This window comes from Lentzea rhizosphaerae (assembly GCF_042649515.1).
GTDB classification, from domain to species: domain Bacteria; phylum Actinomycetota; class Actinomycetes; order Mycobacteriales; family Pseudonocardiaceae; genus Lentzea; species Lentzea aerocolonigenes.
On record NZ_JBHRZI010000005.1, the window covers coordinates 166168 to 260099 of the forward strand.

Genomic DNA, 93932 nt, shown 5'->3' on the forward strand with positions numbered 1-93932 from the left:
GGCCCGAACGTGCTTTTCGCGCCAAACAGCCGAGGGTGCGGACGGGACTTCTAAGTCGACACCGGCGCGGTGAGCATGCCGACGACGAGGTCGACCAGTTCCGAGGCCGTGTGCGCGTCGTCCTGAGACAGGTCGTCCGCGCACACGGCCCGTTCGCGATCGGCGAGCAAAGCGAACAACACGGTGGGAAGCACGCGCAGCCGGCGGCGTCTGACCGCGGGCGGAACGTCCTCCAGCGCGCGGTCGAGCCGCATGATGATCAACCGGACCGCGGCCCGGCCCGCCCGGTCGAGGTTGGCGTCCGCGGCCAGGGCCGGGTGGGTGCGGACCTGTTCGAGGAACCGCGCGTAGTGGGTGGCGCCGTGCTCGTACGGCACGGTCAGCATCGGCACGACCAGTGCCGCGACCAGGGCGCGGACGTCGTGCGCCTCACCGGTCGCCTCGGCCTCGGTGAGCAGTTCCAGGCGGTGCTGCTCCAGGTCGGCGATGCGGTGCTCCGCGACGGCGTCGATCAACCCGTCCCTGCCGCCGAAGTGATACTGCACCGCGGAGTTGTTGCGCTGGCCCGCGGCCGTCGCGATGTCGCGCAACGGCACTTCCACGCCGTGCTCGGCGATCAACCGCTCGGCGGCGACGATGATCCGCTCCCTGGCGTCCGCACTGGCCACGACCCAACGTTAACACGCGCCTCTTGACTTTTAAGCACCTGGGCTTAACGTTGGCCGGGTGGTGACGGACATGTTCGGGTTGCCCGGTGCGGTCGCGGTCGTGACCGGCGCGGGCCGCGGAATCGGGGCCGCCTCGGCGGTCGCGCTCGCCGAGGCGGGTGCGGACGTCGTGATCAGCGCGCGCACCGCGGAGCAGCTGGCCGAGGTCGCGGGGAAGATCGAGGCGTTGGGGCGGCGGGCTGTCGCCGTGGCGGCGGACCTGTCCGATGTGGACGCCGTGAAATCGTTGGCACACACGGCGGCCGAACGGTTCGGGCGGTTGGACGTGGTGGTGAACAACGTCGGCGGCACCCTGCCGAACACGTTCCTGACGACCACGCCGGACTTCCTCGAGGACGCCTTCCACTTCAACGTCACCACCGCGCACGCGCTCACCAGCGCCGCGGTTCCGCTCATGCTCGAGAGCGGCGGCGGGTCGGTGGTCAACATCGCCTCGGTGATGGGCAGGCTCGCCGGTCGCGGTTTTCTGGCCTACGGCACGGCGAAAGCCGCACTGACCCACTACACGCGCCTGGCCGCCACGGACCTCGCGCCGCGCATCAGGGTCAACGCGATCGACGTGGGCTCGGTGCACACCTCGGCGCTCGACGTGGTCGCGCGCGACGAGAAGATCAGGACGTCGATGGAGCAGGCGACACCGTTGCGCCGCCTCGGACATCCCGACGAGGTGGCCGCCGCCGTGCTGTTCCTGGCGTCACGGGCCTCCGGCTACACCACGGGTTCGGTGCTGCGGGTCGACGGCGGCATCGGCGCGCCCAACCTCGACTTCAACCTCCCTGACCTCTGAGGAGACGCACGTGGCCCATCGCGTGGTGCAGTGGAGCACCGGACACGTCGGCAAGTGGGCGTTGCGGGGGATCATCGACCACCCGGAGCTGGAGCTCGCCGGCGTGTGGGTGTCCAGCTCTGTGAAAGAGGGCCGCGACGCGGGCGAACTCGCCGGCCTCGACCGCTCCCTCGGAATCGCCGCGACCACCGACGCCGACCAGCTGATCGCCACCGCGCCCGACTGCGTGGTCTACACGGCGATGGCCGACCACCGCCTGAACGAGGCGATCGACGACCTGTGCCGGCTCCTGCGGGCGGGCATCAACGTGGTGGCGAGCGGCCCGGTGTTCCTGTCGTACCCGGACGGCACCGTGCCCCCGGAGGTGGTCGAGCCCGTCCGCCAGGCCGCGGCCGAGGGCGGAAGTTCGTTGTGGGTCAACGGAATCGACCCCGGCTGGGCCAACGACTGGCTGCCGCTGCTGCTGTCCGGCACGTGCCAGCGCATCGACCAGATCCGCTGCTCGGAGATCACGGACTACTCGACCTACGACAACCCGTTGGTGCTGTTCGACATCATGGGCTTCGGCTCGGCACCCGGCCACACTCCCCTGCTGCTGCAACCGGGAGTGCTCACCCTCGCGTGGGGCAGCGTGGTCCGCCAACTCGCCGCCGCCCTGGACGTCGAACTCGACGCGGTCGTCGAACATCACGAACGTTTCCCCGCGCCGCAGTCGTTCACGGCAGCGGGCCGCACGATCGACGAGGGCACGATGGCGGCCCTGCGGTTCACCGTCAGCGGCATGGTCGGCGACCGTCCGGTGCTGGTGCTCGAACACGTCACCAGGCTGTCCGCGGACCACGCACCGGACTGGCCGCAGCCCGCCGGGACCGGTTGCTACCGCGTGGAGGTCACCGGTGAGCCCAACTACGTGCTGGACCTGCGGCTGACAGGTGGGGACGGCGACCACAACACCGCGGGTGTGGCGTCCACCGCGATGCGGCTGGTCAACGCGGTTCCCGCGGTCGTGGCGGCACCGGCTGGGCTGCTGACGGCGCTCGACCTGCCGCTGACCACTGGGCGAGGGCTGGTGTCGGGTCGGCCGCTGGTGTCGTGACGCTGGTGTGGTGGCGCGGGCTGGTGCGGTGACGCTGGTGTAGTGGCGCGGGCCGGGGTCGTGACACGAGCCAGCGCCCCTGCTACCCCATCAGGTCGAGACCACCCCGCCATGGAGCCGCCACGCTCCCCACCCAGATGTGTGAGCGCTAACAGCCGCACCGCAAATCAGTCGAATATTTCGACTATCCCCGCCATCGATGTGAACGTTAGCGCTCACATCACCGTTGACCCGGCAACAGAATCGTCGCTAGATTCCGGTGCAGTTCTCCGGATCCGCACGTTTCGCCGAGCAACTGGAGCATCGCCATGTCCTCATCGTTGAGTCGACGCAGGCTCTTCCAGGCCGCGGGCGTGGCCGCCGTCGCGACCGCGGCGCCGTCCCTCGTGGCAGGTTCGGCCCACGCGGCGTCGGTGCCTCCCGTCCGGGGCGACGCGGGCGTGTCGGCCTTCGCGTTCGACCTGTCCGAGGTCCGGCTGACAGCAGGCCGGTGGATGGACAACCAGAACAGGACGTTGGCGTACCTGCGGTTCGTCGACGTCGACCGGTTGCTCTACAACTTCCGCGCCAACCACCGGCTGTCGACCAACGGTGCTGCGGCGCTGGGTGGGTGGGAAGCGCCGAACTTCCCGTTCCGCACGCACAGTCAGGGGCACTTCCTCACGGCGTGGGCGCAGGCGTGGGCCGTGCTGGGCGACACGACGTGCCGGGACAAGGCGAACTACATGGTCGCCGAGCTCGCCAAGTGCCAGGCGAACAACGCGGCTGCCGGGTTCAACACCGGGTACCTGTCGGGTTTTCCGGAGTCGGACTTCGACGCGATGGAGGCCGGTTCGCCGAAGTCCGTGTCGTACTACTCGCTGCACAAGACGCTCGCCGGGTTGCTGGACGCGTGGCGCTACCTCAACAACACCCAGGCGCGGGACGTGTTGCTGCGCTTCGCCGGGTGGGTGGACTGGCGCACGGCACGGCTGTCCTACAGCACGATGCAGCGGGTCCTCGGCACCGAGTTCGGCGGCATGAACGCGGTGCTCGCCGACCTGTACCAGCAGACGGGTGACTCCCGCTGGCTCACGGCGGCCCAGCGGTTCGACCACGCCTCGGTCTTCGACCCGCTGGCCGCCAACCAGGACCGGCTGAACGGCCTGCACGCCAACACGCAGGTGCCGAAGTGGATCGGTGCGGCCCGCGAGTACAAGGCGACGGGGACGACCCGTTACCGCGACATCGCCCTCAACGCCTGGAACATCACGGTTGGCGCGCACACGTACGTCATCGGCGGCAACAGTCAGGCCGAGCACTTCCGCGCGCCCAACGCCGTCGCGTCCTACCTCAACACCGACACGTGCGAGCAGTGCAACACCTACAACATGCTCAAGCTGGCCCGTGAGCTGTGGCTGCTCGAACCGGACAAAGCGTCCTACTTCGACTTCTACGAGCGCGCCCTGCTCAACCACCTGATCGGCGCGCAGAACCCGGCGGACCCGCACGGCCACATCTGCTACTTCACCGGCCTCAACCCCGGCCACCGGCGCGGCAACACCGGGCCCGCGTGGGGTGGCGGCAACTGGAGCACGGACTACGGCACGTTCTGGTGCTGCCAGGGCACCGGCCTGGAGACCAACACCAAGCTCGCCGACTCCATCTACTTCCACAACGGCACAACGCTCACGGTGAACCTCTACACGCCGTCGGTGCTGACGTGGTCGTCCCGCGGCATCACCGTCACCCAGGCCACCACCTACCCGGCGAGCGAGACCACCACGCTCACCGTCACCGGCAACGCGGCCGGGTCCTGGACGATGCGGCTGCGCATCCCCGCGTGGACCACGGGCGCGACCATCAGCGTGAACGGTGCCGCGCAGAACGTCACCGCCACGCCCGGCACCTACGCGGCCCTGACGCGGACGTGGGCGTCCGGCGACGTGGTGACGCTGCGCCTGCCGATGCGCGTGATGGCCCAGCCCGCCAACGACAACACCGGTGTCGTCGCGCTGACCTACGGCCCGGCCGTGCTGGCGGGCAACTACGGCAACACCAGCCTGTCCGCGCTGCCCTCGCTGGACGTCAGCTCCGTCACCCGCACCAGCACGTCGTCGCTGGCGTTCACCGCGAAGGCGAACGGCGCGCAGGTGAACCTCGGCCCGTTCCACGACGCGCACGGCTTCAACTACACGGTCTACTGGAACGCCTCCGGCCCGAGCTACCGGCTGGTCAACGCCGGCACCGGCATGGTGCTGGGCATCCAGAACATGTCCACAGCGGACGGTGGCCTCGCCGTGCAGTGGCACGACAACGGCACGGCGGACCACAACTGGCAGCTGATCACCGACGGGTCCGACGTGCGGCTGCGCAACCTCAACAGCGGCAAGGTCCTCGGCGTCGAGAACATGTCCACGGCGGACAACGCCCGCGTCCTGCAGTGGTCTGACAACGGCACCGCCGACCACAGGTGGACGCTGATCCCGAACGGCGACGGCACCCACAAGATCCGCAACGCCAACAGCGGCAAGCTGCTCGGTGTCCTCAACGGCTCCGCCAGCGCGGGCGCGCAGGTCGTGCAGGACCCGGACAACGGTTCGGCGGACAACCGCTGGCGGCTCGTCGCGAACTGAGACACGCACTGTGTGAGCGCTCACTTCAGCCGTCTCGAATGGACGGTTACTTGACACTGAATGTCGATTTCTTCACTGTTGTCGCTAACAGTTTCGAGTGACGCTGAAGGAGTCGTCCGTGCGATTGGCCCTCCGTGCGGCCAGCCTCGGGGCAGCGGCCGCCCTGCGCCTGCCGGACCCGGTGATCCGCGCGATCGTCGGCAGGCCTGTCCACGTCGAGGGGGCGCAGCTGAGTCCGACTGCTCAGCTGCTGATCGCACTCGAACGGTTCGTGCCGCGCTCCGAACCCCTGGCGAACCCGGACATGGCGGCGGCCCGCAGGGACTACGACATCGTCTCCTCCGTGCTGCTCGCCGGTGCCGCCCGGGACGTCCGGGTGCACGACACCGTTGTGGACGGCCCACGCGGCCCGCTCGCGGCGCGGGTGTACAGCCCGCCCGGCGCGACGGGCCCGCTTCCCGTGCTGGTGTTCTTCCACGGCGGCGGCTTCGTGCTCGGCAGCATCACGAGCCACGACGGCGTCTGCCGCTTCCTCAGCCGGCACGGCGGCGTGCGGGTCGTGTCCGTCGAGTACTCCCTCGCCCCGGAGCACCCGTATCCGGCCGGAGTGGACGACGCTCACGCGGCGTTCCGGTACATCGCCTCGCACGTGGAACGCTTCGGTGGGGTCGAGGGCGCCGTGGGCGTCGCCGGAGACAGCGCGGGCGCGGCGCTCGCGGCCGTCGTGGCGCAGCGGTGCGTGGACGAAGCGACGACGAAGCCCGCGTTCAACCTGATGCTCTACCCGGCCGTCGACGGGATGAGCCAGCACCGCTCGCGCCAGACCTTCGCGAGCGGCTTCTTCATCGACAGCGACCTGCTCGCCTGGTACCGGACCTGCTACTCACCGGACGCCGAGCGGCTGTTCGAGCCGTACGCCTCGCCGTTGCGCGCTCCCGACCTCAGCGGATTGCCGCCGACCTGCGTGGTCACCGCCGGGTTCGACCCGCTGCGGGACGAAGGCGTCGAGTACGCGGACAGACTGAAGGCCGCCGCGGTACCCGTGACCCACCTGCACCGCGAAGGGATGGTGCACGGGTTCGCCTCGTTCCTGGCGTGCGACAAACACGCTCGGCGCGCGATGCGGGACGCCGCGGCGGAACTGCGTCGCATGGCCGCCGCGGCCTGGTCGTCGAACCCGCTCAACCACCGATCCTGAGCTGCGCCGCCACGCTGGGTGTCCCGGCGATGTCGAGCGCGAACAACAGGTAGTTCCCCGGCGGCACGATCCCCGGATCAGCCGGGATCGCGACGCGGTGCGACGTCGGCGAGACCACCGAGGACGTCAGCGGCACCCGCCGCTGGTCGTTGTCGACCGAGTGCGTCACCGAGCTCGTCCGCACCAGCGAGAACCCCTTCACCGCACGGTCGGTGCCGACGGTGATCGTCGATCCACCGCTTGCCGCGGCCGGCGCGGAGGTGATCGCCGGGCGGGGCTTGCGGGAGCCGTCGGCGTTGAGCAGGTACGGCGGCGTGAAGATCTGGCCGTCCGGGTGGTTGGTGGCGCACTTGCCGCACAGCCCGCCACCGCCCGAGAAGACGTTTCCGTCGGGCAGCAGGTTCGCCACGCTGTGGTAGTTGCGCGGGGTGGCCATCGCGGCGAGCGCGGTGAACCGGCCCGTCGCCGGGTTCCACAGCTCCGGCACCAGCACGGAGGTCTGGTCGGAGAACGGCACGGGGTAGCTCTGCCCGCCGATCACCACCACCGTGCCGTCCGGCAGCACGACGCTGTTCGAATAAGCCCGCGCCGCGGCCATGTCCGACGTCCGGCGCACGGACGGTGTGCGTCCCGTGATGTCCACCGCGTGCGCGGCCTTGGTGGCGTCAGCCTTTTCGTAGGCGGGGGCTCCGCCGACGGTGAGGATCTTGCCGATGTCGTACATGACCGCGTTGCCGTTCATCGCGTCCCGGCTGTCGCCACGGGTGCCCGCGTCGACGACCTTGCCCCGGCCCGCCGTCTCGATCCAGTTCATCCTCGCGCTCGGCCCCGCGTGGAAGACCTTTCCGCCGCCGGTCGCGAAGAGCCAGGCGTGGTTGTCGGCGCGGTACACGCCCGCGGGGTCGGCGGTCAGGAACGGCGTCGACGGCACGTCCGGCAGCGGTCGCCACGTGTTGGTGGCCGGCGAGTACAGCTCGCCCGCCTTGCCCTTGCGGCCACCGGACCACGAGCCGCCGACGGTGAACACCTCGCCCGTGGACAAGGTCGTCTGGCCCTGGTAGCCGCGGCCGACGGTCATGTCCGGCGCGCTGGACCACGTGTCGGTGCGCGGGTCATAAATGCTCGTCTTCGTGGCGTTGCTGCCGCCGGTGACGAGGATGCGGCCGTCGGCGAGCATCGACGTGCCGGGGCAGAACATGTCGTGGCCGGTGTTGTCGACCCGGCGCCCGCTGACCTGGCCCGTGGTGAGATCCATGACTGCGGTCTGGGTGTACCCGTTGGCACCGCCGAACTCGTTGGCCGCGTAGGCGGACCACATGAGGAGCTTGTTGCCGGGCAGCAACGCCGATGCCGCCGGCACGATCGGCAGCCCGATCGTCGGGCCCCAGGCGCCGGTCACGCTCGGGTTGCCGGTCACCGGCGGTGGCAGACCGGGATCGCCCAGCAGGTCGATCTCCGCCGCGCTCGCCCACGGACCGCGCTCGCCCGCCTCGGACAACGCCACCAGCCGCACGTACCGCGCGCTGCTCACCGCGAAGCCGATCGTCTTGACCGCCTCGTCGTCGGCCATCGTGCCCGTCACGACCGGCGCGTCCCAGGTGGTGCCGTCCTGGCTCAGGCGGATCTCGTACCGGCCGATCCTGCCGTTGGCGCGGCCGGATCTCGGTGTGTAGACGAGTCCGGACACGCGCTGCACCTTGCCGGTGTCGATCGTCAGCCACTGCGGCAACGACGACGCCGTCCTCCACCGGCTGTGCCAGATCGTCGCCCGGTCCCCGTCCAGCACCCGCGTGGGCTCGTTGCCCGTCTCGTCACTGCTCGCGGTGGCGACCCAGCCGTCCCTCGGCAGCTCGGCCGCGGCGGGAACCATTGCGGCGGCGGAGATTTCCACGTGGTGGTCGTGCTCCGGCTCGAGCAGGCGGGGCACGGCGGCCACGCCGATCACCATCAACCCGACGCAGACGGGCGTTGCCAACGATCTTCGCTTCACCCCTGCAGACCGTATCTTGATCTTTCCTTTGCTCAAATCGCCCGTTCGGACTCCGATCTTGCCGACGAACAGAACCTCCGCGCGAGTCCGGTGAGGACGGTCGCGGCCGTGCTGGTGCCCGAGAGGCTGACCCACTCGACGTCGGCATGCGCTCCTTCACCTTCCGGTCCGTAGAGGACGGTCGGGATGCCCGCGTCGGACAGGAAAGCCGAGTCGGCCCAATAGGACATGGGTGCCGCGGTCGTGCCGGAACCCGCCGCGTCCAGCAGCATCCGCACGATCGGCTCGGAGTGCGGTGTCTGCATCGCGTTGCGGTGCAGGACAGTCCGCGCGGTGACCTCGAGACGCGGGTCGGCTGGCCGGCACCGTTCGAGCAGATCGGCCACGTCGGCCTCGAGGCGGTCGAGCGTCTCGCCGGGCAACGTGCGGCGTTCCACCGTGAACACGCAACGGTCGGGAATGGTGGACTCCTCGGTGCCGCCGGAGATCAGCGACGCGTGCAGGTTTCCCGGCCCCAGGAACGGATGCGGCCTGTCGCGCAGGTGCCGGTCCAGCTCGTCGAACGCGACGAGGTGGTGGCCCGCGGCGAGGATGGCGTCGGCGCCGAGGTGGGGTCGTGAGCCGTGGGCGGCGACACCCGTGACGGTGACCTCGGTCCAGACGAACCCGCGGTGGGCGGTGCCGACCTGCCGTTCGGTGGGCTCGGTGACCACGGCGGCGTCGATGCCGGCCGGGTCGAGGTGCGCGAGGACGTCCTGGATCCCGAGGCTCGCCACCTCCTCGTCGGCGACGGCCGCGACGACGACCTCCCCGTCGATCCCGGAGCGGGACGCGTCGCGGCAGGCGATGAGAGCGGCGGCGAGGCCGGCCTTCATGTCGTAGGCGCCGCGGGCGTACAGCCGGTCGCCCTCGACGCGAGGTGCGAGCGCGCCCGCGAGCCCGACGGTGTCGAGGTGACCGCACAACAACAACCTGCGGCCGCCGGTGTCTCGTCCGCCGCGCAGCACGACGCTGGGCCTGCCGGGAGTGCTCTCGACGATCTCGGTGCTCAGCCCCTCGGCTCGTCCCCAGTCGGCGACGAAACGGGCGATCTCCGTTTCACCGGCACCGGACGGGTCCAGGCCGGGGTTGACCGAGTCGATGCGGACCAGCTGCTCCAGCAGCTCGAGGACGTTCACCGGAGGCGTCCTTCCGTGCTGAGCAGGACCACGACGGCGTCGGAAGCCAGGGCGAGTGCGGCCCGCCGCCCCGGATCGGTCAGGGCGGCACGCAGTCCCGCCAGGGTGGCCGCGCCGCTCGGCCCCGAGGACACACCCAGCCGATCGAGGTCCTCGACGGCTCGGAGGGCTTCGTCGTCGGTGACCGCCACGGCCGCGTCACATCCCGCGTGCAGCACGGGCCACGCCGAACCGGAGACGGTGCCGCAGTTGAGGCCGGCCATCACCGTTGCCTCGGTCGGCACCGTCACGGGCCGTCCCGCCGACAGGCTCGCCACCAGGCACGCGGCGGTGCCGGGTTCCACCGCGAGAACGCCGGGGTGGCTCACGCCCGGACGGCGGTGGTGCCGGACGACGGCCTCGGCCAGCGACCCGACCCCCACCGGCACCACCACGAGGTCCGGTGGCTCGCCCAGCTCGGCGTCGATCTCCTCCAGCAACGTCCGGTAGCCCTCCACGATCCAGGCGGGCACCTCCTCGTAGCCGTCCCACGCGGTGTCCTGCACCAGTGCCCGGCCGGACCGCTCCGAGAACTCCGCGGCACGCCGGACCGCCGCGTCGTAGTCGCCGTCCACCCGCACGACCTCCGCGCCCTCCCCCGCGATGAGGGCGATGGTGCCCGCGAGCGTCACCTCCGGCACGAACACCGTTGCCCCGACACCGAAGTGCGCCGCCGTGCGCGCCACCGCACGGCCGTGGTTGCCGTCGGTCGCGGTGACCAGAGAGACGCCGGGTTGCCGCGTGAGCACCTGGTGACACGCCCAGGACGCGCCGAGCACCTTGAACGCCGGCAGCCCGAGCCTCGCCGACTCGTCCTTCACCAGGACCCGGCCGACCCCGAGCTCGGCGGCGATCTCGGGGACGGCCACCAGCGGTGTGGGCGCGTAGCCCGGCAGCGACCGGTGGAAGTCCTGGGCGGCGGTGCCCGGTGCGAGCGGGCCGGTCCAGTCCCGGGCGGCCGGCGAGCAGTACCAGTTCATGCCGTCCATCGTCAGCGTGGCGACTCGACAGGTCCAGCGCGGAATCGAGCACGATAACGTGAAGCAGAACTGATGCTTCGAGGAGTCGCGATGCTCGACCTCCGCCGCCTGCGCCTGCTGCGCGAGCTCGCCCGCCGAGGCACCATCGCCGCCGTGGCCGAGGCGTTGTCGTACAGCCCTTCCGCCGTCTCCCAGCAGCTCGCCGCGCTGGAGAAGGAGACGGGCGTGGCGCTGCTGGAGCCGGCCGGGCGCCGGGTCCGGCTCACCGCAGCGGCAGAACTCCTCGTCACGCACACCGAGGTCCTGTTCGAGGAGGTGGAACGAGCAGAAGCCGCGCTCGCCCAGTCCCTCGGCGAGAACGTCGGCACGCTGCGCGTGGCCGCCTTCCAGACCGCCGTCCTCACCCTCGTGCCGAACGCCCTCACCCGGCTGGAACAGGACCACCCCGGGCTGCGCGTCGAGGTGACCGAGCTGGAACCCGAGGTCGCCCTCCCCTCGTTGCTGGCCGGGCAGTTCGACGTCGTCCTCGGCGAGGAGTACCCGGGACACCCGCTGCCCCGCCCGCGCGAGACCGAGCGGCACGACCTGCTCACCGACGAGCTCCGCCTGGTCACCCCGTCGAGCTGGAGCCGACGGCCGCTGGCAGGGCTCGCGTCTCGCCCGTTCGTGATGGAACCCGTCGGCACCACCGCCAGGGAGTGGGCGACCACGGTGTGCCGGCAGGCGGGGTTCGAGCCGGATGTCCGTTACACCTCAACGGATCTCCAGGTCCACCTGCGATTCGTGGAACGCGGGCTCGCGGCGGCGCTGCTGCCCGACCTGGCGGGCGCCGGGGACCGGCACGGCGTGGTGGCGCGCCGGCTCCCCGGACGTCCGCGACGACAGATCTTCGCCACGGTGCGCCGTGGCGCGGCCGGTCAGCCCAAGATCCGGGCTTTCACGTCCGCCCTGCAGGCGTGACTCACACGGCGAAGAACGTCCGTGACGCGTCCGGAACCTGCCTGCACAGACATCCGACCAATCATCGCCAACATCGACCGAACAAGGTCGAACAAAGTCTTGTCGAAGAAATCATTCGATGCGAATGTCTCGCGCCAGGGCCCAACTGGACATGCCGGCCACATGCCGAGGCGGCCCAGCACAACCTTCGTTGATCGGAGGTCTCGCATGCCCGAAGGCGCCAGTCGCAGAAGCCTCATCGCCGGGACAGGAGCACTCGCCATCACCGCCACTCCCCTGCCGCTGACACCACTGCGCATTCCCGAAGTCGACCTGGGCGTCGAGCAGCAGTCCGACGCGAAGGTCCGGTGGCTGCAGGAGGCCAAGCTCGGCATGTTCCTCCACTGGGGCCCGTACGCGGGCCCGGCCAGGGGCGAGTGGTACATGCACAACGCGCCCGTGACGCCGGAGAACTACCGCAAGTTCGTCACCGACGCCACCAGCCAGCAGTTCACCGCGAGCGCCTACGACCCGGCCGACTGGGCGCAGCTGGCCAAGGACATGGGCGCGCGGTACACCGTGCTGACCACGCGCCACCACGACGGGTTCGCGTTGTTCCCGAGCGCGCACCCCAACTCGTGGACCTCGGCGCAGGCCCCGCTGAACCGGGACCTGGTCAAGGACTACGTGGCCGCGGTGCGGGCCGCCGGGCTCAAGGTCGGCCTCTACTACTCGCCGATCAACTGGCGTTATCCCGGGTACTACGACGTCACCGGCACCGACTGCGCGCCGAACCCGTGGAACTACACGACCGATGCCGCGCACGAGGAGAACGCGCGGATCATGAAGAACGAGGTGTACCAGCACGTCCGCGAGCTGGTCACCCAGTACGGCGTGATCGACGACCTCTGGTGGGACGGCGGCTGGATCGCCGAGCAGGGCACCGACGCGGACGGCGCGTTCTTCTGGGAGCCGGGCCAGTCCCGCGACGCCGCCAACCAGTGGCCAGTCGACGTCGCCTACAGCGAGACCGACGCCGCCGGCAAGCCGCTCGGCCTGACCGGGCTGGTGCGCAAGCACCAACCCGACATCGTCACCACCTCGCGTTCCGGCTGGATCGGCGACTACACCAGCGAAGAGGGCGGTTCGGTGCCCAGCGGGGCGATCCGGACGGGCGAGGTCGCCGAGAAGTGCTTCTCCGTGGGCGGGGCCTGGGGCTACACCGGTGACAGCGCGATGTCGTACGGCGACACCATGAACGTCCTCGTCAACGCGTGGGTCCGCAACATCACGTGCCTGGTCAACGTCGGCCCCGACCGGACCGGCGTGATTCCGCCGAGCCAGGCCGCGCTCCTGTGTCAGGTCGGCACGTACATGTCGATCTACGGCAGCTCGGTCTACGGCACCCGCGGCGGCCCGTGGGAGCCGGTCGACGGGCAGTACGGCTTCACCAGCAAGGACAACACCTTCTACGTGCACCTGCTGCCGGGCTACAGCGGCACGACGTTCACCACTCCGTCGATCGGTGACGCGCAGGTGAGCTCCGTGGTCGACGTCGCGACGGGCGCCGCCCTGCCGTTCACGGTGAGCTCCGGGCAGATCACGATCACCGGCATCAACCGCACCCGCCATCCGCAGGACAGCGTCGTCGGGGTCGTGCTCGACCGGTCCGTGCAGCCGGCCGACATCGCGGCGGGCAGGACCGCCACGGCCAGCAGCGAGGAGACGAGCAAGGGCAACACCGCGGCGAAGGCCGTCGACTCGTCCACCTCGACCCGCTGGTGCGCGAACAACGGGAACACCGGCCACTGGCTCGAGGTCGACCTCGGCTCGTCCAAACCGATCACCGGCGCGCGGATCGCGTGGGAGCTCGACGCCGCCAACTACCGGTACCGGATCGAGGGTTCGACCGACAACGCGACCTGGACGACGCTGTCCGACCAGACCAGCACGACAAGCACCAGCCAGGTCCAGACGGCCGTCTTCATCGCCCGGGCGCGGTACGTGCGGGTGACGGTCACCGGGCTGCCGTCCGGGGTCTGGGCCTCGATCCGCGCGTTCGAGATCTACGACCGGCCGTTCGCCGCGAGCGTGAAGCTCGTCAACCGCAACAGCGGCAAGGCCCTGGACATCTCCGACGCCTCCACGGCCGACGGCGCGGTGGCCATCCAGTGGACGGATTCCGGCGGCGCCAACCAGGACTGGCGAGTCGTCGGCCCGTAGTACCCGCGCACACATCCGGAGGGACCAATGATGTTCCGCAGATTCGCCGTGGCCGCCGCCATGGTCCTCCTGTCCCCGCTGGCGATCACCCCGGCCTCCGCCGCGCCGGTGGTCATCACGAACGCGACCCAGTTCACCGACACCACCGGAGCCGTGGTGCACGCCCACGGTGGAGGTGTGCTCAAGGTCGGCGCCTACTACTACTGGCTCGGCGAGAACCGCAATCCCGACAACACGTTCAAGGCCGTTTCGGTCTACCGCTCAACCGACCTGAAGACCTGGGAGTTCCGCACCAACGCGCTCACCCAGTCGAGCGCCGCCGAACTGCAGACGGCCAACATCGAACGGCCCAAGGTCATCTACAACCCCACCACGCGCAAGTTCGTCATGTGGATGCACAAGGAGAACGGCAAGGACTACAACGAGGCCCGCGCCGCCGTGGCCGTCTCCGACACGATCGACGGCAATTACACGTGGCTGGGCAGCTTCCGCCCGCCGAGCGGCACGACGTCGCGTGACCAGACGCTGTTCGTCGACGACGACGGCACCGCGTACCAGATCACCGCGACGGCCGACAACGCCGACCTGAGCATCTTCCGGCTCAACGCCGACTTCACCGGTTACGCCGCCCTGCTCGCGAACCCGTGGCCCGGCCAGTTCCGCGAGGCACCGGCGTTGTTCAAGCGCAACGGCGTCTACTTCATGCTGACCTCGGGCACCAGCGGCTGGAACCCGAACCAGCAGCGCTACGCCACCGCCACCAGTCTCTCCGGTCCGTGGACGGCGATGGCGGACATCGGCAACGCCACCACCTACGGCTCGCAGACGGCGTTCGTCCTGCCGGTCCAGGGCACGTCGGGCACCTCGTACCTGTACCTGGGCGACCGGTGGGGCAACTCGATCGGCGGCACCGTCAACGACTCGCAGTACGTCTGGCTGCCACTGGCCTTCCCCAGCAACAGCACCATGATCATGCCCTGGTACCCGCAGCTGTCGATCGACACCGCGGCGGGCACGCTCACCGGCGTCGGCGGAGGCCCGTACTACAACCTGGTGGCCCGGCACAGCGGCAAGTGCGTCGACGTCACGAGCAACTCGGCCGCGGACGGTGCCACCGTCCTGCAGTACACCTGCGGCGCCGGGCTCAACCAGCAGTGGCGCCTGACCGACGCGGGCGGCGGGTACTTCCAGGTCATCGCGCAGCACAGCGGCAAGTGCCTCGACGTGTCCGACGCTTCCACCACCAACGGCGCCGGCGTGCTGCAGTACCGGTGCGGCAGCGGGACCAACCAGCAGTGGGCGTTCCAGGACCAGGGCAACGGGAACTACCGTTTGGTCGCCCGGCACAGCGGCAAGTGCCTGGACGTGTCGGACGCTTCCACCGCCAACGGCGCGAGGCTCATCCAGTGGACCTGCGGCAGCGGCACCAACCAGCAGTTCGCACGCCGCACCGGCTGAGCCGCTCCCTCACTCCGCGGACGTGACCAGCGAGACGGGCGGGATCCTCGTGACGACAGTCGCGGTGGCCCCGCTCGTCACCGCGACGACGGCGACCGAGCCGATCGCGACGACGATGAGCAGCGTCCACGGGACGTGCACCACTGTCACTCCGATTGCCTCGTGCACGGCGCCGCCGATGCCCGCCAGAGCCGCCGCGGCCACCGCGCACCCGAGCACCACGCCGATGACCGCCACCCCGGCGGCCTCGATCACGGCCGCACCGATCACCTGGCGACGGGTCAGCCCGGTCACCTTGGCGACGGCGAACTCGCGCCGTCGTTCGGCTCCGGCGACGACCACCGAGTTCACCACGGCCATCAACGCGTAGAGGCCCGCGAGTCCCATCAGGACGGTCAGGATCTTGACGTTGCCGTCCTGGGCTGCCTCCGCGCGGGCCACGGCCCAGTCCGGCACCGTCTGGACCCGGCTGAAGCCCGCGTTCCCGATCCGTTCCGCGACGTCGTCCGGGTGCTGTCCCGGCGCGACCTGGACGACGGTCTCGGTCGGCGCCTCCGCCCACACCCGTTCGGGCAGAATCCGGCGCGGGACCAGGAAGCTGTCGCCCGTCTCCAGGGTCTCCGGCATACCGCCGGCGACGGTCAGCTCCAGGGACTGCCCGTCCGCCTCGGCCTGGAGCACCTGGCCGGTCTCGATCCGCTCGGCGTGCAGGGCAGGGCCGGTGAACACCGCGGTGCCGGTCAGCGCGGCCAGATCTCCCGACGCCGGAGGGAGAGTGTGCGTGCGCGCGTAGTCGGCCGCGTCCACGGCGATGATCCCGCTGTAGAAGCTTCGCGTGATCACCCGGCCGTTCCGGGTCTTCCGCGTGGTGATCGTGATGTCCACGGCGTTCTGCCGGGACGCGACAGCCACGCCTTCGATGCCGGGAAGCCGTTCCGCCTCCGCACCTGTGGAGGTCACGACGAGATGCGCGTTCACGGACCGCTTCGCCTCTTCGCCACCTGCGGCGGAGAGCGAGCCGAAGGTGCCGGCGAGCCCCAGCAGCAACGCGACCAGCACGATCAACGGGGACGCGGTGGCGGCACTGCGGCGCACCCCGTCCCGCAGGTTGGCCCGCGCCAGGCCGGCCAGGGTGCCGCCCGGCACGAGAATTCCCACCGCCTGGGCCAGAACCGGGACCGCCAGCGGGCTCAGCAGGCTCATCGCGACCGCACCGAACATCGAGATGCCGAGGGCGGCCATCATCGCGCCGATCAGGTTGGCGTCCTGGGCCCACAGCACCATCGCGAGGGTGCAGGCCGCGAAGGACAGACCGGAGAACCACCGCGAGAAGGTCATCACCCTGGCGGCCTTTCCCGTCTCCCGCAACGCTTCCAGCGGCAGGATCCGCGCCGCCCTCAGCGAGGCGGTGAACACCCCGGCCACAGCGACACCGACACCCGCGACCCCGGCGACGACGACGGCCCACAGCCGCCAGGGCGCGGTGAAGCCGTCCGGCAACAGGCCGATCTCGATCAGCAACCAGGTCTGCGCGTACTTCGCGGCCACGCCGAACGGCACGCCGAGCGCGGACCCGATCACGCCCAGCAGCACCGACTCCGACAGCAGCAACGCCCGCAACTGGGTGCGGCTGCCGCCGGTGAGGCGCAGCAGGGCGAGGTCGCGACGGCGCTGGGCGACGGTGAAGCCGAAGGTGGAGCTGACGATGAACACCGCGAGGAACAGGGCGAGGAACGCGGTCATGCCCATGACGGTCGCGGCGGCCACGAACCCCTCACGGATCTTGTCCTCGGCCTGGCGGGACATCCCTTGCGGGACCTGGGGTTCCCCGGTGGCCGCCAGCACCAGCACCGAGGCCTGTACGAGAGCAACACCGACGGCCACGCTCAGAACCGCTCCGGCGAACAGCTCCCACCGTTCGCGGAACGTGCCCAACGACAGCTGGAACAAGGCTCAGCCCTCCAGCTTCGCGAGCCGCTCGGCGACCTCGTGGACGGTCGGGGAGCCGACGCGGTCCACGATCCGGCCGTCGGCGAGGAAGACCACCGTGTCGGCGCTGGCCGCGACCGCGGGGTCGTGGGTCACCATGACGATGGTCTGACCCGCGGTCCGCACCATGGTGCGCAGCAGTTCGAGCACCACCTTCGCGGAGTGGGAGTCGAGCGCGCCGGTGGGTTCGTCCGCGAACAGCACCGCGGGCCGGGAGATCATCGCGCGGGCGATGGCGACCCGCTGCTGCTGGCCGCCGGAGAGTTCACGCGGCTTGTGCCTGGCGCGGTCGGCGAGCCCGACGCCCGCCAGGGACTGACGCACGTCGCTTCTGGACACCCGCACCCCGGCGAGCTTCGACGGGAACGCGACGTTCTGCTCGGCGGTCAGCGAAGCGATCAGGTTGAAGCTCTGGAACACGAACCCGACCGTGCGGCGGCGCAGTGCGGTGAGCACGCTGTCCGGCGCGGCGGTGATGTCCCTGCCCGCGAGCAGGACGCGTCCGCTCGTGACCCGGTCCAGACCGGCGGCGCAGTGCAGGAGGGTGGACTTGCCGGAACCCGACGGGCCCATGACCGCGGTCCAGGTCCCCGGTGGGCAGCTCAGGCTCACGCCGGCGAGCGCGGCCACGCCGGTGTCCCTGGCTCCGTGGTACCGCGTCACCTCGTGCAGCTCCACGGCCGGCACCCCCTGCCACGACATGAGACCCCCATTGCTTCGGCTTCCGGCAGGGACAAGCCAATCGCGTGCCGCGGGTGGTGTCACTGATCTCAGCTGCCCAGCGGAAGGTCGAGAAACCTCTACCTCCGATCGCCGATGTTGATGTTGACTACGGTGGGAGCCGTGCCGGTCCACAACGCAGCCACGATCTGGGAGTCGATGGCGCTTCGCCGCTTCCTCCTGACCAGCTGGCCGTGGCGCGGCCTGTCGTACGTGCTGAGCACACCGCTCGTGTCGGCGCCGGCCGGTGCCGCGGTCGTCGCGTTGTGCCTGCCGTGGGCCTACCTCGTCCTCCGGTTCGCCGGACCGGAGCCGGTCGCACCGGCCGAGGTGGTGGCGTCGGGTCTGGGCGGCCTGCTGCTGATCCTGGTCAGCGCCCCGCTCGTGGCGCTGCCCGTGGCGCGGGTGGAACGGTTGCGGCTGCGGCTGATCCACGCGGAGCCGGTGCCACGTCCCGCCACCAGCAGCGGCTGGATCCGGCGCAGGTACACCGAAGCGGCGGCCTGGAGAGAGGTCGCCCACCTGGTCGTGGTGTCCCTGGCAGCGCTGCCGTGCCTGGTGCTGGTCCTGGCACTGACGGTGGTCGTCGCGCTGATCACCAGCCCGCTGCTGGTGGGGTCGTACGCTCCCCTCGCGCTCGGCTTCAGCGAGGCCGGCACGGTGTCCGAGGCGCTGCCGTACGCGCTTTTCGGGCTGGCCCTGTTCCCGGTGGCGCTGTACCTGGTCTCCGGCGTGGCGGGCCTGCACGGGATGGCGGCCAGAGGGCTGCTCTCGGGCGGTTCCGACGAACGGCTGCGGGTCGAGCTGGTGGAGATCTCGCAGTCGCGCGAACGCCTGGTCAACGCCTTCGAGGCAGAACGGCGCCGGATCGAGCGCGACCTGCACGACGGCGCACAGCAACGGCTGGTGAGCCTGATTCTCCAGCTGGGTCTCGCGAAGGTGGAGATGCCGCCGGACTCCCCCGGCACCGAATCCGTGGCCAACGCCCATGAACAGGCCAAGCTGCTGCTGACCGAACTTCGGGAGTTCATCCACGGCATTCATCCGCAGGTGTTGTCGGACCTCGGTCTGCCGGCCGCGCTGATGGATCTGGCCGACCGCTCGGCGACACCGGTGACCGTCGACTGCGTCATCCCCGAACGCCCGCCCGGCGCGGTGGAGAGCGCCGGCTACTTCGTCGTCTCCGAGGCGCTGAGCAACGCGAGCAAACACAGCGGTGCCACCGAAATCAGCGTCTCCGCGAAGGTGCGGCGCGACGTCCTCACCGTGGAGGTCACCGACAACGGCCGTGGCGGCGCCGACGCCGGGCGCGGCACCGGCCTCACCGGCCTGGCCGACCGCGTCGCGGCCATCGGCGGCACCCTGTCCCTGTTCAGCCCGGCAGGCGGGCCGACCATCGTGCGAGCGGAGTTGCCGTGCAAGCGAACCAGGTGATCCGCACCGTTCTGGCGGAGGACGGCGCGCTGCTGCGGGAAGGGCTTTCCGCGCTGCTCGAACGGTTCGGATTCGAGGTCGTGGCGGCGGTGGGCGACGCGGAGGCGCTCGTCGCGGCCGTGACCGAACACGACCCAGACCTGGTCGTCACCGACATCCGCATGCCACCGGGCTTCTCCGACGAGGGCCTGCGAGCGACGGTGCGCCTGCGGCAGGACCGCCCGGACCTGCGGGTGGTGTTGCTGAGCCAGTTCGTGGAGACCAGCTACGCCTCGGACCTGCTGGACTCCGGTGGCGGCACCGGCGTCGGCTACCTGCTCAAGGACAGGGTCGGGGACGTGCGGGAGTTCATCTCCGTCCTGCACCGGGTGGCGGCGGGCGACACGGTCGTGGACCCGCAGGTGGTCCGCACCTTGCTGAAACGCAGCCGCACCCCGCTGGCCACCCTGACGGGCCGCGAGCTCGAGGTGCTCGGTCTGGTGGCGGAGGGCTGCACCAACGCCGCCATCGCCGGGAAGCTCGTCGTCTCCGAGGCCGCGGTGAACAAACACGTCGGGAACATCTTCACCAAGCTCGGCTTCACACCGGACGACGACCGCAACCGGCGGGTGCTCGCGACGCTGACCTACCTTCGCGACAGGGCCGCGCTGAACCGTCCGTGACGACAACCGTTCGTACCAGCCAGGTCACCCCCGGCGGCCGTCGCAGAACCGCCGGAAGCACGCCACGATGGGCCTTGTTGGGAGGCGAGGCCGTGAAGAAGTTCGTCCTGGCCCTCGTGTTCGGTGTGACCGCCGCCGGGGTGGGCGCACCCGCGGACGCCGAGCCGCGATCGGGCGGCGTGCGGGTGTGGAACGAGCTCGCGCTGAACGCGGTGCGGGCCACCCGCGCCACCGACGCCGACGCGGCACGCACCTACGCAATGCTCAACGTGGCCGTCTACGACGCGGTCAACGGACTGGCGAGGCCCGCACGCACCTCCGCGCTGGTGCCCGGTCCAGGCCCGCACGGCGCCGATGCCCGCGCCGCGGCCGTCGCTGCCGCGCACGCCGTTCTCGTCCGGCTGGATCCCGGCCGGGCTGACGCTTATGACGTGCAACTGCGCACCGACCTGGACCGCCTGCCGGCCGGTGGTCACCGCGACGCCGGGGAGCAGTGGGGACGTGAGGTCGGCCGACGGGTGGTCGTCTCCCGCGCCGACGACGGTTCGACTCCGGTGCAGAGCCAGCCCGCCGGCACGGGGCCCGGCGTGTTCCGGGCCGAGTGGTCCGGCGTGCAGTACCGCGACGTCCGGCCGTTCGCCGTCAGCAACCCCTCCGCGCACGTTCCCGGTCCACCGCCTGCGCTGGGCAGCCTGGACTACGCCGCGGCGTTCGCGGAGGTCGCGCTCCTCGGTGACGCCGCGCTCCCCGCCCCCGACAAGCTCGCGACCTTCCAGTTCTGGTCGGTTCCGACCGGAACGAACCAGCCCGCCGGTGAGTGGGTCAAGATCGCGCTGACCGTGTCCCGCGACCGTTCGCTGGCGGACTCGGCGCGGCTGCTGGCGTTGCTGACGATGGCGCTGGCCGACAGCACGGTTCCGACCGTCGCGACCAAGTTCACCTACCGCCACTGGCGTCCTGCCACGGCGATCCGCGAGGCCGACACCGACGGAAACCCGTCTACGCAGCCGAACCCGAGCTGGACGCCGCGAGCGGGCGGCATCGGCGGAACACCGGAGTACCCGTCGGGACACAGCTCCTACAGCGGTGCGGCGGCGGCCGTGCTGGCGCGGTTCTTCTGCGCGGACAACATCCGCTTCGCGCACACCACGGACACCGCTCCTGACGGTCAAGCGCGCACCTACCCGGGTTTCTCCGCCGCCGCCGTCGAGGCCGGCCGGTCGCGGGTGTTCGGCGGGCAGCACTTCGAGTTCAGCGACCAGGCTGGGCTTGCCATCGGTCGTGGCATCGCTTCCGAAGTGCTCGCCACGCGGCTGCTCAAACGAACCGGGCCCACCCACCACGGTGAATGTCCACTGTAGACGTTTTCGCTGTAGAGGGCGGGCAGGACGCGGTCGGTTCCGTTGCGTTCGCGCAGCGACAGCAGGACCATCGCGGCCACGGTCTTGCCGGTGTTGCGGATGACAGCCGTGTAGCCGTTCTTGTTGGCACTCAACGTGGTTGCCAGCTGCATGTACGCGACTCCAGGCACAACGTCCTTCGTGGACCGTGCGCCGACGCCGGCGCCGCGAAAACCGGGACGAAGCACGGCACGACAGGCGGTTCAGACTGATGAACCGCCCGTCGTGTTCACCAGGGTTCTTCCTTGAGCCAGCTGTCCGGCGGTCCCTCTTCGGCGTGGTCACCCGCCCGCTTCAACGGCGCGTTGCCCCGCACGGGCAGTGCCAGCGCCACCGAGCCGACTTCGGGCGCGGGCAGCAGGAACGGCGGCAGCGCCCGGATCACGCCCTCGTTCTGCAGCTTCACGTACACCTCGCGCACCTGGTTCCGCGCGTCGGCGGTCGCCTGGCGCACGACGGCGGTGATCGCGTGCGCCAGGTCGTCCTGCTTGGCCTGCTTGGTGAGCGGCGACAGTTCGAGCCGCAGCAGCAGTCCTGAGTGGTCGACGGTGGCGCGCACGTCACCGTGTTCGGACTGCGCGGTGCCCTGAACCGCGGCGACCTGCTTCTCGGCCCACTCCCGCGCGTTCTGGCGTCGGTCGACCGCCGCCGCACCCTCCTCGGACTGGGCGCGCAGCCGAGCCGCGCGCGCCTCGGCGTCCTCCGTCACAGGCCTGGCCGACCGGGACCGCTGTCCGCTTCCTTCGGCTCCTTCACCAGGTCGTCGTGGCTGATCTTGCCCGACGGCTTGCGGCCGTCCTGGTGGAAGTCGTCCGGGTTGAACCTGTCGTCGGTGATGATGCGGGGCCGTGGCGGGTTGACCTCCGGCATGCTCGACCCCGTCATGCTCTCAGCGACCGCGCGGAACGCCAGACGGATCTTCTCCATCTGCCTGCGGCCGGTCTCGAGGATGTGCTCGCCCTTGCCGGGGAGTTCCCCTACGACCTCCTCGACGCTGCTCGCCTCCAGCACGGTCGCGTTGACCCCGGCCGAACCGGACTGCAGCGCGTCACCCACCGCGAGCGTGGCGATGAACGCCGCACCGGTGCCCGCGCTCGCGGCAGCGACACCGATCGACACCGCCGCGGACGCGAGCGAGATCATGATCTTGGCTTCCCTGACCTCGCCGGCCTGGACGCCCTTCTGCCCCGTCTCGACGAGGGACAGCACGTCGTTGCGGAAGCTCGTGATCGCCTTCTCATAGGCCTGCATCGCGTACTTGGCGGCACGGACGACGTCCCGCTTGCGGGCGAGCGCACCCTCGATGCTCGGCTGGCCACGCAGGTACGAGCGGAAGCCGTCGGCGGCATCGCCCTCCCAGTTCTCCAGGTAGAGGTCGATGTCGTTGAGCACGCCCTCGCAGAAGTCCTGGTCGATGTCGTCCGCGGCCCGGGACAGCAGCGAGATCTCCTGCCGCACGCCCTCGAGCGCGACCTCGACGTCGATGAACCGGCCGAACTTGGTGAACAGGAGCTGGATGTCCTCCTTCGCCGTCGGGTAGCTCGCGTTCTTCTCCAGGTGGTCGGGGAAGAACCAGTCCTCCTGCTCGTCGAACTTCTTGCAGAAGTAGTCGGCGTGCTTCTGCATGTCACTGGCCCAGCTCACGGCAGCAGCCCTCCGAGCGTCCGCTGGTTGTCCTCGTCCGCGGCGATGTAGCGGTCCGCGACCTCGATGAGGGCCTCCTGCGCCAGTTCGAGGTTCTCCTTGTTCCTCGCGAAGACGTCGAGGAGCATCGACCGTGCGCCGGCCCACTCGCCGTGCGCCTCGTAGACCTCGACGTCACCGGCGAACGCCTGGCCGTCGAGCTGCTCGGTCTGAGCGAGCTTGCTCCTGGCGGTGTGCGTGTGGTCGATGAGCTTGCCGATGTCGGTTTTCGCGGTGTGCTTCAAACCTTCCGGTTCGGCGTGGAACCCCGTTCCCACCATTCCCCCTTGCTGTCTCAACTGGGTCGACAGCGTCAGGCTATGTCACCCGTTCGGGTGAAGATCACGTAGTGTCGGACTGCTCACAAAGATCGCAAACCGGTGATGAACGGCGCTTTTGTCCACCTCAAGTGGACAAAAGCGCCGTTCATCATTCAGGACCGCCGGGTCACCTTGTTCGCCACCACGAGCGGGGCGAACTGGACCCAGTCGACGTTCGGTCCCCACGCACCGGGATTGCCGAACGTGACCGCGCCGGACTGCGTGACCAGGTCGAGCGGCGAGGTCTCCAGCCAGAAACCGTCCCACGTGTAGTTGTGGCGGTACCGCGCGGCCGTCGCCTTGCCGCCCGCCTCGGTGGCGACGAGCGACCGGTTGATGATGTCGGTGTTGTACGGGTGGCCGGTGTTCTTGTCGGCCTGGGCGTAGGAGACGGTCAGGTTGTACTGACCGGCACCGACGCCGGTGCGCGGAACCGTCAGCGTGCCGTTGTTGCCGAGGTAGCCGACGTAGGAACCGCCGGACGCCCAGGGGCTCGACGCGATCGTCGCGCCGCCCGCGAGCTGACCGGCCTCGGCCTCGACGCGGACCGCGTTGCGGTCGGCCGCGGCGTCACGGGTGACCGTGAGCGTGCCGGTGGCGAGCGGGGTGCGGCCCTCGTTGGACAGCTTGACCTCCGTGATGCCCGCCTTCAGGTGCACCGTCGTGCTGCCGCTCCACGCACCGGCGCAGGTGGTGGTCAGGTCGGCGCCGGTGACCCTGCGGCCGGAGAGCGTGAGACCGAGCGTGCTCCTGCCGGTCGCGGTCAGCGTCGTGTCGAGGCGGTAGTACCCGTCCTCGGCCGCGGACACGTAGGTGGTGACGGACTCGCCCGCCCGCAGCATCGCGCTGGAGCCACGCGCTTCGGAGAGCGGGTAGACCGTCCTTTCCGGACCGGTGACCTCGGTGAGATCGACGCGGTCGAGCGTGATGTCCGACGAGCCACCGAGGTAGCCGCCGGGACCGCTGGTGCGCAACGAGATCCGGTGCGTGCCCGCGGTGAGCTGGACCGGCGTGTCGTACCGGCCGCGGTAGGTCCAGCCCAGCGTCGCGGGCAGGGTCAGGTTCCGCACGTGGGCGTCGTCCACGTAGAGGGCCTGCTGGCCGACGACCGCGTTGGTGCCGTAGAAGACCCCGAGCTTGTACGTGCCGGTGCGCGGCACGGTGACGTTGACCGTCACGCGCGAGTCCGGCCGGTTCATGGAGCCGACGTCCTTGCGGCCGGACGTGGTGTAGCGCATGGCCATGTCCCACGAGCCCGAACCGTCGTCCTGGACGTAGACCCGGGCGTTCTCGACCGTGCCGTTCTCGGCCTCGTAGCTCGCCTGCCACGGCGCGTTCGCCACCGGGGCCGCACCCGAGGCCGGCGTGATGATCACCTGGTACGCGGCGAGCTGGTCACCACCGGGCACCTTGACCGTCGCCGCGCCGTTCGCGACGCGGATCCGTGACGCCGCGACCACCGGCGGCTGGCCCGCGTCACCCTCGTAGCCGCTCCAGCTGGTCTTGGAGATCCGCACGTCGACCTGGTCGCCGAACACCTTGCGGTCGATTCCGGTGAGCGCGACGTTCACGTCGTTCGCCGTGCCGCCGAGCAGCACCGTCGCCTTGGCAGCGCTGCGGTTCAGGGTCGCCATGCCCTGCAACGTGTCCCTGACGTTCGGCTGCGGAGGCGTCACCTTGACCGTGTTGCCGGACAAGTCGCCGTACCACTTCGTGAGCCACCAGCCGCCGTTGGCACGGTTCGCGCGCACGGCGTGGTCGCTGAGGTTGCCGGCCATGGACCAGAACGCCATGTGACCGTCGACCTTGGTGTCTTCCAGCATGGTGATCCACTGGACCATCTGGCTCGGCACCGAGGTGTCGCGCTTGTTGGTGTACTCGTTGATGACGATCTCTCTCGGCGAGATGCCGAGCTGCTTCTCCATCTCGCGGTACTCCGCGTAGTTCTTGCGGTAGTTCGCCAGCGAGTCCGGGCCGAGCTCGTGCCAGCTGGTCAACTCCGGCAGCACGTTGTTCGCCTTGGCGTAGGTGAGGAACTCGCGCAGGTGGTCCGCGCGGTACCGGGTCTCACCGATGCCGGCGATGCGCGCGTTGGGCAGCACGGACTTCACCAGCCGGTAGATCCTGGTCCAGTCGGCGAAGAACTTCTGCTTCTTGTTCGCCCAGTCCGAGTACCAGATGCCGTCCGGCTCGTTGAAGATCGTCCACACGAACTTGTCGCGGTCGGGGCGCTGGGCGACCTTCTCCAGCTGTGGCCGCAACTTCGCGGCGTAGTCGTCGATGCCCAGGTCCTCGTACGGCCACTTGCTGTACACGTCCTGCGCGTAGATGTGCATCTCGGTGCCGCCCGCGGCGAAGTAGCCGTCGGCGAGCTTCAGCGCGTCGCCGTTGGGGTGCTGGTCCCCGTCCGGCGCCTTCTGGGAGATGCTGCGCGGCCGCATTCCCGCGATCAGGTCCTGGGACGGCACGCCTTCGTCGCCGAGACCGTAGAGCATGCCCGTGGCGCCGCCGCGGAACGCGCCCGTCGAGGAGGCGAGATCCACACGCAGGGTCTCGGTCGCGGCGACGGCGGCCGGTGAGGACAGGGTGGAGAGCGCTAGCACGGCAACGACCGCGCAGGCAGGGACACGCATCGGAGCTCCGTTTCGGATCACTTGACGGCACCGCCGGTGATGCCGGAGATGATCTTTCGTTGGGCGACGGCGAGCACGACGACGAGCGGCAGGCTCATCAGCACCACGTAGGCGAAGATCAGGTGCCAGTTGTTCAGGTACAGACCGGCACTCGCCACGCGGAACAGGTTCAGCGGCAGGGTGTCGAGCCGGCCGCCGACGACGAAGAACGCGTAGAACACGTCGTTCCACACGTACAGGCAGATCAGGATCGTCGCGGTGGCGAGCACCGGCCGCAGCAACGGCAGAACGATCCGCCAGAACACCATCAGCGGGCCCGCGCCGTCGATCTGCGCGGCCTCCTCCAGCGCCGGCGGGATCGTCCGGACGAAGCCGGTGACGAAGAAGATCACCGTGGACAGGTAGATCCCCGTGTAGACACCGATCATGCCGATGGCGGAGCCCGCGAGCCCGAGCTGACGCAGCAACAACACGACCGTGACGACGGCGGGTGGCAGCACGATCCCGCTGATGCCCAACGCGTACAGCACCGCGTTCAGCCGGGTCGCGCGGCGGGCCAGGACCCACGCCGCCATCGACCCGAACGTCAGCAGCAGGGCGACCGTCGGCACGACGACCAGCAGGCTGCCGAAGAACGCGGCGGGCACCTCACCTTCGGTCCACACCTGGCGCAGGTTCTCCAGCAGCTGCCAGTGTTGCGGCAGGGAGAGATCCGGGTTGAGCGCCTCGCCCTGGGACTTCCCCGCGGTGACCACGACGAGCCACAGCGGGATGCCGATGACCACGAGCACGAGCGCGGTCACGGCGAAGGGTTGAGCCTTCCTCACAGCACCGCCTCCCGCCTGCGCAACGTCCGGATCACCGGGAACGCCAGCAGCGCGACGAGCAGGAACAGCACCAGGCTCATCGCGGTGGCCTGGGCGAACAGGCCCTGCCCGAACGTGCGGTAGATGAAGATGTTGAGGATCTCGGTGGTGCGTGCCGGTCCACCGCCGGTCGTGGCCTGGACGATGTCGAAGCCGTTCATCGACCCGAGCAGCGCGGTGGCCACGTTGAACGTCACCGCGGGCGCCAGCAACGGAAACCTGATGCTCCAGAACGCCCTGGTGCGGGAGGCGCCGTCGATGCGCGCCGCCTCCATGAGGTCCTCGGGAATCGTCTTCAGGCCCGCCAGGTAGATGAGCATCGACAGCCCCATCCACTTCCACGCGTGGATCACCGCGACCACGACGATCGTCCAGGTGGTGTCACCGAGCCACGCGTAGTCGATGCCGAGCAGGTGGTTCAGACTCCCTTGCGGTTTCAGCAACGCCTGGAAGATGTAGCCGACCGCGAGTGCGGACATCAGCACGGGCACCAGGAAGAAGATCCGCGCCACGCGGTTGAGCGTCGTGTCGCGTTCGAGCAGCACTGCCAGCCCGAAGCCGAAGAGGTTCTGGAACAACGCCACCAGCACGGCGTAGACGAGCGTGATCCGCACTGCGCGCAGCAACGTGCCGTCGGCCGCGAGCTGGGCGAAGTTGTCGAAGCCCACCGGGTTGATCGCGCTCTTGAAGCCGGACCAGTCGGTGAACGCGTAGACGAAGTTGAACAGCGTCGGCAGGAAGAAGAAGACGAGCAGGATGGCGAAAGCCGGGGCCAGGAACCACATCGGGTGCGTCTGCCGCCTGATGTGGTTGCGGCGCGGCGGTTCCGGCACGGGGAGCGGCCGCGCCGGCGACCGCTCCCGCACTGCTGAGGAGGTGACGGACATCAGAACCCCGGCGCCCCTGCCGCCTTGGCCAGCTGGGCGAACTGGTCCTGCGTCGCCTTCGCGACCTGTTCCGGTGTCATCGTCCCGGCGATCATGTCCGCGAGGTTGATGTACAGGTCGGGGTTCGCGACGGCCAGCGCCTGCATGGAGCCGACCGCGGTGCCCAGCGACGCGTGCACGTCGAGCAGCGCCTTGGGCACACCGGCCGGGTTGGCGACCGCGGGCTGCAACGAGACGGTCTTGCGGGCGTTGACGAACTCCTGGTAGCCGGGACCCATCCAGTACGACAGCAGCTGCCTCGCGGCGGCCTCGCGCTTGGCGTCACCGGTGCGGAACGCGACGAGGGCGTTGGACTGGTCCGGGATGAACGTGCCGACGTTGCCGGAGGGCGAGATCGGGAAGAACCCGATCTTCTTGTCGAGCGTCGCGGTGTCGGACTTCGCCTGCAGCTGCCCGAAGAACGAGTTCACCTGCACCGCCATCGCGGCCTTGCCGTCGAGCAGCGCGGCGCCCTGGTCCTCGAACTTCGCGGTCTTGATGTCGGCGTTGAACAGGCCCTCGTCGATCAGCGACTTGTACTTCTTGATCGCGTCTTCGACCACTGGGCTGGTGAACGTCTCCTTGCCCGTGTTGATCTTTTCCCAGAGCCCGTTCTTGGCGGCGTCGGCGAGCTGGACCTGAACCCACCACTGCGTTGCCCAGCGGTCGCCCGCCATCTCGAAGAACGGCGTGACGCCCTTGGCCTTGAGCGCCCTGGCCTTGGTGATCATGTCGTCGAAGTTCTTCGGCAGCTCGGTGATCCCGTTGGCCGCGAAGACTTCCTTGTTGTAGTAGACGCCTTCGACGGCCGGGCTGGTGACCAGCGCGGCGTACCGGGTGCCGTCGAGGATGCCGGTGATGTCCTTCAGCTCCGGCGCGAGCTTGCCGAGCCAGGGCGCGTCGGTGAGGGGCTGGAGGTTGGTCTTGGCGTTGATGGCCGTGAGCATGGACGCGGTGGGCTGCCAGAAGGCGAGGTCCGGCTTGTCACCGGTGGCCACCTTGGTCTGCACGCCCTGCTCGTACGGGTCCGGGATGGTCACGACGTCGACCTCGGCACCGGTCGCCTTCTCGAACGCCGCCACCACCTGCTCCGGCACGGTGTTGCTGTTCTGCGCCGCCCAGACGGTCAGCTCGACACCGCTCAGTGACGCGGTGGGGTCTGCCCAGGAGACCGGGCCGCCGGCGGCGCTGTCCGCACCGGGGTCGCTGCACGCGGTGAGCCCCAGCAGGAGGGCTGCCGCAACGCTGATCCAGCTCTTCATCGGGTGGATCCTTCGGGTGAGGGAATCGTTGTGATCCGGTACAGGCGTGCCGAGGCCGGCAGTCGCCGGGCCGTCAGGGTCAGATTCTGTCCATCCCAAGTGGACGTCCACTCGGGAAGGTCGCGAGGGTGGAGCACTTCCAGGTCGATGTCGCTCTTGCCCAGGTGCGGCAGCGGCAACGTGACGCTCTCCTGGTCGCTGTCGCGCTGCCACACCGCCAGGTAGGTGACGTCACCGGAGGTCAGCGCGAGGCTCAGCCAGCTGTCGTCCCACGCGGGCAAACCCAGTGGCCACAACGGAACCGAGGTCGCGAGATCCGCCCGGATCTTCTGGTGGACGCGCACCGCGGCCCGCACGGACTCCAGCTGCGCGGCCGTCATGAGATCGAGACGCCCCGACAGGTACAGCCGGCCGAGCATCCCGGTGCAGAGCGTGAAGGCGATGTCCTCGTCGGACATGTCCGGCTGCGGATAGGCCCAGCTCGCCGACTGCTCCGGCAACAGCGACATCGGTGCCGCCACGGCGATCGGCGGGTAGCGCAGGGGGTCCTGCTGGTCGCTGGTCGACTGCAGCTGCATCCGGGCCATCATCGCGTAGTCCATCCGCATGGCCCCGGACGCGCAGTTCTCCAGGATCAGACCGGGATGCCGGTCGAGAACACCGTCGAGCCACGCGAGGTGCGCCCGGTTGGCGGCGAGCAGGCCGGCGCCGGGGCTGTCCGACGCCAAGTCCGTACCGGCACCGGCGTCGATGTTGTAGTCCAGCTTGAAGTACCCGATGTTGAGCTCTTCGACGAGCCGGTCAACTACGTCGTCGAGGTGCTTGGCGGCACGGGGATGGCGCAGGTCCAGGTGGTAGCGCCCGTGCTCGACGAGCCGGACACCACCGCGTTGCAGGAACGCCGCCTCGGGCAGGCGCTCCGCCATCGGACTGCGCACGCCGATCACCTCGGGCTCGAGCCACAGTCCCGGCACCATGCCGAGATCGCGGATGTGCGCGATCACCTCTTCGATCCCGCCGGGAAACCTGGTGTCCGACGGCTGCCACTCACCGACGCCGTCCCACCAGCTCGACCCGTTGTCGTACCAGCCGGCGTCGATGCAGAACACCTCCGCACCGGCCGCCGCGGCCGCGTCGACCAGTGGCAGCAGCTTCTGGGTCGTGGGATCACCCATGATCGTGTTCATGTAGTCGTTGAACACCACCGGAAGCGCGGCCCGATCCCGGTGCGGCCGCACGATCTCGCGGCGATGTTTCGTGAGCGCCGCAATCGCACCGTCCACACCGGACTGTGACACCGCGACCGACACCGGCACAGAGGTGAAGGACTCGCCGGGCAGCAGCCGGTGCTGCCACTGGTGGTCGATGTCGGTCGGCCCGAGCAACGCGAGGTAGGCGCCGTCCATTCGTTCGGCCACCTCCCACCGCCAGGGCCCGTTGTGCTCGATCTGCCACAGCCAGGCCTGATTCGTCCGGCGGTCGACAAGACCACCCGTGGGCAGAACCGTGCCCGTGGACCACGTGCCGGTGCTGACCACCTTGAGGCTGCCGCGCCCGTCCTGGCCGTGGAGTTCCAGGTTGAGGTCGGGCAAGGCGTTCTCGCGCAACGGCCGGCGGGTCCAACGGCCTTCCCCGAGCCACTCGCTGTCGGCCCGCAGCACGTCGAGGTCCTCGATCTTCGCCTTGAAACCGGCCGCGAAGGAAGTGAGACCCAGCAGGGTCAACGACTCCGGACCCCGGTTGGTCACCGTGGTGGTGATCTGACAGGCCGCAACCCCGTCGACCGACCGGAACGTGGTGCGCGCGGCCAGCCCGGTCTGCTCGTCGCGCAGGTCGACGTGGAGCTCGCTCCACTTGCCGTCGGTGCGGCGGGCCGAACCGGCGTAGACCAGGCGCCGGCCGACGGCGGTTTCGGAGAAGCGGTGGGAGACCCTGGCTCGGCCGTGGCCTGCTACGAGGACCTCGACGAGGGGTTGGGCGATGAGGGGGTGATCGGTGGGGGCGTTGGCGGAGGAGCGACCTGTGGAGTCGGCCGCGTCACCACCGGCGGAGAGCGAGCGCACCGCGACCGATCCGTCCGGGGCCACGTCCACCACGAGTTCCAGCGCAGAATGCCCCCAGGCCACGCCGGTGCTGGACTCGATTGAGATCACTGTCGCCCCATTCATGCTGGTCAATTCGGTGTGACCGGTCACATCGTCGGCACAGTGTGAGCGTTAACACAACGTTCGCGAAAGGGTGCGTTACGCAGTTGTTACGGCAGAGGGGCTGCGGACTCGCGGACCACGAACCGCGGTGGAGTGGTCACCCACCACGACTCGCTTCCCCAGACCACCCACGACTCAGCACGCAGCCGGCGGCGCCGTCGACTCACGCACCACCAGCGACGGCGGCGCCAGCGAGATCACCTGCCGCGGCTCCCCTGCCAGCTCCGCGGCGATGGCCGCCAGACACGCCCGGCCGAGTCCCACGAAGTCCATCCGCACCGTCGTGAGCGCCGGCGTCCAGTAGGCGGCGCCGGGCACGTCGTCGAAGCCGATGATGCTCACGTCTCCCGGCACGTCCCGCCCGGCCTCGTAGAGCGCGCGCCGCACTGCCAGCGCCGTGTCGTCGTTGCCGCACAACACCGCCGTCACGTCCGGGTCGGCCGCCAGCCGGGCCCCCGCCAGGTACGCGGACCGCACGTCCCAGCCCGCCGTCAGCACCTCGGGCACCGGCACGTTCGCCGCTTCGAGCGCGGCGCGCCACCCCGACTGGCGGGCACTCGTGCCGCTCTCCGACGGGATCGCCACGTGGTGCACCGTGCGGTGGCCCAGTTCCAGCAGGTGCGTGGTCGCGTCGACGGCGGCCTGGCGTTCGTCCAGGAAGATCATCGAGCGCGGTGTTCCCGCCAGGCCGCCGGCCTCCGTGGCGGCCACCGCGGGAACCTGCGGCGGCAAAGCGCGCAGCACCTCGGCGCCTGCGGTGTCGAACGCGATCACCACAACGCCGCCCGCGTCGGGGTCGCTGACGTGCTCGACCGCGTGCTGGACGTCGACCGGGTCGTCCGACTCGACCACGCGGACACCCACGGCGAAACCCGCGGACCGCGCCGCCTCCTCGATGCCCTGCAACGTCGCGGCGTAGCCGTACAGCGTGGTGTTGGCCACCACCACCGTCACCGTGTTCGACACGCCCGACCCCAGCGCGCGGGCGGCGCGGTTCGGGCGGTAGCCGAGCCGCTCGATGACCTCGAGCACGCGCCTGCGGGTGTCGGCGTTGACCCGCGGCGAGTCGTTCAGCACCCGTGACACGGTCTGGTGCGAGACGCCGGCCGCGGCCGCGACGTCCCGGATGCTCGGTGTGGCGGAAGATCGTCGTGTCACGCCGCCAATCGTGATCGCTGCCGGTCGCGGCGTCAAAGTCGCGGCCGACGGTCACGGACCGTCCTTCCTGGACGGTGGCCGTTCGCAACACTGCCGTGTCGGCGACATTTCCCACTGACCGCGTTGAGCACGTTGGGGCGTGCGTCGTGTCGTCTTGCGTTGGCGGTTTCGTTGGGTCGTATGACGAGCTTTGGTTGCGTCATCGCCGCTTCGCGACGATTGCGATTGGGGCTTGACTTCGGGGCCCTTGCGAGGCGCTCATCGGCCTTGAAAAGCCGGGCAATAAGAGCCCGGCCGATCCAACCAGCATAGCACCTCGCGCCCAAAGTCAAGCCCCAATCGCAATCGTGCGTGGTTGCGTTGGGTTGTTCGGCTTCCGTCATTACCGCTTGCCCGATGACGCATAGCCCTGTCCGGCTCGGCTTCGCCATCGCGGTTGTTGGGTGCTTGGCTTCGGCTCCGCGAGATTGACTGTACTGGACGTGACCACGCGGGACGCTCATGCGGGATTACCTCTGCGGGACTAGCTCCGCAGGATTGATCTCGCGGATTGCCCTCGCCGGATTAGCCTCGCGGGAATCGCCTCCCGGAATTGTCTCTACGCGGCTGTAGTACCACGAGGCAGGGGGTAACGGCCGCCCCATGCCGCCGTTGGTTCTCGGCGTTGGCGAGGGTGCCTGGCGGTGGCCCGGCAGCGGTAGCGAGAGTGCCTGGCCGTGGCCGGGGCGGGCTTCAGCGGCACCGCTTGGCCGTGGTCAGGCGGTGTTGATCAGGTTGCGTCTGGGTCTTTGTTGCGGATCGAGCCAGGCCGGCGGGTAGAAGGTCGGGATGCCGTTGATCATCCGGACTTCCCACTTGCTCTGGTGGATCAGCGTGTGGTGCGCACGGCACAGCAACACCGCGTTGTCGACCGAGGTGTCCCCACCGTCGGCCCAATGCCGGACGTGGTGGCCGTCGCAGTGCCGGGGCGGTCTGTCACAGCCCGGGAAGGCACAGCCACGATCCCTGAGAACCAGGGCCCGGCGGATGCGGGCCGGGAAGCTACGGGTCTTGCGGCCGATGTCCAGCGGCTGACCCTCGCCACCCAGTACGGCGGGGATGATGCCCGCGTCGCAAGCCACCCGGCGGACCTGATCGGCGGGGAGGTGCTCGCCGGTGTCCAGCATCGCCTCGCCCACCTGCTTGACCAGATCCTCGTAGCGCAAGGTCACCGTCATCGTGACCGGCTCACCACCGTGCTCGGGCAGCTGGTCGGCGCGCAGCATCAACTCGATCAGCTCGGCCAGGGCGTCGCCTTCGCGTCGGGAGCGGGTGCGCGGGTCCGGGCCCTCCCCGGTGTCCGGGCGCGGCTTGGCCAAGGGATCGAGCAGCGCCTCGTACTTCGCGCCGGTGACCTTGTCCAGCTTCGCCCGGATCTCCAGCCGCCCGTTCTTCCACTGCATCGAATGCTCATTCGCAGGCGGCGGCGTCGGGTCGGGCTCGCGAGGCTCGGGGTCGTCCTGATAGAGGGAGTAGGCGAGTTTCCCGCCCAGGGTACGGACCGTGCGGGGCTCGAAGGTGCGGGCGTAGCCCACCACGGTCGCCTCGTGCTCTGCGGGCACGGTCTTCATGACCGCGGCGACGGCCGCGATGTGCTCGACCGACAACGCGCCCTCGGCCACCGCCTGCGCCGTCAGCGGAAGCACCGGAGCCAGTTCGCTGCCAGTCGGGGTGATCTCGCTGGTCAGCAGTGCGGCGGTGTCGATCCACCGCGTGGCGACATGCAGATCCCAGCGGACAACATGCCGCAACACCTGCGGCAGATTCCTGTACCCGAGCTCGCTCGCGGCTCCACGCCGATCCAACTCGGCAATCATCTGCAACGCTGCATTTTCACGGACCCGGATTTCCGTCACCTCGTCGACGAGACTGCGCAGCAGCTCGTCGGTGGAGAGGAGGCGGGTTTCGATCACGTGTTCTACTCTACCGCAAGATCACAGCAAGATAACGGGAAAGTGCGAACACAATCGAGTGAATCACCCAGCCGACCCCACCCCGAACGCGATGCCGAAGGCGAGCCGGACAGGGCTCTGCGAACGCAGGCAAGCGGTAATGACGTGAGCCGAACAACCCAACGCGACCACGCACGAATGCGATTGGGGCTTGACTTTGGGAGCGAGGTGCTAGCCTTTTCGGATCGGGCGGGTGCGGAGCATCCGACCTTTTCCGCCCGACACAGCGCCTCGCAAGGGCCCCGAAGTCAAGCCCCAATCGCAATCGTCGCGAAGCGGCGATGACGCAACCAAAGCTCGTCATACGATCTGCGCAACCACCAACGCAAGGCGAGACGTCGCATGGCAGGTGACCACCCCGCTGAAACCCGCGCCGAACCACCCCAAGCCGACCCGCGCCACCAACCTCGTCGCCGAACTCGAACACTCTGCGATGCCGCGGTTTCGTCGCGACGCGCTAGTGAGCTCCGACCACCTTGCGACCGAACTCGCACGCTTCCTCTATCACCAGGTCCTGCGAGATGGACTTGTCGTGGTGGACGACGTAGTCGAGCACGCCGTGGATCGCGCCGTACAACAAAACCGCGTTGATCTTCGGCTGGTCGATGGAGAAAACACCGGCGTCGGCGCCATCGCTCAGCAGTGTCGACAACATCAGCAGATGGCGGTTCGCCGCCGACACACCTGTCTGCACGTCCGCATCCCCTGGCGCATGGGCGAACAACGCGTCGTGCAGATGCGCGTTGTGCATGTAACCGTTGATCATCTCCACGATCCACGCCTCCAGCCTGCCGAGCCAGTCGTCCTCCGGCAGCCGGGACAACAGCAGCTGCTGCTGCGCGATCAACCGCTCGACCACTCGTTCCTGCAGTGCGGCCACGACGTGGGCCTTGGACTGGAAATAGAGGTAGAACGTTCCCTTCGCGACACCCGCCGCTCCCGTCACGTCGTCGACCGTCAGGCTTGACAGTCCTTTCGTGACGATGATCTGTTCCGCCGCGTCCAACAGTTGGCTGCGTTTGTCCGTTGTGTTCCGCGCTGCCGTCATCCTCATCCTCACGCCCACCTGTGCTGGCGCCCCAGTATGCGCTGCAGGCCGGCACGTCGATTCGAGGTACGGCGGAAACTCGAAGTCGATCGCGCACCCGCGAGCGGCACGTTGTCCGGTGACCTCTGCGGGACGACCACCACCGGAAGGTCTTTCAACCGACCGTTCACGACGGCCGCCGTCAGGACGGACACGGCGGCACCGAGCAGGATCGGAAGATACCCCACTCGATCGGCGACCGCGACGGCCAACGTGCCTCCCGACGACCAAACGAAGAAGCCGACGCTGGTCAGCACCAGGTCCCTGTCCCCCACAAGACAACGCGAGCACACGCTTGCGGCCGAGGCGTTTCACCAGAAATCCCGCGTCGACGAGCATCGGCGGCACCGGCGCGTTGCCCCCCGGTCACACCGATTCAGCTCAGCGGCAACAGGAACACCGCCCAGCGCACCGAGATCGGTCCGCGGCAGCCAGGAGCGGTGGTGCGACTGCGCCCGTGGAAGAAGCCGATCGGCAGGTACTGACCGGCGTGCGGGAACCCGAGCAACCGGAACGTGTCCCGCTTCGAGGTCCCGTTCACCCGAAGCTCAACTCCCGCAATTCGGCCCACTGCCACCGGACCCGTTGCACCGCGACGTGGAGCGGGTCCTCGTTCTCCCGCGCCACGTCGTCGATCGGCAGCGCGACACCCGTGAGCGCGGCCATCGCGCGCACCCACGCCGGTACGACCGCCGCGCGGTACTCCGCGTACGCGTGGCAGCACCGGCGCGCCCAGGCCAGCGCCTGCACGTCCGAGCCGTGCGAGTGCTGTTCCGCGAGCTGCGCCGCGGCCCAGCACGCGGTGCGCAGGTCCGCGGCACGCCGCTCGGTGAACATCTGCCGCACGGTCGCGGCGAAGCTGTTGTCGCGCGCGGCGCGCATGTGCGTCAGGTACACGTCCTCCAGGTCGTGACCGCCGCAGGGCCCGTCGTGGTCGATCCTCATGGCCGCGGCCCCGACGTGATGCGGCGGCCCGCCGCGCGGGACGCCTCGTCGAGCAGCACGATCGGCGTGTCCTTCACCAGGGCACGGGCGATCGTGACACGTCGGCGGCGGTGACAGCCTCCCGGACCTGCTCGTCCGTGCCGTCGAGGAGACAGGTCACGACTTGCGTACAACATACGCACGAAGCCATGCTAACCGAAACTCGTTTCCACCAAGCAAGCGGTCAGCGCGCGAGGAACCCGTCCACCATGGCCTTGAGGCCTTCCCGGAAGACGTCCTGGCTCTTCTGCTCCAGCATGGCGGGCATCACGTGCGCCAGCTCCTCGTACCGCGCCCGGCCGGTGGGCTCCTCACGGTCGTAGGCCCGCGCCGAGGTCGCCGACAGGTGGCCGAAGAACACGTGTCCCCACGTGTAGTGCCAGATGGCGGTGTGCGCGGCGGCCGCGGTCCGCTCGTCCAACCCGGCCACGCGCATCGCGGCGAACATGTGCTCCGACAGGCGCAGAGCGCTCGGCGGCAACTCCTCGACCGCGAGCACGGCCTGCACCACCCAGCGGTTGGCCTCGAGCACTCGGTGAACCTCGACGACGGTCTCGACCAACCGGCTGCCGGGATCAGACGATGCAGGCAGAGGCCGGTCGGTGATCTGCCGGGAGACGGCATCGAGCAGCTCCAGCAACACCTCGCGCTTGTCCGCGACGTGCCGGTAGAGCGACATCGGCGCCGTCCCGATCTCATCGGCCAGCCGCCGCATCGTCAGCACCTCGACGCCGTCGCGTTCGACCACCCGCATCGCTGCCCTGATGATGCGGGCCCGGTTCAGCGGCCCCGCCCGGCCGACCCGCCCTCGTACTCCGTCCTTCACGAACACAGTGTGCACGCAAGGCTTTCGGCCGCTACCGATACCAAAGGTTCCCAATCGAGTCCGGGCGGGCTACAGTGATGACTGACGGTCAGTCATTCCTGTCTGACACGTGTTCGGTCAATGGGGAGTCACTCGATTTCTGTGCCCATAAGGGGGAATGGCGTGTGGTTGCAGGTGTGGATCGGGTGAGACCGATGCCGCTCACACCAATCGCGAGTGGTTTCGGGATGAGCAAGACGTTGGCTGCGGCCGTGGCCGAGGAGTTCCTCATCCCCGGCAAGAGGCACTGTCCACTCGGCGATGCGGTCGACGTCCGCCTGCACAGCGGCCGCACCGGCCAGGTCCGTCGGCCTCTCCGGCGCACCCGGCAACTCCCTGACCTGCGAACGCCTTCCCCGCGGGCACGACGTCACGCTGCCGCGCAAGGTGGATGAGGCCATCAAACCCGGCGGCGCGGTCGTGATCTGCGAGCAGTTCGTCCCGGACGACCGGGACGGGCCTCTGGAAGCCGCACTGCCGAGCCTCGACATGCCGGCGCGCAAGCCACACTGACGATCATCCGGGGGAATTGCATGTACCGCATCGATGCGGAGGTGATGATTCCCGGCAGGGGATCACCCTTGTCCGACGCGACCGTCATCGTCGACGGCCACCGAATCTCCTATGCGGGCCCGCGTGACGGCGCCCCGCCCGAGTCGCACCCGACTGTCTCCGTGCCCGTCGTCATGCCGGGCCTGTGGGACTGTCACGTGCACTTCGCCGGGGTGCGCGAGGGAGCGAGCACCCAGGAAATGATGCTCACCCCGGCACCGCTCGCGACGGCGCGTGCGGTGAAGGACGCGGAAACGTTGCTGCAGGCCGGTTTCACCAGCGTCCGCGACCTCGGCGGCTACGGCGTGCACCTCGCGACCGCGGTCGCGGAAGGCACGGTCCGCGGGCCGTCGATCTACAGCGCGAACAAGGTCATCAGCCAGACCGGCGGACACTCCGACGCGCACCGGCTGCCCTACGAGTCGGTCAGCGATCCGTGCCGTGCCAACGGAATGCAGATTCTCGCCGACGGCGTCGACGAGTGCCTGAAGGCGACCAGGCTGCAGCTGCGCGAGGGCGCACGCGTGATCAAGGTGTGCACCTCGGGCGGCGTCGTGTCCGAAATGGACGATCCGTACCACCGGCAGTTCAGCGACGCCGAGCTCCGCGCGATCGTGGAGGAAGCCGGACGCGCGGACCGTGCGGTCGCCGCGCACTGCCACGGCAAGAAGGGCGTGCTGGCCGCCGTCGCCGCGGGCTGTACGACCATCGAACACGGCAGCCAGATCGACGAGGAGACCGCGGCCGCCATCAAGGAAAGCGGCGCCGTCCTCGTACCCACACGCACGATCTTCGCGGCACTGCACGCGAACCTCGCCGTGCTGCCACCGCACTGGCGGTCCAAGGTGGCACGGCTGGCCGAGGAACATCTGACCAGCATGCAGATCGCACTGTCAGCGGGTGTGCCGATGGCAGCGGGCACCGATCTCGGACTCAGCCTGCCCGGCACTCCCCTGTCCTTCGGCCGCAACGGCGCGGAGTTCGAACACCTCGTCGCCGCGGGCATGACCCCGCTGGAGGCGATCGAGGCGGGAACCGCGGCGGCACCCGCGACCCTGGGCGCGCAGGCGCCCAGGTCCGGTCTGCTCGCGGAGGGCTACGACGCGGACGTCATCGCGCTCGCCGCCGACCCGGTCGCCGACATTTCCGTGCTCACACGACCGGAACTCGTCACGCACGTGTGGCGACGGGGAGAACCGGTCAAGGGCGCGCACACCGATACGACAACGGGGACGATTGATGAGTTTCGACGTCGAATCGACACCACTCGGAGTTAGGCTTCCCCATCCTCGGTCCACAGTGCACTTGTGTGAGCCACCCGTCCCTCCCGACCTGATCGGGCTGGAACAGCGTCTCGACGTCGTCGCGCGGGGGCACGACGCCGTGCTGTTCGTCGAAGGCGGTGCCGGCACGGGCAAAACCACGCTGCTGAGGGCCGCAGCGAGTGCCGCGGAACGGCGCGGTTTCGTCGTGCTCTCGACCGGTGCCAGCCGGTACGAGTCCCACCTCGAGTTCAACCTGGTCCGCCGGCTGTGCGGGTGGGCGGACGAGGCCCCCGACCGCGACAGTCCCGGCGGCCAGGAGGACCTGCAGGCCGCCTGCCGCGACGTGCACAGGACGGTGCTGGCCGCGGCGAGGCAGGCGCCGGTGCTGATCGTGGTCGACGACCTGCACTGGTGCGACCTGTCCTCGTTGCACTGTCTCGCGTTTCTCAGCCGGCGCACGAGCGGGTGGCCGGTCGCCATCCTCTGCTCGAAGCTCAGCGGTGCCAACGGTCCCGATCCGGTGCTGCTGGGCGAGATGCTGCGGTCGCACAGCTCGACGTCGAGGATCCGGCTGGGTCCGCTCCCCGGGACGGCGCTGCGCGACCTCGTCGCGCAGGCGCTCGGATCCGTGCCACCGGGGCTGCCCGCCGCGCTGGCGTGGTGGTGCGGCCGCAACCCGTTCCTGGTCGGCGAGGTGCTGGAAGCGCTGACCTGGTACTCCGAGCTCCCGTCGTCGATCAGCGAGGTCGTGCCGCCGAGCATCCACCCGTGGCTGCTCGGCAGGCTGCCGGACACCGCGCCGGCGTGCGCGCAGGTGGCGCAGGCCGTGGCTCTGCTGGGTGACCACGCCAGGCTCCCGCTGGTGAGCGAGGTCGCCGGGGTGTCGTCGACCGACGCGGCGCACGCGGTCATGGCGATGACCGAGCTCGGGCTGCTGCGGACCGGGGACACGGTGGCGTTCCAGCACCCGGTGGTCGCGGCGGCGGTGCGCAACGCCATCTCGCCGGTCGAACGGCCGGTGCTGCACCTCGTCGCGGCCGAGAAGCTGCAACGGTCGCAGGCCTCACCGCGCGCGGTGGTGTCGTTCCTGCTCGGTTCCGACGCCGTCGAGTCGCCGCTGGCCACTCAGCTGTTCATCGACGTCGTGCACGGCCTGCACGAGAGCGAGACGGCCCAGGCACGGGTACCGCTGCTGCGGCAACTGCTCTCCCGTTCGCTCCCGGACGAGGCGAGGATGAAGATCGTGCACCTCCTCGGCCTCGCCGAGCTCGAGCTCGCGCCGAGCCAGGCGGCCGAACACCTCGCCGAGGCGTACCAGATGACGGACGTGCGGCACCGTGCCGCCGTCGCGATCCAACAGGCGCAGGCGCTGCACTCCCTCGGGCGCGCGGAAGAAGCGGTCGCGTTGCTGGAGGAGGTGGTGTCCTCGACCTCCGAGGACGAGCCCCTGCGCACCCGGATCGAGCTGCAGCTGGTCACCACCGCGATCGACGACCCGGCGCTGCGGGCGGCGGCTCTGCGCGCGACCCGGCGGCTGCAGCGCGCCAAGCACACCGACGGGGCGGAGCGCATCGCGGCGACGCTGACCGGTGCGGTTGCCTGTGACGTGGAACCCGGTGAGGCGTGGCGGTTGCTGGCGCCGACCGGATCGCCGGGGTTGCCGCTGGCGTGGCTGATGACCGCCCGGGCGGTGCTGTCCACCGGGCACTACGACCGAATCCTGCCGTACACCACGGAATGGGTGACGGCGAAACGCCAGGGCCCGGTGCGGGAAGTGCTCGCGCGAAGCCTGCGGGCCGAGGTGTTGCTGCGCCTGGGCAGGGTGACCGAGGCGGCGGTGGACGCGGACGCCGCGCTGGCGGTGCTGAGCACGCTGGACGGCGAGGTCCGGCAGGCGCCGTTGATGGCGGCACTCGGCCCGTTGGTCGACACGGTGCTGGAACGCGGTGACCTGGAGGTGGCCTCGCGACTGCTGGCCGACACCGAGCTCGACGCCGACGCCCCGCCGCGCTGGCACCGGGTGACGTTGCTGCTCGGCAGGGGACGGCTGCGGCAGGCGCTCGGCGACCCGGTGGGCGGGCTGTCGGACGTCCTGCGCTGCGGGGAGCTGCTGTCCTCCTGGGGAGATCGCGGGCCGTACGCCGTGCCGTGGCGGGTGCACGCGGTCCGTGCGCTGCTGGCGCTCGGTGACCGCGACACCGCACGCAGGCTGGCCGACGAGGAACTGGCGGAGGCCCGCAGCCAGGGCTGCCGGGCGCACCGGCTGGGCGTAGCACTGTGCTCGGCCGGTCAGGCGGTGGGCGGCAACGCGGGACTCGATCTGCTGATGGAGTCCATCAACGTGCTCGAGGACAGCGACGCGCAGCTGGATCTGGCGGTGGCGCTGGGCGAACTGGGCAGCGCACTCAGCCGCGCCGGCCGCGCACGCGACGCCCGGCACCGCCTCAAACAAGGCTGTGCGCTGGCCGACGAGGCGGGCGCGACGGTGCTGTCGAACGCGCTGGAACGCAAGCTGCGCGAGGCCGGCGGCCGCGCGCGAGGCCGCGTGCACGGCGTCGACTCCCTCACCGCGACCGAACGCCAGGTGGCGAGGCTCGCGGTGGGCGGAAGGACCAACAAGGAGATCGCGAGCACCCTCTTCGTCACCCGCCGCACGGTGGAGATGCACCTGACCCAGGTGTACCGCAAGCTGCGGATCACCGGCCGCAGCGAGCTGTCCGACATGCTGGGGCACGACTCATGAGCGCAGGTCGCGGCACAGGGCCTTGATCAGCGAGGCCTCCTGGGTGTGCAGGAAGAAGTGGTCGCCAGCGAAGACGTCGACCCGGCACCGTCCCCTCGTGTGCCGGGCCCACGCGTGCAGATCCGCGATCGGGATGTCCGGGTCCAACGTCGCGCCGTACACCGAGATCGGGCAGTCCAGCGGCTCCTCCGGAGAGAGCCGGTAGCACTCGGACACCGTGAAGTCGGCGCGCAACGCGGGCAACAGCAACCGCATGAGGTCCGCGTTGCGCAACACCTCGTCCGGCGTGCCGTTCAACTCGCGCAGCCTGACCACGAACGAGTCGTCGGGCAGGTGGTGAATCCTCGCCTCCCGCAACGGCAGGTGCGGCGCCCGGTGCCCGGAGACGATCAGCCGGGCGGGCACTCGCCCGTGGCGCCTGCGCAGCAGCCGCGCGGTCTCGAACGCCAGCACCGCACCCAGACTGTGTCCGAACAGGACGATCGGCTGGTCGAGGTGGGGCAGCAGGGCGGGAACCAGGTCGTCCAGCAACGGCGCCAGTCGGTCCACCGGCCGGTCGCGGATGCGGCTGCCCCGTCCCGGCAGCTCGACCAGGTGGACGTCGGCCACCTGGTCGAGCGCCTGCCGCAGCGGCGCGTACGCCCGCGCCGAACCGCCCGCGTAGGGAAAACAGAACATCTGAGGACGCACGCGCTCACTCCGCCCTGACCGACCGGACCATCTGACGCGTGCGGGCCGGTCGGCTCGCACGCGGAAAGCACAACACCAGAGGACACATCCGCTCCTGACCTCTGCGCGACCTGGGGTTCTGTCCGAAAACCTCTGGCCTCACCAGCCCAGGTCCCGACGTGGATGAACGGCGCTTTTGTCCACCTGAGGTGGACAAAAGCGCCGTTCATCCACCTGAGAACGCACGCACTCACCCGATCCCGGCCGGAACGGCGACACCCACGTCCGCCGGAACGGCCAGCGTCGGAAAGATGGTGCGCAGCAAGATGTTCTCCGTGCCCTCGTAGATCATGCCCGCCTTGGCGTCCCGGAAGAACTTCTCCACCGGATGAGCCCGGTCGTACCCGATCCCGCCGTGCACCTCCACGGCGACCCCGGCGGCGTACTCGGCGACCTCGGCGGCGAACAGCTTGGCCATGGCGGACAACCGCAACCGTTCGACCGGCGTGCAGCCCTGCTCGACCGCCCGCACCGCCTCGTAGGTCAGCGCCCGTGCGGCCTGCACCCGAGTCGCCACCGACGCGATCGGGAACTGCACGCCCTGGAACGTGTTGATCCGACTGCCGAACTGCTCCCGCCGCGCCGCGTACCGCAGGCTCAGCTCGAGCGCGCCCTGGGCGAGACCCACCATCTGCGCCGCGATGCCGAGCCGGCCGATGTCCAACGCCGCCAAGGCCACCGACCGGCCGGCGCCCACACCGCCGACCGCGTCCACCGCCCGCACCCGCACGCCGTCCAGCGTGAGCGCGGCCGTCGCCGCTGCCCGCACGCCGAGCTGGTCGGTCGGTTCGGCGACAGTCAGGCCTGCTGCGCCGCGGTCGACGAGGAACGCCGAGGCCTCGCTGCCGTCCTGGGACGTGGCGAACACCAGGAACAGGTCGGCGTGCACCGCGCTGCTGGTCCACTTCTTGCGGCCGCGCAACACGAATCCGCCCGGCACCGGCTCGGCGACGGTCCTCAGGTTGAGCGCGTCGCTGCCCGCCTGCTCCTCGGACAGCGCGAAGGCGCCGATCGAGCCGCGGGCGAGCGCGGGCAGGAAACGGCGCTTGAGATCACCGTTGCCCAGCCGGAGGATCGTGCTGACGATCAACGCGTTGTGCACGTCGACCACCACCGCGACACCGGGATCGACCCGCGCCACCTCCTCGATGCTCACCATCGCGTCGAAGAGGGTTCTGCCGCTGCCGCCGTAGGTGCGCGGGATCTCGACCGCCATGAGACCCGACGCGAACAACTCGTCGCGCAGCAGCGCGTCCAGCCGCGCGGTGCGGTCCATCTCGGCGGACCGGGGCCGGATCTCCCGCTCGGCGAACTCCCGGACGGTGTCCCGCCACTCCTGCTCAGTCACCCGCCACCGCCTGCGCGATCCGCTCCACCGTCGGGTTCACCAGCAGGAGGCTGACCGGGACGTCGGCCCCGAACGTCGCCTTCAGCGCGGCGGACAACCGCATGGCGAGCACGGAGTGCAGGCCGAGCTGGCCGAGGTCGGTCAGCACGCCGACGTCCTCCAGGTCGAGCTGCGCGGCGACGACATCCGCCACGCGGCGTTCGAGATCGGTCCGCGGCGCGACCTTCTGCTCCGCCTGGCCGGCGACCCGCAGGTCGGGCAGCGCCGCGTGGTCGATCTTGCCGTTCGGTGTCATCGGCACCGCGTCGATCCAGCCGACGGCGGCGGGCACCATGTGCGCGGGCAGCCGCTCCCGCAGGTGCAGATACAGCTCTGCCTCCGGCACGCGTGAGCCGTCCGGCACCACGTAGGCCATCAGCGCGCCCGACCGCACGATCACGCAGGCGGACAGGACGTTCGGATGTGCCCGCAGCTCGGACTCGATCTCGCCCGGCTCGATGCGGAACCCGCGCACCTTCACCTGTCCGTCGGCGCGGCCGAGGTACTCCAGTTCGCCGTCGGGGCGCCGGCGGGCGAGGTCGCCCGTGCGGTACATGGTCTCGCCCGGTGCGAACGGGTCCGGCAGGAACCGTTGGCCGGTGAGCTCGTCTCGCCCGTGGTAGCCGAGCCCGACCGCGGGCCCGGACACGTGGATCTCGCCGGGAACCCCGATCGGAACCGGCCTTCCGGACGGGTCGAGCAGGTACAGCCGCTGGTTCGGCAGCGGGGAGCCGATCACGCTCGCGCCGTCGCCCCGTTCGATCTCGTCCCTGCCGATCCGGTGGAACGTGCTGACCACGCTGGTCTCGGTGAGCCCGTACAGGTTCACCAGCGTCACGTCCCGCTCGGCCCAGGGCTTCAGCGTGCGCGGGTCGAGCCGGTCCGCGCCGAGGAACACGTAGCGCAGCGCGAGGTCGTCGCGCGGGGCGAACTGCTCGAACGCGGCGGGCGTCTGGCTGAGGACCGTCACGCCTTCCGCGGCCACCAGGTCCTGCAACGCAAGGGGATCACGTGCCAGACCGGGTGGCACGACGACGACTGCGCCGCCGTGCGCGAGCGCTCCCCACATTTCCCAGACGGTGTAGTCGAACGCGTAGGAGTGGCACAGCGTCCACACGTCTTCGGAGCCGAAACCGAACGTCTCCTGCGCGGCCGCGAGCAACGAGAGCACGCCGCGGTGCGTGACGCGCGCACCCTTGGGCTGACCGGTCGAGCCGGACGTGTAGAGCACGTAGGCGAGGTCGTCACCGGTCGTGTCGACGGCCGGCGGCGCGGAGGCCTCCGGCCAGAGCGTCCTGTCGTCGAGCCGCAGCACGGGACGTCCCAGAGCGGACGCCACCTCGGCGACCGCACCGCTCGCCAGTACGAGCGGCAGGTCCGCGTCGTCGGCCAGGTACCGCAGTCGCTCCGGCGGGTACTCCGGGTCGAGCGGCACGTACGCCGCTCCCGCCTTGAGCACCGCGAGCACGGCGACGACCAGGTCGGCCGAGCGTTCCACGCACAGGCCCACCAGGGACCCCGCGCCGATTCCCCGTGCCCGCAACAGGTGCGCGATCCCGTTGGCGGTCTGGTCGAGCCGCCAGTAGGTCATGCTGACGTCACCGCATCGCACCGCGACCGCGGTCGGCTGCCGCTGCACCCACTGCGTGAACCGGTCCGGCAGCGTGCCCTGCGGCACCGGCACGAGCGGCTCGGCGACGTGGGCGGCGAAGGCCGCGATCTCCTCCCGGGGCCGGGGATCGAAGTCCCCGATGCGGGTGTCGGGGTGGCGCACCATCTGTTCGAGCAGCGCGCGGAGCTGCGCCGCGACGGTCCTGCCCGCATCCCTGCCGAAGTGCCGCAGGTCGTGCATGATGCGCAACGGCATGTCGTCGCCGGGCATGATGACCATGGTGATCGGGTAGTGCGTCCGCCCGTCGTACACGGCGTCCACAAGGGACAGTTCGACGTCGTCCAGCTGGAACTGCGGCATCGGCACGTTCTCGTACGACACGGTGGTCTGCAGCAACGGCATCGGCACGTCGGCGAGGCGCTGGATCTCCACGAGAGGCAGCGACCACTGCTCGCGCATCACGGCCTGCTCGGCCTGGAACCGGCGCAGCCAGTCGGACAGCCGCTCCGCCGGGTCGAGCTTCGCGCGGACCGGCAGCGTCACGATCATCGGGCCGAGAATGCCGCCCGCTCCGGGGAGATCCGGTGGCCGGTGTGCGATCGTCACGCCGGTGACGAGGTCATCGGTGCCGAGATGCCGGCTGTGCAGCAGGATCCACGCCGCCTGGGTGATCGTCGGCAGGGTGAGCTGGTGCTGCTTCGCCAGCACCTGCAGTTCGTCCGCGAGGTCGCCCAGCGTGATGTGCACGTAGTCGTGCACTCCCATCACGCCGATCTCGACCGGGTCGGGAGCGAAACCGAGCGGGGCGACGGGTTCGAAGCCCTCCAGCTCCTCCCGCCAGAACTTCTCCTCGGTCGTCGTCGTCCGGCCGTGCCACCAGCCGACGTAGTTGCGGTACGGCACGGCTTCGGGCAGGCCCGGCTCCTCACCCCGGTACAGCGCGCGGTAGCAGGCGAAGAAGTCCATGATCGCGAGCCCGAACGACCAGCCGTCCATGAGCAGGTGCGAGAAGCGCCAGGCGAACGTCCAGGTGTCCTCGTCGCGCCGGATCAGCGACACGCGCATCAACGGCACCGCGGTCAGGTCGAAGCCCTGGAGGCGTTCCTCGACGAGCCACGCCTGGTAACGCCGTTCCTGCTCGTCCGCCGGCAGGTCGCGCCAGTCCTGCAGGTCGAGCGGGAGCGACACGCTCCGGTGCACGACCTGCAGCGGCTCTCCCTCGTCGTTCCAGTGGAACGACGTGCGCAGGATCGGGTGCCGGTCGACCACCGCCTGCCAGGCCCGGCCGAACAGGTCAGGGCGCATCGCACCGGCGAACGTGATGCTGAGCTGCTCCACGTACACGCCACTGGCCGGCTGGTGCAGCTGCTCGTAGAGCAGGCCCTGCTGGATCGGCGAGAGGCCGTACAGGTCCTCGATGTTCTTCGCCATCACTGCCTCTCAGTCGGAGTCGCCGAAGCGGGCGAGGAAGGAGCTGAGGCCTTCCTCGTCGAGCCCGGCCAACGGGAAGTCGGACGTGCGGTAGGAACCGGTCTCGGCCGCACGGGAGTGCGCGACGATGCGCTCGATCGCCTCCTCGAACCGGCTGCCCAGTTCTGCGGGGTCGTGCTCCTCCCGGTGCCGCCAGCGGATCCGCAGCACGCCGTCGACGACGGCGGCGCCGATCTCCAGCCGCGGCCCGGCCGGTGCGCCGCCGCGGTGCTCCGGTCCCGCGAAGTCCGCCGGCAAGCGGGCCGGGCCCGCCAGCCGCCAGTCAGCGGGCACCTCGTGCAACAGGACGTCCTGCTCGGACAGCTCCACCTCGGTACAGCTCGTGGTGCGGAAACCGTCCTTCACGGCGTTGATCACATCGGGCACGGCCGCTCCCGGTTCCAGCTGCGGCAACGGGATCAGCGTGGTGAACCGGCCGACCGTGGTGCTCAGGTCGGCGGCGCCCTGGACCCGCTCGGCGCTCTTCGCGACGACGACCCGTCCGTCCACCGCCATGAGCAGTGCCGCGGCGACGGTCTCGGTCAGCGACACGTGGAACGCGCCGAAGGCGTCTTCTCGCCAGTCCGCCGGCACCGCCTGGTGCGCCGTCCGGTCCCGCGACGCGCCGGTGCCCGTGGTGATCGCGGGCAACGAGACACCGCTCGCCCACGCGCTGTACGGCCCCGCCGGCTCCGACCAGCGCACCGGCTCCTGCCGTGCCAGCTGGTCGTACGCCGAGGCGAACTCGCCCAGCAGGATCTGCCACGACCGGTCGTCGACCACCAGCCGGTGTGCGACCCAGACCAGCTTGCGCTGCCCGTCGCCGAGCCCGAACACCGCGAGTTTGACCATCTCGCCGACCGCGGGGTCGAGCTCGCTCGCGATCTCGCCGACCATCTGGCTCATCAGCCCGGCCCGCTCGTCACCGGGCAGTGCGGAGAGATCGATGTCCGCGATGTACGGCTCCTCCCCCGGCTCGGCAGGCACCCGCTGCTCGCCGGCGTCGGCGTCGACCACCAGCCGCAGCACGGGATGCCGCGCCACCAGCTCGGCCAACGCCTCCTCCGCCACGGCCACGTCGAAGTGCTCGGACGCGTCCAGCACGATCCACTCGGCCTGATCGGCGAGCAGCGCGCGTTGGTACGGCGTGAGCGGGGCGGCCTCCAGCGTCACCGGCGTGATGCCGGACCGCACCAGCGCACCCGCGAGCTGCGCCACCGTCTGGTGCTCGAACAACTGCTGCGGTGTCACCGGAAGCCCGAGAGCGTTCGCGCGGGTCACCGCCTGGATGCCGAGGATCGAGTCGCCGCCGAGGTCGAAGAAGTTGTCGTGCGGGCCGACGTCCGGCCGGGAGAGCACGTCGGCGACGATCGCGATCAGCTGGTTCACGAGCGCCCGCAGCCGGTCGTCGACGACCTCCTCACCGTCGTGCGCCCGGTCGGCTGCCGGGTCCGGTAGCGCCGCCCGGTCCACCTTTCCGTTGCTGCTCAACGGGAACCGGTCGAGCACGACGAACTGCGACGGCACCATGTAGGACGGCAGCCGGTCGGCCAGGTGGGCCCGCAGCCCGTCGTGGTCGAGCCCGCCGTCCGGTACGACGTAGGCGACCAGCCGCCGATGGCCCCGGTCTCCTGCCGCCGTGACGACGGCCTGCGCGACCTGCGGGTGGTCCAGCAACGCGTGCTCGATCTCGCCCAGCTCGATCCGGTAGCCACCGATCTTGACCTGGAAGTCCTCCCGGCCGAGGAACTCGATCACCCCGTCCGGCCAGTACCGGCCGAGGTCACCGGTCCGGTACCAGCCGTCGGTGAAGCTCCGCGCCGTGCGTTCCTCGTCGCGCCAATATCCCTGTGCGACACCGGCTCCACCGATGAGCAGCTCGCCCGGAACCCACACCGGGCAGTGCTCGTCGAGCTCGTTCACCACCATGAAGGCCTGGTTGCGCAACGGTTTTCCGTACGGGATCGACACCCGGGCGGGGTCGACCTCCTCGATCGCGTGGAAGATCGACCACACCGCGGCCTCGGTCGCACCGCCCAGGCTCACCACCGCGCAGCCGGGCGCGAACGCCCGCACCCGGTCCGGCAGGCTCACCGGCAGCCAGTCGCCGGAGAGCAGCATCACCCGCAACGGCAGCTGGTCCGGCCGGCCCTCGGCGTGCTCGGCGAGCATCTGGGCCAGTGCGGGCACGGTGTTCCACACCGTCACCTGGTGCTCGGTCACGAGCTCCCACCACCGGCCGGGGTCGCGCCCGGCGTCCGGCTCCGGCAGCACGAGCGCGCCACCGGCACCGAGCACGCCGAAGACGTCGAACACCGACAGGTCGAAGCTCAGCGACGACAGGCCGAGGACCCGGTCTCCCGCACCGACACCGAACCGGGTGCACACGTCCGCCAGGGTGTTGAACGCCGACCGGTGCGTGACCGCCACGCCCTTGGGCACGCCCGTCGACCCGGACGTGTAGATCACGTAGGCGACGTCGTCCGGCTGGGCCAGGCACTCCCAGCCCGCGAGGTCGGCCGAGCGCCAGTCAGCACTCTCGTCGATCTCGCTCACCACGCACGCAACCCCGGAGTGCTCGACGAGCCACTGCCTGCGTTCCTCCGGCAGGTCGGGGGCGATCGGCACGTAGATCCCGCCGGCCGCCAGCACGCCGAGCACGGCGACCGTCTGCCGCCAGCCCTTCTGCACGCCGATGCCGACTGGCGTGCCGCGGCCGACCCCGTTCTCGCGCAACGACTCGGCGAGCCGCACCGCCCGGCCGCACAGCTCACCGAACGTCAGCCACGTGCCGTCCGACCAGACCGCCTCAACGTCCGGAACGGACAGCGCACGGGCGAAGACCGCCTCGTGCAGCAGCATGTCCAGCAGCTCGCCCTCGGTCGCGTTGGCGTCGCTGAACACCTCCTCCTGCCACGCGGGCAGAGTGACTCCCACGGCCTGCCACGCGTCCTCCTCGACCAGGCTTTCGACGAGCGCGAGGTAGGTGTCGAACATGTCGTCCAGGACGCCGGCGGGGAACAGCTCGTCCGCCGCGTGCCACGACAGGTCGAGCGCGCCGTCGACCTCCATCACGAAGTGGTCGAGCGAAACCTGCGGGGTCTGCGAGATCACGTGCTGCTGGGTGCCCAGCCACGCGAACGGACCGCCGCTCGTGCCGGGGTCCTGCATCAACGCGCTGGTGAACACGACAGGCATCAGCGCGCCGGTCGCCGAGCCACGCACCCGCGCCAGCTCGCGCAGCACCCGGACGCCGCTGACGTGCCGGTGCTCCAGGTCCTGCCAGCTGCGCTGCTGCACCTGCACGACGACGTCGGCGAACACCGGCGCCTCGCGCAGGTCGACCTCCAGCAGGTTGAACGACGCGAACTCGCCGACCAGCTCGTCGACCTCGGGGTGGAACGGCAGCCTGTTGACCGCGGTGAGGTTCAGCGTGAAGTGCTGCGACTTGCTCCACCGCCCGACCACGGCCGCGTAGGCGGCCACGAGCACGCTGGTCGGCGTGACACCGTGCGCCGCGGCGATCTGCTTGACCCGGTTCCACCGCTCGACGTCGATCCTGGCGTGCCTGCGGGAGAACTCGGCGGGCCCGGACGGTGCGCTGAGCGCCGGCAGCTCCGGTGCGGGCGGCAGCGTCTGCACGCGCTCCCGCCAGTACTCCAGAGATCGCTCGTAGAGGGCGGTCTCGCGCATCGCGGACTCGGCGAGCACGTAGTCGCGGAACGACAGGCCGAGCGGCGCGGGGTTCCAGTCCAGGTTCTCGTAGAACCGCTGCCAGTCCCGCTGCACCTGGAAGAAGAAGCTCGCGACGTCGGCTCCGATCAGGTCGAAGCTCACGTGCACCCGCAGGCCGCCGGCGCCGCGGGTCGCCCGCACCTCCCACAGCGGCCACTGGTCGACGGTGTGCATCTGCGCGGCCATCCGCTCGCGCACCGCCTCCGGACCGAGGTCGTCGACCTCGATGCGGTACGGCTCAACGGTTTCGAGCACGCGCTGGCGCCCGTCGGGCAGCACGACCGCGCGCAACATCTCGTGCCGGTCGACCACCTTGCGCCACGCGGCCTCCAGCCGTTCGAGGTCGAGCGAGTCGCTCTCGTACTCGAGGTAGACGTGCGCGGCGACCTCACCCATCTCGAAGCTGCCGAACCGCCCGATCCACTGCGCCTGCTGGATCTCCAGCAACGGGAACGGCTCGAACCGGTGCTCGGGATCGGGCGTGACGACCGGCAGGGCGTCCGATGTGGACTGTCCGTCGCACGCGGCGACGCCCGCGATGGTGGGTGCCGCGAGCAGCTGTTGCAGCGTGACCTCGACGCCGAGCTCGCGCAGCCTGGTCACGACGCGGGACGCGAGCAGTGAGTGGCCGCCGAGCTCGAAGAAGCTGTCGTGCACACCGATCGGGCTGATGCCGAAGAACTCCTCCCACACCCCGGCGACGAGGCGTTCCCGCTCGTCGCGGGGCGCCACGTAGTCGGCCAGCAGCAGCGACCGCTCGTCGTTCGCGTCGACGTCCGGCGTGATCTCGACGTGCGCGACGACACCACCGCCGCCGTCGGACCGCTCGACCCAGTGGCGCCTGCGCTGGAACGGGTAGGTGGGCAACGAGATCCTGCGCCGCTCGCCGCGGTGCAGCGCGGTCCAGTCGACCCCGATGCCCGCACCCCACATCCTGCCCAGCGCTTCCCGCAGCACCACGCCGTCGGCCCGCTCGTCGGTGGCGGTCCGCATCGTGGCGAACACCGCGCTGCGCGGCGGCAGGCTCTGCCTCGCCAGCGTGCCCAGCGCGTGACCGGGGCCGGCCTCGGCGATCACGAACGGCCCGCCCGCGGTCGCGACACGCACGCAGTCGGCGAACCTCACTCCCGCACGGATCTGCCGCGCCCAGTAGGCCGGGTCGGTCGCCTGCTCGTCGGTGATCCAGGTGCCGGTGACGTTGGACGTGAAGCGCCGTGTGGGCGGCCGCAGCGTGATCGAGCGCAGGTGTTCGGTGAACGGCTCGACCACCGGGTCCATCATCGGCGAGTGGAACGCGTGCGACGTCCGCAGCGGACGCGCGGTGATGTCCTGCCCGGCCAGGGCCTCCCCGAACGCGGTGACCTCGTCGCTCGGACCGGAGACGACGATCAGCTCGTCGGCGTTGACCGCCGCCACGGCGAGACTCCCGGACAGCATCGGCCGCACCACGGCCTCGCTCGCCGCGACCGACAGCATCGCTCCCGGCGGCTGCTCGGCCATCAGCCGTGCCCTGGTCACGACCGCTTTCAGCGCCTCGGGCAGGGTGAACACACCGGCCAGGCACGCGGCGACCAGCTCGCCGACACTGTGCCCGACCATGCCCTCGGGCCGGACTCCCCACGCCTCCAGCTGCACCGCCAGCGCGTACTCCGTGACGAAGAGCGCGGGCTGGGCGTACCGGGTGTCGGTGAGCGTGGCGGGGTCGCCGTCGAACAGCAGCTCCGCCAAGTCCCTGTCCAGCAACGGCCGCAGCAGCTCCAGGCAGCTGTCGACGGTGGCGCGGTAGAGCTCCTCGGTCTCGTACAGGCCGCGTCCCATGCCGGGGTACTGGGTGCCCTGACCGGGGAACAGCAGCACCAGACCGGGCTCCTCGGCACGACTGTCCCAGGTGGACACCCGATCGGGCACCTCACCCTCCAGGAGTCCCGGCAGCTCGGCGAGGTCGGTGCACACGACGGAACGCCGGTAGCGGCGGTGCGCACGTCCGGTCTGCAGGGTGGCGGCGATGTCGGCCAGGTCGAGTTCCGGTTGTGCGCCGACGTGTTCGGCCAGCCGGGCGGTCGCGTCGTCGAGGGCGGCGGGCGTGGCGGCGGAGAGCAGCACGACCTGCTCGCGCTCAGCAGGGCCGGCTTCGGTGGCCGTCCTCGGCGCCTCCTCCAGGATCACGTGGGCGTTCGTGCCGCCGATGCCGAACGAGCTCACGCCGATCCGGCGCGGGGTGCCGTTCGGCTTCCACGGGACCAGGCTCGTGTTGACCTGGAACGGGGTGCGGTCGAAGTCGATCTGCGGGTTCGGGCGGTTGAAGTGCAGGCTCGGGACCAGTTGTTCGTGCTTGAGCTGCAGGATCGCCTTGATGAGCCCGGTGATGCCCGCCGCGGTGTCGAGGTGGCCGACGTTCGACTTGACCGAGCCGAGCGCGCAGTACCCGGACTCCGCGGTGTGCTCGCGGAACGCCCTGGTGAGCGCGGTGACCTCGATGGGGTCACCGATCAGCGTGCCGGTGCCGTGCGCCTCGACCGCGCTGATGGTCGACGCGTCCAGCCCGCCGACCTCGAGCGCGGTGGCGATCACGCTGGTCTGCCCGTCGATGCTCGGTGCGGTGTAACCGACCTTGCGGGAACCGTCGTTGTTGGTGGCGGAGGCCTTCACGACGGCTTCGACGTGGTCGCCGTCGCGCAACGCGTCCTCGAGGCGCTTGAGCACGACCACGCCGGCGCCGCTGCCGAACACCGTGCCGCTCGCCTCCGCGTCGAACGGGCGGCAGTGCCCGTCCCGGGAGAAGACGAGACCTTCCTCGTGCACGTACCCGGTGTGCTGCGGCACCCGGACGGAGACTCCGCCCGCGACCGCGACATCGCACTCCTCGTTCAGCAACGCCTGACACGCCAGGTGCACCGCGACCAGCGACGTCGAGCAGGCGGTCTGCACGGTGACGCACGGCCCGTGCAGGTCGAGCTTGTAGGCGGTGCGGGTGGCCAGGTAGTCCTTGTCGTTGTGGATCATCAGCTCGAACGCCGTGGCGTTCGGCGTGAGCCGCGCGCCGCCCAGCAGGTTCGAGATCAGGTAGGTCGGCAGGTTCGCGCCGGCGTAGACACCGATCACTTCCTGCTCGCCCGGCACGCAGGCGGCGTCCTCCAGCGCTTCCGACACGCATTCGAGGAAGATCCGCTGCTGCGGGTCGAGCAGCGCCGCCTCCCGTGCGGTGAAGCCGAAGAAGCCCGCGTCGAACAGGTCGATGTCGTCGAGGATCGCGCCGGCTTTGACGAAACCGGGCTGGCCCAGCACGTCCGCGGGGATGCCCGCCGCCAGCAGCTCTGCGGCGTCGAGCGGGGTGATCGACTCGACGCCCTCGCTCAGGTTGCGCCAGAACCGGTGCACGTCCGGAGCGCCGGGAAACCGTCCCGACATCCCGACGACCGCGATGTCCGTGGTGCTCGTGTCTGCAGTGGACACTGGTAGTCCTCCGTGGTGCGTCGGGGTTTTCAGGAGCGGCGGCGCTGGCGGGACGCCCGCAGCCGCCTGCCGCGGTCACTGCCCTTGCGCGCGGCGGCGCGGTCGTCGTCCGCACCGGCGAGGCGCTGGGCGAGCGCCCGTGCGTTCGGGCACTCGAAAACGGTCAGCAGCGGGAAGTCCCGGTTGAGTTCGGCACGCAACCGCTGGTAGATCGACGTGACGCGGACCGAGCTGGCGCCGAGTTCGAAGAAGTTGTCCCGCGCGCCGACCTCGACGCCGCCGAGCACGTCCCGTGCGATGTCGACGACCAGCTGCTCCAGCTCGTTCGCCGGTGCCTCGTACGCGGTGCTCCGCGCGACCGCCACGCTCTGCGCCGCCAGCGCACCGCGGTCGACCTTTCCCTGCCCTGACAAGGGGAGAGCGTCGACGACCCGGATGACCGACGGCACCATGTAGCCCGGCAGGCGCCTGGTCAGGTGCTCGGTCAGCCGTTCGGCGAGCGAACCCTCCGCCTGCGGCTGGTCGTCCGGGACGCCACCGACCACGACGTGCAGCAGCTCGTGCGTCCCACCGAGCGCGAACAGGTCCGTGATCCGGTCCTGCCTCGTGCCGCCGACCTGGCAGAGCCCGAGCTCGCAGCCGGTCGCCGTGGTCTCCAGCAGCTGCGTGACCAGCCCGGCCTCGATCAGCGTGAAGTCGCGGGCGAGCTTGCCGTACAGCGGTTCGATCGCGGCGTGGTCGGCGACCAGGAAGATCGCGAACGCGGCACCGTCGTAGAGCGACCTGGAGGCGGCCGCGAAGTCGGGGCCGGGGCCTTCCTCGTCCGCTGAGCACCGCACCAGCCGGTGCGCGTCCGGGTCGTAGTAGTACGCGCCGCCGGGCAGGCCGTCGACCCGGTCCGGCTTGACCCACACGTACGTCTGCACGGGGTAGAGGCCGCCCGCGGAACCGTAGTCGTACGCGGGCAACGCGCGGTCTCCCGCACGGGCCCGCAGCGCGCCGAGCAGCCCGCTCAGCCGTTCGAACGGAACGGCTTCGCCGAGGAACGCCCGCCGGCTCGACCTCGTGCGCGGCCGCGTGGCGTCGACGAGCGGCACCGCCTGGCCGGACAGCCGGCGCAGGCCGTGGCGGGCCAGCGTGAACTCCATCCGGCGGGCCGGATCCAGTTCGACGTCACCGGCGTCCTCCGCCTTCTTCTCCTCGGTGGTGACGAAGGCGACCAGCCGCTTGTCGCCGCGCTCGCCGGACGCGATCACGACCGCCTGCCGCACGTCGGGATGCGACGTCAGCGCGTGCTCGATCTCGCCGAGTTCGATCCGGTAACCGCCGACCTTGACCTGGAAGTCCTCCCGGCCGAGGAACTCGATCACGCCGTCCGGCCAGTACCGGCCGAGGTCACCGGTGCGGTACCAGCGGTCGCCGTCCAGCGCGGACACGAAGCTCCGCGCGGTGCGCTCCTCGTCGCGCCAGTACCCCGTCGCAACGCCGTCACCGCCGATGAGCAGCTCACCGGACACCCACACCGGACTCCGCTCACCACGCTCGTTGACCACCGCGAACTTCTGGTTGCGCAACGGTTTCCCGTACGGGATCGAGACCCAGGCGGGGTCCACGTCCTCGACCGGGAAGAAGATCGACCACACCGCGGCCTCCGTGGCACCGCCGAGGCTCAGCACGGAAACACCCGGTGCCACGGCGTGCAGGCGCTCCGGCAGGTCCACCGGGATCCAGTCGCCCGACAGCATGACGACCTTCAGTCCGACCACGTCCTGCTCACCTTCCGCGTGGGCGCAGAACATCTGCGCCAGCGCGGGAACCGAGTTCCACACCGTCACGCCGTGCTCGACGACCAGCTCCCGCCACCGGCCGGGGTCCCGTGCCGCCTCCGGTTCCGGCAGCACCAGCGCGCCACCCACGCCCAGCACGCCGAACACGTCGAACACGGACAGGTCGAAGCTCAGCGACGACAGGCCGAGGGCACGGTCCTGCGCGCCGATGCCGAAGCGTTCGCAGACGTCGGCCAACGTGTTCAGCGCCGACCTGTGCGTCACCGCCACACCCTTCGGCGTGCCGGTCGACCCCGACGTGTAGATCACGTACGCGACGTCACCGGGCTGGGCAGGGCACTCCCAGGCCGCGACGTCCGCCTCCTCCCAGCCGTCGACGTCGACGTCGAGCGTGGCGACGCCGGACCAGGCGTCCAGGTGCGCTTCCTCGGTGACGACGCAGCACACGCCGGAGTGCTTCTGCAGCCAGCGCCTGCGTTCCCTCGGCAGGTCCGGCGCCATCGGCACGTAGATCCCGCCGGCCGCCGCGACGCCGAGCACCGCGACGATCTGCCGCCAGCCCTTCCGCACGCCGACCCCGACCGCGGCACCACGCCGTACCCCCATGGCGCGCAACCGTTCCGCGACGGTCACCGCACGGCCGCACAGTTCGCCGAACGTCAGCCACCGGCCGGCCCAGACGGCCGGTTCGTCCGGAGTGGACAGTGCGCGGGTGAACACCGCCTCGTGCAACAGCTGGTCGGGCAGCTCGCCCCCGGTCGCGTTGACGTCGTCGAACAACGTCTCCTGCCACCGCGGCAGGGCCACACCGGACGACTGCCACGACTCCTCGTCGGCGAGCCGCTCCACCAGCGCGCAGTACGTGGCGAACATGTCGTCCAGCACGCCGGCCGGGAACAGTTCGTCCACCGAGTCCCACGAGAGCGTCAGCGCGCCGGTGTCCTCGATCGCCTGGTGGTCCAGGTAGACCTGGGGCGTCTGGGACACCGTGTACCCGTTGCGGCCCAGCTCGATCGGGAACAGCGACTCGTCCTCGCCCTGGCCGACACCGCTCGTGAACACGACGGGCGTGAGCGCGCCCGTGGCCGTGCCGCGTGCCTGCGCGAGCTCACGTAGCACACGCACCCCGCTCACCGCGTCGTGCGCGAGGTCGTTCCAGAGCTGGGTCTGCACGGCCTGCACGAAAGCGGCGAACGGCGCCGGTTCGCGCAGGTCGATCTCCAGCGGGTCGATCGAGGTGAAGTCGCCCACCACCTCGGCGATGTCCGGGTGCACCGCGGGACGGTTGAACAGCGTGACGTTCAACGTGAAGTGCTGCGACCTGCTCCACCGCCCGATCACCGCCGCGTACGCGGCGAGCAACGTCGTGGAGGCCGTGACCCCGTGACTGGCGGCCAGCTTCTTGACCCGGTTCCACGCCGACACCGAGATCCGCCTCGACCGGCGCACGAACTCAGGCCGCTTGATCTCGCGCGGGCTGACCGCGAGCGGCAGCTCCGGCGCGCCCGGCAGCGTGTCCATCCGGCCACGCCAGTACTCGAGCGCGGCGCTCGCCCGCGGCGAGTCCTGCGCGCGTGCCTGCGCGAGCACGCAGTCGCGGAACGACAGCTCGACCTCCGGCAGCTCCAGGCCGGGCTCGGTGTAGCAGCTCGCCCAGTCCCGCATCACCAGCCGCAGGCTCCACAGGTCGGCGACGAGCAGGTCGAAGCTGAGGTGCACCCGGACCCGCCCGTCGGCGAAGCGGCTCGCCCGCACCTCCCACAACGGCCACTCGTCCGCCGGACGCATCTCCGCCGACATCTGCGCGCGCACCGCCAGCGCGGACTTCTCGTCGGCGGAGGAGTCCACGACGATCCGGTACGGCTCGACGGTCTCCAGCACCTGCTGCGTGCCGTCCGGCAGCACCACCGCACGCAGCATCTCGTGCCGGTCGACGACCTTGCGCCACGCCGCCTGCAGCTGGTCCAGGTCGAGCGAGTCGGCGTCGAGCTCGAAGTAGCCGTGCGTGGCGACACCGCTCAGCTCGAACGTCTCGCTGCGGCCCACGAGGTAGGCGTACTGGATGTCGGTCAGCGGGAAGGGGTCGAAGCGGTGCGCCGGGTCGGGGACGATTTCCTCGGCCGGTGCGGTCGCCTGCTCGTCGAGCTTGGCGAGCACCTCGTCCACGATGGCGTCCAGCACGGCAGTGGTGCTCGTCAGCGAGACGCCGAGCTCGCGCTCGATCGTCCCGCGGAACTCCAGCAACCGCAACGAGTCCACCCCGAGCCCGGTCAGCGGCGCGCCACCGTCGATCTGCCAGGGCGACACCCGCGCGGCGATCGCGATCTGCTGCCTCAGCCACGCCTCCAGCGCTCCACGCCGTGCCGCGGGCGTCATCGCGGCCAGCGTGCCTCGACCGAACCCGCCCTGCTCGGCGCGGGTGTCCCTGCGGCTCGCCAGCGCGGGCAGGGAACCGTCCAGATAGGACTCCCGGCAGGCGACGTTCTGGATCTTCCCGCTCGTGGTGCGGGGCACACCGGCAGGCCGGACGAGCACGACGTCGTAGGGCTCGATCTCGAACTCGGCCACGACCGCCCGGTGGACGGCGTCGACGACGGCGACCAGGTCGGTCTCCCTGGTGGCGCGCACCGCCTGCACGACGACGAGCCGCTCCTCTTCCTCGACGGGCACCGCGAACGCGGCCGCCAGGCCTGGCATCGTCTCCGCGGCCGCCGCTCCCGCCGTCTCCTCCACGTCGTGCGGGAAGATGTTGCGGCCCCGGATGATCACGAGGCTCTTGCTCCTGCCGGTGAGGTACAGCGACCCGCGGTGCCGGAACCCGAGGTCGCCGGTGCGCAGGTACGGCCCGCTCCCGTCGGCCAGCCGCGCCGCGAAGGTGTCCTCGCTCGCGGTGTTCCAATAGCCGCCGGCGACGGAGTCACCCGCGAGCCACACTTCACCGACGAGGTCGTCGGGCAGCCGGGCGCCGGTGTCCGGATCGACGATCTCCACCGAGCAGCCGGGCATCGGCACGCCGCACGTGGTCAGCTCCCTGATCCGCTCGCCCGCAGGGGCGGTGATCCGGCCGTGCTCCAACTCGGAGGCGTCCACCTCGAGGAAATCCAGTTCGCCCTCCACGGAGGTCGTGGCGGTGAGCGTCATCTCGGCCAGCCCGTAGGCCGTTGTCATCGTCTCCGGCCGCAACCCGCTGACCCGGAACGCGTCACCGAACTCACGCAGCACGCGGGGGATGGTCGGTTCAGAACCGATGATCAGCCGGCGCCACCGGGACAGGTCGAGCGTGGCCCGCTCGGCCTCGGTCGTGCGGTTGACGCACATCCTCAACGCGAAGTTCGGGGCGAAGTTGACCACCGGACCCTGCTGCTCGGAGATCTCGCGCAGCCAGCGCATCGGCTTCTCCGCGAACGCGTGCGGCTGCATCATCACGCACCGCGACCCCACGAACTGCGAACTGAGCAGCACACCGACCAGCCCCATGTCGTGGAACAGCGGGATCCAGTTCACGAACGTGTCGTCCGGCGTGAGCCCGAACCCACCTTGCTGCGACGCCAGGTTCGCCATCAGGTTGGCATGACTCACCACCACGCCCTTCGGGTCGCTCGTCGACCCCGAGGTGTACTGCAGGAACGCCAGCGCGTCCGGCGTGATCGGTTCGCCGGTGAACTCCCTCTCGACGACGTCCTCGCTGTGCAACCAGACGGGCTGCTCGGTGTCCTCCGGCCACGCAGACCTCAGCACGTCCACGTCGTCGGCCGCGGCCAGCACGGCGGACGGCCTGGCGTCGGCGACGATCCGCTGGAACCGGCGACGCCGGTTCGAGTTCGCCGTCGTCGCGGGCATGAGGCACGGCACCGCACACACACCGGCGTAGAGGGCACCGAAGAAGTTCTCGATGAAGTCAGTCGTCGTGGCACACACGAGCGCGACCCGCTCACCCGGTTCGGTGTTCTCCCGCAACGCCGCCGCGACCGCACCCGCCCTTGCGTCGAGCTGCCCCCTGGTCACCGCGACCCGGCCCCCGTCGGCGTCGACGAGCTCGATCGCCACCTCGTCGGGCGCTCGCTTGGCGTGCCCCCGCACCACGTCGACGAACGTGGCCGTCGATGACACCAACACCTGACCAGTCATGCGGCTGCTCCTCGGGACCGTGGGCCGATGTCCTCCAGCTTGGAAAAGCTCGGACTGCGAGTCATCGCGGCAGGGCCGAAGACTTCTCCGTAGCAACACCAATCGGGACACGTGGCAGACACTTCGGTCGATCCCCCGGTACTACCGTGACGTGTCGTCGTCACCACCGCTGGCAGCCTCGGATCGTGGATCGAATCCCCTGCCGCTGACAAAGATGACCGCCGGGTCCTGGTGATCGAGCTCGACCTGTACACCCGAAGTGTCCACAATGGATTGTGGTGCCGTCGCCGACCTCGCGGGGCGCCGGATCCCGTGTTCGACGGTCAGGCGGGTTCAGCGCGGTGCGCGAAGACCTCGATGTGCGAACGCCGCCCTCGTCGTCGGGGACGAAGGCGGCGTTCCACCGGGAGGGAGGTGTCCCGGGGCCGGCAGGTCAACCGCGTGGCGAGCGCGCCGCCGTCCGCAGCGGCTCCTCCGTCCACTCGGAACGCTGCTCTCCCTCCCGCGGCACCAACTGGGCGAGCAGGGCCACCGAGGTGTCCTGGGTGCGCTCGGTTTCCTGCCGCTCACGGGCTTCCCACGACATCAGCGCCGCCGGGACGTCGTCGGCCTCGTCGACGGCGACCGCGAGGTTCAGCGCGTTCATCATCGCGGTGCCCGCGCCCTGGCCCAGCGTCGGCGGCATGGCATGTGCCGCGTCACCGACAACGGCCACCGCGCCCACCGACCACCTGCGCAGCCGCAGCACCTCGTACCGGTCGAACCTGGGCGCCGCGGGCAGGCCGGTCAGCAACTCCGCGAGCACCGGGAACGAAGCGCGCCACACCTCCTCGTTCAGCGGCTCGCCGATCGCGTCCTCGTCACCGTCGGGGGCACCGAGGTTGAGGTACAGGTCCGTGGAGTTGCACGGCACGTACAGCACCCGCCGCCGGAGCTCCACGTTCCAGTAGTTCACGTAGTTGCGCCATTGACCGGAGCCGCCGGGCGCGCGGTCGAGTGGCACCAGGAACCGGTACATCCCGAAGCCGAACACGTCGTGGGCGTCGAGCAGTCCCAGTTGGTCACGCACCGTCGAGCGGATGCCGTCGGCGGCCACCACGAGGTCGGCCGGCCACCGCCGTCCGCCTGACGCGACGAGGAACCCGTCGGGGTCCGCCTCCACCACGTGCGACCCGGTGCGGAACTCGACGCCGAGCGACCGCGCCTCGTCCAGCAGGGTGGCGTAGAGGTCCTGGCGGGTCAGGGTGATCATGCGCAGGCCGCCGGGCAACGGCAACGGCCGCGTGCTCATCAGGGTGCCCTGCGAGTCGCGTTCCTCCCACTGGGCCGCCTCGTGCGACCGGCGCAGCACGCGGTCTGCACAGCCGATCGACTCGAGCACGCGCAAACCGTTCTCCCACAGGAAGATGCCCGCGCCGAAGTCACGCAGCTCGGTGCCGCGCTCGTGCACTCGGACGGACCAGCCGCGCCGCGCGAGTGCGATGGCCGCCGTCAGTCCGGCGAACCCCGCTCCCGCGATCTCGACGTGTCGTCTCACGACCGCGCCTCCGTGACCTGTCGCCGCCGGGAGTGCCCGGTGTCCGGCGAGAAGCCGTAGACCCAGTCCATGAACTCGCCGTTGAGGACCTTCTCCAGGTAGTCGCTGAAGATCTCGGCGGTGTCCCGGCTCCACTCACCGCTGGCCAGCGCCGCCGAGCTCTGCACGATCCTCGTGGTGCGCCCGATCCGTTCCAGCTCGTAGCCGGTGAGCGCGTCGGCGATGTCGTCGGACTCCACGCGATCAAGGCACCTGGCCAGCACGACCGCGTCCTCCAGCGTGGTGTTCGCGCCCTGGCCGAGGAAGTTGGTCATGGCGTGTGCCGCGTCCCCGAGCAACGTGATCCGCCCCTTGCTCCACACCGCGAGCGGCGGACGGTCGGCGAGGTCCGTCGCGACGAGGTACTCGCGGTCGACCGCGCGCACCAGCTCGGACACGACCGACGGCCAGTGCTCCAGTCGCTCCAGCAGACGCCGCATCGACTCCGCAGGGTCGCGGGGCCAGCCCTCCGCGGAGATGATCGTGGCGGTCCAGTACATCTCGGCCGGGCCGAGCGGCGCGAAGAACATGCCGAGACCAGGGCCGACCACGGTGAACCCGTCGGTCCTGCCAGGAGGCAGCTCCCGCCGGGTGATGCCGCGCAGCGTCGTGGCCACGTGGCGAGGCGGCTCCACGCCGAACAGCTGGCCACGCACCGCCGAACGCAGCCCGTCCGCGCCGACCACCGCGTCCGCCGACACGTGCGAGCCGTCTGCGAAGCAGGCCGTCGCCGCGTGGTCACCGTCGCGGACCTCCACCAACTTCGCGCCCATCCGCAGCCCGGACCGGCCGTGCGCGTCGAGCAGAACCTGTTGCAGGTCCGCGCGCCGGATGACGACGAACGGGGTGCCGTGGCGCTGGTAGAACTCGCCGTACCTGATCGCGCCGAGGCTCTGGTCGTCCAGCGTGCTCACCTGGTGCGCGGCCTCACGGGAGAGGCAGTGGCCGCGTTCGCGCACCTGGTCGCCGACACCCAACGCGTCCAGCGCGCGCACCCCGTTCGGTGTCAGCACGATGCCGACGGCGACACGCGGGAACTGTTGCTGTCGCTCGAACACCGTCGTGCGCACCCCCACCTGGCGCAGGGCGAGCGACGCGGCGAGCCCGCCCACACCGCCACCGATCACCGCAACGTTCATCAACGCCCTCCCCCGTGTCGGCAATGTCAACACGGACGAGCATCTCGGTCGTTTCGTGACCAGTCGTCGCGGGAGCACCGAAACATCTACCGAGGAATGAGAGCCGCGGTGTCCCTCGACAGCTGACCCGATGCGGACTGCCGGTGGCCTACCGGCAGTCCACATCAGCTACCCGTGACCACGGTGCCGGCGTTGTTTCACCGGATGCGGATGTTGTACGTGCGCACCCACTCGGCGATCTGCAACAGCAACGAAAGCGTGTCCGCTGAGCGCCACATGCCCTGCGCGCCGAGCGGCCCCTCCAGCAGGTCGAGCACAGCCTGCCTGCGCACCAGCGGCAGCAGCGGCGAGTTGGAGTCGGCCAACTCGGCCCGCATCTGCTGACGCAGCGTCTGCTCGTAGGCCGGGTGCTGACTGACCGGGAACGAGGTCTTCTTCCGGTCCAGCACCGCCGTCGGCAACAGGTCGGCGACCGCATCCCGCAACAGGCTCTTGACCCGCCCCTCGGTCGACTTGAACGCCCACGGCGTGTTCCACAGGTACTCCACCAACCGGTGATCGCAGAACGGCACCCGGACCTCGAGTCCGACTCGCATGCTCATCCTGTCGACGAAGTCCAGCAGCAAGGGCAGCCACCGAGTCAGGTTGGCGTAGAACATCTGCCGGATCCGCGCATCGGCCGGTGCCTCGCCGTCCAACGCCGGCGCCTCGGCCATGGTTTGCGCGTGCTGGTCGGCGATGTACTCGTGTGGCCGCAGCTTCTGCCACAGCTCGGGGTCGAGCACCGGTTCGAACCCGGACACCGAGACGGCCCAGGGAAATGTCGGAGCGTTGAGCATCCGCTCGTCGAAGAACCACCGGTAGCCGCCGAAGATCTCGTCCGCGCCGTCGCCGGACAGCGCCACCGTCGAGCGCATCTTGACTTCCCGGAACAGCAGGTACTGGGCGGCGTTGGTGTCGGCCAGACCAGGTATGTCGCGGGCCCGCAGCACCTCGGACCGGGCCTTGACCACCTCGTCGGTACCCAGCAGCAATTCGGTGTGGTCGCTGCCGACGTGCTCTGCCACCATCCGCGCGAACGGGTTGTCCTGTTCCGGGCGGATCGCGATGGGCTGGAAGTTCTCCTCGTTGCCCTCGAAGTCGATCGAGTACGTGGCGAGCCGGTCCCGCCCCTCCCGGTTCCGCGCGGCAGTGGCCAGGGCGGTCACCGCACTGGAGTCCAGTCCACCGGAGAGCAGGGTGCCCACCGGCACGTCAGCGATCAACTGCCGCTGCACGACGTCCTCGAGCAGTTCCCGCACCGCTTCGGTGGTGGCGGGCAGGTCGTCGGGGTGACCACCGCTTTCCAGGCCCCAGTACCGCAGCTCACGACAGCCCCGCCGGTCGATCCACGCGTAGTGGCCTGGCCGCAGCGCGCGGATGTCGCGGAACACCGCGTGACCGGGGCTCTGGTTGACGCACAGCAACTCGACCAGTCCCTCCGCGTCCACCTCGGCCGAGGCGATCGGGTGGGCCAGGATCGCCTTCAGCTCGGAGCCGAACAGCACCCCGGCGGCGTGGGGCAGGTAGAACAGCGGCTTGACGCCCAGTCGGTCGCGCCCCAGCAGCAGGCCCTGCCGGTTGGGGTCCCAGACAGCGAACGCGAACATGCCGTTCAGCTTCGACAGGCACTTCTCACCCCATTCGAGGTAGCTGTGCAGCAGCACCTCGGTGTCCGAGCGGGTGCGGAACTGATGGCCCCGCCCCTGCAGCTCGTTGCGCAGTTCACGGAAGTTGTAGATCTCTCCGTTGAAGGTCACCACGCACGGTTGCTCACCACCCCGGCCCGCCTGCATCGGCTGCACGCCGCCCTCGATGTCGATCACCTTCAACCGCCGGTGGCCGAACGCGGCCCGCGGCGAGAGCCACACACCGCCCGCGTCAGGTCCGCGCGGGACAAGGGTTTCGGTCATCGCCTCCAGCACAGGACGCTCATCGGTGAGATCTCGTTCCCAGTCGACCCAGCCCGCGATACCGCACATCGCCGGTTCCTCCCCGTCGTGGAATCGTCACGACGAGGCTTGCAGTTGAAGTCGACTTCAAGTCAAGCGTCCGCGCCACCACGGTTGCGCGTGCGGATCCGGATGCGCTTGTGTGGTCTGGTGGAGTCGATGTCGATCGGTGCGGTCGCCGAACAGCTGGGCGTGGCGACGTCGACGCTGCGCTGGTGGGAGAAGCAGGGCTTGATCTCGCCACGAGACCGCAGGGTCGGCCGGCGGTACTACAACCACGCCGAGGTGCGCAGACTGGCGACAATTCAGTTCCTGCAGGAAACCGGGCTGATGAGCCTGTCCGACATCGCCGCGCTGCTGGCTGAGCGCAACGACAACCAGGACTGGCAGGAGGTGGTGCACGCCCGGATCGATTCGATCAGCGTCCAGATCGAGCAGCTCACCGCGGCCAAGGCGTACCTGGAGCACGCGTTGCGCTGTCACCGCGACAACGTCGCCACCGAGTGCCCGCACCTGCGCGACGACATCGACGCCCGGCTGGCGCGCAAGCCCGGCAAGAAGCAGTCACGAACGGCCGAAACAGGTCGGCGCTCGGCGGGGCCGGCTGGGCATGAACGGGGTGAACGGCAGCCACTTCGAGACAGGCCTCAGTGAGCTCCGACCAGCTTGCGGCCGAACTCGCACATCTCCTCGATCACCGTGTCCTGCGGGATGGTCTTGTCGTGGTGCACGACGTAGTCGAGCATGCCGTGGATCGCGCCGTACAACAGCATCGCGTTGATCTTCGGTCTGTCGATGGAGAAAACGCCGGCGTCACGACCACCACTGAGCAACGCCGACAGCATCAGCAGGTGACGGTTCGCCGCCGAGACGCCGGTCTGCACGTCCTTGGCGCCTGACGCGTGCGCGAACAACGCGTCGTGCAGATGAGAGTTGATCATGTAGGCGTTGATCATCTCCACGATCCACATCTCCAGCCTGCCGACCCAGTCGTCCTCGGGCAACCGGGACAGCAGGAGTTCCTGCTGCGCTATCAACCGCTCCACCAGGCGTTCCTGCAGTGCGGCGACGAGATGGGACTTCGACTGGAAGTACAGGTAGAACGTTCCCTTCGCGACCCCGGCGGCCACCGTCACGTCGTCGACCGTCAGCGAGGACAGTTCCTTGTTGACGATGATCCGTTCCGCCGCGTCCAGGAGCAGGCCGCGTTTGTCCGCTGTGTTCCGCGCCGTCGTCATCCCCATCCTCACGCCCACCGATGCTGCCGCGCCCCAGTATGCGCAGTGCGGTCGCCGCACCGGTTCGAGATGTGGCGAATGCCGAACCAGGTCAGGCACTCACCACCGACACATTGTCCTGCACCACCTGTGGCACCACCACCGGGGGATCCTTCAACCGTGCGTTCACGACAGCCGCCGCCAGGACGGACGCGGTCGCTCCGACCAGGACGGTCAGGTAGCCCACCTGGCCGGCCAGTGCGACGGCCACCGCGCCTCCCAGCAGCGACACGAACGTGCCGACACTCGCCAGCACGGTGAAGTCGCTCGCGGCCGTCGCGGGCCGGGTGAAGTCCATCGTGATCGCGTTGATGACAACCGACCCGGCGGCGTACACGGCACCGAACGAGCACAACGCGACGGTCGTCATGAGGAACGGCGCGTGGCCGAGAGCCATCGGGCTGAACCCCAGCAGCGCCAGGCCCTGTGCCCCGCAGGACAACGCGAGCACGCGCCTGCGGCCGAGGCGTTCGACCAGCAACCCCGCGCCGAGCGCTGCCACCCCGCCGACCGAGCTGACGGCGATGCCCACGACCAGCCCGACGCGATCAGCCGACCAGCCCGCGTCGACGAGCATCGGCGGCACCATCGCGTATGCGCCGGCAACACCGATCCAGCTCAGCGGCAGCAGGAACAGGGTCCAGCGGACGACGCCCGGCACCTTGAACACGGTCACCACCGCGCGGAAACCGGGACGCTCGCCCATGTCGGCGTACTCCGGTTCGCGGTACCGGACGAGCGGCCACAGGGGGACGGCGGTGAGCACGGCGAGCGACAGGACGGCCGCGTGCCAGCCCCACTGGGAGTACACGAACAGCACCGCGCCGCCGCCCAGCATGTTGCCGACGTACCCCCCGGCGAACCGCACGCCGCTGCCCACGCCGCGATCGTGCGGTTCCAGCGCACGGACGGCGAGCGCGTCGGCCGCCACGTCCTGCACGGCCGCGGCCTGCACCACCACCAGCACGACGACCATCAGCAGGCCGTAGTCGCCGACGGGGTCCAACGGCAGCAACGCGATCAGCACCGCGGCCATCAACGGCTGCAGCACCAGCAGCCACGAGCGGAAGTGGCCCCTGCGCCCGCCGAACCTGTCGAGCAGCGGCGCCCAGAGGAACTTGGCCGCGAACAACAGACCGACCGAGCTGACGAGAGCGATCTGACTCAGCGACGCGCCCCGGTCGCGCAGGATCACCACCAGCGCCATGTACACGAAGTTGATCGGCAGGTACTGGCCCGCGTGCAGCATCCCGAGCAACCGGAACGTGTCCCGCCTCGATGCTCCGTTCACCCGAAGCTCAACTCCGGCAACTCGGCCAAGCCGCCGTCCTGCGCGGCCCGCTTGTGCTCGTCGTGGTCGATCCTCATCACCGCGGCCCTGACGTGATCCGCCAGCCCGCCGCGCGGGACCGTTCGGCGTAGAAGCCCGCGTACCGGCCACGGCGTTCGATCAGTTCGTCGTGCGTGCCGAGCTCGATCACCGTGCCGGCGTCGATCACCGCGATCTGGTCGGCGTTGACGACGGTCGAGAGCCGGTGGGCGATCACGACGATGGTCTTGCCCCGCGCGGCGAGTGCGCTCATGCCCGCTGCCACCGCGGCCTCGTTCTCCGGATCGAGCGCCGCGGTCACCTCGTCGAGCAGCACGATCGGCGTGTCCTTCAACAGGGCACGGGCGATCGCGACACGCTGACGCTCACCGCCGGACAGCGACAACCCGCCCTCGCCGACCCGCGCCTGCCAGCCGTCGGGCAGGCGTTCGACGACCTCGTCCAGCCGGGCTGCGGTGACCGCCTCCCGCACCTGCTCGTCCGTGGCGTCCGGTGCGGCGAGCCGCACGTTCTCCTCGATCGTGCCGTCGAAGAGGTAGTTGTCCTGGAAGACGATGGACATCTGGTCCATCAGGTCGCCGGAGGCCAGGTCTCGCACATCGGTCCCGCCGATCCGCACCGCGCCGCTGTCGACGTCCCAGAACCGCGCGATCAGCCGCAGCAGCGTGGTCTTGCCCGCGCCGGACGGTCCGACGAGCGCGGTCATCGCACCGGCCGGGATGGTCAGCGAGAGCTCGCGCAGCACCGGCCGCCCGTCGTAGGAGAACGTGACGTCGTCGAACTCGATCTCCGCCGTGGCCGGTGGTGCCGACGTGCCCGGTTCGGGCAGCGGGGCCGCGGTGAGCACCTCCGACACCCGTTCGACGGCGATGTCGGCGGACCGGATCGCGCCGAAGAGGTTGCCGACCTGGGCGAGCGGCTCCACGAACCGGGTGGCCAGCACGAGCAGCGCCACCACGTCGGGCACCGTCAGCTCACCACCCAGGGCGAGCCACGTGCCAGTGATCAGCACGATCGTGAAGCCCAGCTGCACGACGCCGACGTACACCAGCTGCGGCACCGTGAGTCTGGTCAGCGCGCTGCGGAAGGTGCGCCGCTGCTCGTCCAGCGCCCGCTCCATCGGCGCGAAGCCCTCGAGCGCGCGCCCGGTGGACCGGAAGACCGGCTGTGCCTGGGCGAACTCGATCGCCCTCCCCGCCGCCTCCGCCGACGCGTCGTCCATGATCCCCTGGGTGTCCCGCACCACGGGACCCGACCACCTCGTCACGATCATCGCGGCGGGCACGGTCACCAGGAACGCGACGCCCATCCGCCAGTCGATGAAGAACACCCCGGCGACCACGGTCGCGGGCGTGGCGATCGACTGCACCAGCTCCGGCCAGACGTGCGACACGACACTCGCCGCCGACGGCGTCGACTGTGCGACGGCGCGCGCCAGCCGGCCCGACGGGTTGCCCACGAACCAGCCGAGCGGCAGCCGCCGCAGGTGCCGCCCGACGTCGTGCTGCAGGTCCCGCATGATCTCGTTGGCGGTGCGGTAACCGAGCGCCTTGGCCCACGACACCCCGGCGAGGTAGGCGAACCCGAGCACGACGACCACGCCGAGCCACCGCACGGCGGCGTCGAGATCAGGCGGGGTGGCCAGCACGGCCCGCAGCAAGGGGATGATCGTCACCAGCAGGCAGCCCTGCAGCACGCCGATGACGACGTACCTGCCGGTGAGCATGTTCAACATCCGGCCGTGCGGCCAGATCTGCAGCAACCGCTTGATCACTGGACCGCCTCCGTCGTCATCTGCTGGATGAACCACATCCGCGCGTACTTGCCGTCGCGTTCGACGAGCTCGTCGTGGGTACCGCGCTCGATGATCCGGCCACCGTCGAGCACGAGGATCTGGTCGGCGTGCGCGATGGTGTGCAACCGGTGTGCCACCACGAGAAGCGTCCGGTTCCTGGTCAGTTCGGACAGCGCTTCCTGGACGGCGACCTCGTTCTCCGGATCCACCATGGCGGTCGCCTCGTCCAGCAGCACGATCGGCGCGTCCTGCAGGATCGCTCGGGCGATCGTCAACCGCTGCCGCTCACCACCGGACAGCACGCCGCCGCGCCCGGTCACCACGGTGTCGTAGCCCTCGGGCATCTTCTCGATCACGTCGTGCATCCGCGCGGCCCGCGCGGCGGCCTCGACGTCGGCGTCCGTCGCGTCCGGCCGGCCGAGCCGGATGTTCTCCCTGACGGTGTCGCGCACCAGCACGACGTCCTGGAACACGATGGCGATCCGCCGCAGCAGCTCGTGCTGCGGGATCTCGCGGATGTCGACGCCACCTATCTCGATGGCGCCACCTGTCACGTCGAAGAAGCGCGGAATCAGCCGGGTCATCGTGGTCTTGCCCGACCCGGACGGCCCGACGATCGCCGTCACCGTCCCTTGTGGACACGACGCGCTGACGTCGTTCAGCACCTTGTTGCTGCCGTCGTAGGAGAAGTCGACGGCGGAAAACCTCACGTCGTACGTGGACGGCACCCGCGGGCGCGTCGGCGCGGGCAGCGACGCCTCGGCGAGCACGTCCGAGACGTGCTGCGCGGCCACACGCGCCTTGCGCAACGACTGCGTGCCCTGCAGCAGCGTCATGAACGGCGCGGGCAGCCCGACACCCACCAGCACGAACGGCAGCAGGTCGACCGGCTGCAGCCAGCCGGCGGCCACGAGTCCCGTTCCCGCACCGAGCACGACCACCAGCACCGACGCGGGCGACAGCAGCGCCATGTTGGCGAACATCGCCTTGCCCGCTTCTCGCGTCCACGCCGCCAGCACGTCGCAGAACTCGTCCACAACGGACGAGAACCGCCGGTACGCGCCGCCGTCCTGGCCGTACGCCTTGATGACCTGGATCCCGTCGACGTACTCGATCGTCGAGTTGTTGATCCTGCGTTGCGCATCCATCAACTGGGCCATCCTGGCCGGCATGGTGCGGTGCGCGATGCGCATGGCCAGCACGGACAACGGCAGCAACGCGAGTGTCACCAGCGTCATCCGCCAGTCGACGGTGACGAGGTAGACGATCGCGGCCAGCGGCAGTCCAACGGCACTGGCGACGTCGAGCATCGCGTGCGCCACCAGGTGGTGCATGTCCTCGATGTCGTCGTCCATCACCTTCTTGAGCTCACCGGAGCCTCGGCCACCGAACCACCCGAGCGGCACGGTGGCCATGTGCCTGGCCAGCCGGGTGCGCAGATGCCGTTGCAGGTCCGCGTCGGCGTAGTGGGTGACGAAGTTGGCGACCACGAGCAGCCCGAGCCGCCCGGCGGCACCGAGCACACCGGCGACGACCCACCACACCACCGCCGATCGCGCTCCACCTGTCAGCAGCAACGCGGCGATCTCGGCCACCGCCACGTAGGGCAGCAGCCCGAGGACGGAGCTCACGAACGCCATCGCGGTGCCCAGGAAAAGCCGTCCCCGCACCGGACCGAGGAGGTCCATGACCCGCAGCCTCTCGGTGTCGCGCTGGCTCGACTCGGCCTCCGCAACAGTAGTTGACGCATCAACAGTCATGGTCACAACAGAAGTCCTCCCCCTGATCACCTCGTGCGTACAGCATACGCATAGGCCCATGGTAAACGAAACCCATTTCCAACAAGCAAGAGGGTCGGCGCGCGAGGAAGCCGTCGGCCACGGCCCCGAGGCCGCCCCGGAAGACGTCCCGAGTCTGCGGCTCCAGCACGGCGGACATCACGTGGGTGCGCGGCGGCCGCGGTCCGCTCGTCCAGGGGTTCCGACTCAGCGCCTCGCCCGCCCCGCCCGCCCTCGCGCCCCGCCCTTCACGACCACGGTGTGCACGGCTTTGACCCGTTGATGCAAAAGGTTCCCAACTAGACCGGCCTGAGTTACAGTGATGACTGACCGTCAGTCATGTTGGTGTGCACGGACTCTGCGACGGTTTCTGGGGATTCACTCAACTTTTCGTCTTCACCACCAAGGGGAAATGGCGTGGTTGCGAATACGAATGTGGTCACCCCGATGCCGCTCATGCGAATCGCGAGCGGTTTCGGGATGACCAAGGCACTGGCGGCGGCCGTGGACCTCGGCCTCTTCAACCACCTGTCCAAGGTCACGACCGCGACGAAGGCGGAGATCTGCCGTGACCTCGGCCTCGCTGATCGACCCGCCGGGATGCTGCTGACCGTCTGCACCGCGATGGAACTGCTCGAGTCGGAAGGCGAGTACTTCCGGAACTCCGCCGTGGCCGAAGAGTTCCTCGTAATGGGCAAGGAACACTACTTCGGCGACTACGTGAAGCTCAAAGACGTCCGCGCCTACCACTCGTGGGATCGGCTGACGGATGCGTTGCGCACCAACGCACCGGTCGGCTGGGACCCGAAGACGCAGGCCACTCCGTTCGAGGGCATCTCGCCGGAAGAGGCCAGGCTGTTCTACTCGGCGATGCGGTCGCTCTCCGCCTACACCGCGGCCACCCTGGCCAGGGCCGTCGACCTCTCCGGCGCGAAGAGGCTGCTGGACGTCGGTGGCGGCAGCGGCATCTACGGCATCGAGCTCGGCAAGGTGAACCCACAGCTCCACACAACGGTGTACGAACTGCCGTCGGTGTGCCCGATGATCGAGCAGGCAGCCCTTGCGGCAGGCATGGCGGACCGCATCTCCGCCGCGCCCGGCAACTTCCTGACCGACGAACAACTTCCCGGCGGACACGACGTCGCACTGCTGTCGACGGTGCTGCACAACTGGGGTCCTGAGTTCAACGTCGTCCTGCTGCGCAAGGTGTACGACGCCATCGAGCCCGGCGGCACGGTCGTGATCTGCGAGCAGTTCATCTCCGACGACAGGGACGGGCCGCTGGAAGGCGCACTGCTGAGCCTCAACATGCTCGTCGAGACCACCGGCGGCGCCAACTACACGAGGGGCGAGTACGAGAGCTGGCTGACCGAGGCCGGCTTCACCGACCTCGAGTACATCGACCTCGATGCAGCCGGGGCCAACGGAACCATGCTGGGACGCAAGCCGCACTGACCGCGACCCTTCGTGACGACGACGCCGCCCGAGGCGCACGCGTGATCAAGGCGTGCACCTCGGGCGTCGTCGTGTCCGAACTGGACGATCCGCACCACCGCAGCTCAGCGACGCCGGGCTGCCACCACACCGGCGATCCACAGCGGCACGGTCGGCCGAGGCACCCCCTGACCAGCATGCAGATCGCACTGTCAGCCACCACCCGACCAGTCGTCGCGTGGACGACCGAAGGATTTGCCGAGAGATGAAGCCTGCGGTCTCCCGCGACTGACTGACGGTCAGTCATAGTGGAATCGCCATAGGTTGATATGGCAATTCCACTATCAGGGGAGGTACTCATGCTCAGTGAGACCCAGTGCAACTGCCCGAACTGCAACGACACGTGCGAGGCCTGCACGTGCACGAACTGCACGTGTCCCACGTGCAGTCACTGAGTGATGTAGTCGCGCGATGACGAGGGCCCCCGGACGCAGTGCGCGCGTCCGGGGGCCCTCCATCAGTATCAGAAAACCAGATGGGTGCGGTAGAACCGCAATTCCGCCTCCAGGCAGGCGATGATCGTCTCGGCGCGCCGGAAGCCGTGTCCCTCACCGTCGAACACGAGGTGCTCGTACGCGATGCCGTTGGCGTCGAGGTCGCGGACCATGGCGTCGGCCTGCGCGGGCGAGACGACCGGGTCCTCCTTGCCCTGCAACAACAGCACGGGACACGTTCCGGGGCCGACGTGGCCGATCGCCGACCGCGCGCGGTAGGTCTCGACGCACTCCGGCAGCGGTCCGAGGAGGCCGTCCAGGTAGTGCGACTCGAAGTCGTGCGTGAGCGCCACGAGTGCCTCGAAGTCCGCGACGCCGAAGTACGACACCGCCGCCGCGAACGTCGGACCGTGCGCTGCGACACCGGTGGTCACCGCACCGAGCGCGGTCGAGCCGCCCGCGGACGGGCCGCGGATCGCGAGCCTCCTGCCGTCGGCCAGGCCGCGTTGCACCAGCGACCGGGCGGCGGCGACGACGTCCGCGACGTCCACGACGCCCCACCGGCCGTTCAACCGCTCGCGATACCTGCGCCCGTACCCGCTGGACCCGCCGTAGTTCACGTCCAGCACGCCGATTCCCCGGCTGGTGAAGAACGCCTTCGCGAGATCGGCCAGCCCGACCTCGTGCCCGGTCGGACCGCCGTGCGCCCACACGACGTACGGGGGCAACTCACCCTCCGGCGCCCGCGCCACCGGGCTGGACGGCGGATGGTCGAGCGCGTACACCGTGTGTCCGCCGATGCCGTCGAGCTCGAGCCTTCTGGGGCGCGGCAGGTACTCGGTGTGCGGCAGCTCCTCCAGTTCGGCCCGCAGGCACTCGGTCGCCCCGGTCGCGACGTCGATGCGCACGACGGCCAGCGGGCGGTCCGGCGCCCCCGCGATGCAGGCGACGACCGTGCCGTCCGCCGACAACGTGGGCATGAACGACGTGTAGGGGGTCGGCACGTCGGTGAGGATCCCGGTGTCCGGGTCGAGCACGCCGAGTCGCAGGTCGCCGCGCCCGTGCAGCACGGCGAGCCGCCCGTCGGGCAACACCGCGAACGTGCGGTCTCCGAGCTCCCACAACGGTTCCGCGAACTCCTCGGCGCGCGGGCACAACGCGCGGACACGGCCGTTCAGGTCCGCGCGGTAGAGGTTCCACCAGCCCGACCGGTCGGACACCGCGTAGAGGGCGTCGCCGCACCACACCGGTGCGAGCACGGACTCGGCCTGGCCGCCCATGACCACGCTGCCGAGCCCGCCGTCGAGGTCCGCCACTCTCAGTTCGGTGCCGTCCCACGGCATGTTCGGGTGGTTCCAGCAGACGAACGCGATCCGGGTGCCGTCCGGTGACGGGGTGGGGAACCCGAAGAAGCCGGCGCCGGACACGACCTCGCGCACGACGCCGGAGCCGTCGAGCGGCACCACCACGATCGACCTGGTGATGCGGTCGTCGTCGTGCCGTTCCCGCACGCAGAACACCGAGGCGCCGTCCGGTGAGAGAGCGAAGTCCGCGTACCGCAGCGCTTCCGGCTCGTGCGGCGCGGGAGTGAGCGCGCGCACGCCTCCGCCGTCGGCCAGGTACACCCGTTGGTCGCTGTAGTTCGAGAACACCACCCCGTCGCGCACGGGGAGGTGGGAAAGGCCTCCGTACTCGTGCACGGTGCTCCGCACGTTCCACGGTGCCGCCAGCTCGATCAGGCCGGAGCGCACGACCGTGCACCGGCCTTCCTCACCCGGTTTCGACTCCTGCCACCAGACCTGCCCGCCCGCCGCCTGCGGGAAGGACAACCTGACGCGGGAGCGCGCGACGTCGGCGGCGCTGATCGGGGACGGCCAGGTGCCGTACGGCAATTCCTTCGGACAATCCTGTGGTCGCGCGGAAGTCACCGGCGTCATTTCGTCACGATAATGATTTTCATACTGAACAACTGGTTTCGGGGGTAGCGCTGGTGCATCTGAGTCCACGTCAGGCACAGATCTTGTCCCTCATCGCCGAAGGTCTGGGAGACAAGGAGATCGCGCAACGACTCGGCATGTCCGCGCGCACCGTCGACTCCCACCTGCAACGGCTCTACGTGCGCTACGGAGTGCACAGCAGAGCCGCGATCATCGCGCGGTGGCTGCTCGAAGGAGGCGTTCCGGAGCCGGTACCCGCCATCGCCGAGTGACCCACCAGGGGACGGCGCGGTCGCCGTCCCCTTCTCGTGCGCCGGATCAGCAGAGCATCATCACGGTGGCCTGGACGAACTTGTCGTTCTTGAACGCGGCCAGCGGGCCGGAGAACGCCTCGGCCGCCGTCTTCGGCGCGGCCGACGGGCCTTCGACGATGAAGTCGCGCTCCTCGGTGATCGTCGCCTTCACCTGCTCGCCGGGGCAGTGCACGCCGCGGTTGCGGACCAGCACGTCGGTGATCTGCGTGACGAGCTCACCGAGGTCGCCCTCTGCCCACGTGGAGACGGTGCCGTCGGTGTCCTCCAACGAGAACCGCTCGAAGACGCGTGCCTCCGCGCGGTCGTCGCCCTGGATCATCAGCATGTACACGCGCCGCTGCACGAGGTCGTCCGGCAACGCGACGAGGTTGGCCTCGACGGTCTCCGGCGATCCCATGAAGCTGTGCGACTGGCAGTCCCACGCGGCCGTGATGCACTTCTGCACCTTGGCCTCGACCTGCTGCGGGGCCCGAGAAATCTCAACAGCCATCGATTTTTCCCCTCCTGCAAGAATTCTTCGCCACGTCCTGAGAGGACTTCACCCACGGTAGTGAGCACGCCGCACCCGGTCGATTGGGCGATTTCACTGACAGGAGAAGGAAGGAGACATGCGCGGAACGCATACCCCTGCACTGAACGATCATTTGACCGCGAGTTCGGGCCACCGCGATCGTGGCTTCATGACCGCACTGACCCGGTACCGCACGGCGTTGGCGATCCCCGGCATGGCCAGGGTCATGGGGGCCGCGTTCGCCTGCCGGCTGCTCGCGGGAATGGTGGTGCTGGCACTGCTTCTGGTCGCACACCGCGCCACCGGCAGCTATGCGAGCGCAGGAGCCGTGTCCGGCGCCTACGCCGTGGCGCTCGCGTTCACCTCACCGCTGTGGGGCCGGATCGCCGACCGCCGCGGCCCGCGAACCGCGCTGGCCGTCGCGTCGGTGCTCCAGTCGACCTGCTTCACCCTGTTCGTCCTGACCGCGATGACGCAACCGTGGCCGCCCGCGCTGACCGTGCTGGCGTTCCTCGCGGGCGCGTGCACCCCACCGGCCGGCGCCATCTCGAACACGGTGATCGCCCGGGTCACCGACGAGGAGGCGAAGCGCACGCTGTTCTCGTTGTCCGGCCTGCTCACCGAGACCGTCTTCATCGCGGGCCCGCTGATCGTGGCCGGTGTCGTCGCGGTGCTGGCACCGATCTACGCGGTGGTGGTCACCGCCGTGACCTCCGCGGCGGGCACGTGGTGGCTGCGCGGCGCACGGGCCGTGCGCGCCATCGAACTAGACCGTCTCGAAGACGTGGAAAACCTGGCTCTGCACCGGAACCCGAGGCTCGCACACCTGCTGGCGGTAGTCGTGCTGGGCGCGTTCTCGTTGGGAGCGCTGGAAGTCTCGCTGGTCGCCCACGCCGACGGCTTGCGGATGAGCGCGGGTGTGCTGCTCGCCGCCATGGCCTGTGGTGGCGCGTTGGGCAGTTTCCTTTACGGCGGCATGAGGTTGCCGGGATCGCCGCTCCTGCAACTGGTCGGCGCACTCACGTTGTTCGGTCTGCTGGTGGCCACGATCGGGCTGGGCCCTGGCGCGGTGGCAACCCTCGTGGTGCTCACCGTAGCCGGCGCGGTGAACGGACCGTCCGACGCGCTGCAGACCATGCTCGTCGGCGACTACAGCACCGACGCCACCAAATCGCAGGCGTTCGCGGTGCTGATCGCGGCCAACTGGGTCGGCTTCGCGGCGGGCAACGGGATCGCGGGCGTGCTCGTGGAGCGCTACTCCCCTGGGGCCGGGGCGGTGGCCGCCGCAGTCACCACCGTCGTCGCGGCGGGGTCGCTGCTGGTGCCGCTGGCGAGGAAACGGACTCCGGTCGCCGGCTGACGTCTGGTGGGCAGGCGAAGGCGCGACCGCGGCGGTCGGTGCGCGCGAGGGCGTGCACCGGCATCGCGGGCGTGGTCGTGGGGCGCTCCTCCCCCAGGCGCCACCTCGACCACGCTCGCGATCACCTACTCGTACCTCCGCCCAGAAATCCCACCCCGACCACCAACCGAAGCCCGGTCCGGCAACGAAGCCGCAGCCGCCCGCACCGACTCCACCATCGACGACACCGCTGGCACCCTCCGCGCACCCGCAGGACACGCGAGGTACAGACGCCGGCGCGGAATCTCGTCACACGGCCGACGCACCACAACGTCACGGCGCACGCTCGGCACCGCGAGCGACGGGAACAGCATCACCCCCACCCCGGAAGCGACCAGTCCCTGCTTGCCAGTCCAGTCGTCGCAGTGCACGGACACCGCCGACACGAAACCGTCGAGCGGCCCGAGGCAGTCCGGATGCGCGCCGTCGATCCACGTGTCGTCGCTGAGGTCCGCGAGCGTCAGCCGCTCGCGCGCGAACGGGTGGTCGCGCGGCAACGCCACCAGCAGCTCGTCCTCGACGAGCGGGACGAGCTCGATCCCGTCGAGGTCCTGCGCGTGCAGGTCCCACTCCGTCACCAGCGCGAGATCGAGCCGGCCGGCACGCAGGTCGGCCAGGTGGCGTTCCGGGTCGGTCTGCGGCACGAACGGCTTGGCAGCGCGCGGATTCCTCGTCACGTAGTCGTGAAACGCCCGCGGCAGCAACGTGGTGTTGGCGCTGCTGAAGGAGCCGATGGTCAGCGAGCCGCCGTCGCCGCCGAGCGCCGAGAGCTGGCGTTCCGCGCGATGAAGGCGATCCAGCACACCGCGGGTGTGTTCGACGAGCAGCGCGCCCGCGGGCGTCAGCGAGGCGCCCGTCGGCGAGCGCACGAGCAGCGGCACGCCCGCCTGCCTTTCCAGCGCGGCGATCTGGCGCGAGACCGACGGCTGGGTGCGGCACAGTGCCGCGGCCGCACCGGTCATCGACCCGTGGTCGGCGACCGCCACGAGCGCGCGCAACCGGTCGAAGTCGAACATGCGGCCAGCGTATCGGTAGGGGATTTCCCCGGCAGGAGTTCACCGCACGGGTGGTTCACCGACTGGGTGCCCCGCCGGGCCCCTCCTACAGTCGCACGCATGCGGGAGAGCACGGCGCGGGCCGTCACCGAGATCAGCTGCTTCGCGTTCGCGGGCACCCCGGACTCGGTGACGCGCAGTGTGTACGCACTACCCCGCACCATCGTCGGGCACACCTGGTACGCGCTGCTGGTGGAGAGCGAGCGTGCGGCCGACATCCGGGTCTTCTCCCGCACCCACGCCGACGACGACAGCGGCCCGGTCGCGAGCTGGCACGGTGCGAGCCTCGGCGCGCTGCCGATCCGGATCATGTCGCTGCTGATGAACGCCGGTGACGGCATCGAGGCGGCGTTGGGCGAGCACGGCGGCTTCGTCGAGCACGGCCTGGTTCCGTGCCCGCCCACCCCGCGTGGCGCGTTCGGTCACGCGCTCGGTGCCTACGCCGCGGACCGTTCCGTCCGCGCCTTCGTGATCGCGCTGTAAGCCGTGCACCACTGGGGCATGTACTGCTTCAGCGGACCGCGCCGTCAGCTGGCGGTCCAGCTGTTCGCGCTCCCCCGCGACATCATCCGCAAGGACCTGGTCGTCCTGTTGCTGAGCACCGACGACCAGGGCGGCGCGTGGATGTTCGTCCGCGACGGCGACCTCACCGCGGTCCACGAGTGGCAGGCCGCCTCGCTCGACGACCTGCCGGAGGCGGTGCTGTCCCTGCTGTCGTCCGAAGTCGGTCCCGCCGACGCCGTTTCCGTCCTCAGTGGACTGTATCCGTTCGTCGCCGGGTCTCCCGCGCTGCCACCGGCATCGGCTCGCGGCGCGTTCGGCCTGCCGCTGGACGGGTTCGCCGGCGACAGCGCGCGGGCCTGCGTGCTCTACTCCGGCGCGCTGTGAACCCCGAAGAGGTTCAGCCGGTAGCTGCCCACCTTGCGGGCCGCGAACCACCGCAGCGCGGGCAGCATCACCCGGTACCGGACCGGCAGCGCCCGCCGGACGGCGACCTGCGGCTCTGCGACCGTCCGGGACTCGCGCAGCCGCAGACCGATCCCCCAGTCCTCGATCCGCCGCGGTTCGTCGCACGCCCACGTCATGACGGCGTCGACCTTCTTCAGCGAGTCGTGCTGGTGCTGGAAGTCCATCATGAGCCGGGAACCGGTGTCGAAGGCGACCTCGGCACCCGGAAAGCTGCTGGAAATCAGGGACAGTGCAGTGCGAACGTCCTCTTCGGACAGGTAGAGCAGCACCGCCTCGCTGATGATGAGGTACGGCCCATCGCTCTCCCGCACGACGTCGGTCCACGCGTGATCGAGCACCGAGCAGGCGATCATCGTCCGCCGCTCGTCGTCGGCGAAGAAGTGGCGCCGCAGGTCGATGACGTCCGGCAGGTCCACGTCGAACCACCGCACGGCACCGTTGTCGAGCCGCTCGAACCGCGTGTTGAGCCCGGTGCCGATCTCCACCACGGTCCCGCCGGGATGCCGGGCGAGGAACGCCCGCACCCAGCCGTCGAAGATGAGCGTGCGCAACACGGACCCGAGCAGGCTGCGGCCGCCGTCGAACTTGGCGAAGTCGTAGTCGATCGAGCCGACCATCTCCACGGCCTTGGCGTCGTGCAGCGCCGGCCGCTTCTTCCTCGACTCGACCGCCCTGCCGTACAACGGGATCAGCAGGGTCTCCTGGGTGGTGCCGAGCGAAAGTCGTCGTCTCCCCATGATTGCCACCGTAACAGGAAGGTTCGGTGACGCGGATCCGTTCCGGCGCAACAACTTCAGGCCCACCGCAAGCCCTCTTCGCGAGCGAGGAGGGCCACTGCGGCGCGCGTTACGTCGGAAGCCCCTGCGCCGCGATCACGAGAGCTTCCGCCGTCGCCGCCGCCAGGGACTCCGGCGTCTCGGTGTTGAACGCGTGGTGCTCCACGGTCACCCGCAACGCACTGTTGATCATCGCCGCCTGGATCGCGGTGACCAGGTCGGGCTCGGCCAGGCCCGCGCGGTGGGCGAGCGCCTCGGCGAACGCGGGTTCCGCCTCCCGGTGCGCTTCCAGCCAGACCGCGCGCAGGCCCGGTTCGGTCCGGGCCAGCCGGACCAAGTTCATCATCGCCGTCAGCTCGCCGGGCGATCCGATGCGGCCGGACGTGAGCATCACGAGCAGGTCCGAGACGCCCTGGTCGCGGCGCCACGCACGCAGGCACGCGGCCGTGTGCTCGATCCCGCCGGTCAGCAGCGGCATGACGCAGCTCTCCTTGCTCGGGAAGTAGCGCCACAGCGTGCGCACGGAGATGCCCGCCTCGGCCGCGATCTCCTCGGCGGACGTGCCCGCGACCCCCTTGGCCAGGAAGAGGCCGACGGCCGCGCGCGCCACCTCGAGGCGAGTCTCCGCCTTGCGCCGTTCGGTCAGCGGCGGTCGTCCGGTGCGCTCCGAAGTGCGGGTCTGCTGGTTGGGCATGTCACCTCCGTCCGGACATCCTACTTCTTGTCCTTCAGCGACATACTGGCACTCCGTGCCAATAAGTGGCTATGGTGGGGGGTATGAACAACGATCTGAACGGCAGCAGCGTCGTCGTGACCGGCGGCGGATCGGGCATCGGGCGGGCCGCGGCCCTCCAGTTCGCGCAGCTCGGCGCGAAGGTGGTGGTCGCCGACATCAACGCCGAGGCGGCCAAGACGGTCACCGAGGAGATCACCTCGGCCGGCGGCACCGCAGTCGCCGTGGCGGGTGACCTGACCGAGTCCGCCGTGGTCGACGAGGTGGTCGCGACGGCGGTCGAGCAGTTCGGCGGCCTGGACGTGCTCGTGTGCAACGCCGGGATCACCGACTCGATGAGCGCGGCGGCCGACGTCACCGACGCGGAGTGGGAGCGCGTCCTCGGCGTCAACCTCACCGCGCCGTTCAAGCTCACCCGTGCCGCGTTGCCGCACATGCTCGCCAAGGGCAAGGGCTCCATCGTCTACACCGCGTCGGAGGCGGGCCTGCGCGGCAGTGCCGCCGGCCTCGCGTACACGACGTCGAAGACCGGCCTCATCGGACTGACGCGCTCGGTGGCGGTCATGTACCGGGAGTCCGGCATCCGCGCGAACGCCATCGCACCGGGCGGTGTGGCCACGGGCATCGCACTGAACATGGACCCCGCCGCGCACGGACCTCAGGTCTTCGGCAGGTACATGCAGAACATCGGCCGTGTCTCGCAGGCGGAGGAGCAGGCCAACGCCATCGTCTTCCTCGCCTCCGACGCCGCCTCGAACATCAACGGCGTCGTCCTCCCGGTCGACAACGGCTGGTCCGCGGTCTGAGAAACCCCACCCAGCGAAAGGTTCTCCCGTGCTTTCCGAAGACCTCGGCTTCGATCCCGACGAGCTCCGCGCCAGGTACCGGGCCGAACGCGACCGCCGCATCCGTCCCGACGGCTCCGCGCAGTACCGAGACGTCACCGGTGAGTTCGGCTTCTACGCCGACGACCCGCACGCCGATCCGCACTTCAACCGTGAAGCGCTGCACGACGAGGTGGACGTCGTCGTCATCGGCGGCGGCCTCGGCGGCCTGCTCGCCGCGGCACGGCTGCGGCAGGCGGGCGTCGGCTCGATCCGGGTGGTGGAGAAGGGCGGCGACTTCGGCGGCACCTGGTACTGGAACCGCTATCCGGGACTCCACTGCGACATCGAGTCGTACGTCTACATGCCGTTGCTGGACGAGCTCGGGCACGTCCCCGCGTGGAAGTACGCGCCAGGCGAGGACATCCGGCGGCACGCCCGTGCCGTCGGCGAGCACTTCGACCTCTACCGCGACGCGTGCTTCCAGACCGCGGTCACCGGCCTGAGCTGGGACGAGGATGCGGCCAGGTGGATCGTGTCCACCGACCGCGGCGACCGGATGCGGGCGCGGTACGTGGTGATGTCCAACGGCACTCTGGACCGGCCGAAGCTCCCCGGGATCCCCGGCATCGACACGTTCCGCGGGCACACATTCCACACGAGTCGCTGGGACTACGGCTACACCGGGGGTGACGCGAACGGGAACCTCAGCGGACTCGCCGACAAGCGCGTCGCCCTGATCGGCACCGGCGCGACCGCGATCCAGGTCGTGCCGCACCTCGGCCGCGACGCGCAGCAGTTGTACGTCTTCCAGCGCACGCCGTCCACTGTGGACTACCGCGCCAACAGGCCGACCGACGACGAGTGGGCGGCGTCACTGCGGCCGGGGTGGCAGCGCGAGAGGATGGAGAACTTCCTCGGCATCGTCAGCGGCGACGAGACCGACGAGGACCTGGTCGCGGACGCGTGGACCGGCAGCGCCCGGCTGTTGCGGAAGATGACCGCGGGCCAGGACCGCGGCTCGCTCACGCCGGAGGAACGCGAGCGCGCCGAGGAGCTCCTCGACTTCCGGAAGATGAACCAGATCCGCGCCCGCGTCGACGAGATCGTGCAGGACCCGGAGACCGCCGAGCTGCTCAAGCCCTGGTACCGCTACGCCTGCAAGCGGCCGACGTTCAGCGACGAGTACCTCCAGACCTTCAACCGCCCCAACGTCACCCTCGTCGACACGGCCGACCACGGCGGCGTCGAGCGCGTCACGGAGAACGCGATCGTGGTCGGCGACCGCGAGTACGAGGTGGACTGCATCATCTTCGCCACCGGTTTCCAGGTGGCCATGTCGGACATGATCACCGGCCGGCTGCCGGTGCACGGGCGCGGCGGCACCCACCTGTTGCAGCACTGGAGCCGGGGCCCGCGGACGCTGCACGGCTTCTACTGCAACGGTTTTCCGAACCTGTTCACCATGGGGGCGGTGCAGAACGCCGCGTCGGTGAACTTCGCGCACGTCCTCGACGAGCAGGCGAGCCACATCGCGGCGGTCGTGGCGGAGGCGGGCAAGCGCGGCGCCCGGTGGGTCGAACCGAGCGAGGAGGCGGTGGACGCCTGGGTGTCGGCGCTCGGCGAGAACGCGGAGGAGCTCCACCGGTTCTACCTCGAATGCACTCCCGGCTACTACAACAACGAGGGCAAGCCCCACCCGCGCCGGGGTTTCGCCAAGGGTGCCACCGCTTTCCACGCCCTCCTCCGTGACTGGCGGCGGAACGGCATGGACGACGTCATGGTGATGCCCGGATGAATCCCTTCCACGGCACGAACGGCATCGCGTTCGGCCCGGACGGGCGCCTGCACGTGGCCGATTTCCTCGGTGGACGCATCAGCGCCGTCGACCTCTCCACGGCCGAGGTCGAGGTGGTCGTGCCGGCGGGCGGCGTCGTCCAGTCACCGGACGACATCGCGTTCGGCGCCGACGGGTCGATGTACATCACCGACCTCGTGCCCGGCCGGGTCTGGCGGCGCGACCCGCTCGGCGAGCTCACGCTGGTCAGCGACGAGGTGAAGGTGCCGAACGGCATCACCTGTGCGGGAAACCGGTTGTTCGTCAACGAGATGCGCCCCGGCGGGCGGCTGCTGGAACTGTTCCCCGACGGCGGCGAGCCCGTCGTGCTCACCGGCGACCTGCCGATGGCCAACGCGATGCAGCTCGGCCCGGACGGCCACCTCCACTACCCGCACATGCTGACCGGCGAGGTCCACCGGATCTCGCCGGACGGCGGCACCCCGGAGCTCGTCGCCGACGGCGTGTACATGCCGGTGGCGGTTCGTTTCGACCGCGAAGGCGCTCTGCTGGTCCTCTCCGCCGGCCCCGAGGGTGACATCACGCGCATCTCCCCCGACGGACGGCGGCAGGTGATCACGACCGGAATCTTCGGCTTGGACAACGCCGCGGTCGACGAGGACAACCACGTGTACGTCTCCAGTTTCGCGAGCGGTGGCATAGCGGAGGTCCACCCGGACGGCGGGATCCGCCAGATCGTGCCGCAGAGCCTCGTCGGGCCGTACGGTCTCGCGGTCGACCGCACCGGCACCCTCCACGCGGCGGACCACTACCGTGTGGCCGGCGAGCGCACCCTCAGCTCCACGCACGGCATCGCCGCCGGCCGGGACGAGCTGCACACGACCTCGCAGTACGGCGAGGTGCGCACAGGACGGAGGGTGCGCGCCAAGGGTTTGCGCTGCCCCCTCGGCATCGCGGTGCGCGACGACGGTGCCCTCGTGGTCGCGGAGACAGGTGCGGGACGGATCATCGCGATCGACGCCGACGATGCGATCACGGTGGTGGCGAACGGGTTCTCCGAGCCGGTGGACGTGACGTTCGACGCTCACGGGCGGTGCTACGTCAGCGACGAGCAGGGCGTCGTGCACCGGGTCGACGACGGGCAGCCGATCGCGGAAGGTCTTGCCGCGCCACAGGGCATCGCCGTCAGGGGTGACGAACTGCTCGTCGTGGAGGCGGGCCGGGGGCGAGTGCTGGCGATCGGCCTGGTGACCGGTGACATCAGGACCGAGGCAGGCGATCTGCCGCTCAGTCCTCCTGGAACGGCCCGCGCGTTGTTCACCCACGGCATGCCGGGATGCCCGCGCGCGTTCACCGGGCTTGCCGTCGCACCGGACGGCACCCTCCACGTGTCCGGACGTGGCACCGTGCTCCGGATTCCGCACAAGTAGGTTGCCCGTCATGACTGCTCAGCCAGAACTGCGGGAAGTCGCTCCCGGCGTCCACGCCTGGATCCAGCCGGACGGCACCTGGTGGATCAACAACGCCGGCGCGGTGCACGCGGACGGCGAGGTCGTCGTCATCGACACCTGCGCGACCGCCCGCCGCACCCGGCTCTTCCTGGACGCGCTCGCCGCAGCCACCGGCGACGCGCCGATCAGGCTCGCGGTGAACACGCACCTGCACGAGCACACCCGCCAGGGCATCCTGCAGGACTTCATCCTGGCCAACACCCCGCCCGCGTGGTCGCCCACCCCCGACTGGGGTGTCGAGGCCGTGCGCCCGCCCACCGTCTCGTTCCGCGACGAGATCACGCTCCACGCGGGCAGTGCCCGGCTGCACTGCGCGGTGTGACAGGCCGGCGCCGGTCCCGACGTGGATGAACGGCGCTTTTGTCCACCTCAGGTGAACAAATGCGCCGTTCATCCGTCAGTGACCGCCGATCACCAGGTTCACGAGTCCACTGTGGAGCGCTCAGGCCAGCCGCTCCGCCGTCTCGTCGAGCCTGCGGGAGTTGACCGGGTCGGGCGCGCGGAGGTGCAGCTGCCTCGCCGTGTCGAACGCGCGCCCTGCCGCGTCCAGATCGCCCGTCTCAGCGCGAACTCCGGCAACGTCGAGATAGGCGGCGACGGCGAGGTGCAGGTCGTCCGTGTCGCGGTAGAGCCGCGCTGCGACGGCGAACTCGTCGGCTGCGGCGGCAGCGTCTCCGAGAACGCGAAGGCTCTGGCCGAGTTCGCGGTGCGTGAGGGCCAGGGTCATCTTGTTGTCGGCCTCTTCGACGGGTGCCAGCGCGGAGCGGAAGTACCGGACCGCGTCGTGGTGCCGGTCCGCCCGCGCGTGCACCTGGCCGAGCGACACCAGGGAATCCCCTTGCTGGCCGACGAGATCGTCCTCTCGCGCGATCGCCAGTGACCGTTCGAGATCCGCGACACCTCCGGCGAAGTCACCGAGCAACGACTTCGCGTCGCCGAGGTTCTGCAGAGTGATGGCCAGGTAGCCGCGGTCGTCGGCCGCCGTGAACAGTTCCAGCGCGGCCTCGTACGAGGCGACGGCACGGACGGTGTCGCCCAGTTCGTTGTACATCCAGCCGAGGTTGTTGTGTATCCCCGCTTCCCGTTGCGTGTTGCCGGTCTCCTTGGCGATGGCCAGACACCGTTGCTGTTCCCGCACCGCCTCGTCGACGCGTCCCAGGTGCACGAGCGAGATCGAGAACTGCACTCGGACCGGAACCTCGGCGTGGGTGGCGTCGAGCTTCATCACGGCGTCGACCGCGTACCGGTGCAGGGACGCGCCGAGCGACCACGTGCCGCGGTGCTCGAAGTAGCCGCCCAGCAGGAACGGGATCCGCCACGCCTCCACGTGTCTTCCCGTGGACACCGCGTGGTGGACCAGTGCCACGAGGTTGGACCTCTCGCCGTCCAGCCACGCCAGTGCCTCCAGCGCCTTGTCGAACGGCGCCGCCGGGTCGGCCTCGACGATGGCCGGGCGGTAGGGCAGGAGCAGCCGGTCCGCCGCGGCCAGCTTGCCGACGTACCACGCGTAGAGCCGGTCGAGCGCCGCCTCGCGGCTCTGCGGGTCCTCCTCCGTCCGCGCGCGTTCGTTGGCGTACAAGCCGATCAGGTCGTGGAACACGTACCGGCCGGGTGTGCGGCTGTCGAGCAGATGAGCGTCGTACAGCACCTCCAGCAGCCGGCCGCCGCGTCCGGCGTCGATCGCGTCCAGCGCGGCGGCGATCTCGGGTGTGGCGTCGAGGTCCGGCACGAGGCCGAGGCGCCGGAACACCCTGCGCGCCGCGGGTTCGAGACGCTCGTACGACAGCCCGAACACAGAGCGCACGGCGGCCTGGTCGTCGTCGTCGACCGCGAGAGCGCTCAGCCGGTTGCGAGTCACGTCCGAGACGAAGTCGGTGAGGCGGCGGCGGGGCTGGTCCAGCAGGTTCGCGGCGGCGATCCGCAGTGCCAGCGGCAGGTGACCGCAGGCCTCGGCGAGGGCGGCCGCGGCGTCGGGTTCGGCGGCGATCCGCCGGCCGCCGAGCAGCGCCATGAGCAGTTCGAGGGACTCGTACGGGTGCAGCGGCGTGAGCAACAGGCGGCGCGCACCGTTGATCGCGACCAGACCGCCGAGACGGCTGCGCGAGGTCACCAGCGTGACCGTCGTGGACGTGCCGGGCAGCAGCGGCCGCACCTGGTCCGCGTTGTGCGCGTTGTCCAGCAGCACGAGCATCCGGCGGTCGGCGACCAGCGACCGGTAGAGCGCGGCGGCGCTGTCGAGGTCCTGCGGGACGTGTTCGGCACGAACGCCCAGTGCCCGCAGGAACTCGCCGAGCGCGTGCGCCGCGTCGACCGGCTCCGTGGTGGCCGCTCCGCGCAGGTCGGCGTAGAGCTGGCCGTCGGGGAAGTCCGCCCGCCGCAGGTGCGCCCACTGCAGCGCCAGCGCGGTCTTGCCGACACCGGCGGCACCCGCGATCGCCGAGATCGTCACCAGGGCGGCGCCGGCCACCGCGTCGTCCAGCTCGCTGAGCTCCTCGGTGCGCCCGCTGAAGTCGCGCGGCGGGGCGGGCAGCTGCGCCGGCCGGGGACGGCGCGGCCGCACCGGGAGGTCCAGTGCCGGATCGGCACGCAGCACCTCCTGGTACCGCGTGTGCAGCGCGTCGGACGGATCAACGCCCAGCTCGTCGCGCAGCACCTCCCTCGTCTGGTGGTAGGTCGCGAGCGCGTCCGCCTGCCTGCCGCAGCGGTACAGCGCCAGCATCAGCTGGGCCCGGAACCGTTCGTGCAACGGGTGCCGCGCCACCACCTCGGTCAGTTCCGCCACGAGATCGTCGTGCCGGCCGAGCTCCAGGTCGACGTCCACCCGCTCGGCCAGCACCGCGAGCCACCGGTCGGTCAGCGCCTCCGACACGGCCAGCACGGCCGGCACGTCGGCGAACTCGGCCAGCGGAACACCGTGCCACAACGCCAGCGCCTTGCGCAGCACCCCGGCACGCCGCCCCGGATCGACGGTCGCGTGGGCGTCGGCGACCAGCTGCCGCATCTCGTCGGCGTCGCACTCCCCCGGTTGCACGACGAGCCGGTAGCCCGCGGGCCCGTGCACGATCCGCGCCGGGTCACCGAGTTTCTTCCGCAGCCGATGCACGTACAGCTGAAGCGTTTTCCGTGCGGACGCGGGCGGGCTGGCCTCCCAGAGCGCCTCGGCGAGCGCTTCGGCGGACACCGGCGAGTTGGCGTCGCAGAGCAGCACGGCCAGCAGACGGCGGAGCATCGGCTGGTCCAGATCGACGTCTTTTCCCTCCACCGCGACGCGGAGCGGGCCGAGCACACCGAACTCCGTCTTCATGAGGGCCTCCCCCACCACGACAGTGGCACCGCGGCGATGAAACCGCAGTGAAACCGATCGCGTTCACGGTGATGGCGTAGTCGCAAACAGCGGCGCATCAGAAAGAGGGGGCTATTACATGGCAACGGGAAAGCTCAAGTTCGGGGCCGTCGGCGCGGTAGCGGCCGCGCTGGCATCGACACTGCTCGCGGGACAACCGGCCGCAGCGCAGACCGGAGGACCGTCCGTGCTGGCTGACAGGTCCTGCCGGGTGACCCAGTGGATCTGCGTGACCGCACCGCTCTGGGTCCCCGCCGGCGCGACTCCCCACATCGCCACCACGGGCATCCCCTGGAATGCCCCGTGGGAACCCGGTCAGCCGGAGCCGGTCAACTCGTTCGTCCTCATCCGGTACATGGACGGGCCGGGCGACCCTGAGATCGTGCGCGACAACAAGAAGCGAGGGGAAGAGCACGACCGGTGGTTCAGCGGCTGGCGGGCCGGCAACTACAGGGCGGAGCTCCACTGCCCGTACCAGTGCCCCGGCGCCATGCTCTACTTCGACAACTGACCCAACGAGGGGTGCGGTCAGATCTCGCGGACGATCCGGCCGGTGACGGCGCCGAGCTTGTCGGGGTTGGCGACGTTGTGGAGGGCGACGATCCGGCCGGTGTCGTCGAGGTCGAGTGTGAGCGTGGCGATCACCCGTCCGGCGCCGGTGAACACCACGCCCACGCCGCCGTTGAGCTCGACCAGTTCGGCGCTCATGTCCGCGATCTCGACGCCCTGGTAGGGCCGCGTGCCGATGGCCGCGAACCAGGTGGCGACCTTGTCCGCGCCGATGACGGGACGCATCGCCTGGCGCACCTTGCCGCCGCCGTCCGTCCACAGTGTCACGTCCGGCGCGAGCAGCTGCATCAGGGTGTTGATGTCACCACCGGTCGCGGCCGCGAAGAACCGTTCGGTCACCTCGCGCTGCCGGGTGCGGTCGGTGTGGAAGCGGGGGCGCCGGGCCTGCACGTGCTCGCGGGCCCGGTGCGCCGCCTGACGCACCGAGGCCTCTGACCGTTCGACTGCGTCGGCGATCTCGCCGTAGCTGAAGCCGAACGCCTCCTTCAGCACGAACACCGCGCGTTCGAGAGGACTCAACGTCTCCAGCACCACGAGCACCGCCATCGACACGGTGTCCGCCAGGTCCACAGTGGACGTTTCTGCCGCGCTCGTCAGGATCGGTTCCGGCAACCACGGGCCGACGTAGGTCTCCCGCCGGACCTTGGCCGAACGCAGCCGGTCCATCGCCACGTTCGACACGATCCGCACCAGGTATGCCTTGGGGTCGGCCACCTGGGACCTGTCCGAAGAGGACCACTTCACCCAGGCGTCCTGCACCGCGTCCTCCGCGTCGGCCGCGGTGCCGAGAATCCGGTACGCCACCGAGAAGAGCAGGTTGCGGTACTCGCCGAAGACGTCGTTCATCGGGTGAACCGGCCACCGCGCGGCCAGACCGAGCCCATGCCGGGCATGCTCATGAGCCGGCGGTACGTGGGCCACGGCGAGGAAGTCACCGTCTCCTTGTACCAGACCGCCCTGCGACCGGTGAGCAGAAACGACCTGGGGCTGCTGTCCGGCCTGGTGAACTGCACAACGGCGTCGTGGCGGCCCAGGCTGACCGGCGTGTGGTAGTAGCCGAACCGGAACGGCTTGGGCCGCTTGCCGCGCAGTTCCCGCACGATCGACTCGGCGGCGTGCACGCCGGTGGGCATGCCGCTCTGGCAGGTGCCGTGCAGGACGCCGTAGCCCTGCCGGATCAGGGCCGCGTCGCCGACGGCGTAGATCTCCGGGTGCGACACCGACCGCAGCGCGGCGTCGGTGACGATGCGCCCGTTCCCGTCGACCTCCAGCCCGGCCGCGGCCGCGAGCGGTGACACCCGCACCCCGCTCGTCCACAACACCACGTCTGCCGCAACGCTTTCGCCGCCCACCAGCTCGACGGAGTCCGGCAGCACCTTGCCGATCTCGACACCGCTGCGCACCTCCACGCCCAGCCGTTCCAGCGAGGCGTCGAGGTACGCCTTGGCCTTGACGCCCAGGGTCGCGCCGGGTTCCTGCCTGCCGAGCAGCACCACCCCCAGTTCCGGGTGCTGCTCGGCGATCTCGGCCGCCGCTTCCACACCGGTCAGCCCGCTGCCGCACACCGCGACCGTGCGGGTGCCTGCGTCGGCGAGCCGCCGCGCCAGCAACTCCGCTTCCCGCCTGCTGTTCAGGGTGTGGGCGTGGTCGTCGGCGCCGGGGACCGCCGCGGTGTCAGCCACCCCGCCCAACGCGTAGACCAGCGTGTCGTACTCCAACACCTGCTCGTCGTCGACGCGAACGGTGTGCGCGGCGGCGTCGATGCCGGTGACCCAACCGCGCACGAACTCCACGCCGGTGTCCTTCAGCAGCTCCGGGATGCGCAGGTCGGCGACCTCCTGCCCGGAAGCGGTCTGGTGCAACCGAAGCCGCTCGGTGAACCGCTCCGTCGCGTTGACGAGGGTGATCCGCACGTCGTCGCGGCGCTTGGTGCGCGCCGCCGTGATCACCGCCGACATGACGCCCGCATATCCCGCACCGAGAATCACGATCCTGTGCACGGCCGTTGCCCCTTCTCCAGATCAGATGACGACCACGAGACGGGCCGCGGGAGAACGAACGTGACATGGCGTGACGGGCGTCACATCCGGCGGTGATCCGGCGTGCTGAACTACTTCGGCGCCTTGACGCGGAGCACGCCTGGGAGCGCCTTCTCCGCCAGGTAGGTGTCGGTGAAGTATTCGCGGCAGCTGCCGCTCCTGCCGCTCCCGCTGTGGATGCCCTTGGCGGCGATGCTGCCGTCGCTGCGGATCGTGTAGACCGGACCACCCGAGTCACCCCTGCTCGTGCATTTGCCGTTGCGGAGCGACTTGTTCGCGGCCTTGAGGGTCGTGCCGTCGTTGTACTTCACGGTGACGTTGGAGGCGACCACCTTGAACCCGCACATCTCGCCGGTGATCCGGCCGCCGACGCAGTGCCGGTCGCCGGGGCCGGACGGCCCCCACTTGTCGGTGACGGTGCCGTAGCTGTTGGAGTTGGGGCCACCCCGGTAGATCAGGGTCGTCGATGCCTTGCCGGCCTCCATCTTGATGATCGCCAGGTCACCCGAGTAGTAGGACTGGCCGTTCCACTTGACCGAACCCTTGCTGTTGTTCCAGTTGTCCGCGGTGACCTTGCCGACCGACCCGGCGTTGGACGAGATGACCGCGTTCATCGACGTGCAGTGGCCTGCCGTGAGGATGTACGACTTGCCCTGGTGCACCCAGCCGAACCCCTTGGTGCAGGTGTCACTCTTGATCTCGGAACCGCCCGCGAACGGGCTCTCGTCCCAGCCGCGCTCCTGCGTCTCCGGCCGGACCAGGTCGGGCTGGTGGTACAGCGCCACCCGGTCCGAGCCGTACCTGGCCGCCAGCGCCTGGCGCAGCTCGGTGGACACAGCCGACGTCTCGACCAGCACGCGGTTGTTCGACGCGTCCACGTAGGCCGACACCAGGGACGCGGCACCGGGCAGGTCGGTCAGCGTCAGCACCTCGTCCCGCACCGCCTCCAGCTGCGCGGCGCTGTACTTCACGGTGGTGAAGTTCGGCGAGATGGCCGTGGTGGCCTGGACGGACGAGGCGGTGGCACCCGAGTCCTCGACCGGGTTCGGCTCGACCGGTTCCTTCTCCACCGGAGGACTCACGATCGAGCCGTCGTCGGAGCCCAGGTCCGGCTCCGTCGTGGGCACGTTGTACGGCTCACGTCCCACCCTGAGCGCATCGGACGAGGCGGTGGCTGTTGCCGTGGCGACGACCTTGCCGCCGGCGACGTACGGGACCGAGAGGTCGGCCGGGTACACCGCGGCCCGGTCGGACGCCGCCGCCAGCGCCATGCGCTGGGCGTGCGTCATCGGCGCGTCGTTCTCGTGCGGGTCCTGCGTGATGACCGCGACGGCGGTCGCGGTGACCGGCAGGTCGACCGCCACAGCGGCCGTGGCCGGGCTGGACAGGACCGCCGAGGCGGTGGCGACGGCGAGGCTGATCCTCGCCACTCTGGCTCCAGTTCTCACGAACACCCTTTCCGAACCACGTAGAAATGTGGGGCGAACGGTGAGCCGGACGTCCAGGACAAACCTAGGACGGATCTTGAATCGCCTGATGGAGGCCCTGCCGTGAACCCGATCGGGGCGTTCTGCTGATAACAGGGCGAAGACCCTTCGCTCGAAAGGCCACCATGACAGCAACCGACGCGGAGCTCATCGAGGCGTCGCTGCGCGTGCCGGAGAAGTTCGCCGTGATCTTCGACCGGCACGCGCCCCACATCCAGCGCTACCTCGCCCGGCGCCTCGGGCAGCAGGTCGCCGACGACCTGCTCGCCGAGACGTTCCTCGCGGCGTTCACGAAGCGCGACCGCTACGACTCCTCCCGCCAGGACGCCCGGCCGTGGTTGTACGGCATCGCCACCAACCTGGTCGGTCAGCACCGGCGGGAGGAGGTGCGCCGGCACCGCCCGCCATCCGCGGGGCCGCCCGTCGACGACCACGCCGACCGCGTGGCCGCGGACGTCACCGCGCAGGCCATGCGGTCGATCCTGACCGGCGCGCTGGCGGCGTTGTCCGCGGAGGACAGGGACGTGCTGCTGCTGGTCGCGTGGGAGCAGCTCAGCTATCTCGAGGTCGCGGAGGCGCTGACGATTCCGGTGGGCACGGTGCGGTCCCGGCTGAACCGCGCGCGCCGGAAGGTCCGGGAAGCGTTGGGAACCAACAACCACACCGAGGTCGAGGAGCTGCTCAACAATGGATGACCTTCAGCTCGTCCGGGAACTGGACGACACCCCGCTCAAGTCCGCGGACCAGCTCGCGTCCGCACGCGCCCAGCTCGTGGCGGGCATGAAGCCACGTGGACGCGGCCGCGCCGGAGTCATCGCCATCGCCACGATCGCCGTGGCGGCAACGGTGACCGCCGTGGCGATGGTGCTGCCGTCCACCACACCGGACACGCCCCACCCCGAGGCCGCGGCACCCACCACCACCCCGGTGGACACGACCGTGCAGCTGCTGAACCACGCCGCGGCGACAGCCCGTTCGAAGCCCGACGTGGTACCCCGGCCAGACCAGTTCTACTACGTGCGCGACGGCGAGTGGGAAGCCTGGTTCTCCGTCGACGGCACCCACGACGGCCGGATCGGCAGCGGCAAGAACGAGGCGCCGACCACCGTGCCGGGCTGCGTGGGCGGCCGCAGGAAGGTGCTGGACAAGTTCGACAAGCCGACAGGCGAAACCGAGCCTTGCACGCCGTCCCGCTCGTACCGGGACGACCTCCCCACCACGGCCGACGGCATGTTGGACTTCTTGCAGGGCAACGGCAAGAGCCGACCGACCTACTCGTACGGCAAGGACGTGATGTCCATGTTCCGCATGTCGTACCTGCCGGGCCCGCAGCGGGCGGCGTTGTTCGAGGCGGCGACCAGGGTGGAGGGCCTGACGGTGGTGCAGAACGTCTCGTCCGGCCGTCCCGGCATCGGGATCACCTGGCCGGAGCCACCGGGGTCGAAGGCAAAGCCGCACGTGATGGTGTTCGACAAGGAGACGTACGTCTACCTCGGTGAGAAGGACGAGCCGCAGGACGCCTCCGGGTTCGTCGACAGGGTGGGCGACCGCCTCTAATCAGGTCCCCCCCCCC

68 protein-coding genes are annotated in these 93932 nt (G+C 70.0%); 26 read left to right on the forward strand and 42 right to left on the reverse strand.

What is annotated here, in order from left to right:
- Positions 1-50: 50 nt before the first annotated feature.
- The gene (locus ACFOWZ_RS03970) at positions 51-668 is read right to left on the reverse strand and encodes a TetR family transcriptional regulator (protein WP_382368779.1); all 618 of its coding nucleotides are present in this window, start codon (positions 666-668) and stop codon (positions 51-53) included.
- 58 nt (positions 669-726) lie between these two features.
- Between ACFOWZ_RS03970 and ACFOWZ_RS03975 the strand changes: the two genes are divergently transcribed.
- From ACFOWZ_RS03975 to ACFOWZ_RS03990, 4 genes are all read left to right on the forward strand, one after another.
- The gene (locus ACFOWZ_RS03975) at positions 727-1515 is read left to right on the forward strand and encodes an SDR family oxidoreductase (protein WP_382368782.1); all 789 of its coding nucleotides are present in this window, start codon (positions 727-729) and stop codon (positions 1513-1515) included.
- A gap of 10 nt (positions 1516-1525) precedes the next feature.
- Positions 1526-2611, forward strand: coding sequence for an NAD(P)H-dependent amine dehydrogenase family protein (locus tag ACFOWZ_RS03980; protein ID WP_382368785.1), 1086 nt, complete (start codon positions 1526-1528; stop codon positions 2609-2611).
- 308 nt (positions 2612-2919) lie between these two features.
- On the forward strand, positions 2920-5226 hold the full coding sequence (locus tag ACFOWZ_RS03985; RefSeq protein WP_382368788.1) for a beta-L-arabinofuranosidase domain-containing protein: 2307 nt from the start codon (positions 2920-2922) through the stop codon (positions 5224-5226).
- Between the two features lie 118 nt (positions 5227-5344).
- Positions 5345-6424: an alpha/beta hydrolase gene (locus ACFOWZ_RS03990; protein WP_382368791.1), complete on the forward strand. Its 1080-nt coding sequence runs from the start codon at positions 5345-5347 to the stop codon at positions 6422-6424.
- Here ACFOWZ_RS03990 and ACFOWZ_RS03995 read toward each other — a convergent pair.
- From ACFOWZ_RS03995 to ACFOWZ_RS04005, 3 genes are read right to left on the reverse strand one after another with little or no spacing between them, the layout of a single operon-like run.
- On the reverse strand, positions 6408-8414 hold the full coding sequence (locus ACFOWZ_RS03995) for a discoidin domain-containing protein (protein ID WP_382368794.1): 2007 nt from the start codon (positions 8412-8414) through the stop codon (positions 6408-6410). The genes ACFOWZ_RS03990 and ACFOWZ_RS03995 overlap by 17 nt on opposite strands.
- 32 nt (positions 8415-8446) lie before the next feature.
- Positions 8447-9592: a M20/M25/M40 family metallo-hydrolase gene (locus ACFOWZ_RS04000; RefSeq protein WP_382368797.1), complete on the reverse strand. Its 1146-nt coding sequence runs from the start codon at positions 9590-9592 to the stop codon at positions 8447-8449.
- The gene (locus ACFOWZ_RS04005) at positions 9589-10611 is read right to left on the reverse strand and encodes a diaminopropionate ammonia-lyase (RefSeq protein ID WP_382368800.1); all 1023 of its coding nucleotides are present in this window, start codon (positions 10609-10611) and stop codon (positions 9589-9591) included. Before ACFOWZ_RS04005 ends, ACFOWZ_RS04000 begins: the two co-directional genes overlap by 4 nt.
- Positions 10612-10683: 72 nt before the next feature.
- On the opposite strand from ACFOWZ_RS04005, the gene ACFOWZ_RS04010 reads away from it, so the two are divergent.
- From ACFOWZ_RS04010 to ACFOWZ_RS04020, 3 genes are all read left to right on the forward strand, one after another.
- Entirely contained in the window at positions 10684-11571 is an 888-nt protein-coding gene (locus ACFOWZ_RS04010; RefSeq protein WP_382368803.1) for a LysR family transcriptional regulator, read from the forward strand.
- A gap of 207 nt (positions 11572-11778) precedes the next feature.
- The gene (locus ACFOWZ_RS04015) at positions 11779-13773 is read left to right on the forward strand and encodes an alpha-L-fucosidase (protein WP_382368806.1); all 1995 of its coding nucleotides are present in this window, start codon (positions 11779-11781) and stop codon (positions 13771-13773) included.
- Positions 13774-13803: 30 nt separating this feature from the next.
- The gene (locus tag ACFOWZ_RS04020) at positions 13804-15231 is read left to right on the forward strand and encodes an RICIN domain-containing protein (RefSeq protein ID WP_382368809.1); all 1428 of its coding nucleotides are present in this window, start codon (positions 13804-13806) and stop codon (positions 15229-15231) included.
- A 9-nt stretch (positions 15232-15240) separates the two neighbouring features.
- On the opposite strand, the gene ACFOWZ_RS04025 is transcribed toward ACFOWZ_RS04020, so the two are convergent.
- The gene (locus tag ACFOWZ_RS04025; protein ID WP_382368812.1) at positions 15241-17181 is read right to left on the reverse strand and encodes an FtsX-like permease family protein; all 1941 of its coding nucleotides are present in this window, start codon (positions 17179-17181) and stop codon (positions 15241-15243) included.
- 3 nt (positions 17182-17184) lie between these two features.
- Positions 17185-17922 carry an ABC transporter ATP-binding protein gene (locus tag ACFOWZ_RS04030; protein ID WP_382368815.1) on the reverse strand — a complete coding sequence of 246 codons (738 nt, stop codon included), beginning with the start codon at positions 17920-17922 and terminating at the stop codon, positions 17185-17187.
- Positions 17923-18063: 141 nt separating this feature from the next.
- Between ACFOWZ_RS04030 and ACFOWZ_RS04035 the strand changes: the two genes are divergently transcribed.
- The 3 genes from ACFOWZ_RS04035 to ACFOWZ_RS04045 all read left to right on the forward strand — a co-directional run bounded on the left by ACFOWZ_RS04035 (position 18064) and on the right by ACFOWZ_RS04045 (position 21397).
- Complete coding sequence (locus ACFOWZ_RS04035) at positions 18064-19374, forward strand: sensor histidine kinase (protein WP_382368818.1); 1311 nt, start codon at positions 18064-18066, stop codon at positions 19372-19374.
- Positions 19374-20036: a response regulator transcription factor gene (locus tag ACFOWZ_RS04040; protein ID WP_382369113.1), complete on the forward strand. Its 663-nt coding sequence runs from the start codon at positions 19374-19376 to the stop codon at positions 20034-20036. The genes ACFOWZ_RS04035 and ACFOWZ_RS04040 overlap by 1 nt, the downstream gene beginning before the upstream one ends.
- Positions 20037-20128: 92 nt before the next feature.
- Positions 20129-21397, forward strand: coding sequence for a vanadium-dependent haloperoxidase (locus ACFOWZ_RS04045; protein WP_382368821.1), 1269 nt, complete (start codon positions 20129-20131; stop codon positions 21395-21397).
- Positions 21398-21665: 268 nt separating this feature from the next.
- Here ACFOWZ_RS04045 and ACFOWZ_RS04050 read toward each other — a convergent pair whose 3' ends face one another.
- From ACFOWZ_RS04050 to ACFOWZ_RS04120, 15 genes are all read right to left on the reverse strand, one after another.
- Positions 21666-22145: a YbaB/EbfC family nucleoid-associated protein gene (locus ACFOWZ_RS04050; protein ID WP_382368824.1), complete on the reverse strand. Its 480-nt coding sequence runs from the start codon at positions 22143-22145 to the stop codon at positions 21666-21668.
- A complete protein-coding gene (locus tag ACFOWZ_RS04055; RefSeq protein ID WP_382368827.1) occupies positions 22142-23080 on the reverse strand; it encodes a hypothetical protein in 939 nt (312 codons plus the stop codon). The genes ACFOWZ_RS04050 and ACFOWZ_RS04055 overlap by 4 nt, the downstream gene beginning before the upstream one ends.
- On the reverse strand, positions 23077-23397 hold the full coding sequence (locus ACFOWZ_RS04060; RefSeq protein WP_382368830.1) for a hypothetical protein: 321 nt from the start codon (positions 23395-23397) through the stop codon (positions 23077-23079). The genes ACFOWZ_RS04055 and ACFOWZ_RS04060 overlap by 4 nt, the downstream gene beginning before the upstream one ends.
- 155 nt (positions 23398-23552) lie before the next feature.
- The gene (locus ACFOWZ_RS04065; RefSeq protein WP_382368833.1) at positions 23553-26072 is read right to left on the reverse strand and encodes a hypothetical protein; all 2520 of its coding nucleotides are present in this window, start codon (positions 26070-26072) and stop codon (positions 23553-23555) included.
- Positions 26073-26089: 17 nt separating this feature from the next.
- Complete coding sequence (locus ACFOWZ_RS04070) at positions 26090-26899, reverse strand: carbohydrate ABC transporter permease (protein ID WP_382368836.1); 810 nt, start codon at positions 26897-26899, stop codon at positions 26090-26092.
- Positions 26896-27825, reverse strand: coding sequence for a carbohydrate ABC transporter permease (locus ACFOWZ_RS04075; protein WP_382368839.1), 930 nt, complete (start codon positions 27823-27825; stop codon positions 26896-26898). The genes ACFOWZ_RS04070 and ACFOWZ_RS04075 overlap by 4 nt, the downstream gene beginning before the upstream one ends.
- The gene (locus ACFOWZ_RS04080; protein WP_382368842.1) at positions 27825-29126 is read right to left on the reverse strand and encodes an ABC transporter substrate-binding protein; all 1302 of its coding nucleotides are present in this window, start codon (positions 29124-29126) and stop codon (positions 27825-27827) included. Before ACFOWZ_RS04080 ends, ACFOWZ_RS04075 begins: the two co-directional genes overlap by 1 nt.
- Positions 29123-31279, reverse strand: a complete 2157-nt coding sequence (locus tag ACFOWZ_RS04085; RefSeq protein WP_382368845.1) for a glycoside hydrolase family 36 protein — start codon at positions 31277-31279, stop codon at positions 29123-29125. The genes ACFOWZ_RS04080 and ACFOWZ_RS04085 overlap by 4 nt, the downstream gene beginning before the upstream one ends.
- Positions 31280-31468: 189 nt before the next feature.
- On the reverse strand, positions 31469-32491 hold the full coding sequence (locus ACFOWZ_RS04090; RefSeq protein ID WP_382368848.1) for a LacI family DNA-binding transcriptional regulator: 1023 nt from the start codon (positions 32489-32491) through the stop codon (positions 31469-31471).
- A gap of 755 nt (positions 32492-33246) precedes the next feature.
- Positions 33247-34443, reverse strand: coding sequence for an HNH endonuclease signature motif containing protein (locus ACFOWZ_RS04095; RefSeq protein ID WP_382368851.1), 1197 nt, complete (start codon positions 34441-34443; stop codon positions 33247-33249).
- A 496-nt stretch (positions 34444-34939) separates the two neighbouring features.
- Complete coding sequence (locus ACFOWZ_RS04100; protein WP_382368854.1) at positions 34940-35488, reverse strand: TetR/AcrR family transcriptional regulator; 549 nt, start codon at positions 35486-35488, stop codon at positions 34940-34942.
- A 457-nt stretch (positions 35489-35945) separates the two neighbouring features.
- On the reverse strand, positions 35946-36110 hold the full coding sequence (locus ACFOWZ_RS04105) for a hypothetical protein (protein ID WP_382368857.1): 165 nt from the start codon (positions 36108-36110) through the stop codon (positions 35946-35948).
- Positions 36107-36514, reverse strand: a complete 408-nt coding sequence (locus ACFOWZ_RS04110; RefSeq protein ID WP_382368860.1) for a hypothetical protein — start codon at positions 36512-36514, stop codon at positions 36107-36109. The genes ACFOWZ_RS04105 and ACFOWZ_RS04110 overlap by 4 nt, the downstream gene beginning before the upstream one ends.
- The gene (locus ACFOWZ_RS04115; RefSeq protein ID WP_382368863.1) at positions 36511-36696 is read right to left on the reverse strand and encodes a hypothetical protein; all 186 of its coding nucleotides are present in this window, start codon (positions 36694-36696) and stop codon (positions 36511-36513) included. The genes ACFOWZ_RS04110 and ACFOWZ_RS04115 overlap by 4 nt, the downstream gene beginning before the upstream one ends.
- 41 nt (positions 36697-36737) lie before the next feature.
- Positions 36738-37379, reverse strand: coding sequence for a TetR/AcrR family transcriptional regulator (locus ACFOWZ_RS04120; RefSeq protein ID WP_382368866.1), 642 nt, complete (start codon positions 37377-37379; stop codon positions 36738-36740).
- A gap of 300 nt (positions 37380-37679) precedes the next feature.
- Between ACFOWZ_RS04120 and ACFOWZ_RS04125 the strand changes: the two genes are divergently transcribed.
- Genes ACFOWZ_RS04125 through ACFOWZ_RS04135 form a run of 3 tightly spaced genes read left to right on the forward strand, consistent with a single transcriptional unit; the run spans position 37680 to position 41978 of the window.
- Positions 37680-37931, forward strand: a complete 252-nt coding sequence (locus ACFOWZ_RS04125) for a hypothetical protein (protein WP_382368869.1) — start codon at positions 37680-37682, stop codon at positions 37929-37931.
- 20 nt (positions 37932-37951) lie between these two features.
- Positions 37952-39247 (forward strand): metal-dependent hydrolase family protein, encoded by a 1296-nt coding sequence (locus tag ACFOWZ_RS04130; protein ID WP_382368872.1) that lies wholly within the window; start codon positions 37952-37954, stop codon positions 39245-39247.
- Positions 39248-39269: 22 nt separating this feature from the next.
- The gene (locus ACFOWZ_RS04135) at positions 39270-41978 is read left to right on the forward strand and encodes a BREX system ATP-binding domain-containing protein (RefSeq protein WP_382368875.1); all 2709 of its coding nucleotides are present in this window, start codon (positions 39270-39272) and stop codon (positions 41976-41978) included.
- Here the strand turns inward: ACFOWZ_RS04135 and ACFOWZ_RS04140 are convergent.
- The 8 genes from ACFOWZ_RS04140 to asnB form a co-directional block, all read right to left on the reverse strand.
- Complete coding sequence (locus ACFOWZ_RS04140) at positions 41973-42668, reverse strand: thioesterase II family protein (protein ID WP_382368878.1); 696 nt, start codon at positions 42666-42668, stop codon at positions 41973-41975. The genes ACFOWZ_RS04135 and ACFOWZ_RS04140 overlap by 6 nt on opposite strands.
- A 229-nt stretch (positions 42669-42897) precedes the next feature.
- Positions 42898-44055 carry an acyl-CoA dehydrogenase family protein gene (locus ACFOWZ_RS04145; RefSeq protein ID WP_382368881.1) on the reverse strand — a complete coding sequence of 386 codons (1158 nt, stop codon included), beginning with the start codon at positions 44053-44055 and terminating at the stop codon, positions 42898-42900.
- Entirely contained in the window at positions 44048-47137 is a 3090-nt protein-coding gene (locus ACFOWZ_RS04150) for a non-ribosomal peptide synthetase (protein WP_382368884.1), read from the reverse strand. Before ACFOWZ_RS04150 ends, ACFOWZ_RS04145 begins: the two co-directional genes overlap by 8 nt.
- A gap of 9 nt (positions 47138-47146) precedes the next feature.
- The gene (locus tag ACFOWZ_RS04155; RefSeq protein WP_382368888.1) at positions 47147-54364 is read right to left on the reverse strand and encodes a type I polyketide synthase; all 7218 of its coding nucleotides are present in this window, start codon (positions 54362-54364) and stop codon (positions 47147-47149) included.
- A 29-nt stretch (positions 54365-54393) separates the two neighbouring features.
- Positions 54394-60279 (reverse strand): amino acid adenylation domain-containing protein, encoded by a 5886-nt coding sequence (locus ACFOWZ_RS04160; protein ID WP_382368891.1) that lies wholly within the window; start codon positions 60277-60279, stop codon positions 54394-54396.
- Between the two features lie 433 nt (positions 60280-60712).
- Positions 60713-61816, reverse strand: coding sequence for an FAD-dependent oxidoreductase (locus tag ACFOWZ_RS04165; protein WP_382368894.1), 1104 nt, complete (start codon positions 61814-61816; stop codon positions 60713-60715).
- Entirely contained in the window at positions 61813-62994 is a 1182-nt protein-coding gene (locus ACFOWZ_RS04170) for an FAD-dependent monooxygenase (RefSeq protein ID WP_382368897.1), read from the reverse strand. Before ACFOWZ_RS04170 ends, ACFOWZ_RS04165 begins: the two co-directional genes overlap by 4 nt.
- Before the next feature lie 197 nt (positions 62995-63191).
- Positions 63192-65015: an asparagine synthase (glutamine-hydrolyzing) gene (gene asnB / locus ACFOWZ_RS04175; protein ID WP_382368900.1), complete on the reverse strand. Its 1824-nt coding sequence runs from the start codon at positions 65013-65015 to the stop codon at positions 63192-63194.
- A 129-nt stretch (positions 65016-65144) separates the two neighbouring features.
- Between asnB and ACFOWZ_RS04180 the strand changes: the two genes are divergently transcribed.
- The gene (locus ACFOWZ_RS04180; RefSeq protein WP_382368903.1) at positions 65145-65639 is read left to right on the forward strand and encodes a MerR family transcriptional regulator; all 495 of its coding nucleotides are present in this window, start codon (positions 65145-65147) and stop codon (positions 65637-65639) included.
- Here ACFOWZ_RS04180 and ACFOWZ_RS04185 read toward each other — a convergent pair.
- The 4 genes from ACFOWZ_RS04185 to ACFOWZ_RS04200 all read right to left on the reverse strand — a co-directional run bounded on the left by ACFOWZ_RS04185 (position 65633) and on the right by ACFOWZ_RS04200 (position 71147).
- On the reverse strand, positions 65633-66223 hold the full coding sequence (locus ACFOWZ_RS04185; protein WP_382368906.1) for a TetR/AcrR family transcriptional regulator: 591 nt from the start codon (positions 66221-66223) through the stop codon (positions 65633-65635). The genes ACFOWZ_RS04180 and ACFOWZ_RS04185 overlap by 7 nt on opposite strands.
- Before the next feature lie 91 nt (positions 66224-66314).
- Positions 66315-67553, reverse strand: a complete 1239-nt coding sequence (locus ACFOWZ_RS04190; protein WP_382368909.1) for an MFS transporter — start codon at positions 67551-67553, stop codon at positions 66315-66317.
- A 76-nt stretch (positions 67554-67629) separates the two neighbouring features.
- Positions 67630-69366, reverse strand: a complete 1737-nt coding sequence (locus ACFOWZ_RS04195) for an ABC transporter ATP-binding protein (RefSeq protein ID WP_382368912.1) — start codon at positions 69364-69366, stop codon at positions 67630-67632.
- Complete coding sequence (locus ACFOWZ_RS04200) at positions 69363-71147, reverse strand: ABC transporter ATP-binding protein (RefSeq protein ID WP_382368915.1); 1785 nt, start codon at positions 71145-71147, stop codon at positions 69363-69365. The genes ACFOWZ_RS04195 and ACFOWZ_RS04200 overlap by 4 nt, the downstream gene beginning before the upstream one ends.
- A 465-nt stretch (positions 71148-71612) precedes the next feature.
- On the opposite strand from ACFOWZ_RS04200, the gene ACFOWZ_RS04205 reads away from it, so the two are divergent.
- Positions 71613-72620: a methyltransferase gene (locus ACFOWZ_RS04205; protein ID WP_382368918.1), complete on the forward strand. Its 1008-nt coding sequence runs from the start codon at positions 71613-71615 to the stop codon at positions 72618-72620.
- A 502-nt stretch (positions 72621-73122) separates the two neighbouring features.
- Here ACFOWZ_RS04205 and ACFOWZ_RS04210 read toward each other — a convergent pair.
- Complete coding sequence (locus ACFOWZ_RS04210) at positions 73123-75030, reverse strand: S9 family peptidase (RefSeq protein ID WP_382368921.1); 1908 nt, start codon at positions 75028-75030, stop codon at positions 73123-73125.
- Here ACFOWZ_RS04210 and ACFOWZ_RS04215 point away from each other — a divergent pair.
- The gene (locus ACFOWZ_RS04215; protein WP_382368924.1) at positions 75003-75302 is read left to right on the forward strand and encodes a response regulator transcription factor; all 300 of its coding nucleotides are present in this window, start codon (positions 75003-75005) and stop codon (positions 75300-75302) included. The two genes, ACFOWZ_RS04210 and ACFOWZ_RS04215, sit on opposite strands and share 28 nt — an antisense overlap.
- Before the next feature lie 46 nt (positions 75303-75348).
- Here ACFOWZ_RS04215 and ACFOWZ_RS04220 read toward each other — a convergent pair whose 3' ends face one another.
- The gene (locus tag ACFOWZ_RS04220; RefSeq protein WP_382368927.1) at positions 75349-75834 is read right to left on the reverse strand and encodes a hypothetical protein; all 486 of its coding nucleotides are present in this window, start codon (positions 75832-75834) and stop codon (positions 75349-75351) included.
- Between the two features lie 190 nt (positions 75835-76024).
- Here ACFOWZ_RS04220 and ACFOWZ_RS04225 point away from each other — a divergent pair, with 190 nt between their 5' ends.
- Positions 76025-77215, forward strand: coding sequence for an MFS transporter (locus ACFOWZ_RS04225; protein WP_382368930.1), 1191 nt, complete (start codon positions 76025-76027; stop codon positions 77213-77215).
- Between the two features lie 125 nt (positions 77216-77340).
- On the opposite strand, the gene ACFOWZ_RS04230 is transcribed toward ACFOWZ_RS04225, so the two are convergent.
- On the reverse strand, positions 77341-78270 hold the full coding sequence (locus ACFOWZ_RS04230) for a LysR family transcriptional regulator (RefSeq protein ID WP_382368933.1): 930 nt from the start codon (positions 78268-78270) through the stop codon (positions 77341-77343).
- A gap of 99 nt (positions 78271-78369) precedes the next feature.
- On the opposite strand from ACFOWZ_RS04230, the gene ACFOWZ_RS04235 reads away from it, so the two are divergent.
- Positions 78370-78792: a hypothetical protein gene (locus ACFOWZ_RS04235; protein ID WP_382368936.1), complete on the forward strand. Its 423-nt coding sequence runs from the start codon at positions 78370-78372 to the stop codon at positions 78790-78792.
- An 18-nt stretch (positions 78793-78810) separates the two neighbouring features.
- Positions 78811-79197: a hypothetical protein gene (locus ACFOWZ_RS04240; RefSeq protein ID WP_382368939.1), complete on the forward strand. Its 387-nt coding sequence runs from the start codon at positions 78811-78813 to the stop codon at positions 79195-79197.
- Here the strand turns inward: ACFOWZ_RS04240 and ACFOWZ_RS04245 are convergent.
- Positions 79179-80015, reverse strand: a complete 837-nt coding sequence (locus ACFOWZ_RS04245; protein WP_382368942.1) for a class I SAM-dependent methyltransferase — start codon at positions 80013-80015, stop codon at positions 79179-79181. The two genes, ACFOWZ_RS04240 and ACFOWZ_RS04245, sit on opposite strands and share 19 nt — an antisense overlap.
- Before the next feature lie 109 nt (positions 80016-80124).
- Positions 80125-80748 (reverse strand): TetR/AcrR family transcriptional regulator, encoded by a 624-nt coding sequence (locus ACFOWZ_RS04250; RefSeq protein WP_382368945.1) that lies wholly within the window; start codon positions 80746-80748, stop codon positions 80125-80127.
- Between the two features lie 83 nt (positions 80749-80831).
- On the opposite strand from ACFOWZ_RS04250, the gene ACFOWZ_RS04255 reads away from it, so the two are divergent.
- Genes ACFOWZ_RS04255 through ACFOWZ_RS04270 form a run of 4 tightly spaced genes read left to right on the forward strand, consistent with a single transcriptional unit; the run spans position 80832 to position 85242 of the window.
- Positions 80832-81593 carry an SDR family NAD(P)-dependent oxidoreductase gene (locus tag ACFOWZ_RS04255; protein ID WP_382368948.1) on the forward strand — a complete coding sequence of 254 codons (762 nt, stop codon included), beginning with the start codon at positions 80832-80834 and terminating at the stop codon, positions 81591-81593.
- A 28-nt stretch (positions 81594-81621) separates the two neighbouring features.
- On the forward strand, positions 81622-83409 hold the full coding sequence (locus ACFOWZ_RS04260; protein WP_382368951.1) for a flavin-containing monooxygenase: 1788 nt from the start codon (positions 81622-81624) through the stop codon (positions 83407-83409).
- Positions 83406-84839: a hypothetical protein gene (locus tag ACFOWZ_RS04265; RefSeq protein ID WP_382368954.1), complete on the forward strand. Its 1434-nt coding sequence runs from the start codon at positions 83406-83408 to the stop codon at positions 84837-84839. The genes ACFOWZ_RS04260 and ACFOWZ_RS04265 overlap by 4 nt, the downstream gene beginning before the upstream one ends.
- A gap of 10 nt (positions 84840-84849) precedes the next feature.
- A complete protein-coding gene (locus tag ACFOWZ_RS04270) occupies positions 84850-85242 on the forward strand; it encodes an MBL fold metallo-hydrolase (protein ID WP_382368957.1) in 393 nt (130 codons plus the stop codon).
- 120 nt (positions 85243-85362) lie between these two features.
- Here ACFOWZ_RS04270 and ACFOWZ_RS04275 read toward each other — a convergent pair whose 3' ends face one another.
- On the reverse strand, positions 85363-88224 hold the full coding sequence (locus ACFOWZ_RS04275; protein ID WP_382368960.1) for an AfsR/SARP family transcriptional regulator: 2862 nt from the start codon (positions 88222-88224) through the stop codon (positions 85363-85365).
- A 118-nt stretch (positions 88225-88342) separates the two neighbouring features.
- Here ACFOWZ_RS04275 and ACFOWZ_RS04280 point away from each other — a divergent pair, with 118 nt between their 5' ends.
- A complete protein-coding gene (locus ACFOWZ_RS04280) occupies positions 88343-88774 on the forward strand; it encodes a hypothetical protein (RefSeq protein ID WP_382368963.1) in 432 nt (143 codons plus the stop codon).
- Positions 88775-88791: 17 nt separating this feature from the next.
- Here the strand turns inward: ACFOWZ_RS04280 and ACFOWZ_RS04285 are convergent, their stop codons facing one another.
- The 3 genes from ACFOWZ_RS04285 to ACFOWZ_RS04295 form a co-directional block, all read right to left on the reverse strand.
- Positions 88792-89679 (reverse strand): RNA polymerase sigma-70 factor, encoded by an 888-nt coding sequence (locus tag ACFOWZ_RS04285; RefSeq protein ID WP_382368965.1) that lies wholly within the window; start codon positions 89677-89679, stop codon positions 88792-88794.
- Complete coding sequence (locus ACFOWZ_RS04290; RefSeq protein WP_382368967.1) at positions 89676-90833, reverse strand: NAD(P)/FAD-dependent oxidoreductase; 1158 nt, start codon at positions 90831-90833, stop codon at positions 89676-89678. Before ACFOWZ_RS04290 ends, ACFOWZ_RS04285 begins: the two co-directional genes overlap by 4 nt.
- A 110-nt stretch (positions 90834-90943) precedes the next feature.
- Complete coding sequence (locus ACFOWZ_RS04295) at positions 90944-92302, reverse strand: trypsin-like serine protease (protein WP_382368969.1); 1359 nt, start codon at positions 92300-92302, stop codon at positions 90944-90946.
- A 182-nt stretch (positions 92303-92484) separates the two neighbouring features.
- On the opposite strand from ACFOWZ_RS04295, the gene ACFOWZ_RS04300 reads away from it, so the two are divergent.
- Both ACFOWZ_RS04300 and ACFOWZ_RS04305 read left to right on the forward strand, forming a co-directional pair.
- Positions 92485-93054: an RNA polymerase sigma factor gene (locus ACFOWZ_RS04300; RefSeq protein WP_382368973.1), complete on the forward strand. Its 570-nt coding sequence runs from the start codon at positions 92485-92487 to the stop codon at positions 93052-93054.
- Positions 93047-93916, forward strand: a complete 870-nt coding sequence (locus tag ACFOWZ_RS04305; RefSeq protein ID WP_382368976.1) for a CU044_5270 family protein — start codon at positions 93047-93049, stop codon at positions 93914-93916. Before ACFOWZ_RS04300 ends, ACFOWZ_RS04305 begins: the two co-directional genes overlap by 8 nt.
- Positions 93917-93932: the final 16 nt, after the last annotated feature.

Excerpts from the sequence above, each read along its gene's own strand:
- ACFOWZ_RS04005 (WP_382368800.1), bottom strand. The coding sequence starts at position 10,611 with ATGAACTGGTACTGCTCGCCGGCCGCCCGGGACTGGACCGGCCCGCTC.
- ACFOWZ_RS04235 (WP_382368936.1), top strand. The coding sequence starts at position 78,370 with ATGCGGGAGAGCACGGCGCGGGCCGTCACCGAGATCAGCTGCTTCGCG.
- ACFOWZ_RS04150 (WP_382368884.1), bottom strand. The coding sequence starts at position 47,137 with ATGGCGAAGAACATCGAGGACCTGTACGGCCTCTCGCCGATCCAGCAG.
- ACFOWZ_RS04275 (WP_382368960.1), bottom strand. The coding sequence starts at position 88,224 with ATGAAGACGGAGTTCGGTGTGCTCGGCCCGCTCCGCGTCGCGGTGGAG.
- ACFOWZ_RS04300 (WP_382368973.1), top strand. The coding sequence starts at position 92,485 with ATGACAGCAACCGACGCGGAGCTCATCGAGGCGTCGCTGCGCGTGCCG.
- ACFOWZ_RS04075 (WP_382368839.1), bottom strand. The coding sequence starts at position 27,825 with ATGTCCGTCACCTCCTCAGCAGTGCGGGAGCGGTCGCCGGCGCGGCCG.
- ACFOWZ_RS04180 (WP_382368903.1), top strand. The coding sequence starts at position 65,145 with ATGTCGATCGGTGCGGTCGCCGAACAGCTGGGCGTGGCGACGTCGACG.
- ACFOWZ_RS04030 (WP_382368815.1), bottom strand. The coding sequence starts at position 17,922 with ATGTCGTGGCAGGGGGTGCCGGCCGTGGAGCTGCACGAGGTGACGCGG.
- ACFOWZ_RS04130 (WP_382368872.1), top strand. The coding sequence starts at position 37,952 with ATGTACCGCATCGATGCGGAGGTGATGATTCCCGGCAGGGGATCACCC.
- ACFOWZ_RS04160 (WP_382368891.1), bottom strand. The coding sequence starts at position 60,279 with ATGACTGGTCAGGTGTTGGTGTCATCGACGGCCACGTTCGTCGACGTG.
- ACFOWZ_RS04210 (WP_382368921.1), bottom strand. The coding sequence starts at position 75,030 with ATGACGCCGGTGACTTCCGCGCGACCACAGGATTGTCCGAAGGAATTG.
- ACFOWZ_RS04230 (WP_382368933.1), bottom strand. The coding sequence starts at position 78,270 with ATGTTCGACTTCGACCGGTTGCGCGCGCTCGTGGCGGTCGCCGACCAC.
- ACFOWZ_RS04270 (WP_382368957.1), top strand. The coding sequence starts at position 84,850 with ATGACTGCTCAGCCAGAACTGCGGGAAGTCGCTCCCGGCGTCCACGCC.
- ACFOWZ_RS04125 (WP_382368869.1), top strand. The coding sequence starts at position 37,680 with ATGCGGTCGACGTCCGCCTGCACAGCGGCCGCACCGGCCAGGTCCGTC.
- ACFOWZ_RS04220 (WP_382368927.1), bottom strand. The coding sequence starts at position 75,834 with ATGGCTGTTGAGATTTCTCGGGCCCCGCAGCAGGTCGAGGCCAAGGTG.
- ACFOWZ_RS04245 (WP_382368942.1), bottom strand. The coding sequence starts at position 80,015 with ATGGGGAGACGACGACTTTCGCTCGGCACCACCCAGGAGACCCTGCTG.
- ACFOWZ_RS04240 (WP_382368939.1), top strand. The coding sequence starts at position 78,811 with ATGTACTGCTTCAGCGGACCGCGCCGTCAGCTGGCGGTCCAGCTGTTC.
- ACFOWZ_RS04265 (WP_382368954.1), top strand. The coding sequence starts at position 83,406 with ATGAATCCCTTCCACGGCACGAACGGCATCGCGTTCGGCCCGGACGGG.
- ACFOWZ_RS04080 (WP_382368842.1), bottom strand. The coding sequence starts at position 29,126 with ATGAAGAGCTGGATCAGCGTTGCGGCAGCCCTCCTGCTGGGGCTCACC.
- ACFOWZ_RS04225 (WP_382368930.1), top strand. The coding sequence starts at position 76,025 with ATGACCGCACTGACCCGGTACCGCACGGCGTTGGCGATCCCCGGCATG.
- ACFOWZ_RS04020 (WP_382368809.1), top strand. The coding sequence starts at position 13,804 with ATGTTCCGCAGATTCGCCGTGGCCGCCGCCATGGTCCTCCTGTCCCCG.
- ACFOWZ_RS04305 (WP_382368976.1), top strand. The coding sequence starts at position 93,047 with ATGGATGACCTTCAGCTCGTCCGGGAACTGGACGACACCCCGCTCAAG.
- ACFOWZ_RS04200 (WP_382368915.1), bottom strand. The coding sequence starts at position 71,147 with ATGACTGTTGATGCGTCAACTACTGTTGCGGAGGCCGAGTCGAGCCAG.
- ACFOWZ_RS03985 (WP_382368788.1), top strand. The coding sequence starts at position 2,920 with ATGTCCTCATCGTTGAGTCGACGCAGGCTCTTCCAGGCCGCGGGCGTG.
- ACFOWZ_RS04285 (WP_382368965.1), bottom strand. The coding sequence starts at position 89,679 with ATGAACGACGTCTTCGGCGAGTACCGCAACCTGCTCTTCTCGGTGGCG.
- ACFOWZ_RS04065 (WP_382368833.1), bottom strand. The coding sequence starts at position 26,072 with ATGCGTGTCCCTGCCTGCGCGGTCGTTGCCGTGCTAGCGCTCTCCACC.
- ACFOWZ_RS04280 (WP_382368963.1), top strand. The coding sequence starts at position 88,343 with ATGGCAACGGGAAAGCTCAAGTTCGGGGCCGTCGGCGCGGTAGCGGCC.
- ACFOWZ_RS04255 (WP_382368948.1), top strand. The coding sequence starts at position 80,832 with ATGAACAACGATCTGAACGGCAGCAGCGTCGTCGTGACCGGCGGCGGA.
- asnB (WP_382368900.1), bottom strand. The coding sequence starts at position 65,015 with ATGTGCGGTATCGCGGGCTGGGTCGACTGGGAACGAGATCTCACCGAT.
- ACFOWZ_RS04185 (WP_382368906.1), bottom strand. The coding sequence starts at position 66,223 with ATGACGACGGCGCGGAACACAGCGGACAAACGCGGCCTGCTCCTGGAC.
- ACFOWZ_RS04015 (WP_382368806.1), top strand. The coding sequence starts at position 11,779 with ATGCCCGAAGGCGCCAGTCGCAGAAGCCTCATCGCCGGGACAGGAGCA.
- ACFOWZ_RS04170 (WP_382368897.1), bottom strand. The coding sequence starts at position 62,994 with ATGAACGTTGCGGTGATCGGTGGCGGTGTGGGCGGGCTCGCCGCGTCG.
- ACFOWZ_RS04205 (WP_382368918.1), top strand. The coding sequence starts at position 71,613 with ATGCCGCTCATGCGAATCGCGAGCGGTTTCGGGATGACCAAGGCACTG.
- ACFOWZ_RS04010 (WP_382368803.1), top strand. The coding sequence starts at position 10,684 with ATGCTTCGAGGAGTCGCGATGCTCGACCTCCGCCGCCTGCGCCTGCTG.
- ACFOWZ_RS04110 (WP_382368860.1), bottom strand. The coding sequence starts at position 36,514 with ATGAGGATCGACCACGACGGGCCCTGCGGCGGTCACGACCTGGAGGAC.
- ACFOWZ_RS04250 (WP_382368945.1), bottom strand. The coding sequence starts at position 80,748 with ATGCCCAACCAGCAGACCCGCACTTCGGAGCGCACCGGACGACCGCCG.